Origin of the sequence: Candidatus Pelagibacter sp. (genome assembly GCF_052048095.1) — a bacterium.
In the GTDB taxonomy this organism is placed as follows: Bacteria; Pseudomonadota; Alphaproteobacteria; order Pelagibacterales; family Pelagibacteraceae; genus Pelagibacter.
Window position 1 is genome coordinate 1,034,066 of sequence record NZ_JBNAKG010000001.1, and the last position, 112,679, is coordinate 1,146,744.

The window sequence follows — 112,679 nt, forward strand, 5'->3', positions numbered from 1 at the left end:
TATGGTTTATGTGACTCATGATCAAACAGAAGCTATGACACTTGGAACAAAAATTGCATTAATGAACAATGGAAAAATAGAGCAATATGATACACCAGAAAATATCTATAATAATCCTAAAAGTATTTTTGTAGCTGATTTTGTTGGGTCACCGCCAATGAATTTTATTAGAGGAAAGATTGTTAATAATAACAAAAAATATTTTTTGGCTAAAAATGCTGACAATGAATTTCAAATTCAGTTATCTGATGACGTGATAACTTCAAAAAATAATGATTCTTTACTTTTGGGTATTAGGCCAGAACATATCTTTTTTAAAAAAGAACATGCTGTAAGAGTATCTAAAGATGATAATTTTGCTCAGATAAGTGTTGTGCCAATATTAAACGAATATGTAGGGCATGAACAAATTGTGACATTTAATTACTTAGGTCAAGAAATTCTTGGAAAATTTTCATCTTCAATTTTAATTGAAATGAATAAAGAAATAAATCTATATGTAGATTTAAATAAAATTTGTTTTTTTGAAAATTAAATTAAGTTATAATTTTTACTAATCTCTTATTAATATTGATAATATCTGTAACTTGACCCTTTAATTCATCTACTGCTTTTTTTACTCCATACCCATCTTGATCATAATCATCACATATAATCACCATATTTTTTTTGATATCTTTTAAAATTATTCTCAAATCTTCTTTAACTGTCTCGTAAGCATGCCCACCATCAAGAAATATAAATTCAATTTCTGATAAATTAACTTTTTTTAATGCATCGTGACTTAAACCCTTAATTAATTGAATATTATTCTTAAACTTACTTAATAGTTTATTTACACTTTCCATTGAATTTAAATTTTGTTTTAAAATTATATTGAATAGAAAATGTTTAAGTGGGTTAGAAATTTTATTATGTTTAACTGTACTTTCTTTTAAATCAATTTCTTCAGTAGAATCTTCAAAGATATCAACGCCATAATATCTAAAGTCATTTTTGTGAATTTCACATAATTTTTCACAAACATTCCTTGATGTTACGCCTTGAAAAACTCCAACCTCTAAAAAATATTTTGGTTTATGATAATCTATTTGATCTAAAAGCAAATGTGCAGAGCTTTTATCTTTTTTAAAACTTGATTTTCTGAGATAATATTTAAATTTCATTTTAGATATTAGAGGAAATATATTTTTTCCAATTTTCTTGATAATGTTTTGTATTTTCAAATACGGCCTTTTTTTCTTCGGCTGTTATTTCTCTTATAACTTTGCCAGGAGATCCAACAACTAAAGAATTATCTGGAATTTCTTTATTTTCTGTAATCAAAGCTTTTGCGCCAATGATACAATTTTTTCCAATTTTAGCTTTATTTAAAATAACAGCACCAATTCCAATTAAACTATTATCTCCGATCGTGCATCCGTGAAGCATAACCATATGTCCAATTGTTACATCTTTTCCAACTTTTAAAGGACAGCCTGGATCAGTATGAAGGACACTGCCGTCTTGTACATTTGAACCCTCACCAATAAAAATATTCTCAATATCTCCTCTTAAAACTGCATTAAACCAAATACTCGTATTTTTTTCTAAAGTGACATCACCAATAATAGTTGCATTTGGAGCAACCCAATTTTCACCTGAACTTTTAAGTTTTTTATCTTTTAAATCATAAAACATAATTTATATATTAGTACATCATGCCTATACAAACTCCAATATGTGATTTCGGTCAAAAGGCTCACCACTTTGAACTAATATCCACAGATAATAAAATTTTATCACTCAATGATATCAAAGGTGAGAATGGAACTTTGATAATGTTTATTTGTAACCATTGTCCATACGTTAAAGCTATTACAGAGGATATTGTTAAAGATTGTAATGAATTAAAAAGAATTGGAATAAACTCGGTTGCTATTTGTGCTAATGATCCTGTGAATTATCCTGAGGATTCATTTGAAAATATGATTAAATTTTCTGAACAAAATCAGTTTTCATTCCCATATTTGATTGATGAGACTCAAGAAATTGCAAAAACTTATGATGCAGTGTGTACTCCTGATTTTTTTGGCTATAACAAAAATTTGGAGCTTCAATATCGTGGTAGAATGAGAGAGTTGAAAAATTTAGTTCCAGTTAGAAATGGTGAAAGTGATCTTTTAAAAGCCATGAAACAAATCGCAGAAACAGGAAAAGGTCCAGAAAATCAAATCCCAAGCGCTGGTTGTAGTATTAAGTGGAAAAATAATTAATGTATTTAATTGTAACAAGATCTTTTCCACCTGAATTAGGCGGTATGCAAAGTTTAATGTGGGGTCTTGCACGTGAAATGTCTAAAAATTTCATGATTAAAGTTTTTGCAGATTATCACGATGGCCATAAGATCTTTGATGAACAAGCAAATTTCTCAATAGAAAGAGTTGGTGGAATAAAATTTCTAAGAAAAATTAGAAAATCTCAATTAATTGATGAGTTTACTAAAGAAAATAAAGTTAAAGGTATAATTGCTGATCACTGGAAAAGTTTAGAGCCTCTTAAATCTAAGAATAACAAATATTGTCTAATTCATGGAAAGGAAATCAATCATCCTAAAGATAGTGGTCTCAATAAAAGAGTTTTGAACGTATTAAATAATGTTGAAAAAGTTATTGCTAATTCTCAATATACAAAAAATCTTGCTATTGAGATTGGAGTAAATGAAGAAAAAATTATAGTGATCAATCCTGGAATTGATCCTGCCAAAGAATTAGATAAAAAATCATTAGCAAAAGTAGAAAGCTTATTAAAAATTAAAAAACCAAGATTAATTACAGTTTCAAGATTTGATAAAAGAAAAAATCATGAAAAAGTAATAATGTCATTAAGAAATTTAAAACAAATCTATCCTGACATTGTTTACATATGTATTGGATATGGAGACGAAGAAAAAAATATTAAAAATTTAGTTAAAGAGTTAGATTTGGTCTCTCAGGTAATGTTTTTTAAGGATATCAGCGATGAATTAAAAAATGCTTTAATTGCAAGCTCAAATGTTTTTGTAATGCCATCAGTTATTCATAAAAAATCTGTTGAAGGTTTTGGTATAGCTTATGTTGAGGCTGCACAATATGAAGTACCATCTCTAGGTGGAAAAGATGGAGGTGCGCCTGATGCAATTGAACATGAAAATACAGGAGTTATTTGTGATGGAAATAGTTTGGATGAAATTTATTCATCACTATCGTCTATGCTTAGCAGTAATAAATTTGTTGAGTATGGAAAAAATGCTAAATCAAATTCAGATAAGTTTCTCTGGTCAAATATAATTAAAGAATATAAAAAAATTCTTTAAGCTTTCTTTTTAAAAGAAAAATAAATTTGCCAACCGACAATTGCTACAGTTATCAGTAATATTATTAATGTTAAAGGTCTGTCCCACAAAAAACTAAAGGAACCATCACTTATTAACAAGGATCTTCTTAAGTTCTCTTCCATTAACTTTCCTAATACAAATGCAAGAATTAAAGGTGGCATTGGAAAATCATATAGCCGTAAAAAAGTTGCAAGTAACGCAATTCCAATCATTAAATATATATCGAAATTATTAAAAGAAATTAAATAAATTCCTGTGATTGAAAAAAATAAAATTAATGGAATTAAAAAATTTCTTGGAACTGCTAGAATTCTAGCGATGTAAGGAATTAAAGGTAAATTTAATATTAATAGAACTACCATCCCAATATACATTGACATTATTACTGACCAAAAAATTTCAGGATTTGTTTGATACAATCTAGGACCAGGTTGAATACCAAAACCCAATAGCGCTCCAAGCATAACAGCTGTTGTGCCGCTACCAGGTATTCCTAGAGTTAATAATGGAACAAAAGAACCAGAACATGCAGCATTATTTGCAGTTTCAGGTGCGGATAATCCATGAACACTACCCTTTCCAAATTTTTGTTTTTCTTCATCGTTAACGTAATTTCGCTCCATTCCATAAGCTAAAAAAGAAGCAATTGTTGCGCCTGCTCCTGGTAAAACACCTATCAAAAAACCTAATATTGATGATCTAGGAATAGTTTTTGCCATCTTTATAGTTTCTTCTTTATTAACCTTAATTGAACCGAGTTCTGTTAAAGAAATTTGTTTAGCAGCTCTATTAGGGTCTTTACCTCTAAATATAATCGTTAATGCTTCACTCATTGCAAATGTTGCCATTACAATCAAAACGAAACTTATCCCGTCAGATAAATTCATATTTCCAAACGTAAATCTAGAAATATCAGATAGTGAATCTTGACCAACTGATGCAAGCATCAATCCTAATACTACCATCATCATTGCTTTTAAAAATTGACCTTTAGATGAAAAGGCAGATACAGCGGTTAAACCTAAAATCATTAACGCAAAATAATCAGGTGATCTGAATGATAAACTTATTTTTGATAAACTTGGTGCTGCAATTAATAGAAAAATTGCAGAAATAGTTCCACCAGCAAATGAACTATAAGCTGCAATTGCTAAAGCTTTACCAGCTTTTCCTTGTTGAGCCATTGGATAACCATCAAAAGATGTTGCAACTGTACCTGGTACACCAGGTGCATTTAAAAGTATTGAAGATGTTGAGCCTCCAAATACCGCACCATAATAAACTCCTGCCATTAAAATTAATCCTGAAGCTGGATCAAAACCGTAAGTTATAGGTATCATCAAAGCTATAGCTGTCATTGGTCCTAAACCAGGTAACATTCCAATTATAGTCCCTGCAAAACAACCAATCATTACAATTAGGATATTTTGTAAAGATAAAGCTGTATTTAGACCAATTAATATTCCTTCAATCATCCTATTATTCCTAAGTATTTAAGTAACGGGTCTCGCAAATAAATATTTAAAACTCCATGTAATAAAAACATAAAAATAGCTACGAATGGAAACGAAAGTAAAAACATCCATAACCATCTTCTCTCACCCAATAAATAGTATGAAACAATTAAAAATAATGATGTAGATAAAAAATAACCTACTTTTAAAATCACAGCACCATAAATTATCGAAACCAAGATTAAATATATAATACTTTTGTAATCTAAATATTTATGATCAACCTCTGTTGGTACTTTTTCTGGTAAAACTATTTTTAAACCTGAAAAAAAAATTCCTGCCCAGCCAAGATAAATTGGAAAAGTTCTGGCATTGAATGGAGCATTTTCATCAAAAGTAAAAACTACAATTTGATGAGCTGTATATAGATAAAATACTGAAAAAATAAAAAAGAGCAGTGAGATAAATTTTGTTGGACTTATTCTCACTGCTCTTCTTTCAATTAATTAATCCGCAAGGATTAAATAACTCCTAGTTTTTTCATAAGAGCTGTCATTTCTTTTGTTTGTTTTTCTAAAAATTTAACAAACTTTTTGTCTGGGTTGTAAATATTAACCCATGCATTTCTTGCTCTAACAGTTTCCCATTCAGAAGTTTTTTGTACATCGCCTAGCATTTTTGCAATTTTTTTCTTATCTGCACTGCTCATACCTGGAGGTCCAAAAAATCCTCTCCAGTTTACGAATTGTACATCATATCCTTGTTCTTTTAGTGTAGGTGCATCTGGTGCATCTGAAACTCTGCTAGGTGCAGTGATACCAATAATTCTTACTTGGTCTCTTGCCCCCATAAGTTCACCTAAACCTGTAGAAATAATTTGTGTTTCTCCAGATAAAAGTCCAGCTAAAGCTTTACCACCTGCATCATAAGGAACATATATTACATCATTTGGATTTGCTCCTGCTTCCTGAAAAGCTAAAGCACCAATTAAATGGTCCATACTTCCTCTAACAGATCCTCCAGCCATTTTTACTGACTTAGGATTTTTTTTGTAAGCATCAACCACATCTTTAAAATTTTTGAATGGAGAATCTTTTGCAACAGCAATTGCACCATAATCACCAATTACTCCAGCAATTGGCACAACATCTTTGTAAGACAATACTCCACTTCCACCACCAGAAACATAACCTTCATGTCTAGTAATCGATCTCAAAACCAAAGGAGTTGATTGCACTAATACAGTGTCAGCAGGCTTATTGTTAATCATATAAGCTAATGCTTTTCCACCACCACCACCTGACATGTTTTCAAATGATGCGCTTTTTAAGAATCCAGCTTTTGTTAAAGCTTCTCCAGTACCTCTAGCAGTTCCATCCCAACCACCACCAGCACCACCACCAATTACAAAGTGTAACTTATCAATTGCAATTGAACTCGTAGTTGTTGCTGAAAATAGAAGGATTGCTGAAAATAATACTGAAAATATTTTTTTAATATTTTTCATTTTTCCTCTCTTAAGTTAATAAGATAAGATTAAACATAAAACATAATTTAATGTCAATCTCTCAATAAGTCTTTATGAGCTCGAATTTAAAAATTAATAAAGAAAATTTGTCTCAATTATTATCTAAAAAATTTTTTTTAGTTATTCTAATTGGAATACCTAGCGCAATAGTCACGGATTTTTTTAATATACCTCTTGCTTGGTTTTTAGGACCAAAGAAAACTAAACTAGCACCTCACCTCTCATCAAAGGTCTAAAGGTTCTAAAAAAAATTGCAGATTTTGCGTGAGGCTTTCCATCTTTGTTTTCTATAATTGCCCCAGAAGTAGTTAAGCCAGATGGATGTCCAACACGTAATTCTAATGGGTTTGAGTCTTTTCTTTTAATTTTGTTTGGGATAGTTCCCTCTATAGCAGCTGCTACGCCAATATTAACTCCAGCTGTTCCCATAATTGCTTTATGAGTTTTTCCCATTGAAAACATTCGGGTAGTAATATCTTGATCATTTGAATTAATTTTTTTGTTATCTAAGCTCGAATAATCTTTTGGTGAAGTTACAAATCCTATTCTTGGATTACCTAAAGGCGCGTCACCTATTGATTTTGATAAACCAATAATGTGAGCTGATTTTTGCCTAATTTTTTCAATTAAACTTAATTTGTCAGTTTGATTATCTAATTCCTCTGGTGTTTCGGTTCCTGTTAATCCTAAATCTTCAGCAAGAAGATAAATTAGAGGTGTAGCTGCATCTATGATACTTACATTAATTTTTCCAAAACCTTCAATATCTAATTCATCAATTACATTTCCAGTTGGTAATAGTTTACCGGTCCCTGACCCGCCTGGCTCAATATAATCTAATCTTACTTTAGCACCCGAGCCCTCTACACCAGCTATACTATAGTCTCCATTAATAACTGGTTTTCCATTCTTAACTTCAAATGTTGAATGTATGATTTTATCAGTATTCATTTGATATATTCTGATCATATTTTGACCCTCTGTAGGTTTAACAATCCCTTCTTGAATAGCATAGGGACCAACTGCACCTGATAAATTTCCACAATTATTATCCCATTCTGCAACAGGTTTATCTATTGCTAACTGTATAAAATTATAATCAACATCAGCATCTTTTCTTTCTGAAGGACTTATAATTACACATTTTGAAACTGAAGATAATCCTCCACCCATTCCGTTAAGCTGTCTTTTATTTAAATCTGGACTACCAATTACTTTTAGAAAAATTTCACTTAATTCTTTTTGGTCTTGAGTGGGGAGATCTTTTTTTTGAAAAAAAACTCCCTTACTTGTACCTCCACGATAATAAGTAGCTTTAATCCATTTTTGTTCCATTTTTACGCCTCTTTATAAGCGGTAGGTAAGATACCACCGTTTTTCCAAAAATTAACTTCTTCAGGAACATCTAGTCTTGCTTTGAGATATACTTCAATTACATCACCAGTTTCTTTATGTATTTGCATTAAAACTTTTTTATTATCATCACTAATTTTGTTTAAACCAGTTAAAGAAAATTGATCTGAACTATCAATCTTAAGTTCATCTATACCTTGTCCTTTTTCAAATTGTAAAGGAAGTAAACCCATTCCAACTAAATTTGACCTATGAATTCTCTCAAAACTTTTAGCAACAATAGCTTTTACACCAATTAATAATGGTCCTTTAGCAGCTACATCTCTTGAAGATCCGCAACCATAATTTTCACCTGCTAAAACTATTAAATCTTTATTTTCTTTTTTGTATTCAAGTGAAGCTTCATAAATTCTCATCATTTTTTTTTCAGGATACTTAATTGTAAAACTTCCTTCTTGATCAGGTGTCATTTTATTTCTTAGACGAAGACTTGCAAAAGTTGATCTCTCTACTATTTCGTGGTTTGCTCTTCTAGTTGTATAGGTATTATAATCTTTAGCATCAATTCCGAGTTGATTTAAATAATCTGATGCCGCGGTTCCTTTCGTGATAGAGCTTGATGGGGAAATATGATCCGTAGTAATAGAATCTCCCAAAAGAACAATTGGTCTTGCTAAGTTGATATCTTTTATTTCATAATTTTCTGTATTCTTAAAATATGGTGGTTTTTTTATGTAAGTACTTTCTGGCCAATTATAATTTTCGGTATCTGAAACGCTAAGTTTTTCCCAAAGATCACCACCATCAAAAACTTGATCATATTTTTCTCTAAAAGTTTCTGCTCTATAAAACTTTTGAATTATTTGTTCTACTTCATTATTTGCTGGCCAAACATCTTTCATGAATACTTCTTGACCATTTAAATTTTTACCTAAGCTATCTTTTAATATATTTTTTTTAACTGATCCTAAGATTGAAAATAATACAACTAATGAAGGTGAAGCTAAATATGAAGCTCTTATATTTGGATGAATTCTTCCAAGAAAGTTTCTATTTCCAGATAATACAGCAACTGAAAATACTTTTTCATTTTCAATTGTGTTTGCAAGATTGTCATCTAATGGTCCAGATCCACCATTACAAGTAGTACAACCAAAGCCTACTACATTAAAACCAAGCTGATCTAAGTATTTTTGTAATCCAGATTTATGTAAAATTTCAGCAGTAACTTTACTTCCTGGTGCAAAGGATGTTTTAACTTTGTCGTTTTTTTTAAATCCCTGCTCAACTAATTTTTTTGCAATTAACCCAGCTGCTATTACATTTTTTGGATTAGCAGTATTTGTGCAACTTGTTATTGCAGCTATCATAATATCGGCGTCTTTAATTTCATAATTTAGATTAGGCACACTAAATTTATCTTCTCTTAAATCTTTCTGATAAAGCATATTTGAATGGGCGTTTATATTTTTAGAAAAATCATTAAGGTTAATTTTGTCCTCTGGATTTTTTGGACCAGACACACAAGATTCTATAGATTTCAAATCTAGATTTAAAACTCGGTTGTACTCAGGCGTTAAGTCAGGATTTCTCCACAATTTTTGAAACTTAGAATATTCTTCAACAACTTTTATCTCTTCTTCCGTTCTTCCGGTCATTTTTAAATAATCTAAGGTTAAATTATCTACAGGAAATAAAACTGCAGTTGCACCATATTCAGGAGCCATATTTGCAATAGTTGCTCTATCACCGGCTGTCAAACTCTCAACTCCCTCACCTGAAAACTCAATAAAACTGCCAACAACTTTATTCTGTCTTAGTAATTGAGTAATAAATAAAACTAAATCAGTTGAAGTAACACCTTCTTTTAAAGAATTTTTAAGATTTACTCCTACCACTTCTGGGACAGTCATAGGTATTGTTTTTCCTAACATCGATATTTCGGCTTCAACACCTCCTACTCCCCATCCTAACACTCCAATTCCATTAACCATGGGTGTGTGGCTGTCTGTTCCAATACATGTGTCTGGATGGATTAAATTAAAATCATTTTTCTTTTCTCGCCAAACAACTTTTGATAAATATTCAATATTAACTTGGTGACAAATCCCAACACCAGGGGGAATTACGTTAACTTTGTCTAAAAATTTAGAACACCATCTTAAAAAAGAAAATCTTTCAGAATTTCTTTCATATTCTTTTTTAAGATTATCTTTTGATGCATTCTCATCACCAAAATAATCAACTTGCAATGAATGATCGATCACTAAATCAATTGGTACATCTGGTTGAATATCTTTTGTATCTATACCTTTTTTTTGTAAGGCTTCTCTATAAGCAATAAAATCAACAAGCATTACTTTACCAAGAATATCATGACTTAGAATTCTATTAGGTGCAAAATTAATAGGTTGACCAATCTTTTTATCTAGAATTGAATTAATTTGTTCCTTAGAGTTATTATTTCGGTGTAAAAGATTTTGCCTGATTATATTTTCTATTAAAATTCTATAAGTATAAGGAATTTTATCAATATTGTTTATATTGCTAATATCAGCAAAATCATATTCGACATTATTAATTTTTAGTTTTTTAAATGTCTTGGGTATCATTTCTTATTTGTTTTAGTTCGATATTCCTCTGTGTCTACAGAAAATTTATGATCATTTTCAACTCTATCAATAATTTTTCTGAAATTACCCAATAAATTCTCTCTTTGTTGTAATAACCAAGTGTACTGCGCATCGCAACCTGAGACTGGTTGAGGATATTCAGATAATTCTTTATTAATTTTTTCTAATTTTAACTTATTTTTTTTTAACTTAACGGCCATGGTAATTCAAAATAAGACTGTAAAATCCCAGGAGGGAAATCCATTATCATAAAATGAGAAATTGCTCCTAAAAAAAACCAAACAAACAAACCACTTATTATACTATATGTCATACCTTTTCTTGCTATTTTATTTAAAAATAAAATCACAAACAAACCAATAGAAAAAAAGAATCCTATAAATACTGATAAAAATAATGGTGAAATAAACCAAAAAATTGTCATCCAATAACTTCTTATCTCTTTATTATCCCTCAATAAGTTTTCACCATCATAAAAAACTTTAGCTCCTGTTTTTCCAAAAAACATTTGTAGACCAATTATAGAAGTGAAAATGATCATAAAGATTCCAACACTTATAGGAAAAATTTTTCCAAGATATTGTAAATGATCAGTTACAAATATTGTATATACTCCCACAAACATGAGTAAGAATAAGAATATCCATTGAGAATTCGTATTTGAGTTTAATAAATCCGATTTAGATTTAGCAATTTCATCTTTTTTATTTATGATTTTTATACCTGAATAAATAGAAAAAATTGAAATTAGAATTAATATTAAAAAAATAGGTCTAGTAAATAATTCAGAAAATTTATAGAACTGCATAGTTTGATAAAGATAAGTTTCAATACTATCGCTCAAAACAAAACCAATCATTAAAGCAACACGAGAATAATCAAACCTTTTCATAAAAACTGCTATCACACCAATGAATGTTGCAAATAATAAGTCTCCCCATGATCTTGTTGAGTTAAATATTGCAAACAAAATTAAAGATATAAGAAATGGTGCTAAGACTGTAAAATTTATAGTTGTTAATTGAGATATTGGTTTTGCCATAGCAACACAAATAATTGCACCAAAAATGTTCGCAACTGCTAGAGACCAAATAATTGTATAAATTAGATCTAGCTGTGTATCTATCATTTGAATACCTGGATCTACGCCCAACAAAATTAATCCACCCATTAATATTGCGGTTCCACCAGAACCTGGAATTCCAAACAACAAAGTAGGTATTAATGCTCCACCTTCTTTAGAATTTGAGCTGGACTCGGGACCAATAACACCTCTGATATCTCCATTTCCAAAATTTTTATTGTCTTTGACAGTTGTTTTGGCGTGACTATAACTTATCCAGTCAATACACGATCCACCTATACCAGGTATTAATCCAATAAAACTTCCAATAAAAGAACATCTTAAAACTAAAAATTTATTTCTTAAGAAATCTTTAAGACCTATAAGCCAACCTGATTTTTCTAATTCAGCTTTTTCAGAAACTGCTTTATTTGACCTTAATAACTCTACTATTTCAGGAAACGCAAATATTGAAATAGCAACAACCATTAGATGAATTCCACCACCAAGATACATTACAATAGGATTTTGAACTTCCAAAACTGTACTAAAGTCCAATCTATATTCTGAACTAGCTGGAGAAATTCCTATGCAACCAACTATCATTCCAAGACATGCAGCTACTAACCCTTTAAATATACTTGACCCTGTTAATGTTCCTACAACTGAAATTCCAAAAATTGCTAGCATCAACATTTCTCCTGTTCCAAAAGCTAGAATTATTGGTTTGGCAATCTGTATTACTGCTGTTAACAGCACAGCTCCAAATAATCCTCCAAACAGAGAAGAGAAAAAAGCTGCAGACAATGCTCTGGCTGCTTGTCCTTTTTTGGCCAAAGGAAAACCGTCCATGACAGTTGCTTGAGCTGAAACAGACCCTGGAACACCAATTAAAACAGCTGGAAAAGTATCAGCAGTAGCCACAACTGACATTAAACCCATCATCATTGCAATACCAGATATTGGTTCCATGCCAAAAACAAATGGAAGTAATAAAGATAAACCTACAGTGCCACCAAACCCTGGAATAACACCAACTACTAAACCTAACAACACACCTAAAATTAAAAAGAATAATGATTGTCCTGAAACTATTGTGATGAGTGCAGATAGTAAGGCTTCGATCATATGAAAATATTATATAAAAAAAAAGGGGGCAAAGCCCCCCCTTTTTTCTCAAATTAGAACTTATTACTTAGTGTTTTTCCACTCTTGTAAAAATTTTTCTGATTTTGAATCAACAGAAGTTGCTTTTTTTAATGAAGATTTTAAGTTTTTTGAACCAGTAACTTGATCGTATTTACCAAGTTTCTTATTTAAAACTTTCATTGCCTCTGGATCATTAACGATAGCAGCTGCAGCATTCTGCCAAGCTTTTACAACATCTCTTTTTGCTGATTTTGGAAGCATCACATATTTTTGTGTTGCAAATCCTGCATAAAATAGAGCTGTCCAAGATTTAGCCTCAGTTCCTTTAAATTTGTTCCCAGTTACAGCTTCATAAACTTCAGGAAAAGAAGGAAGATCTGGAAAGTTTGGGTCTCTTTCAACTTTTCCACCAACTGGAGCTCCCCAAGTCATTACCGCAACCATTTCTCCTTTTTCTACCAATGGCTTTACATGTTTTAGGTATGATGCTGTTGTTTGGTAATCAATTGTTGTTTCACCTCTAAGAATTGCGGCTCGTCCTGCTTTTCTTCCTTTCATGCCATAAACAACATTTACGTCTAATCCCAACATATCAAATGCTAAAATAGGAACAGCATCTAAAGATGTTTTTCCTTGAGAACCATAAACTAATTTTGATCCTTTTAATTTGTCAAAATCTTTAATAATGTCAGTTATTCCCATATCTTTTCTAACGTAAACAACACCGCCTGTTCCACTTGCAAATACTGGAACCATATTTTTATATTGGTATCTTACTCTTTCATCTTTAAAGATATATGGTAATTGCACCGAACCTGATGTTCCAAAAACAACTAGGCCATCTTTGTCTTTACCATGCTCTGCAAAATATTTATTTGAAGCGCCAATTGCCTTTCCATCTGTTACATTCTTTACCACAACTGTTGGATTGCCTGGTAAGTTTTTACTAAATGCAGGACCAATAGCTCTAGCCCAAGTATCTGAACCACCACCAGCTTTAAATGGTATCCACATTGTTACTGTTTTTCCAGAATAGTCCACTGCTAATGCTGAAGAAACTGAGATCACTGAAGCAACTATTGTCGCTAGTATTTTTTTTATCATTACGTCTCCCTATTTAATTTAATAATTTTTAAACTATAGGAAAAAATTTAATATAATTATAAAAGACAAAAGGTCTCTATTTTAAAATAATTATTTGCTTTATTGGTTTAATGCAGCAAATCTTCCAGAAATTCTACCAAATACAGATCCTGAGGTTAGTCCACTTCCGCCAGGATAATTATTATAGAAAATTCCACCAACCATTTCACCTGCAGCGTACAGGCCCTTGATTGGTTTATTTTTTTTATTCAGGACTTCACATTTTTTACTTACTTTGAGGCCGCCATAAGTAAATGTAATCCCACACGTAACTCCATAAGCGTAAAAAGGAGCTTTATCAATTCTATTTGCCCAATTAGTTTTATTTATTCTAAGACCATTAGTTCTTTTGCCATCTTTGATAGTTGGGTCAAATTTGATTTTATCATCAACTTTATTATTGTAATCTATAATAGTTTTTAACGCTTTTTTGCTATTTACACCTTTTAATTTTTTTACCAAAGTTTCTAAAGTATTGGCTTTAACCATGGTTACATTTTTTACATCATATTCTTTATACAACATCGGTCTTACTTTTTTATCAAATATCTGCCAAGCAAATTGATTAGGTTGTTTAATTACTTCTCTACCAAATTTAGCATATGTATAATTTCTAAGATCTTCACCTTCATCCACAAATCGATTACCTTTAGCATTTAAAACTATACCCCAAGGATAACTAATTTTTCTATACTTTGCTGCGATTTTTAAATCACTAAATTTTGGGCCATTCATATCATGAAAAACAGCATGACAACCCTTCCATTCACCATAAGCAGCGGCACCATGTTCAAAAGCCATATTAAGACCATCTCCAGTATTAAACTTTGTCCCTCTTACTTTAGCCTTATCCCAACCTTTACCAAGAAATTTTGACCTCATCTTCGCGTTTGCTTCAAAACCACCACAGGCTAGTATTACTGAGTTACAAAAAATATCTTGTTGTTTTTTTTTATTTAAAACTTTTAGTCCTATAATTTTATTATTTTTTTTTATTAGTTTTTTTGCAGCAATTTCATATTTAATTTCAATTTTATTTTTTTTCACAATATTAGAAAGAGATTTTATTAATCCTTCTCCTTGATCTTTCACTTCCAAAGTTAGTCCACCCCAATATTTTGTTACACCGTTTACAACAAAAGATTGTTTACCTTTAATGGGTACAAATTTTAGCCCTTTTTTACTAAGCCAATAAATCGCCTCATGACTATCATTAACTAATTTTTTACTTAAAAATTTATCAGTTTTATTTTTTGTAACTTTTATCATGTCGTCATAAAAATTTTTTTTCGAATATTTCCCATAATCTATTTTTTTTGTTTTTTTTAATGAAGGGATTATCTTTTTTAAATCTTTAAAATTTTCATAAGCAAAACGATAGGATCCATTAGTGTATCTGCTATTTCCACCCGATAGTTTTTTTTTAGCTTTTTCTATGACTAGAATTTTTTTTGCTCCGTTATCTTTTGCTGATAAAGCCGCACATAAAGCTGCATTACCACTTCCAACTACTATTACATCGTATATATTCATAATTTTAGACCTTATGCAAAATTTTAAAAATATAATCAAGCAAAGTTATGTCGCTTTGTTACTGGGAACTTTAGGTGGTGTAATTGCTTTATTTCTGAATTTGCCTCTACCATGGTTATTAGGTCCTTTGCTATTAAATTTATCTATTTCATTCACTTCATTTAAAGTTACTTTTTCTAAAAATCTTCTAAGTCCAATTTTTCTCATCATTGGAATAATTTTAGGTGGGACACTTAATGTTACTTTGCTTTATAAAATTCATCTTTGGATATTTTCTTCAATTTCAATGATATTTTATGTTTTGATAAGCACAGTAGTAGTGGCTTATTATTTTTTGAAAATTTGTAAATTTGAGAAACTAAATTCTATTTTGGCAGCCCTTCCAGGGGCTTTTGTGCCAATTTCTGCTGCTTTATTAAATTTAAAAAATAATAATAATCAAAGAGTTCTCATACCACAAGCAACAAGAGTTATTTTTTTAGTATGTATGTTGCCAGTAATATTCGTTTATCAAGTTGGCTATATTGAAATTGAAGGTTTTGGAAATGAAAATAATTATGATTTAAAATATTTTTTTGAGTTGTCACTAATTTTTTTTATTTGTTATTTTTTTTCATTATTTTTAAAGAGATTTAAAGTCCCATCATCGACTCTTTTAGCTGGCATGTTGATTTCTGGAATTTTGTACACATTTGATATTACCAATGCTAGATTTCCAGATGTATTTATAAATATTGCTTTTATTTTTTTAGGAACTGCACTTGGAAGTCGGTTAAATGGATTAAAAATAAAAGATTTATTATTCTATATTTTTCATGGAATAATTATTTCTTCAATTTTAATAATAATTGCTGCTTTGGCGGCTTTATTTTTAGAAAGCTATTTTGGTTTTGATTTCCTACCAACTTTTTTAAGTTTTGTACCAGGTGGAATTCATGAAATGGTTGTAATAAGTGTTGCGTATAATATTGATCCTATATTTGTAAGTTATCATCATTTTTTAAGAATAATTTTGATTGTACTTTTGATACCTTTTATAATAAATAAATTTTACCCTAAATGAATGATCAAATAAAAATACCATGTATGTTTATCAGAGGCGGAACGTCTAGAGGTCCCTACTTTTTGAAAGAAGATCTTCCTTCGGATGTTAATAAAAGAGATAAAACTTTATTGGCTGTAATGGGCTCTCCAGACATAAGGCAAATTGATGGACTTGGTGGTGCCGAACCAGTTAAAAGCAAAGTTGCTATAATAGATAAATCATCCGAAGATGGTATTGATGTTGATTATTACTTCGCCCAGGTGAAGATAGATCAACCAATTGTTGATACGAAACCATCATGTGGAAATATCTTGGTAGGTGTTGGGCCCTATGCAATTGAAAAAGGTTTGGTTAAACCTGATGATGGCGAAACATCAGTTGTAGTTCGAGATAAAAATACAGGTATGAAAATTGAGCAAATTGTAAAAACTCCTGGAAAGAAAGTTCAATATGATGGGGATTTCAAAATTGATGGGGTGCCCACGCCAGGATCTCCAATAAAATTAAAATTCTTAAATATAATTGGCTCACAAACAAATAAACTGTTCCCAACTGGAAATAAAATTGATTGTATTGATGGGGTTAATTTCACACTAATAGATTGTGCGGTTCCAATGGTTATTTTTAAGGCTAAAGACTTGGAGCTGAACGGTAGCGAAACTTTTAATGAATTAAATGAAAATAAAAATATAATAAATCGTATGAATGACATTCGTATAAAAATAGCAAAAGAAGTTGGTTTAGGAGATGTATCAAATTCTGTAATACCTAAAACTGCAATTATAATGAACTCTGATAAAGCAGATATTAAATCAAGATACTTTATGCCTTGGGATTGTCACCCAGCCTATGCTGTAACAGGCTCGATGGCACTTTTAGCTTCTTGTAAATCTAAAAACACAATTTGCTCGGAATTTTATAAAGATTACACTGACACAGGTAATTTTTCCCTAGAACATCCTTCAGGATTATTAAAAATTAAATTTGATATAAAATATGAGGAAGATGAAATTAAAGATATAAGTATTACAACAACTAGAAATGCAAGATTAATAATGTCTGGTAACGTTTATGTCAAAAAAAGTTTAATTGATTAATTAAGCTTTTTTAAGAGTCTTTCAAAAACTTTTTCGGCACTTAGATTATTTAAATCCTCAACTTGAATAGCTTTAAAATTTTCTCTTTCAATACTAACTTTGTAAGCTGTTGTGTGTTTTCCAAATAAAGCTAAACCTTTTGTATTTGTATGAGCAGCTATATGTGCGGGACCAGTATCATTAGCAATTACAAAACTGCTTTTTTGAATTAAAGTTGTTAATTGCGAAATACTTAATGCTTTGTCGTTATCAAGAACTGGTGTTGCTTTAAGATTTAATGAGTCTTTAATTTCATTTGGTCCTGGAGCTGTTATAACTTTATATTCATTGCCTAAGTTTTCAAATATTAAATCAGTAAGTTTTTCATAATAAGGCCATTTCTTTAATGTTAAATGAGGCGAACAAAACGGAAATAATAAAATATATTTTTTTAAATCATATTTCTTAATTACTTCTTCAATATTTTCTGAAGCCCAGTTAAAATCTGGTTTTAAAGTATTATTTGTTTTTAAATTAGAGGTTTTTAATTGATGGTTAAATCTTTCAAGCACTGATTTTTTATCAAATTCTTCTTTAGTTTTTCCCTCGGGAAGAGTTGTTAGTGAACTGGACCACTTTTCGCTATTAGCATTAGGAAATAAAATTTTTTTATAAAAAGTGCTCCTAGATGAATTTTGAAGGTCAAAAACTTTAAAAAAATTATGTTTTTTTAACTCTTTCATTAAAGAGAATAGATAAAATACATTAAATCTTGATAGTCTTTTATCTAGAATTACTTCATGAATGTTTGGATTTTTTTTAAATAATTCAAAATAAGGTTTTGTTGTTAATAAATAAATTTTGTCATTAGGATGATTTTCAAAAATATCTTGAATTGCACCACTTGCTTGCGCTATATCACCTAAAGAACCGTGTTTGATTATTAAGATATTAGACATTATAAGTATTTTAACACACAAATTATTTTTATGAATAAAATTATAGTTGAAGTTTCTGTTGGTGAGCTTTTAGATAAAATTTCAATTTTAGAAATTAAACAAGAAAAAATTAAAGATCAAGACAAGCTTAAATTTATCAATTTAGAACATAAAATTTTGAAAGAACAACTCAATCAAAACGTCAAGTCTGATGATAAACTTGAAGACTTATTTCAATCACTAAAAGAGATTAATGCTAAACTTTGGGTAATAGAAGACGATAAAAGACAATGTGAAAAAGATAAAGATTTTGGTGAAAAATTTATTAAACTTTCAAGAGACGTTCATTTTTTAAATGATGATCGTGCAAAAATTAAACTAGAAATTAATAACCATACTGGTTCAGTAATTAAAGAGATTAAGGAATATACTAGTTACTAAAAACTTTTGGAAACCAATCCTCTCTCATTTGATCTCCTGTACTTAAATTTATACCATCAAAAGGTGGGGAAGTTGGACCACTTCTTTTAAAAAAAGTTACATCATCACCAATAAATCTCATAGAAAATGCTCTACGTTTATGATTGCTATTGTTACCAGTTGAACCATGCACGGTTTTAAAATTAAATAATACTGCATCACCTAATTCTAAGTCTGGTATTAATATATTCTCTTTAAATTCATTTTCTGGAGGAAGGTTCATAAATGAATTATCATCTTGATACCAAGGTTGATTATTAGACCATTTAGTTGGTCTTAATAGTTTTTGCCATTTATGAGACCCAAGAATTAATTTCAAATTATTTTTTTTATCTACTTTATCTAGTGGAATCCAGAAACTTCCTGTTTTATTTCCATCAACACAATAATAAGGCATATCCTGGTGCCAAGGTGTTTCTTTGTTTGTTCCAGGTTCTTTTATAAATAGATGGTCATGAAATACTTGTATTGATTTAGAACTTGTTGCTTCAGCAACTATTTGTGCTGCTAAAGAATTAAACATACAGTCTTTAAATTCTTTTATTCTTTCCCAATTACAATAATCCTCAAAAAATCTTCCATCTTTTTCATTTACATTCTCTCTTCCATGTATACTTGGTTTATCCAATACTTTTTTAAAACCATTTCTCAATGGTTCGATCCACTCTTTGAATGCATCTTTGATAATTATAGCGCCATTATTTTTATACTCGTCTATAAGTTGTTGAGATAAGTGCATTTTATTGTTGGAAACTGTATTTCTTTTCTAAAAATTTTATAACATTGTGAATTATAAACGTCATAAAAAGATAAATACTTCCAGCTAAAATAAATACTTCTACAGGTTTAAAAGTTGTTGAAATAATGTGCTTTGCAACTCCTGTGAGATCCATGATTGTTACTGTACTTGCTAAAGAAGTTCCTTTGAGCATTAAAATTATTTCATTTCCATATGCTGGTAATGATTGCCTAATAGCTATTGGAATTTGAATTTTATAAAAAATTATTTTATTTGATATTCCTAAGCTTTTGCCAGCCTCAATTACCCCTGGTTTTATAGTTTGAAATGCTGATCTTAAAATCTCAGATGTATAGGCTCCCGTATTTAATGCAAACGCGATTATTGCACACCAAAAAGGTTCTTTTAAAAATACCCAAAGAAAAGTTGTTCTAATAAACTCTATATTACCTAATCCAAAATAAATTATATAAATTTGAACTAATAAAGGTGTGCCTCTAAATAAATATGAATATCCGTAGGCTAACTTATTAACAAAAATATTTTTATTTAGTCTTAAAATTGCAGCGAGCAAACCTATTAACAAACCTATTAATAATGATAATGACAACAGTTGAACAGTTATAAATGCTGCATTAATCATTTTAGGAAAACTAGAAATTATTAAATCAAAACTCATTTCAATATCCCTTGCTGTATTTGAGTTCTAATCTGTTAATTAACTTCATGCTTATAAAAGTTAAAAATAAATAAAGTAAAGCAGCAACAGAATAGAAGAATAATGGGTCTCTTGTTGAGCCTGCAGCAACATATGATTGCCTCATAATTTCCACTAGTCCAGTGACTGAAATTAGCGATGTATCTTTAAGAGTAATTTGCCAAACATTACTTAAATTTGGAATTGCAAGTCTCAACATTTGAGGCATAATGATTTTATAAAACTGACCAAACTTACTTATCCCTAAAACTTTTGCAGCTTCAAATTGACCTTTATCAATTGATTGAATAGCTCCTCTAAAAACTTCTGTAGAATATGCTCCTGAAATGATACCAATTGCTAGAGATCCTGTTGTAAAAGCATTTATCTCTATATATTCAAAATAACCAAATATGGATGCTACATACATTATTGCACTGCTTCCTCCAAAGAAGAATAAGTAAATCACTAATAGTTCTGGCACACCTCTGATTACAGTGGTGTAAAAATTTCCAATTAAATTTAAAGATTTATGTTTTGATAATTTTAGAGGAGTAAATACTGCTGCGAATAGAAAACCAATTAGCATTGCCGTAATTGATACGGCTACAGTCATTAGGGTTGCATAAAATAATTCATCACCCCACCCAGTTTTACCAAATGCTAGAAGATCCATAAAGAAAGGGCGGTTAATTAAATAACCGCCTTTTCAAAATATTAATTACATAGAAGCGTCAAAGCCAAAGTGTTTGATTGCAAGTCTACTAATTACTCCGTCTTTTCTTGCTTGATCTATAGCTTTATTAAATGCTCTTAAAAGCTCAGCATCTCTTTTACCAATAGCTGAACCTTCACCCATTTGAGAAGCTTGTCTTAAGCCAACTCCAACACCATTTCCAAATGCACCACCTGAAAAAGTTGGACCAACCAACACAACATCTTTACCTGATTTATCTGCATAGTCAGTAAATGCTACTGCTGCAGCTAAAGCAACATCACATCTTCCAGAAGTTAGGTCTAAGTTTACTTCATCTTGAGTTTTGTATGTTCTAACATTAACTTTACCAACATCACCAGACTCTAAAAAGTTTTGGTGAATTGTTCCAGTTTGTGTGCAAACTGTTTTTCCAGCTAAAGCGTTCGTAATAGTCTTTAAAGCTTTTTTTGCTGCAGCGTTTGGTTTAGTTAAATTGATACCTGCTGGAGTTTCCATTCCCTCTAAAGCAGATCCTTTCATTACAGCTAATGAAGCAACTTCATCAGCATACCCTTGTGAGAAAGTAATTACTTTTTTTCTCTCATCAGTGATAGACATACCTGCCATAATTGCATCATACTTTCTTAATTGAAGTGCTGGAATCATTCCATCCCAATCTTGCTCGACAATCTCACATTGTCTTCCAATATATCTGCACAATGCCCAAGCTAATTCAACTTCAAAACCGATTAATTTCCCTGCTTCATTCTTTGAATTCCACGGAGGGTAAGCGCCTTCAGTAGCAATTTTAATTTTGTCAGATGCATAAACATTTCCGATAAATAACAAAACTGCTAAAACTGAAAAAATAGATTTTTTGAATATATTCATTATTTTCTCCTTTAATATTAAAGAGAGAAGTATTTCACAAATTTCTTAATTTAAAAAGTAAAATTAATGATTTATTGAAGAAGAAAAATTCCAAGAACAATCAAAACTTGGAATATATACTCTTGATAATTTAGTATTTCCAAAGTTTTCATTAAAAACATTCATCCAATTCTGAACTTGTTTTGGTTTTTTATCTTGGCTTCCAACCTGTGCTGTAATTACCCCTTTTGGCTTTAGTATTCTGACCAAAGAGTCCATATTTTTAGCAGCAAGATCAATACAAAACTGATCATCATTCAGATCAACAAAAATATGATCATAAGTATCATCTTCAATAGATTTAATACTTTCAAAGGCATCACCCCAAACACATTTAACAGAATTTTTCTCAGTAGATTTTTTTCCTATATCACCAAGATGTTTATTGCAGACATCAACAACTTCAGGATCTAGTTCAAACCAATCAATAAAATTAAACTTTTTAGATATGCATTCTCTTGCAACACCACCATCACCACCACCAATAATTGCAGCTCTTTCATTTGCTTGATTTAATTCAAGTCCAGCACCAACAAATGTTGAGCTATATAAATGCTCATCACTTTCTGCTACTTGAATTTCATTATCTATAAATAATGCTTTACCAAACTGTTCTAGATCTAAAATTTCAATATGTTGACCAACTTTAGATTTAAAATCTTCTAAAACATCTTTGACTATATATGATTTTTGAAGTCCAGGAGAACTGTAGATGTCATGGTAGAAAGATTTAGTATCCCTATCAAATTCCTTTATTGACAATCTTTTGTATTGAAATTCTTTTTTTAATACATCGATAGCTATAGATGGTTTTACTTTTCCGCAAGTAAAGAAATCAAAACTTATAATTCCTTTTTCGGGAAAAGTGTGAAAACTAATATGGCTTTCGGCTAATAACGCTAAAATAGTAAAACCTTGAGGTTCAAATTTATATTTTGAAATATTTAAAATTGTTACTTTTGCTGCACTTGCAATATCTTTAATTACTTTTTCATATACTGAAGGGTCGTACTCTTTGGTTGTACCAATTATATCAACTGTAATATGTTCCCCAACTTTAGTCATATATTTTAACCACTTTTATAATTTTTGACTTTTTCCAAAATTTTATTCATTTCAGTTAATGAAAGGTTTTTTGGCTGGCCCATCTTTAAAGCAATAATATATTGATAGCAAATATTTTCTACTTCTTGAGCTAGTTCAAAAGCTTTTGATAAATTCTCACCAAATGCAACCTGTCCATGATTTGCCATTAAACAAGCTTTTCTATCTTTCAAAGCGTTAATAATATTAATTGATAGTTCTTGAGTTCCAAACGTTGCATAATCTGCGCATCTAATATCTTCGCCTCCAGCTAATGCAATCATGTAATGAAATGGTGGAATAGATTTTCTGTGTGTTGATACAGCTGTTGCGTGTGGAGAATGAGCATGCACAATTGCCTTAGCTTCCCATTTGTGCTTATAAATATCTTGATGAAATCTCCATTCAGAGGATGGGTTTTTCCCAGAATTGAACCACGCTAAGAAATCTTTATCTTCATCTAAAGATAAGAAAACAATATCTTCTGGTTTTAAAGTTTCATATTTCTTTCCAGAAGGGGTAATAAAAAAGCCCTCTTTATCATTTTCAAAACCTCTAACTGAAATATTTCCAGATCTCAAAGGAGATAAATTTGTTTCATTTAATTTAATAGAAAATTTTATTACTGCTTCTCGTTCTTTTAAATTATTCACTTAAATAAACCCCTTAGTCCATCTGAAGATGCATCACATATACCTTTTTCAGTTATTAGCTTTGTAACATATTTTGCAGGCGTGATATCAAAAGCCAAATTCATTGATTTACTTTTTTTTGGGTAAATTAAAACATTTTCTATTTCACCCTTGGAATTAACACCATCGATATTTGATAATTCTTTAGAGTTTCTTTCCTCAATTGGAATTTTTTTAGCATCTTTAATTTCCCAATCGATTGTTGAGCTTGGTAGTGCTACATAAAATGGAATATTGTTATCATGAGCGGCTAGTGCTTTAAGATAAGTTCCAATTTTATTGCAAACATCGCCATTAGATAAAGTTCTGTCTGTACCTACAATACACATGTCAACCTCACCCCTTTGCATTAAAATACCACCAGTATTATCTGCAATAATTGTATTAGGAATATCTTCTTCATTTAACTCATATGAAGTTAAATTTGCACCTTGATTTCTTGGCCTTGTTTCATCAACCCAAACATGAATTGGAATTCCCTTTTTTTTTGCGTGATATATAGGTGAAGTAGCGGTACCCCAATTAATAGTTGCTAACCAACCAGCATTGCAATGAGTTAAGATATTTACGGTATTTTTTTTTTTATTGTAAATGTCCTCAATTATTTTTAATCCAAAAATTCCTATATTTGCACAAAACTTTTCATCTTCATTGCATATTTCTTTAGCTTCATTTAAAGCTACTTCAAAAATTTCATTATCATCAACACCTGATAATTTTTTTATCATACGATCTACTGACCATTTCAAATTTATTGCTGTAGGTCTTGTTTGAATTAATGCTTCAGCACTTTTATATATAAATTCTTTATTTGAATTTTCTTGAATAGCTAATACTATCCCATATGCTGCTGTTCCTCCTATTAGAGGAGCTCCTCTAACCTCCATTATTTTAATTGCATTAATCGCATCTTTTACTGATTTAAGATCTTTAATAACTAATTGATGAGGGAGTTTTGTTTGATCAATTATTTTTACTTTTTTTTCTTCATACCATATTGTTCGATACTCTTTGCCTTGAATTCTCATTTATTTAAAACTCTTCCAGCAATAGTTTTTAATTTTTCTATAGTTTTTTTAGTTCTCTTTTCTGGAGATGTAATAATTGCAACATCAAGACATTTATTTACTGGATCATTTGGATCAATGTGATTTTCAAAATTATCAATTAAATTTTTGATCATATCTTTAGCTTTTTCAGCATTACTTAGTAATACTTTAATTACTTGTTGTACATCGACGTTTTCATGATCTGGATGCCAACAATCATAATCTGTTACCATAGAAACTGATGCATATCTTATCTCTGCCTCTCTTGCGAGTTTTGCTTCAGGCATATTGGTCATCCCGATGACATCTGCTTTCCAAGATCTATATAAGTTAGATTCTGCAAGAGTTGAAAATTGAGGACCTTCCATCACTACATATGTTCCGCCTCTTTGATAATCTATTTTAGACTTTTTAATAGCATCTTCACATGCATTCATTAATCCATTTGAAGTTGGGTGTGCCATTGAAACATGCGCAACAATTTCCTCATCAAAAAAACTTTTTTCTCTAGCAAAAGTTCTATCGATAAATTGATCAACAATTATAAATTTTCCTGGATATAGATCTTCTTTTAAAGATCCTACCGCTGATACAGAAACTATATCTGTTACACCAATTTGTTTTAAAGCATCAATATTAGCTCTAAAATTTATCTTTGTTGGTGAAATGAAATGACCCTTTCCATGTCTCGGCAAGAAATATATTTCTTTATTATTAAATTTAGTTTTTAAAATTTTATCTGATGGATTTCCCCATGGGGTATCCAAAGAAATAAGCTCTCTATCTTTAAACTCTTCTACATCGTATAATCCACTGCCCCCAATAATAGCTAATTTGTTCATTGTTTTATTTAAAAAGTTAGTTTTACGGTGTATTTATAAATAAGATTTATGAATTTAAAAGAATATATTAGATCAATACCCGATTATCCAAAAAAAGGTATTCTTTTTAGAGATATCACAACACTCATAAAAAATGAGAAAGCTTTTGCTGAGTCTATTAATCAATTAATAGATAGATCAAAAAAGTATGAATTTAATAAAATAGCAGCGATTGAGTCTAGAGGTTTTGTTTTTGCATCGGCTATGTCTTATATTTTAAAAAAACCTTTTATTATGTTGAGAAAAAAAAACAAATTGCCTGCAGAAGTTTATTCTGTTGATTTTGAACTTGAATATGGAACTGCAACAATCGAGGTTCACAAAGATTCATTTGATAAAAATGATAAAGTTTTAATTATTGATGATTTAATTGCAACGGGAGGAACTGCTGAAGCGGCCGCAAAACTTGTTGAAATTTCTAATTCTAAGGTAGCTGGGTTTATATTTGTAATAAATCTTTTTGATTTAGGTGGCTGTGATAATTTATTAAAAAAGGGTTACAAAGTTGAAAACTTGATTGAATTTCCAGGACATTAAGATGAAAAAAATAATTGTTACTGGTGGATTAGGCTTCATTGGAAGTAACTTGATTGATTTATTATTAAAGAAAAATTACTCTGTTTTAAATGTAGATAAAGTAACTTATTCGTCAAATTTCTATAATACAAAAATTCAAAATAAAAATAAGAAATATAAATTTATAAAATGTGATATTAGAGATAAAAAATTTAAAAAGATATTATTTAACTACAAACCTTCATGTATTTTCAATTTAGCCGCTGAAACACATGTAGATAGATCTATTGATAATCCAGATCAATTTATTCAAAGTAACATAGTTGGGGTTCATAATATTTTAGAATGCTTTAGAGAATTTTCAAAAAAATATAGATCTAAATTTATCCATATATCAACTGATGAAGTTTATGGTGATGTGCTAAAAGGAAGATCTTCAGAAAATTATCCATACAGACCAAGCTCTCCTTATGCTGCTAGCAAAGCTGCCTCTGATCACTTAGTGAGCTCTTATATAAGAACTTATGGTATAAACGCAGTTGTAACAAATTGTTCAAATAATTATGGACCAAAACAACATCCAGAAAAACTAATTCCAAAATTAATTTACAATATTCTGAATGATAAACCTTTACCAATTTATGGAAAAGGAACAAATTCAAGAGAATGGATTTATGTTGTTGACCATTGTGAAGCTCTTTTAAAAGTTTTTTTGAAAGGAAAAAAAGGAGAATTTTACAACATTGGATCTAATAAAAATTTAAATAATCTTCAAGTATGTAAAGAACTTTTAAATACCTCAAAAAATCAAATTAAAATTAAAAAAAATGTCAAAATAAAATTTGTAAAAGATCGTCCTGGTCATGATATTAGGTATGCATTGAATAGTAATAAAATAATTAAAAAACTTAATTGGAAACCTAAAGTTAATTTTAAAGAAGGTATAAAATTAACTTTTGATTGGTATAATAAGAATAGAGAATATTTTAAATCTTTTTTAAAAAAAGATATTACGAAAAGACTTGGTAATGCATGATTAAAAAAGGAATAATTTTAGCAGGCGGTAAAGGTACAAGAATGAGTCCTCTTACAAAGGCTGTTAATAAACAACTTTTGCCAATCTATGATAAACCATTAATATTTTATCCTCTCTCGATTTTAATGTTGGCAGGCATTAGAGATATTTTAATAATTGTAAATAAAGGTCAACTTAATCAGTATAAAAAACTTATTCCAAATGGAAATAATTTAGGAATTAAAATAACTTATTTGGAACAAGATAAACCAAGAGGATTGCCTGATGCATTTGTGATTGGAGAAAAATTTATCGGCAAAGATAATGTTGCAATGATATTAGGAGATAATTTTTTTTACGGACAATATTTAACAACTAAACTTAAGGAGAACATAAAGCTTAAAAAAGGTGCGAGAGTTGTACTGCATAAAGTTCAAAAACCAGAGTCTTTTGGTGTGGCAAAAATTGGTAAAAATAACAAAATAATTTCAATTAAAGAAAAGCCTAAAAAATATTTTTCTGATCTTGCTATAACTGGACTATATTTTTTTGACAACAATGTTGTTAAATTATCAAAGAAACTTAAACCTTCAGGAAGAGGTGAGGTGGAAATTGTTGATCTTTTAAACTTTTATAAATCAAAAAAACTTTTAACTGCAGATATAATTGGACGAGGTGGCGCTTGGTTGGATACTGGTTCAATAGAAGATTTTTACAAAACATCCGCATTTGTTTCTGCAATAGAGAATAGACAAGGGTTTAAAATAGCTTGCTTAGAGGAAATTGCTTTAAACAACAATTGGATTAAGAAAAAAGAGATAGTAAATGCAATCAAGTTTTATGGAAATTGCGACTATTCAAATTATCTTAAAAACCTTATCAAAAGATGATCAAAAAAACTATAATTAATGATTTAATCATCATTGATAACAAAAAATATCCTGATGAAAGAGGATATTTTTCTGAACTTTTAAGAGCAAAAGAAACAAAAAAAAACTTTCCTTTTATTGTAATGTCTAAATCTAAAAAGAATGTTTTACGTGGTTTGCATATTCAAACAAAAAATTCTCAAGGAAAATATGTTTCTGTCATTAAAGGGAAAATATTTGATGTTGTGGTTGATTTAAGAAAAAATTCAAAAACTTTTGGAAATTTTTACTCTTGTATTCTCAGTGAAAAAAACTCAAAATCAATTTTTATTCCTGAAGGTTTTGCTCATGGATTTTTAGCTTTAGACAATGAAAATTATATAGTCTATGCGTGTACAAAATATAGAAATGCTGATTCTGAAAAAACTATTAGATATGATGACAAGGATTTAAAAATTAATTGGCCAATCAGAAATAAGAAAATTATTATCTCAAAAAAAGATAAAATTGCTCCAAGTTTAAAAGAATTTTTAAATGTTAAAAAATAAAATTATAGTAACAGGTGGTGATGGAAGATTTGCAAAAATCTTAAAAAAAAACAATCAAAAACTAAATTTGTATTTTTTTTCAAAAAATGAGCTTGATATTCTTGACCTGAAATCTATTGAAAAAGGAGTTAAAAAAATTAAGCCTACTCACTTAATTCATTGTGCAGGTTTGTCTAGACCTATGCGTATTCATGATAAACATATTTCAAAGAGTATAGATTTAAATATTATAGGCACGGCGAATGTAGTCAAAGTTTGTGAAAAACATAAAGTTAAACTTGTATATTTTTCTACAGGTTATGTGTACGAGGGTACTAAAGGAAATTATAAAGAAACTGATGGTGTGAAACCATTCAATAACTATGCACTATCTAAACTTGGAGGTGAGTGCGCTGTTTCAATGTATAAAAACTCACTTATCTTAAGATTGACAATGACAGAAAAGCCCTTTGCATACAAATCTGCTTATACAAATTTAAAGACAAATTTTATGTTTCATGAAGATGTAGTTAAATTATTACCCAAACTAATTACCAAAAAAGGGATATTAAATGTGGGAGGAAAGTCTCAATCTGTCTATTCATTTACAAAAAAACACAATCCAACAATTAAAAAAAGTCGCGCTCCAAGAAAAATTAATTTGCCACTAAATCAAACAATGAATTTGAATAAGTTAAATAAAATAATTAAGAAAAAATAAAAATAATGGTAGCGGGAAGTGGGATCGAACCACTGACCTCGGGCTTATGAGTCTATCGCCATGAACCCTGCTCTACTCTTCTAGAACAATTACTCCTGTAAATGCTCTCTTTCCTTTCTCTGTATATTGAATCAAATTAAAGAATCTTAGTCAAGAACCAATGTCATTGACGCGTATATGGAGCAAAATGATTACGATCTATATTATTTATTTTGCTCAGTCTTAATATAATTCGCGAGTGCTTTATTGACACTTTCATAAATAGGTTGCATCACCTTCGCGTTCCAAAACCAAACATAAAGACCATGGTAGTCCTCTTCTTGAATTAAGAGTGTTGTTCCATCATTTTGTGGTTGGAGGTGAAAGCGATGGTCATAAGTTATAATACCTGGAAATCCGCCATGTTGATGAAGTAAAATGTTTTTCTCTATTTTTTTTACACGCACTTTCATCACCACAGGCTTGCTTGCACCAGGCATCAATCCATGAACAATCATTTCTGCATCTAGCCCATATTGACCTTCTACTTTCACAGCAAAAGGGTTCCATTCACCATAGGATGAATTATCCATCAAAGCTGACCAAATTATTTGGGGTGTGCTATTAATTTTTAATTCTGTGTAAACACGCTTGTGACCAGTTATTGCAAGTACCACTACCACTAACACAATCAGAACCAGTCCTATTACTATTCTTGTCATCATTTCTAGCGTTATTGAATCAAATTAAAGAATCTTAGTCAAGAACCAATGTCATTGGAGCACTATTGGAGCAATTAAAAAAAATTGTTATTATTCAAGTTTTTCTAGATTTGAATAAGCACATCCTAGATCCAGTCCATACCCTGAGCTCATTGCAGTGAATTTCCAACCATATGGCTCTAAATAATATTTTTTAACTTTTTGTGCTGTAGGATGATTTGGAAAACGGTTGTAATAAACATTTAAATATCCAAGTGTATAGTCTGTATCTTTTTGTTTTCTTAGATCCGATTTATCTAATTTTTCAGGGTTAACATATGACTTTTTTTTGGCACCAGACTCGGGATAAGCGTAGTATGTAATTAAGAAATCAATCATCTTATGAAGATCAACATCTTTTTTAGTTTTAAATGAATATAAATCATAGCCTTGATTAGCAAAGATTTCTGCCGTCATTACCATGCCACCTACAACTTGAGACATCTTTGTTAAAGCTCTAACTGATCTTTGACTTTTGCCTTTTTCTTTTCTAACTTCCCAAGATGAACTTCCATCTTTTCTAGTGATATTTAAAGCAACAACATATGCTTTTAAGGCTGCTTGGAAATAATCATTATCTCCGCTAATAATGCTCCATAATAAATAATTTCTAGATTTAGATGCTTCTGTATGATTCCCAGGTGGTACACCATTTTTTTCTTTCGATCCATCATTAGGTCCAATAGAAGTTTTTTTAATAACTTTATTAAACCATTCAAAAATAATTTTATCTTCTTCATCAGTTAAAAATTTATTTTGTCGCAAAAAATCAAATGCAATAAGCATAGGAGCTAAAGTTTGCCTAATATTTTCTAGGGTATCAATATATCCAAAATCTGACTTCCAATCCTTGTTATATCCATCGGAAATTAAAATTTTGAAAGAATTTCCTTTTGCCCACATTAATAATTGTTTTTTAAAATACTCTAAATACATTTGATCTCCACTTGCCATAAAAAATCTTATTCGTTTATTCATATTTTTTATTAATGGTTGAGCAAAATTTATAAAATTAATTGGATTGCCGTCCTGCTTCCATGAATGACCTCCAATTTCTTTCATGGGCTTTACATACGATGAGTCAAAATTTATTTTTGATCTTGAGATTTCTAACTGTGAGCTAGAAAATACACATTGTCTTAAAAGTTTTTTTTCGCTTAAATTTTTGAGTTTTTTGGTTCTTTCTTTAACATTAATATAAATATTTGAACCTGAATTTTTGATTGTATAATCTTTAATATCTAAATTTTCTGGGTATTTTAACTTTTTGATATTTCCTGCAATTGAAATTACAGGGCTTTTAAAATCAGGATAATTTTCAGCTAAAATATTATTACTAAATCCAAAGATTGTTAAAATTAATAAAATTAATCTGATACTCATCTAAATAAATTTGTATTATTTTAAATAAAGGTATCAAACAAGTATATTAAATGACTTCTTTTAATTGGAGCACTATTGGAGCAAAAAGATATCGATTGTCTAGAATGGTAGCGGGAAGTGGGATCGAACCACTGACCTCGGGCTTATGAGTCCCGCGCTCTAACCAACTGAGCTACCCCGCCATGACTTATTGGTGTGTAAATGGTGTGTAGCCATTTGTCAATCAACTAATAAATCTCATTTATTACGCGATAAAAAAGATAATATAATATTTTATAATAAAATAAATCTCATTTACACACCACTGTAAATTTAGTTCAAAATTAGAGCTTTAAACAGAGAGTCCCACGCTCTAAGCATTATTTAATCCAAGTAGAAAAAGAAATCTCAGGCTTGATATATTTTTTTTTCTTATGGTCCTAAGAGAAAAATTTTAGGTTACGAAATTATCGATCAAAATAATCAAGAGAATAATCAATTTGGTTTATTAGGTTGTAAATAGACTGGTATTAAGGCTTAAAACAATTAGAAATTTGACTATTAATATTATAAAAACAACTGATTAATTTTGGTTCAAACATCTTTTCCTCAGATCCGTTATTAAGTAAATTATATAATAATTTTTCTTCATCCATAATTTGGATTGATTGAATAAGATAACCATTATCAAGATAGTCATTAATTGTTTTATTTGTCCCTAAAGAATCTGAAAAGCTTTTTGTTGTTGATATAAAAAGTAAAGAAATAAATATGAAATATTTCATAAAGATAAATTATATTTTTAATTTTTATTAAACAAGTTTTTTAGTGAATATTAAAAAAAAATGAGTAAAAGAACTGTTTATGAAAAAAATTTTATTATTATTGTTTACTCATTCCTTTGTACTTGTGGTTGGTTTTGGATTGGGTGTATACTTTTTACCAATTCTTACAGCGCCAAAATCTGTTGAAATCAGTAAAATTAATGAATACGAAAATAAATCTTTATATCAAACAGAGTTTGTTAGAGATTTAAGAGGAAGTGATCCTTTGCATTGGGGTGAAGCAAAAGTTACAATTTCAAATAATAAGATTACAGTTAATGGCTCAATAGCACCAGGGCCAGATTACAAACTTTATTTAACAAGTGAATTCACACAACATGAAGATGAGTTTTTACCTATTAAGAAAACAGCTCAATATGTAGCAGAAGTAAAATCATTTGAAAATTTTGTTGTAAATGTTCCAAGTGATATTGATGTCAGCAAGTTTAACACTGTTGTGATATGGTGTGAAAGCTTTAATGAATTTATTACTGCAGCGAAATATCAATAATTTTAAAACCCACCACGCCAATTATTTTTTGATTTAAAATTTTTTTCCTCAATTTTTGAAGTAGGTCTAAATAAATAATACACAACAAAAAGACCAATTCCTAAAAATAACAATAATTCCATAAACAATTAAATTTCTAATACAATTTTACCAATAAATTTTTTAGATAAAAATTCTTTTTGAGCGTCAACAATTTGTTCTAATGGGAAAGTTTTAGCAACTAAAGGTTTGATCTCGTTACTTTCAATATATTTTATAAGATTTTTAAATACTTCCACGAGTTGATAAGTGCAGCCATAAAAAGTTAAATCTTTCAAATATAAAGTCCTAACATCTAAGTTAACAATTGGGCCGGCAATAGCTCCGGCTGTCACATAACGGCCACCAGGTTTTAATATATCAAGTAACTGCTGCCAATTATTACCTGCAACTAAATCAACAGTAACATCAAATTCATTTGACCCTAATTTTGTTACCAAATTTTCATCTCGATCAACAACTTCATCGGCACCGATTTTTTTAATTTCATCAAATTTTGATTTGGAACATTGTGCAACAACATAAGCACCTCTTCTTTTTGCTAATTGTACAGCAGCAGACCCTACTCCACCTGATGCCCCTGTTATTAAAACTTTTTCATCTTTGAGTTCTACTCTGTACAGCATACCCTCTGCCGTTGAATAAGCACAAGGAATTGAAGCAAGTTCAACATCAGACCAATTACTATTTACTTTAAATGTTTCTAATGATCTAGCTGCAACATATTCTGCAAAACCACCATCTATCTCTGAGCCTATGACATATGAAGATATTTTATCTAAATTATCTGGATCAGATTGCATTGATCGCACAATAACTCTCTCATCTATTCTAGATTGGTCAACATTTTTGCCAACAGAAACTATTTTTCCACATATATCAGCGCCTTGAATTCTAGGAAATTTTAAGGCATTGCCTGACCAAGTAGCGTCTTTATCATTGGTACTTTCAAAACCTTTTTCTCCACCATCATTAGTATTTGCAGTAACCGATTTTGAATACCAACCAATTCTAGTATTAATATCTGTATTATTAACTCCTGCTGCAGATACTTTAATTAACACTTCATCGTCTTTAGGAATAGGATTTGGGATGTTTTCTTTAAAAACTAATTTGTCAAAACCACCATGTCCAACAAGCTGAATGCCTTTCATTATTTCTTTTTCCTTTTATCTGCACACTTCATAGGACGCATATCATCCAAGTAAGACTCGTCTAAAACTTTTAATCGGTTAGGAATTCCTTCAGTAATTTTTTTATAATCTTCCTTTTTAATTCTTTCTGATTTGCATCTAACAGCAATCCAAGGAACAATAGTTTCAGCAATATCTTCTCTATTTGGATATTCTTTTGCATAATTTGAAATATAAAACTCGTCTGCCTTAGCTGCTTTTTGCCATTTTGATTTTCTTATTTGTCCAGTTGAACTCCAATAATCTAAAGTATTGTGAGCTGCTTCATGCATTAAAACTTCTTCACCACAACTACCTTGAAAATAATTAGTATGAAAAGTTATATTGTTGCCCCAAGCATACGCGGGTCCAGGAGCTTTTGGGTCTGGACCAAATACAGTAATTGTTCTCATATATCTTCTTAAAAAATTAGGAACTTGACCAGCCATCTTGGCGTATTTCATGGCATAGCCTCTTGCTTTAGTTTTAAAATTAACGTGAACTCTTATTTCTATATTATGGCTTCTGTCATAAGCAGCTCTAAAAACGAAAGCATCATATTTCCTGTTATCGTAAGTTTTTAATTTTTTTTTAATACCAAAGTTTCTTAATTTTCTAAAATTAGTGGGGTCTTTTTTATTAATAAGATTATTAAGACCAGCTCTGCATAAATGACTATATACAGCTTCTTTATCACTATCAGAAGCATTCGAATGATTAAGATTAAAGAAAATTAAACTTAATAATAAGAAAATAAACTTCATAAATTTTAATTTTTTAATGGATATAAAACTAATTATTATCTAAATAGTCAATAATTATGAATTTTTTATCGAAACTAGCTAAAGGTGAATACAGTTTACCGATGACCTTTTGGGTTTACGGTACCCTTTACCAAATGCTCATTGGTGTAATCATGATTGCAACAATCTATTTTGGAATCGCATCAATCGATACAACTGGAATTGACTATACTCAACCTGATAAAGCAAAAATTATTGATGAAGTAGTTGAAAGAATGCATTTTGGCTATCTGCTAGCAATACTTTTTGAAATTTTATTTTTATTAATTTATACAATAATTGTAACGATTGGTTTGTGGAAAAGCGCTAGTAATAGAGATGGTTGGTTTTGGTCAGCAATTGTTAAATTAATGATTGCTGGATCTTTACTTTATTATCTTTACGGACTTCTTGTTAGTTACAACATAATCTAAATCAAAAATTATGAAAATGAACAATGAATTATTGGGCATTTTTTACATGATAATTGCTCAGTTTTCTTTTGCAACGAACGACGCATTAGTAAAACATATTTACCAAAACTTTGATGAGTTAGCTGTATTAAATCAAATTATTTTTTTAAGAGGAATATGTTGTTTAATATTTATTGGAATATTTTTAAGTTTTAAAAACCAATTCAATGTAAAACTTATTTTTTCTTCATCAAAACTTACATTAAGGGGCTTTTTGGAAGCATTAGCTGCTGTTGGTTTTTTTATAGGGGTTGCAAAACTTCCTTTTGCAATGGTTTATATCTTATTAAGTTTAGCACCGATTATAATGACAACTTTTGGCGCTTTGTTTTTAAATGAAAAAGTAAGATGGAAAAGATGGACTGCTGTAATAATTGGTTTTGCAGGGGTTGTAGTGGTAATAAATCCTGCTGAATTAAAGTTTGGCTATTATTTTATTTTTCCTCTTCTGTCAGCATTATTTTTATCAATTAGAGATTTGGTTACAAAAAATATGAAAACAGAACATAATAGTTTGCAAATTGCATTTATCACTTGTTTGGTTGTAACAATATTTTTTGGAGTGCTTTCACTTTATAAATTTTACTCTTTTAATTTAGAACAAAGTATCATTTTAATTATTTCTGCATTCTTTTTATCATTTGGTTATATTTTTTCAGTTGCAACCATAAAAGCTGCTTTGGTATCAGTTACTTCTACTTTTAGATACACGGCTATCCTTTGGGGAATTTTGTATGGTTATTTCTTTTTCAATGAAATGCCTGAATATAATACTTATTTAGGTGCAATAATGATTGTAATCAGTGGCTTAATTATTATCTTAAGACAAAAACAATTAGGTAAAATTAAATAAGGTAAACACCACAGTATGATAACTGAAATTTATAAAAAATATGGTGGAGGACCAACTATTGAAAAAATTGTTAATTTATTTTACGAAAAAGTTTTATCAGATGATGATCTAAAAAATTATTTTAGTACAACTGATATTAAAAAATTAGTTTCCCATCAGGTTAATTTTATTTCTTCTGTTTTGGGTGGGCCCAAAGATGAAAACACTGATTTAGAAAAAGCTCATAAACATTTTAAAATTTCTAAAACAGATTTTTTAAAAGTCGTGACGCATCTTGAAAATACTTTAAATGAAATGTCAGTTGAAAAAGATGATATTAAGTTAATTAAAGATACCGTTTTAACTTTAGAGGATAAAATAGTTTCTGAATAACAGTTGTTATTTACCAAAACCAACAAAAGTCATATCATCATGAAGTTCACCTGCATTTAAACCTGACAGTGTAGATTTGATCATTAATGCTCTTGTGGTTGCTTCAATTTCTTTTTTTATAAATTCACTTTTGTTTTCTAATAAAACCTTTTTAACGCCCTCTTCACCAATTTCTTTACCATTGTTATCAATTACTTCTGACAAACCATCTGTGTAGATATAAAATCTTTTATCTTTTAAGTTGACTTTATTAATTGGGTAATTTTTAGGACTATCTACTTCAGTAATGCCTAATGGAAATAATTTTCCATCATCTAAATTTTCAAAACTATCATTTTTGCATTTGATAATGGGGGTTTGATGACCTGCATTTACAAACCTCATATCTTCTGTATCAATGTTATAAATTCCAATAATTGCAGTTGCAAACATCCCTCTTGTCTTTGTATTAAAAATGTCATTGTTTATTTTTTGAGCCACTTCATCGATGTCATGTTTACTACCTACTAATGTTTCAAATAAAGTAATTGATTTAGCCATTACCATTGCAGCATTAATTCCTTTACCTGCAACATCAGCAACAATAAAATAAACATCTTTATTGTGAGGATAAATATCAAAAAAATCCCCTGATAATTCTCTAGCTGAAATGTTTTGTCCAAAAACAGGATATTGGGTTAAATCTCTTTCTGGCTTAAAATTTTTTTGAACTTCTGCAGCCAAATTTATTTCTTTTAAAACTCTTGTTCGCCACATCTCAACTTCTTTTTCAGACTTTTCTAACTTAGTTAACATTTGGTTTACATAGTAACCAATGATACCGAAGTTAGTAAATGGATCTTGATTGGTTCTTAACTTTAAATCTTTAGTTTTTATTTGTGTTTTTAAAAATTTGATTAGATCTAATTCAGCAGTATTTTCATCGTGCTCAGCAATATTCAAACCTAATTCTTCATCACTAGCGCTTACTCTTAATTTATAAAACTTATTAACTATTTTTAGAATTGTAAATGTTGAGCCAAAAGCAAATAAACCAACTGTTACAATTCCAATAAATTGAGATTTTAATAACTCGAATCTATTAATGTTGTTGAAAAATTCGTAATCTAAATCTGCGAACAAACCAACAGCTATTGTTCCCCAAATCCCAGCAACAAGATGAACTGGAATAGCTCCAACTATGTCATCAATTTTTAAAGTTTCTAAAATTTCATCAAATTTTAAAGCAAACAAAGAACCAATAGCTGCAATTAATGATGCCTCTAATTGATTAACCACATTTGCTGATGCGGTAATTGAAACTAAGCCTGCCAATGGTCCAATTAAAATTGCTCTTGGAGAAATATTTTTTGCTTTCATGTATCCGTAGGTTACACCTAATAACAAACCACTAGCTCCACCTGCAAAAGTATTCATCATAATGTTGGGAACATTAAAATCTAATTTTCCATTACTACCACCATTAAAACCAAACCATCCAAACCAAAGTAAAAAAATTCCAAATACAGCTAAAGGATAACTGGTATACATTTTGATATTACCAGTATTATTAAATCTTCCAGTTCTAGGACCTATTACAATTAATGCAGCGAGTGCAATCCACCCTCCAACTGAATGAACAATAGTGCTTCCAGCAAAATCATAAAATCCCATTTCAACAAGCCAGCCAGCTGTTTCATTTACTGCGTATTCTTGAATAACTAATGATGCCCAACCCCAATGGCCAACAATTGGATAGACTAGCCCGGATGTGATTAACGCAATTAAAATATAAGCTTCAAATTTTGTTCTTTCTGCAATTGCACCTGAAATGATACTTGTTGCAGTAGCAACAAATACTGCCTGAAATAAAAAATAAACTTTGTAAGCGCCATAATCAGAAGTAAAGAAGAAATACTCAGTGCCAAAAAAACCATTATAACTCTCGCCAAACATTAAACCAAAACCAAACATCCAAAAAACTGTTACGGCTACTGATAAGTCTGTAATATTTTTTAAAGCGATATTAATACTATTTTTTGGACGAGTAATTCCTGCTTCCAAACACATGAAACCAGCCTGCATTAAAAAAACTAAGCAGGTACAAATTAACACCCATAAAGTATCAACCTGAGAAGTAAAAATTAATTGGATGGTTTCGAGCTTATCGTTTAGCTCTTCTGACATTTTGTTAATTTACAGATTTTAAAATTTCGGCACCATCTTTAGCTGAATTAATATATTCATTGATGGTAGTTACTTTCTTTAATTTAAATCCGTTAGCTTCAACAATCTTTGCAAATTCTTCTTCGGTAATATTTGCTTTATCGTTTGATGCGACCATTGCTACACCCTCTGGCCAAGCAACTTGTACATGTGTTTGAACTCCTGCTTTTTTAGTTAAAGCTTTAGTAAGTTTCATTTGGCATTTCATGCAAACTAAACCATTAACTTTTCCTAACACAGTCTCAGCGCTGTTAACTAAAGTTGTTGTAAACATTAAAGTTAAAGCTATTAGAATAAATTTTTTCATATTTTTATTATGACCTTTTTTTATAAAAGTTAAATTAAAAATTTCAACTTCTTATTCAAAACTTGCTCACTATACAACTGGTAAAATATTAAATAGTTTCTTCTTTAATTATTTTTTCAATCTCATCGACCAAAGTTTGTGCAGATCTGTTTGAAGGGTAAATTTCCAAAACTTTTTTATAACTTTTTAAGGCTTTCTCTAAATTATCTAGTTTTATTTGAACCATACCTTGACCTGACAAAGCTCCAAAATGTCTTTCTTCCAACTCTATCACTTTATCAATATCAGCTTGTGATAATTCATATTCTTTTTGATAATAATAAACTGTAGCTCTTTTATTCCAACCTTCTGCCCAACTAGGATCTTTTTTGATAATTTTTGTAAATATTTTTTTTGCACTATCATAATCTTGGTTGTTCATTAAAACTGTTCCATAACTCATTAATTCCGTTAAGCCATCATCGCTTTTATGAGTAGTCCATTGTTTCCAAATTTGATCTTCAATTCTATATGCAAGATTTTGATCACTTTCATTTTTAAGTTTTTGAAAAAGTTGATTGAGGCTACTTTGTTCAGCTTTAGCAAGTAACTGTAAACTAAAAAAAATTATTATTATCTTAAATACTTTCATTAGAATAATTAGCTTATAGTAATTCTGTGCATTATTCTATTTCCATTAAAAGGTGTTGCTTGATGTAACATCGATCTATTATCCCAAATGGCTATTTGATTTTTTTCCCATTCTAGTGAAAATTGAAATTTCTTTTTTATTTGATGTTTTTTTAAAAAATATTCTATCTCTTTTAATTTTTTATTTTTAGAGTTTGTGAATCCAATAAAATGGCCTGCACTGAAATAAATTGATTTTTTGTTTTCAATTTTTTTTACAATTCTGTGATTAGCTTTTAGTTCTTTTTTAAGTTTGCCTTTTTCTTTAACCCTCTCAATAGTTGTAACAGCTATTGGTCCTCTAGAAGAAAACGTTCCTCTTAATTTGCTTATTAACTTTTTGTATTTTAATGGTAAATTTTCGTAAGCTGAATATTGTGAAGAAAATTCTGTATTAGCCAAACCTTTTCTTGGAACAAGTCTAGAAAACAACATTGTAAATTTTGGAGGTTTCTTTGTGTAACTTGAGTCGGTGTGAAACTGTTCTCCGAAACTAGGACCTTTATCTTTTTTTTTCCTTTGAACAACGGTGATTTCAGGAAATTTTTTACTCAATCCTTTAAGTCTTGGATATAAGGAAGGTTTTCCCATTTTTTTTGCAAATGCTAAATATTGGCTTGATGTTAAGTTTTGGTTTCTAAAATAGACCATTCCAAATTGACTTAATGCTTTTTTTATATCTTTTAAATCTTTTCTATTAATTACTGATAAATCACAAACTATCTCAGCTGCAGTATTTTTTTTTTTGGAAAAAATTTTTAGAGACATCAAATAATTACAATTAAATTGTAATTAAAATCAAATATTAATTTTCTAAAATTATCTTATAAAATTGCAATTATGCTTGTAATAGCGAGTGCGCCTACAACACCAGATGTAATTATTAAGTTTTTTTTAATATCGTTATTTTTTTCAGCTCGAACTTTATTTAGCAAAATATTTACATCTACTTTCTTTGAAGAATTTAAATTCTTTTTGACTAGATTAGTCTGAGAGATTGTTTCTGTGTTGAGTTCAGTATTTTGCATAAACCAATTAAATCATGAACTTAGTACACTAACAACAATTTTATTTTAACTACAAAAACGACACATACAAACCACCTAAAACCAAGACCCCTAAACAGCTTAAAATTATCATGTAGTTTTTTTGAGTACGTTTGTTTTCTTCTTCTCTAATTCTAGATTTTAGTACGTTAATATCCACACGATCTGGTGTTTGAACTTCATTAATTAGATCTACTGTAGATACACTTTGGTCAATGTTTCTTTTCAAAAATCGTTTGGCCATAAATTATAAGAACATATTGAGAAAATAACTCTAGTTTTAAGGAGTTCATTATGGGTCTTATTTGTATTGACGGCTGTTCATTATGGGTCATACTTCTTAAAAATGAGCAAGAAAGACATAAACATATCAAAAAGAATTCAAAGCAAAGATGTATGTAAATGTTTATTAGACAATTATAGTTTTTTTTCATCAGATTGGATTTATCACCAGTGGAATTGGCTTCATCAAAATTACTCTGCATTTAATGATTTAATTAAATATTTGGTTGCAATCTCTCTAGTGAGAAACACTTTAAGATTTTATGATCAAAATGGTTTTAAGTATAATTATGAACAATATTACGCTCGTAATGAAATTCAAATAGGTGAATTTAATATTTCCAAATTGGCAAAAGAATTTGAGCTTCCAAAAGAAACAATGCGAAGAAAAATTTTAGAACTTGAAAAAGCAAAAGTAATTAGAAAAGAAGGAAAGAAAATTATTTTGAATAGATCTAATTACAATTTAATAAAACCAATTAATCAAATCCGAATTACCTCGAAATATATAGCAAAATTATCTGAATTATTATTTAAACAAAAATTAATTCACAAAGTTATCACTGAAGAAGAAGTCAAAACAAAAATACAAAATGAATTTTCAAAAACTTGGTTATGGTTTTATGAATTTCAATTACCATTAATGATAAGTTGGAAAAAATTTTTTGAGGATATACATATATTATATATTTGGGGCACATTAGGTTTAAATCAAATTTACAATCAAAAAAATAAATCTAATTTGGAAGAAATTGAATCTATTGTATTTGATGAGTATTTGACAACTTTATTGACCGACTCTGGTGCTGGATTAAACATTATGTCAATTTCTGAAATGACAAAAATACCAAGAGCAACTGTAATTAGAAAAATGAAATATCTTGAAAATGAAAAATTAGTAAAGGTGAATAAAAAAAAACAATATTACCTTTCAGACTTTACACCTTTTAAAGTAAGTCCATTAATTAAAAAGCATTTTAAATTAAAAAGTGATTTTATTGCAAAAATAATGAATTTAATTTTAGTTGAAGAAGTAAGTTAAACTAAAGTATAATTTAAAAATGGAAGTCGTTACAAAATTAGCACCAATCATCCTTGCGCTTATAATGCTTGGATTAGGTTTAGGGTTAAAGTTAGAAGATTTTACAAGAGTATTTAAAACTCCTAAGGATTTTTTTGTTGGTCTTATTTCGCAATTAATAATACTTCCAATAGTTGCATACATTTTAATTTTAGTTTTAAGAACTCCACCAGAAATTGCAATCGGGGTTATGATAATTGCTGCTGCTCCTGGAGGAGTTACATCAAATATTTTAACAAGATTTGCTAATGGTGATGTTGCTTTATCAATTTCATTAACAGCTATTATTAGTTTGATTAGTATAGTTACTGTTCCAATAATTGTTTTTACATCTGCAGATTTTTTTGGAATTACAAATATATCTCAAAATATTTCAATGACTGGAATTGCTATGAAAATGTTTTTAGTTGTAACGGTTCCTGTTTTTCTTGGAATGATTATAAGAAAATTTGCTGAAAACTTTGTGGCCTCAAAAGTTGAAATATTTAACAAATTGAACATGGTATTTTTTGCTATTTTCTTTGTGGCTGCATTTTATGAAGAAAGAGAAAACTTAATAAATTTCATAGTACAAGCAGGGTTAATTGCTTTAATTTTAAATTTAACAATGATGGCTATTGCATATTACCTTGCTAAAACTTTTGCATCTGGAGCAAAGCAACAAAAATGTATTGCTTTAGAGTGTGGTCTTCAAAATGGTACTTTAGCAATTTTTGTATCTACTCAAATATTTGGCACTGATATTTTGTATGCAATCCCGACAGGAGCATATGCATTTATAATGTATATTACTGGATTTATATTTGTTTATTTTCTAAAAAATAAATCTTAATTATTTTTAAAATCAGTTTGTTTTAAAGGCTTGGTAATTAAATCAATTGGATATTTTTTCTTTTCTACTTCTACAAATAAGTTTTTAGATTGAACCTCTTCATTAGTATAGTCATTCTTTATGTATCCAAAAGTTAAGTTCTTTTTAAAGTTAAATGAATAATTTCCTGAGGTTGTTCTACCAATGATTTTATCTTCTAGATATATTGGTTCATCATGTAGCAATAATGGTGCTCCTGGCTTATTATCTTTTAGAGTAAACATTGCAAATCTTCTATCTACCTTTTGATCTTTAATCTTTAAAAGCGCTTCTTTACCAATAAAGTTCACGTCTTTTTTGTAACTAATTGTGAAATTTAAACCTGCTTGATATTGATTTTCTTCGGGCGAAATATCATGCCCCCAGTGTAAAAACCCACTTTCCATTCGCATCGTATCCATTGCATGCATCCCACAATTTGAAAGATTAAATTCTTTTCCTTTTTCAACAATCAGTTCATATATTTTCTTAGCATCAGATGTGTTAACATATAATTCAAAACCTAATTCACCCACATAAGAAAGTCTTTGTGTCCAAATTTTAATTCCATCAATTTCAATATATTTTGCAGTTGCAAATTTAAAGTTCTCATGAGTTAAATCATCTTTGGTTAACTCTTGTAAAAGTGATCTACTTTTTGGTCCAAATACACCAAATACACAATAATCATCAGTGATATCTTTTAACTTTTGTCCTTCAGACAAATGTTTATTAATATGAAACTTATCTCGTTCTCTTGTTGCAGCAGAACTAATAATCCTAAAATGATTTTCTCCAACACAAACAACAGTTAAGTCGGTTTCAATTCCACCATCTGGATTTAACATATGAGTATAAGTACATTTGCCAACTTCATGCTTGATATTAGATGTGCAAATTTTTTGTAACTCTTGATGGGCTTGATCTGATTTTAATTCAAATTTTGAAAAAGGTGTAAGATCATAAAGACCAACATTTTTCATAGTATTATTTGTTTCATATTCAACAGATGGGTACCAGTTTTGATAATTGTAACTGTATTCGTATTCTGCTTTCTCTCCATCTAAGGAAAACCACATTGGTCTTTCATAACCAGCTGACACACCAAAACATGCTCCAAAGCTTTTTAAATTATCGTGATAAGGAAGTGTTTTTACGTTTCTTGAAGTTTTATGTTGTTTAAACGGCCAGTGCATTCCATATAAATCTCCTAAAGACTCAGTAATTCTATCTTTAATAAAGCCAAGATCTGAATGAAAGTTTTGAAATCTTTTAATATCATAATTAAAAATATCTTCATTGATGTGACCGGTCATTAACCATTCAGCGGTAACTTTACCAACCCCACCGCCACTACCAATTCCAATACTGTTCAATCCACAGCTGACAAATAAGTTTTTAACTTCAGGAACTTCACCAAGTAATGAATTTGTATCAGGGGTAAAAGATTCTGGACCAGCAAAAAATTTTCTTATTCCAGCTTGTTCTAGCACTGGAAATCTTTTCATTGATGCTTCTAGATAAGGTTCAAAATGATCAAAGTTTTCTGGAAACTCACCAAAAGAAAAATCTTCTGGAACTTTATTAGTTTTATCAAATGCAGGTATTGATTTACCTTCAAATATTCCAATCAATAATTTTCCAGCATCTTCTTTAACATAAACGCTACTATCAAAATCTCTAATAACAGGTAACGTAGGTGATAAATTCTCAATCGGCTCAGTAATTACATAAAAGTGTTCCGCTGGATATAATGGAATACTTACACCCATTTTTTCTCCAATTTGTCTAGACCACATTCCTGTTGCAAGTACCACATACTCACACTCTATATCTTTGCCGTTAACTCTAACTCCATGTACTCTGCCATTTTTAGTTAGAATTTTTTCAACAGGCGATTGTTCAAAAATTTTTGCACCTCCTTGTCTTGCGCCTTTTGCAAGCATATGTGTGACACCACTTGGATCAGCGGCACCATCACCTGGCATCAATACACCTCCTTTTAAATCTTCAGTGTGCATCATTGGATAATTTTTTTTCATTTGATCCTTATCCAATATTTGAATATCTACATCATATAACTGAGCTGTTGTTGCTTGTCTTTGTAGCTCCTGCCATCTGCTTTCAGTTTGTGCAATTGATAAAGCACCATTAATTCTTAACCCTGCAGAATGATCAACTTCTTTTTCTAATTTTTTATAAAGATCTAAAGTATATTTTCTAATTTTAGTTACTGCTGCAGTTGGACCTAACTGACTGACTAATCCAGCAGCATGCCAAGTAGTTCCTGAAGTTAGTTGATCTCTTTCTAAAAGAACAACATCTTTCCAGCCAAATTTAGTTAAGTGATAAGCAACAGAACAACCAATGACCCCTCCTCCTATTACTACTACTTTAGCACTCGAAGGGTAATTCTTTTCCATTATTAATTTTTGACAGCTTCTACTGGATCTACAAAGTTATGACCAAATACGTCCGCAACTGCTTTATATGTAACCATTCCTTTATGCACGTTCAATCCAGCTAAAAAGTTTTTATCTTCACTTAAGGCTTTTTGATATCCACTGTTAGCCAATTTAACTAGATAGGGTAATGTGGCATTATTTAGTGCTAATGTTGAGGTTCTTGGAACTCCACCCGGCATATTAGCCACACAATAATGAACTACGTCATCAACAATATAAGTAGGTTCTCCATGAGTTGTTGGTTTACTTGTCTCTACACAACCACCTTGATCAATTGCTACATCAACAATTACTGAACCTCTTTTCATACTTTTAATCATGTCTTTAGTTACTAATTTTGGAGCTTCTGCACCTGGAATTAAAACTCCACCAATTAATAAATCAGCTTCTGCTACTAATTTTGGAAAATCAATTTTATCACTTTGTTCTGGAATAATTTTATCGCCAAACATTCCAACTAATTGTTTTAATCTTGCTTCAGATTTATCAACTATATGAACTTTAGCTTGCATGCCAGTTGCGATAACAGCAGCATTTTCACCGACGACACCGCCACCTAAAATAACAACGGTTCCACCAGTAACACCAGGAGCGCCACCCAATAAAAGCCCTCTGCCTTTTTGATTTTTTTCCAAACAATGAGCACCAGCTTGAACTGACATTCTTCCTGCAACTGCACTCATGGGTGCAAGTAATGGCAATCTACCATTGTCATCCGTTACAGTCTCATAAGCAATGTTAACGCTTTTGGATTTAATCAATCCTTCAGTAAGTTCTTTTGCGGCTGCTAAGTGAAGATAAGTATAGACAATCTGATTTTCTCTAATCATGTCTACTTCAACTTTTTGTGGCTCTTTTACTTTAACAATGATTTCTGCATCGTTAAAAATATCTTCTGCTTTATCAACTATTTTTGCACCAGCACTTGTATACTGTTCGTTTTCAAAGCCAGCTTCAAAGCCACCATTGTTTTCAACTAAAACTTCATGCCCTTCCGACACTAATGTTTTAACACTGTCAGGTGTTAAACCAATTCGATTTTCTTGAGGCTTGATTTCCTTAGGAACTCCAATTTTCATATTTAGAAAAAATTAATTCTTTTTACTTTTAGAATAATTAGTAATTCCAGTTCTTAGTTTATCTATAATCTCATCAATATGTTTTTTCTCACAGATAAACATTGGAGCAATAATTAAACAGTCACCTGTTGCTTTAAAGTTAACTCCTGCTTCATAACAATGTTTGAAACAAGTATAACCAGCAGCACCTGGTTTTTTATCCATCTTAATATCTATTCCACCCATCATTCCATAACCTCTGATGTTATCAACTACATCGATGTCTTGTAATGACATTAAACCTTTTTGGAAATATGGCGCTAAATCTTTTGCTCTGTTAAAGATATCATCTTTTTCAAAAATATCTTGCACTGCTAAACCAGCTGCAACTGAAATTGGGATTCCAGAATAAGTATAGCCGTGGAATAACTCAACTGAACCTTTTGGAGCTTCATCTAAGATTGCATCATAAATTTCTTCTTTACATGCAACAACTCCTAATGGGCTAATTCCGTTAGTAGTTGCTTTTGCCATTGTTATTAAATCTGGAGTAACTCCATATTCATGCGAAGCGAATGGTGAACCCGTTCTTCCCCATCCAGTAATTACTTCATCAAAAATTAAAAGTATTCCATGTTGATCACAAATTTCTCTTAATCTTTGCAAGTATCCTTTTGGTGGAACAAGTGTTCCAGTTGAACCTGCAATTGGCTCAACGATACATGCAGCAATATTTTCTGCACCAAAGTTCATACAAATTCTCTCAAGATCATTTGCAAGTTCAGCTCCTGTTTCAGGTTGACCGCTTATAAATTTATGCTCAGGTAAATGTGTGTGTCTCATATGAACAACACCTGGCATTAAAACACTTGCAAATGTTTTAACGTTATTAACCATACCACCTACAGAAGTAGCACCAATGTTCATACCGTGGTAACCTCTTTCTCTTCCAACAAATCTAAATCTTTGGCTATCACCTTTTGCTCTGTGGTATGCGATACAAATTTTAATAGCTGTTTCAACTGCTGTAGATCCGCAAATTGTATAAAAAATTCTATTTAAGTTTCCTGGTGTATGTTTTGCAATTCTTGTTGCTAGTTCAAATGAACCTCCATAACCTTGTTGGAATGGTTGACAGTAATCTAAAGTTTTTAATTGATTAGTTATTGCTTCAATAATTTCAGGTCTTCCATGTCCCAAAGGATTACAAAATAATCCAGAACTTGCATCTATTTGCGTTTGACCTTGATGGTTCTTTAAATACACACCCTTTGCTTCAACAATTAATCTTGGGCTTTCTTTAAAATCCTTATTGGATGTAAATGGCATCCAGTGTTCATTTAATGAATTAGGTATCGCAGTTTTATTTTCTGAACTCATATTTTTTTTCTCTCTTTTTAGTTTTTTAAATTTGTTGAAACAATCAATCTGTAGACTAAAAACAACGCTAAAACCATAAATTTGTTATACAACCTTAAGTTGTCACATGTGCTACTTTGTGGTGCTACTTTTTTGTTTTACTTCTGGTTGAAATTAATTTTAAGTAGCGGAATTATAAAACAACAAAGAGGGATAAATGAAAAAAATAATTAGTTTTATTCTTGGATGTTTCGTAGCTCTTAACCTTTCAGTTTCAGTTGCTAATTCTGCAGCAAATGAAGTTAGAGTTGCTTACTTCTTAGAGTGGCCAACTCCAAACTTAGAAGACATGAATAAAAAAATGTTTGAAAAAGCGCTTGGTGTGCCAGTAAAATGGACTAACTTCTCAAACGGTGGTGCTATGACTGACGCAATGTTAGCAGGAGATATTGATATCTCTTACTCTCAAGGTTTAGTTCCATTTATTAACGCAGTAAAATCAAAAGCTCCACTTAAGCTTGTTGATATTGCAATGGAATACGGAATGGGTGGTACTACTTGTGTAACATCTAATGCTTCTGGTATTACAAAAGCAAATGGTTCAGAATTAGAAGGTAAAAAAGTTGCTGTTCCACTAGGTACAATGGCTGAGTACGTATTTGACGAAAGTATGAAAGTTGTTGGTGCTGACAGAAATAAAATGGACATCATTCAAATGGATCCTGAAGAGGGTGCTGCTGCATTAGTAAGTGGTGACGTTGTAATGGCGTGTTTATTTGGTGGTAACTCTATTAAAGCTGCAACAGCAGTTGGATCAAGATTATTAACAGTACAAGAAGCTAGAGATGCTGGAATTTTAGGTATCGACATTACTTCAGTGACTGACAAATTCATGAAAGAAAACCCAGGAATGGTAAGAACTTTCATCGAAGTTACTCACGAAGCAAATGCTAGATATGCTGCTGGTAAGAGTGATCTTAACGCAATGGCAAAAGAGTCTGAAATGAAAGTTGGAGACATGAAAGATACATTAAGTGGCTTCAAATTTTTAAATGCAGAAGAAACTGCTCAGTCTATGACTAAAGGTAATCTTCATAAATTCTTAGAAGGTATGGGGACACCTAGAGGTAACGTAGATACTAGTTTCTTACCTCTTTAATCTATAGATTAAATAAATTTAAAATAGGCGCCAATTTATAATTGGTGCCTATTTTTTTTATCAAAATTCGAATATAAAGTTGGCTTTATGAGTGATCTAGTTTCTGAAAATTTAAATATGATTTTCACAACGCCTCAAGGCGAAACGGTTCATGCATTAAAAGATGTTAACTTCACTTTAAAAAAAGGTGAATTGCTTTCAGTTCTTGGTCCTTCTGGATGTGGTAAGACAACTTTATTAAATATTACGGCAGGTTTTATTAGACCTACTTCAGGAAAAATTACTTTAAACAATAATGAAATTGATGGACCTGGTGTTGAAAGAGGAATGGTATTTCAACAAGGTGCGTTGTTTGAATGGCTGACAGTTTCTGAGAATGTAAACTTTGGTCTTAGAATGAAAAAAGAAGATCCAGCTCAAACAGCAAAAAAAGTTGATGAATGGTTAGAGATTGTTGGCTTAAAAGGATTTGGTAATACACCTACTTATCAATTGTCAGGTGGTATGCAACAACGAGTAGCTTTAGCAAGATGTCTAATTAATGATCCTGATTTAATTTTAATGGATGAACCATTAGGAGCATTAGATGCATTAACAAGAGAAAAGATGCAATCGCTTGTACTTAAAATTTGGAAAGAAACAGGTAAAACAATTATCTTAATTACGCACTCTGTTGAAGAAGCGTTATTATTAGGTGAAAGACTTTATGTAATGGCACCTAGACCTGGACGTATACATAAAGAGTATAACTTACCGTTTGCAGCAAGAGGCTTGAAAGAAGATTTAAGAGAAATAAAGAAAGATAAAGATTTTTCTAAAACAAGAGAAGAAATACTTACAATGATCTGGAATATGGAAGAAGAGATCATGGGGAGAGAGGAATAAGTGTTAACTCAAATAGTAACATTTCTAATCTTTGTTGCCATTATTGGATGTATTCTTTATGGAAGAAAATTAATTAGAACTGAAAAAGTTGATGCGGTATTTGGTAATCCAGAAAGAGCTAAAGGGGGTGTTCACTGGGTAATTGTTGGAAGTAGTGCAATACTTTTAACTTGGCTTTATTATTCATGGGATATTGCTAAAGGATTTTATCCTCAATCTGCAAATGAACTTTGTCAGGTTGCTAAAGTAAACGACTCTTTACTTGGTCTAAAATATCAATTTCCAATTACTGAAAGACAATTCAAAAGCACATATCAAATTAAAAATGAAAATGAAAATCTTGAGCTAGTTTCAATTGATATACAAAATTCAACTCTTTTAAATAACCAAGAAAAAAATCAATTAATTGGCTTTGCTAACAGTACAATCAATTTACTTCCATTATTAACTAATGACGACTTAATGGAGATAGATACTAAGAGACAAATAGACGAAATTACAGAAGAAATTAAGTTTCTAACTTCAAATTTTGTAAAACCAGATTACCCATTTGAAACAGACTCTGAGAGAGCAACTAGATTAAAAGCTGTGGAAGAACAAGGTGGCTGGAGTTTAGTTAAAGTAGATGCTGGTAGTGGCTCGATTGAAAATACTATTGAAGTTCCAACAGTTGCAGCAACTGATAGAGGATTAAAGTTTCATGCAGCAGCACAAGAATTAAAACTGATTAGTGATAAATTTTTCAAATTAAGAAATCACAATCCTCAATTTAAAAGCTCAATTAAACAAATTAAAGATGATGTAAAAGCTTACAGAAAAAGTTTAAGCGACAGTCAAGAACTGGCCTCAACTTATGCAAAAGATATAGTGAAAATTGCAAGAAGAATTGAATTTGCAAGTATCTATCCACCTAGCACATTAAATGAAATGCAAAGTGCAATTATAGAATTTAATGATGCCTTAAAAACTGAACAAGGTGGATTAAGATTTATTGATATCTTTTTATTCCCAACAGGTACAATTGTTGCAAGTGGAGATAATTGTTCTGAACAAGGTACTGGAAGATGGTTACCTAAACCATCTGATACATTCAATAAGTTTGTACTAATGTTAAAACCAAGTGTTGGTTACAAAGATGTACCATTACTTTGGATTGAATTGGTTGATGTGAGTAAAATGATTGGTTTCTTGCTTCCTGATTGGATTGCAGACATTTTACCAGGTGAATACCCTGTTCATACTAAAGATGGAAAAGTAGAACAAAACTTTAAAGGTGGAGTATTAAAAATAGTAACAGGTGACTTTGAATTATTTAAAGTTCCAGTTCCATATGGACATATATGGGATTCATTCATGAGAGTTTTCCTTGGATTAGTTTTTGGAATTATAATTGGTGTACCACTTGGATTGTTTATGGGACTAAATAGATTTGCCAAAGGTTTCTTTGATCCACTAATTGAACTTTACAGACCAGTTCCCCCACTTGCTTGGGCACCATTGATTATTTCAGTTCTTGGAATTGATAACTCTGGAAAAATATTTTTATTATTCATGGTATCACTATCTATTATGATCATTTCTGCAAGAGCTGGTGCTTCAGGAACACAATTATCAAAAATTCATGCAGCTCACTCTTTAGGTGCTTCTAAAAAACAAATTTTAAGATATGTAATTTTTCCAAACTCATTACCAGAAATATTAACAGGTATTAGAGTTGCGGTTGGAATGTGTTGGGGAACGTTAGTTGCAGCTGAGTTTTTAGCAGGAACAACTGGAATAGGTTTTGTTGAAAACGTTGCTAAGAAATATTTCCAATATGAAGTAATTTGGATAACAATATTTATAATGGGAATGCTTGGTCTTTTGTTTGATGTAACTTTAAGAAAACTTATCGATAAATACATTCCTTGGCGTGGTAAAGGTTGATGGTTAAAAACATCCTTATCTTTATATTTTTAGTCATTGCTGTTGTTGTGATCATGAATTTTAGTGATCATAACTTTAATAGAGCTGTTCAGGCTTGTATTGCTGGCAGTCAATTAGATGATAAAGTTAAATTTGAAAACGTTGAGGAAGCTACAAAATTTTGTGAAGATCAAATAAGCAACAAAGGCAAATGAAGCCAAACAAAATCAAATCAATAGTAAAAGATATCTTTATCAAACATAAATTAAGTGCAGAACACGCAAAGATTTGTGCTGATGCATTAATAAATGCTGAGCAAGTTGGAGCTTATGGACACGGTTTATCAAGACTTAAAATGTATTGTGATAGGATTAAAAAGAAAGTCATTAACCCAAAACCTAAAATAAAGATTAAAAATATTTCTCAATCAATCTCTAGAATTAATGCAGATGATAGCATTGGTTTTGTTGCAGCAGATATTGGAATAAAAACTGCAATCAAAAATGCAAAAAAAACTGGTATTGGATTAGTTGGAGTTAGAAATAGTGGTCACTATGGTTTATCAGGTTATTATGCTGAACAAGCAACAAAACAAAATTTAGTAACTATGATTTTTACAAATGCTCCTCCAGCTGTTGCGCCTCATGGAGCTTTAAAAAGTTTATTTGGCACAAATCCAATTTGTTTTGGAACTCCTACTGGATCAAAAGTTCCTTTTATTCTTGATACATCTATCTCTATGATCAATAGAGGAAAGATAAGAGTTGCTGCAAGAAACAATCAAAAAATTCCAGAAGGTGTAGCTTTAGATGGCTCAGGTAAACCCACCACAGATGCTAAAAAAGCATTAAAAGGAGTTCAATTACCAATTGCTGGTTTTAGAGGATCAGGATTAGCTTGGATGGTCGATATTTTAAGTGGAGTATTAACTGGTGGAAATCATGCTGGTAAAGTTAAAGATCCTTTTGATGATTTTTCAGGTCCACAAAATATTGGTCACTTATTTTTTGTGTTTAAACCAAATCTTTTTGTTGGTGATTATAATAAAAGAATTAAAGAAAATATTAGAACAATTAAAAGATTGCCTAAAATTAAAGGCGTTAAAGAAATTTTATATCCTGGTCAAAATAAATTTAAAAGATTTCAAATGAATTCAAAAAAAGAAATCAATATTCCAGCAAATATTGCTGAAGATATAAGACTTTTGCGGTCTTAAAAAAAACTATATATAAATAAAAAATAACTTATAAATAGCCCTCATGCTTTCGAATAAAGAAATTTTATGTCCACATAACTTGTTGGACCACTCTGCTAAGAAAAAAGGTGTTAGAGCTGCAATCGTTAACGCAGGTAAACCTCTTGCAATGTTATCAGTTCAAGATGCTGTAAATGAAAAATTAATTGAACCAGTTTTTATTGGTGACAAAAAAGAAATCATAAAATGTGCTGAAGATTTAACTTTTGATATTTCACAATACGAAATTATTGATGAGCCTGTAGAAAATAATACAGCTCCTATTGCAGCTAAGCTTGCTAGTGAAGATAAAGTAAGAATAATTGTCAAAGGTCATATCCATACTGATATCTTAATGAAAGAAGTTTTAAAAAGAGATTATGGTTTAATCGGAAAAACAAGATTAAGTCATATTTGGCACTTAACGATAAATAAAGATGACAAACCTTTGATAATCACTGATGGTGCTTTGAATGTTTTGCCTAATATGAAAACAAAATTACATATTTTAAGAAACGTTGTGGATTTTTCAAAAAGAATAGGAATTGAAAAACCAAAAGTAGCAGTTTTATCTGCAACAGAGGAAGTTATTGAAAGTGTACCAAGTTCAATGGAAGCAGCTGAACTTACAAAACTTGCAAAATTTGAAAATATTAAAGCTGATGTTTTTGGGCCACTTGCATTTGATAATTGTATTTCAAAAAAATCTGCTGCGATTAAAGGAATTAAAAATAATGTTGCTGGTGATGCTGATGTATTATTAGTTCCAAGTGTTGAAACAGGTAATTCATTAGTAAAAATGATGATTTATTTTTGTGGTGCATGTGCTGCAGGTGTAGTTGTTGGTGGTAAAGTTCCTATAGTAATTACTAGTCGGTCTGATGAAGCGCAAGCAAGATTAGCATCAATTGCAGCTGCAGTTGTAGCTTTAGACTAAAAGTTGCATTGCAATAATCTTTAAATTGTCTAAAACACTTACATTAAAAATTTAAAGGATCAATAATGGCAATAAATTATTTAAAAAAATCACCAAAAACATCTTCTACAGATGACACCAAAACAACAGGGATCGTACAAGATCTTTTAAAGGATTTAGAAAACACTAAAGAACAAGGTTGCATAGATCTTACTAAGAGATTTGATAAGTATGATGGTGATATTATTGTTTCAAAAGAAAGAATAGAAGAAATAAAAAAATCTTTAGATCAAAAAACTAAAGACGATATTCAATTTTCATATGACCGTGTGAGAAAATTTGCTGAAGCTCAATTAAAAAATTATGGTCAAGATTTTGAAGTAGAATTATCTGATGGATTATATGCTGGGCAAAAATTAGTTCCTGTAAATACTGCAGGTTGCTATATCCCTGGTGGAAGATACGCTCACATTGCATCGGCTGTGATGAGTGTAACAACTGCAAAAGTTGCTGGTGTAAAAAATATTATTGCATGTAGTCCTCCAAAAGAAGGTGTTGGCGCTCACCCAACTATTGTTTATACAGCTGACCTTTGTGGTGCAGATGTAATATTAAATTTAGGTGGCGTTCCAGCTATTGCTGCAATGACAAATGGATTATTTAATAATCCTCCTGCAGATATTATAGTTGGTCCTGGTAATCAGTTTGTTGCAGAAGCAAAAAGAATTTTATTTGGTAAAGTTGGTATAGATTTATTTGCAGGTCCAACTGAAATTGGAATAATTGCAGATGCAAAAGCAGATCCTGAGATTGTTGCAGTTGATTTAGTGGGTCAAGCCGAACATGGTTACAATTCTCCTTGCTGGTTGTACACAACAAGCAAAGAGCTTGCGGAAAAAGTTATGAAAAGAGTTCCAGAATTAATTGCTGAACTTCCAGAAGTGCCAAGACAAAATGCGGATGCTGCATGGAGAGATTATGGTGAAGTAATTCTTTGTGACACTGATGAAGAGATGGTTAAAGTTAGTGATGAATACGCTCCAGAACATTTAGAAGTTCAAACAGAAAACTTAAAATGGTTCCATGAGAGATTGACTAACTATGGATCTTTATTTGTTGGTGAAGAAACTACAGTTGCTTATGGTGATAAATGTTCAGGAACAAATCATATCTTACCAACTAAAGGTGCTGGAAGATACACGGGTGGATTATTTGTTGGAAAATTTATTAAAACTTTAAGTTTCCAAAGAATGACTAAAGAGTCTACAGAGCTAGTTGGTGCTGCTGCTGCAAGAATATCTAGATATGAAGGTATGGAAGCACATGCAAGAACTGGTGATGTTAGATTAAAGAAATACGGTTATTCTAACTAACCACACCAAGAAACACTTCCAACAGTTTGATCTATAGAATTATAAACTGGTTTAATTAAAAAACTTTCAAGTTCATCTTTATTAATAAGATTTAACTCAGATATCATTCCTGCTATTGCAGTTGATGAAGCTCTAGAATTTCCATCAGTTATTTTAACAACTGCTGCAATTTTTTGCTCTGGAATGATTGCAGCAAAAACTCCTTCTGCACCATTTTTAAAAAAAGCTTTTTTATTTAATATTTTAGTTAGAATTGAATTATCACTTTCTTTTCCGCCAGCATATTCTGGCTCACTAACACATGAATTATAAATTGTTTCAGCAATACCACTTAGCTCTCCTAATTTTTTAAAATCAGCAAAGTTTGCTAGTAACCGACCAAATTTTTTTAAAGGCATAAAAGGATTGGGAAGAGTACATCCATCCACTCCTACTTTATCAATTTTAAATTCTGCTAAATCCTCAATAATTGAAAAAAGTTCTTTTTGTATTGTGTGATCAGGAGAATTATAATTTTCAATTGGTAAACCTCTATCTAAAGAGACTGCTAAATGAGCACAATGTTTTCCTGAACAATTATGAAAAATTTTTCTTCTTTTTTTATATTTATCACGAGCTTTAAATTTTTCAGGTAATTGCCAAGGCCAATCCTCACCACATGCAAGTTTACTCTCATCAGTTTTAATTTCTTTTAACCATTTCAAAATTAATTCTTGATGAATTTCTTCAGCAAAATGAGAAGATGTAGAAAATGCGATTTGTTTAGCTGATAATTTAGCTTTATCTATATAGCCATCTTTATAGAGATTAAGAGATTGAATAGGTTTCAATGAAGATCTTGGGTATATTAGGTGAGAGCTATCACCCCACTCTTTTAAAATTTTACCTGATGAGTCTACAATTACGCCATGGCCGTAATGTTCACTCTCTATTGAATCATTACGAGTTACTTCTACTAGTTTTTTAATCATTTAAGTTTAAATTATTTTTGTTATAATTTTACAAAGGAGTTAATTTTATGGCAACTTATAACTGTCCAAAATGTGGAATGTCAGTAAATGCAAATTGTGGAAAATGCAATGAACCATTGGTAAATGACTCACTAAAACTTGAGGATGGAGCTGAAGTTCAGGTTTCTAAATGTCCTAATAATCACGGTAAAATAAAATCACCATTATGCTGTGGTCAGGACATGACTTGTGAACTCTAATTATTAATGGACAATCTTTTTGTAGATGATCAAGGTAATGGTCATCCATTTGTTTTTGTTCATGGTTTTCTTGGCTCATCAGAAATGTGGCAATATCAAAAAGGATATTTTAAAAAAAATTATAGAATAATTTCACCAGCTCTACCTGGATTTGGTGAGAGTTATAAAGCTCAATCATTAAGCTCAATCAATGACATGGCAAAATTTGTCATAAATATAATTGAACAAAAAAATATTAATAAATTTCATTTGATAGGCCATTCAATGGGAGGAATGATTGTTCAAGAAATAGCAAAAATTGCAGGTGAAAAAGTTGATAAACTAATTTGTTTTGCAACAAGTTCAATTGGGGAAATACCTGGTCGATTTGAAACAATGGACGAGTCTATTTTGAGATTAAAAAATGAAGGAATTAAAAAATTTATAGATAGAGTACCAGCTAAATGGTTTGTTAAAGGTCATGATGATAAAGAATATTATCTATGCGAAAAAGCAGCAAAAAATGTTTCTGAAGAAACTGCTAATAATGCTCTTAATGCAATGAAAAATTGGAATGGTTTTTCAAATTTACAAAATATCAAAAATAAAACTTTAATTATTTGGGGAGATAAAGATGTTTCATATAATTATGAACAAGTAGAAACTTTAAATGAAAATATTTCAAATAGTGAGCTTAAAGTTATTAATGGCTGTTGTCATAATGCTCATTTAGAAGAACCTGATAAAGTAAATAAAATTATCGAAGAATTTTTAAATAATTGAAATATATATTTCTCTTACAACATAGAGAGTTAATACACTCATAATTCCAATAATTATCCAATTAATCACTTTCCATATTTCTTTACTATTTAAGTGTTTTGAAAAATAATTTGATGCATACCCTAATAAAAAGAAAAACAAAAATGATGCCGATGAAGCACCCATCCCAAAAATTATTTTTTGAACTAAATCAAAATTTTTTGAAAAGTTTCCTAAAATAAAAACAGTATCTGAATAAACATGTGGATTTAAATAGGTAAAACCTAATGTTTTAAGAATAATATTTGCTACTGGAATAGTTTTTTTGTTCTGATTTAAATCTACATATTCATTACGCGTTTTAAATTTTGAATAAATAAAATGGCCTAAAAAAACTAATAGTACGATATTAAATAATAACTCAATTAGTGAATTAAAATATTGGCTGAAGTAATGAAATAAAAAAATACCAACAAAGATTAAAATACAATCTGATATCGAACAGATAAGACAAACTAAAAAAACATATTGTTTTTTTAAACCTTGTTCTATTACAAAAACATTTTGAGGTCCTAAGGCCAAGATTAAACTAAGGCTAGTAAAAAAACCCAATAATAAATATTCCATGAAATGTTATTATTATTTAATAACAAGGATGTAAAATTTAATTTTTTTACTTTTGAAGTATAAATTAATTAAACTGATTTTTTCATTTTAAAGACTTACAAGCCCTTAAAGAGGGGGTTTAAGGGCTTGATAGTTTTATTTAAATTATGCCACTTTTGTAACAAGTTTATTGTCAATATCTGTTACTATCGTCTGGGATAATTTAACTGGAACTTTATTTTGAAGGATATCCAGAACTGGACAATGTGCATTTACAACATCAATTAACTTATCTAATTGATCTTTTGGAGCATCAGAATCTATTTTAACTATTCCCTCTATATTTTGAAAACCAGGCCTAGTTTTATCATCTATTGCTAAAAAACCTTTTAGATCAAGTTTAGCTTCAAGTTTAACGCTTACACTTTTTAGTTTTATTCCAAGAGCTGTCGCAAAAGCTTTGTAAGTTATCTCTTGGCAAGATCCTAATGCAGCCAAAATAAGCTCGACTGGACTTGGTCCTTCATCTTTACCGCCAAACGAAGTAGGTTCATCTATTGTCAGCTTGTGATTTCTTAATGTTGCTTTTGATTGAAGACCTTCTTTAAGTTTTGATAAACTGCTATAAGAAAGTATTGCTCTATCGGGATTTTCGGCAAGTTCTTTTTGGAGACTACCGATGGTCTCTTTGAGATTGTCAGTATTTGACATTTTTTTCTCCTTTTTAGTGCTTCAGCTTTTGCTAGGCGCACAATATGGTTCAAATGCCTTACGATAATTAAATAAAAATATTTAGAGCAAAAAAAAACCACCTACTAAAGCGGTGGTTAACATATCGCTTTAGCAGTTATTTTTAAGCGCTCTGCAAGTTGATATTAAATCAGCGCTAGCAAACTTATATATTAATTATTATTTATATCAAGAAAAAAATTATACTCTTTTCTTACCTTGTACAATCCTATCTAATAATAAAGCAACAAATAATATTGCTATACCTGCAAGTATACCTTGGCCAACATTTGCATATTGAAGTGCTTCTAATACATCTTGTCCCAAACCTTTTGCTCCAATTAATGATGCAACTACAACCATCGCTAAACTTAACATTACAGTTTGGTTAACACCCGCAAGTATGGTTGGCATTGCAAGTGGGATATCAACTTTTGTAAGCAAATACCATTTAGATGCGCCATAAGCGATTGCAGCTTCTCTTATTGTTTGAGGCACTCCTCTTAAACCTAAAACAGTCAACCTTACAACAGGTGTTCCACCAAAGATCATTGTGATAATAACTGCAGCAACCTTTCCTGTGCCAAAGAATGCGATAACTGGAATCATAAATACAAAGGCTGGCATTGTTTGCATGAAATCCATTATAGGTCTAATGAATGAATAAAATCTTGGACGTGTTGAACAATAAATTCCAAGTGGAATTCCAATTATGATACTTAGTAATGCGGCAGTTCCAAGTAATGCTAAAGTTGTCATTGCCTTAATCCAAAAACCTAAAAAACCCATGTAGGCTAAAAATGCAGCTGAATAAATTGCAGCTTTAGCTCCAGCTGATAGACCAGTTAATAAAACAATTGCACTTATAATTACTATCCAAGGTGTTTTAACAAATAATAATTCTAACGAGTCTAATACTGATCTAATTCCAAAAGTAATTGCATCAAATACTCTTTCTCCTTTTAAAACCAAATAATCAAATGCTCCCTCCACTCCTGCTATTGAGTTTAATCTAATGTCTGGATGAGTAGGAAAATCTTTCATAACATCCATGTAATTTGGGAAACTATAATGAATTGTTGAAAATAAAATAATAACTAATGAAAATACTCCACTGATCAAAAAGTTTTTAATTTCCATTCCAGGACTTAAAGTTTTATTTGATAACCATTCAGAAAATCTTTTTTCTAGAATAGTATTTGCAAACATTCCTTGAACAATTCTAATTACAATAAATAATAAAATTCCTCCAATTGCTATCCAAACTCCTGAGGCCTCCACCCTTTGAGCTTCTGCTAAAAATTCACTTACAGATTTTTCTAAAGAAGCAATTGTTCTCTCAAACATTTCAACTTTATCTGGATTATTTTCTATAGCTACTTGAAGTTGTTTCTTTCTAAAAGCAATTGTTGCTTCAATTTTCTCAATTTTCTCATAAGCTTCAGCGCTAATATTTCCAAAAAACCCTCTAATTATTTGAACGATGGCAAATGTTTCTATTATTAAAAAAGCTAATGCATAGTTCCAAATATTTCTTATACCAAACCAAATTGAGCCTAATAAAGATGCAACGATATTAAATGAAAATACATACTTTGAGCTATTACCAATAGCTTCAAAATTATTGATGTAATAATCTTGGTTAGTTTTTACAAAATTTCTTATCTCATCTTTATTTTGTATTTCTAAATTACTCATCTTGACCCTCTACTGCTGATTTGAGTAATTCTTGCTGAGTAATAACTCCAATATCGTTATCGTTTTTATCTGAAATAATTAATGAAGCATTATTTGTTACTGATTGTTCAATTAATTTACTTAGAATATCGTTTTCTTTCATTTTAATTGTTTGATCTGGAAGTTTGCCATTCTCTTTTTTAAACTGATCAATAGGTGTCATAATTGATTTTGCTTCAACAACTTTTAATCTTGAAATTCCTTTCACAAAATCTTCAACATATTCATCAGCAGGTTTTGTTACAATTTGCTCGGGTGTTCCAACCTGAATTACCTTCCCATCTCTCATGATTGCAATTCTATGCCCAACTTTTACTGCCTCATCTAAATCATGAGTAATAAAAACGGTTGTTTTCTTCATTTGTTTTGAAAGTTTAATAAACTCTAATTGTAATTGTCTTCTAATTAGAGGGTCTAATGCACTAAAAGGTTCATCCATTAAAAGTACTTCCGGATCTGCCGCCAAAGCTCTAGCTAAACCTACTCTTTGTTGCATACCACCAGATAGCTCATGCGCATATTTATTTCCCCATCCATGGAGTTCTACAATATTTAATATTTTATTTGCTTGATCATATCTTCTATTTTTATTTACTCCTCTTATCTCTAATGGCATTGCTATATTATCAATTACTGATCGATGAGGCATAAGAGCAAAGTTTTGAAACACCATGCCAATTTTTTTATTTCTAAAATCTTGAAGTTTTTCTTTTTCAAGTTTCATAACATCCTGACCATCAATTAATATTTTTCCTGAGGTAGGTTCTAACAATCTATTGATATGTCTAACTAATGTTGATTTACCACTGCCTGATAAACCCATAACACAAAAAATTTCACCTGGATTTACATCAAATGAAACATTAGAGACACCAATAACAGAATTATATTTTTCTAAAGCTTCTTGCTTTGAAATATTTTTATTTTGAATAGCATCTAAAGCATCTTTGTTGGTGTTACCAAAAACCTTCCAAACGTTTTCGATTTTTATTTCACAACCGACTGTTTCTTTAGACATAAGAAAATTTTATATGAAAAACCCGGCAGTTTAGCTGCCGGGTCTAAGATTTGATTTAAAATTATAAACCTAACCAACCATCAACAGTAGATTTATTTGCATCCATCCAAGCTTTAGCAACTGCAGCTGGATCTTTTTTCTCGACTGATATTGCGTACGCCATAGATGAAACATCATCTGCTGTTAATTGAAAGTTGTTGAAAAATTCAACAATAGCTGGTGATTGTTTTTCTAAAGATGTAGCCCATCCAATTTGGATTTGCTTTAGAGCATCTTTTGAAGCAACGTAAGATTTTTTCTTCCAATCAGGATCTGCTTTTGGTTGTACCATTTTATATTTAGCAGGATCATGTTTTGGCTCTTCTAACATTACTACATCAGCCATTCCCCAGATTGCATGAGGCTTGTAACAATAGAACGCGTAACCTTCACCTTTTTTAATAGAGTCTAATACTCTTGCATTCTTAACTGCTTCTGCTGCTCTGATAGGCTCAATTCCAGCATCAAGTAATTTGTAATCTCTTACTTTGATTTCATTTACATTTGCTGAAGCCCAACCGTCTGCACCAATCCAAAACTCACCTTTACCATTGCCATCACTGTCCATAGCTTTAACAACTTCTGGTCTACCTAAATCGAAGATAGAAGTGATGTTCATTTTTTTAGCAAAGTCTTGTGTTACACAGTAACCTTGGTTTCCTTCATAAGGTTTACTACTTAACTTTAATGCTCCTTTTGGAACTAAGTCATTAGTATAAGCTTCTTGGTTTGGTAACCAGATATCAGGGTGAACATCGATTTCACCTTTTCCTCTTTCAATAGCTGCATAAATTGCAGTATTGTTACCTGGAACTAATTCAGCTTCACCACCCATTTTATCATTAACTACTGCTGCAAGTAAATTTGCTATAGCAGTTGCACCTGTCCAACCTGGATCTCCAATTTTAACTTTTTCAGCGTACGATGAAAATGCAGTTAATAAAGAAATTAATCCAGCTACAAGTGTAGACTTAATTATTTTCATTTTATCTCTCTCCTTAATTATAATTAAAAACCTATGTTAACTAAAATTGAAGATACTAGTCAAAGATTTAATTTGTCCCTCTGGACAAAATAATACCTTGTTTTTCCTTTAAAAATTATTCCGGATTTGCGGTTAGAGTTTTGATCTCTAAAATATTTTCATTAGGGTCTTTTACAAAGAAAGTTTCTTGTTCATACTTAGTACCTTTAAATCTCAAATAAGGCTCATCATAATATTTTACACCTCTTTCTTTTAATCTTGCTTTTAAAGCATCAAAATCTTTTCTTGATAAGTGGACACCAAAGTGTGGGACAGACACATTTCCCATATCCACGTCATGTCTTTCATTATCTAACTTATGCTCACTTGCATGAAGAGTTAATTCATTGCCCCAAAAATCAACATCTGCCCATTCTTGATCTGCATTATCAAGTCTACAACCTAACGACTCACTATAAAATTTCTTCGCTTTTTCTAAGTCACCACAAGGGATAGCTAGATGGAAACAGTTGGTATTTTTGTACATATTTTGTCTTTTAATTAATTATATAGTCACTATATATGCATCTTCCGATTGATATCAACCGGACAAAATTGTTATGAATGATTATTTACAATCAATAATTGATAGAGATCCTGCAGCAAAGTCAAAATTGAGTTTAATTTTAACTTACCCTGGAGTTAAAGCTGTTTTTTTTCACAAAATTTCAAATTTTTTTTATCAAGCCAAGTTTGATTTAGCTGCAAGAATTATATCTCAGTTTTCAAGATTTTTAACTGGAATAGAAATTCACCCAGGTGCAAAAATTGGAAAAAATTTATTTATTGATCATGGTATGGGTGTTGTAATTGGAGAAACATCTGAGATTGGTGATAATGTTACTATCTACCATATGGTAACTTTAGGTGGTATTGCTCCAAGTATAAATTCAAATGTTCAAAGAAATACTAAAAGACATCCAACTTTAAAAAATAATGTTGTTGTTGGATCAGGTGCACAAGTACTAGGACCAGTGGTTGTAGGTGAAAATGCAAAAATTGGAGCGAATGCAGTGATTACAAAAGATGTTCCTGAAAATGCTGTGATGGTAGGAATACCTGCAAAAAATGTTGGTACAGCCACAAATGAATTTAAACCTTATGGTATTGCACCAGGTGGTGATACAAGATTAGATTAATGTCTAATATTCAAAATGATTTTATTTCGGGGATAGGAAACACTCCTTTAATCAAATTAAAAGCTGCATCAGAAATAACAGGTTGTAATATTTATGGTAAAGCTGAGTTTTTAAATCCAGGTGGATCAGTTAAAGATAGAGCAGCGCTTGCTTTATTAAAAGATGCTGAAGAGAAAAAATTAATTTCTAAAGGTGGTATTGTTGTTGAAGGAACTGCAGGTAATACTGGAATTGGTTTAGGACTTTTAGGCAATTCATTAGGATATAAAACTATTATTGTAATGAATGACAATCAAACTCAAGAGAAAAAAGATCTATTAAGAAACTTAGGAGCAGAGTTAAGATTGGTGCCACCAAAACCATATAAAGATGATAATAATTTTGTAAAAGTTGCAGCAAGACTTGCAGATGAGCTTAGACCAACAAATAACAATGGTGTTGTTTGGGCTAATCAATTTGATAACACAGCTAATGCAAAAGGACACTATGAGGGTACAGGTCAGGAAATTTGGAAACAAACTGATGGAAAAATAGATGGTTTTGTCTGTTCATCTGGAACTGGAGGAACAATTTCTGGAATTAGCAATGCTTTAAAAGAAAAGAATAAAGATATTAAAATTTATTTATCAGATCCAAAGGGTTCTGCGCTTTTTAACTATATCAAAAATGGTGAATTAAAATCAGAAGGTGGATCAATTACTGAAGGTATTGGATCAAGTAGAGTTACTAAAAACTTTGAAAATGCAAAAATAGACGATGCTTATTCAATTGAAGATTCTGAGGCTTTGCCAATTTTATATGATCTAATTCAAAATGAAGGTTTAAGTTTAGGGACAAGCTGTGGAATTAATATAGCAGGGGCTATAAGATTAGGTAAAGAATTAGGCCCTGGAAAAACTATTGTGACAATCCTTTGTGATAAAAGCGAAAAATACTCAACAAAGATGTTTAATAAAGAGTTTTTAAAGTCAAAAAATTTACCATTTCCAAATTGGCTTTAATACACATTGAAATTCTACAATTAAAAAACTATCCTCGCAGTATGTGAAAAAAATTGCTGAGAAAATCAAACCAAGAATAAAAGCTAGAATTAGAAAAAATCGACAAATACTAAATCAAAAAGTCACAAATTTTTTTGATTGGGTTAAAGGAGCAAAATTAATCGAACTCAATGAATGTGATACATCTGAAGATCCTGTCAGACCAGAATTAGATAATGCATTTAGATCAAGCTATGGAAGAAAAATATTTGGCGTTGAATATGGGGGTGAAATACATGCGGTTATGTGTTTTGCATATACCAATGAAATACCAAAGACAGTGGAAGAACTTAACAAATTCAGTCACGACGCATTTTTACAAAGTGCTATGAGAGATCAAAATGTTGGGCAAATTGCAATCGCCTATACTGTTTGGTCTAAGAAAAAAGGTGGAGGTAAATTAATCGTTAAAGAAGTTTTTAAAAAAATAAAAGCTTCTAATCATTTAAATCGTCTAATAACCCTTTCGCCTCTTACAGAAATGGCAACGAAGTTTCATACTAAAAATGGTGCAAAACTTTTGCAAATAAATGAAGCAACTCAAAATTTTGAATACGAAATTGTCTAATAATTAAGATATTTGTTATTCAAAAGTATTCAAAAATTCATTATTATAAATCATGAAACCACTTCTAGGATATCTATTTTTAGCTAATGGTATTGTCTTTGGGATAGCTTCAAATAGTTTTGCAAAGATTTCAGAAGGCTTTACAAAACTTACTCCATCAATTTTATGCATATTATTTATGTGTATTACAATGTTTTCTATAGCCAAAGCAATGTCAGCTCTTCCAGTTGGATTTGCTTACTCTACATATAGTGGTTTAACTGTAACTGGAGTTGTTCTTTTTGCTGTACTTAAGTTCAATCAAGTGCCAAATATCTATGGAACTATTGGAATAGTATTAATTATTATTGGTGTTGTAATGGTAAACTATCTAGGAAAATTAAACTAATCCAAAGTAATTTGGGTTAATTTACCAGAACAAGAAATACTATTTAATTTATTTGGGTGAAGTATTTCAATTTCAATTTTAGTTTTTTCAATTAACTCATTTACTTCTTTATCTGTGAGATCATCTATATCGTATATTTCATCTTTTAGAACTTGTTCTAAATCATCTTCACTAACTTTATAATTTCTTTTATGAGTAAAAAAACTATAACCAGTTAAACCAGTAAGCCATTTATTACGTAAAGAATTACAATCGGAATTTTTTGGAAAATATTTTTTTTTCTTATATCTACTTTTATCCATTGTTGCTTTTACTTTTATAATTAGTTCTTCTTGGTCATTAAATTTAGATCTTGCATCAATATTTTGATACACAATCATTGCCGGCATTTGTTTGTAAGCAATTAACCTATTTTTATTTTTTGTAAAAAATAAATCAAATTTTATCTCTATGAAACTTTTGGCGCTAATTATTTTTTTCTCTAAAGGATTATCTGCAATTAGATTATTTGTTAATAAAAAAAAATTAAATAATATTAAAAAAAATATTTTCACTATTTAGAAACTGGTTTTAATAAATTCAAAAATTTTTTATGAATATTTAAATTTGTAGTTACAAGAATATGACCTGCTTTTGCAGCATCTTCATTTTTCCATGTAGTAACTACTCCACCTGCGGCTCTTATGATTGGAATTAAAGGATGAATATCCCAAATTTTATTTGAGCATTGAGCAACAACATCAAGTTTACCTTCAGCTAAATGAGAGTAACTTAAAGCATCTACACAGGGAAATTGCATCATTTTTATAATTTTTGGAATCTTTTTTAATTGATTAGGTGAAAGAACATTATGAAAAGCTATAGAAACTTTTGCGTTATTCATTGACGCAGTTTTGTTAACCTTAATTTTTTTTCTCTTACCATTTTCAACCACGTAAGAAACTTTATCTGATGCATTGTAATAATATTTTTTTAAAACAGGAAAATTAGCTAAACCTACAACAGGATTACCTTTGTAATTTAGTGAGATTAAATTACTCCATGTTGGATTGCCAATCACATAAGATCTGGTGCCATCAATTGGATCAATTACCCATGAAAAATCACTTTTTGTTTTTTTAAACCCAAATTCTTCACCAATTATTTGATGAGTTGGAAATTTTTTTTGAATTTTTGATCTTATGAATTTTTCAAAAGCTTTATCAGATGTAGTTACAGGATCGTATCCTTTACCTTTAAGCTTATTAGAAATCTTGAAAGTTTTATTAAGCTTTGCAAAATAAAACTTAGTTAAATCTTTTGCTAAAGAATTTAAAAAATTTGAATATAGTTTGTAGTTAATTTTATCTGAATTTGGCACAAAGAATTATTACTATCTTAATTGTAATGATTAAAGCTTTTATTTAGCCTTTAGGATATCTAGCGTATTTTGGTAATTTACTATTTATTTTGTAATAATCAGATTTTCCTTTAGTGAAAATTTCTATAGAAGTTTTTAATTTTGTTGGATTATTAAATATGCCTGCAGCAATACATACTGAATTTGTTCCTATCACTTTAAAAAAAATACTAGCCCCACAATTACTACAAAACCCTCTTTTGGCTCTTTTTGAAGATTTAAACCACTTTAATGATTTTTTAGATAAAAATTTTAAATCCTTTTCTTCAACTTTTGAATAAGCTGCATGATGTCCATGTGTTTTTAAACACTGTACACAATGACAATTTTGAACATCCCTATGATAGCCAGAGGTTTTAAAGCTAATGTTGCCGCATAAACACTTTGCTTTAAGTGACAGTTTTTTCATTTAAGAAAATTATTTTCTTAAACAATTATTTATTAATATAGCCATTAAGATCCAAACCATAAATGCTTCACCATGAGTGAAATTATAATCAGCTCCTGCAAAGCCAGCTATAATATTCAAAGCATAAATAATTATTGTCGAAATAACTAAACAAACAACTAAATTTATTAAACCGCTTATATATTTTTGCATAAAAATCATTTTGATTAATTATTTATAAATTTAAACAGAAAAATTTTAAATTGATACTTTAAAATTTTTTTGATTCACTTGTGAGGGGAGTTAAAATTGTTATCGGGATACTACTAAATCAATTGGTTGTATTCAATTAATATATTTGCCTCAAAATAAAATAAATAAATTGAAAACTTTTCTAAGTTTTATTAAGCTTATTTATAAGGAGGTAGAGAATGAAACAATTAACACCACCTGATACTTAGCTGAAGCCAAGCTTATTTAATCAAGTAAAAAAAACTAAAATCCAATCGGATTTAAAAGCCACAGAGGCAACATAGAGGAGCCCTTTGGTAGATAAGCTAAAGGGCGACCCTCTAAAATTAAATTAAATTTTTAGAGATTTCTAACGGTAAAGGCGCTTCTGGATATTTAACTTTACACAAGTCTTCATACTTTTTACAAAAACTAATTATTGTCTCATACACAGTATCAGATTTTTTTTGATCTTTTGACAAATCTAAATTTTTAATCATTTCGTCTCTTTGATTTTCAAGTTCTTTAACTTGCGCTCCAGATAAATATTCACCTGTTTCTATTTCCCAATAAGTATCATTCAGCTTAGCTTCATCTAGTGTATTGAGTTTATTTTGTAATTCTAAAATTACTTCATCTTCTGATTTTGTGTTTCTCATGGGTGAATTAATTAATTTTCCTAAACATTTATCTTTTAACCCATCGATAAAATGATCAAATGGTCTTCCTTCAGATAAATCTCTAAAATGATTTGAGCTAAAATATTTATTTATGGCAGCTTTTGTAGTTCCTTTATCTTTGCCTTTAATTACTGCTATTTGAACATAAACTTCTTGGCAAATATATTCCTCTAAATGTTCAGAAACTGATTTGGGTATCATTTATTATGATTTTAATCTGTCGTTATTCTTATCAAATGCAGGTTCATCAATAACAACTGCTTTTATTTTTTCTCCTTGAATATCAACTAAAAATTCTTGTCCAATTTTTGCATGTTCTGTATCCACGTAACCAAAGGCTAAACTTTTATTCACTCGATAACCAAATCCTCCAGATGTGGTTAATCCTATTAATTTATCATTTAAATAAATTGGTTCGTTACCATGAGCGTCAGCATCTTTTGCGAAAACTTCCATGTAAACTAATTTTATCTTTCCACCTTCAGATTTAAGTCTTTTAACAACCTCTGAACCAATAAAAGTATCTTTTTTGTCTAAATTAAAAAATCTATCAAGACCTGCTTCAACAACACTTATTTCTGGTGTGAGTTCAGTTCCCCAACCTCTGTAACCTTTCTCCATTCTTAATGAATTCATGGCATGAGCACCAAAATCAATTATGTTAAATTCTTCACCAGCTTCACATAAAAGATCATAGATTTTTGCCATATCATTCATTGAGTGATGAAGCTCCCAACCTAGCTCTCCCATATAGTTAACTCGAAGAGCAACCACATTCATATCCTTTATTTTTATCTCTTTAGATTTCAACCAAGGGAAATTCTCATTACTTAGGTCAGTATCAGTTATTTTTTGAAGTACTTTTCTTGAATTTGGTCCAATAATCCCAATCACACCTCTGTCTAGTGTAACATTCTTAATCTCAACTTTTTCATCTTTTAATTTGTTGTGATTTAACCAATCTAAATCTCTGATTTCTGAAACTGCTGCTGATAATGCATAATAATGATTATCTTTTAATTTAGTAATTGTTAACTCACTTTGAATTCTTCCAATATCATTAAGTATATGCGTTAAAACAATGCTGCCATCTTTTTTGGGAATTCTGTTAACACATAATCTATCTAAAAATTTATAACTATCTTCTCCTGTAATTTCATATTTAGAAAAAGTTGAAAGATCAATTAGTCCTACGTTGTTATGAACTTCTTCACATTCTTTTTTAATATAAGGCTCAATGTTATTTCTTTTATAACTAAGTTCTTCTTTAACTTTATCTTTGTTAAACCAAGCTGGTTTTTCCCATCCATATAGATCAAAGTATTCTGCGCCTTTATCTTTTAATTTTTCATAAATAGTAGTTGTTTTCATTGGTCTTCCAATTTCAACTACATCATGAGGTAATGGCGTTACATACATTCTTCTGTACTGTTCTTTCGATTTTTCTACTGAATATTCTTTATTTACCCAGCTCATATATCTACGTGGCTCAAATTCCATCATGTTAATTTCAGAATCTCCGTGAACAATCCATTGCGCCATATATTTACCTGCTCCACCACCGTGAGCTATTCCAATGCTTGCTGCACAAAACATCCAAAAGTTTTTAAGTCCTGGTGCTGGTCCTGCTAAAAAATTATCATCTGGAGTATGAGTTATTGGTCCACAAATTATTTTTTTAATCCCAACATCTTTAAATTGAGGAATTCGATCCATTCCTTTTTCTAAATGGTCAGCAATTCGATCTAGATCAGGTTCCAATAATTCCATATCAAACTTCCAATCCATTCCATCTAGAGCCCATGCTGCAACATCTTTTTCGTATGGACCAATTAATAACCCTTTTCCTTCTTGTCTTAAATACGAAGAAGATTCAGGATCTCTCACAACTGGTAATTCATAATCAAGTTTTTCTATTTCTGGATGAGAGTCTGTTACTAAATATTGATGAACCATGTTGATACTCGGTACATTTTTTAAACCAACCATTTGAGCAACCTCGGGACAAAAACTTCCTGCAGCATTAACAACATGCTCACAAACTATGTCTCCTTTTTCTGTAATTACTTTCCACTCTCCTGAGGGTAACTGTTGAATATCAGTTACTCTGTTCTTCCTATAAATTTTTGCTCCTCCATTTCTTGCGCCTTTTGCTAATGCATTAGTTGTACTTGTTGGATCTGTGTATCCATCTTCTGGTGTCAAGAAAGCTGCTTTAATTCCATCAAGTTTAATAAAGGGATGATATTTATGTATTTCTTCAGTAGAAATTATTGAACAAGGTGAGCCAACTACATCCAAAAGTCCTTTAGTGTAATCAAACCATTCAAGATCTTCTTTAGTATAAGCAAGTCTTAAACTTCCTGTTTCATGAAAACCTGTTGGTTGTTCAGTTTCTTTCTCAAGAGATTTGTAAAGATTAGTTGAGTGTAAGTGGATCTTAGCAAGATTTAAGCTTGTTAACATATGGGGGCATTGTCCTGCGGCATGCCAGGTCGAGCCAGAAGTAAGTTCACTTTTTTCAATAAGCACAACATCACTCCAACCTTCTTTTGTCAGATGATAAAGAAGGCTAACGCCCATAATACCACCACCAACGATTACTAATTTAGCGTGTGATTGAATTTTGTCCATTAAGAATTATTGGAACATATTATAAAGAGGGACAAAAATGAAAATAAATATCAATGCTATTACAATAGGTCGCAATTCGATAATCATTTTCTCTTTAAAAGACATTAGTGTTCTGCTCTAAATTTTGAATGACAAGCCTTGCAATTTGACCACATCAGTTTTCCAAGTGATCCTTTAACATTATCAGTTGCCTCTATAATAGAAGCAAGTTCAATCATGTCGTTTGCAGATTTATTCATTAAATCGTTAAATTCATCTTTATTTTCCCAAATTGCTGGGGATGCTTCTGTTTTAAAACCCTCTTTTGAATTTTCAGGAAAGTAACTTAATAAATCTTTATAATTCTCACTCATTTCTTTCATTAATTCTTTTGCTTCCTCAAAATCTCCACTTACAGAAAGCGACTGAACCCTTTTTGCAGTGTTATAATTTTTACTGAAAATTGCTTTTCTACCTTTGATTATTTCTTCTACTGATAATTCAGAATTAGCAGGTAACGCAAAAACTATAAAAAAACTTAAAAACAAAATATTTTTAAAAAATGATGTGATATGTTTTAATTTCATATGAAGATTTTAAATACTATATCTGAATACGGTATTATTTCAAAATTATTTCATTGGATAACAGCAACTTTATTATTATTGCAAATTCCTGCTGGATTTTACTTAGTTGCACTTGATTTTGGTGAAACAAGAATAACTGTAGAAAACTATCATGTTATAGGAGGACTTATTATATTTTATCTGACAGTTTTTAGATTAATTTATAAAATATTTAATCCTACTCCACTATTAAATCATAATCTTTTTCAAGGTCAGAAATTAATTGCCAAATTAAACCATATATTTTTATACTTGGTAATTTTTACCATTACTATTTCAGGAGCATTAAAGAAACTTTTAGGTGGTGAAACATTAAATGTTTTTATTAGTAAAATTAAGATAAAAAATAATTTTGAATTAGCAGAAATATTTTATGACATTCATATATATGCAAATTACTCATTAATTGTTTTAATTTCTTTACACATTTCAGCTGTAATCATTCATAAGGTTATTTTTAAGGAAAATATTTTAAAAAAAATTACTTAGTCTTGTTAATTATTAAACAATTAAGTGAGTCGATAAATTTCAATATTTTTGGATATTTCAAATAAATTTCATTCATTCCTTGGTCTAATTCTTCTTTATTAAAATCAAGAAGGACTGAGATATATTTTTGCTTAATCATATTTAGATATGAGCTTTTTTTAATTTTAACATTAAAATCAAAAATTTGATTTTTAATATATTTGTTATTTTTTAAAATTTTTCTTTTTATTAAAAAGTCCTTCTTCAAAGATTGATTAAATTTTTTTCCCATTTTTGAAAAAGTTGGGATTTGGGTTCGTTTTTCATTTATTGAAAAAATCATTAATTTTCCATCATTATTCAAAGCATTTTGGCAATATTTGATTAATCTTGGAATATCTTTTAATGGAAAAAAGTGAATTGTTTGTTTTATTATAATTAGATCAAATTTTATTTTATTAGTTTTGAAAAATTTAAAAGCATCAATTTCTTTAAATATAATGTTTCGATCTTTGTCTTTATGATTAACGGGATCAATTCCAATTGGTTTATTTCTTAATTTTGTTTTAGTTTTTAGTTTTCCTAAAATCTTACCTCTACCACAACCTATATCTAAAATATTTGAGTCTTTATTAAGTTTTTTATTTTTTATTAAAAATTTTACAAAATTATCAATATATTCTTTTGAAGAAAGCCAAGTTTTATTATCCCAATTTTTTAGTTGAGGCATAATTTAATTTAAATTAATTTTATTTTAATTTAAATAAAGTATTACTAACTAATGTTAAAAAAACTTCATATTTTTTTAGGAGCAACAGTTGCCGATGCAGCGGCTAGACCATTGCACTGGGTATATGATGAAAAGAAATTAAAATCTTATCTAAAAAATAGAAAAGAAATAGCATTCTTAAAAACCAACAAGTGTCCTTTTTATTCAATAAATACTGGGGAAGTCTCTGGATATAATGATGTAGGGCAAGTAATGTTTAAAACTCTTGTAGATACTAAAGATAAGAAAAAATTAATTGATAATTTTAAAACAAACATAATTAAGAATTTTGGTCCTGGTTCAAATTATTGGAAAAATTTAAAGTTCAGAAAAAAATATAAAAAAATTAAATGGACAAAACCTATTAGGGGCCCATGGATCCATCAAAATATAATGGAAACTATTAAAAATATAAAATCAAAAAAAAAAATTACAGGTGGTAAAAAAGTAAATGAATCTGATGGTTTTTGTGCAACTTTACCCTACTATTTACAAAGTCAATCACTAGGTAAAAGCAAATCAATTATTAAAACTGTTGCGAATAAGAGGTTAAGCGAACAATTCGCATTAGCAAAATTTGAAATCATTAATTTTGCTGATCAAAAACATAAAGATCCAGTCAATTCTTTTTTAAAAAAATACAAAAATGATCATTATTTTAAAGAAGTGATAGAAAATATTTTAAAAGTTAAGAAAAATAGAAATAAACCACATACATTTATTGTAAAAAAATTTGGTAAAGCATGTAGCTATCCTGGTACATTTAATGGATCAATTCATGCGATTATTACATCTAATAACTTCAAAAGTGCTATTAATAAAACTATAAAAGCTGGTGGATGTAATTGTTCGAGAGCAAATTTTGTTGGAGCTTATTTTGCAGCTTTGAAAGGAATTAAAGGTATTCCAAAAGAATGGATTTCAAAAACCAAACCTGCAAATAAAATTTTGAAACATATTTCTTAATGCAAGAACCATCAATTAGTTACATTTTAAAACTCTCTATACCAATTTTTTTTGCCAATCTTGCTATTCCAATGGTCGGTATTATCGATACCGCACTAATGGGAAATTTAGGAAATTTATCATATCTATCAGCTACATCTGTTGCTGCTAATTTATTTTCGATGATATTTTGGAGTTTTGGTTTTTTAAGAATGGGAACAGTGGGAATGGTTTCTCAAGCTAATGGCAAAGAAGATTTTAACGAGATAACCAACATTGTTACAAGAAATTTATTATTTGTTTTAATAATTTCTATTATTTTAATAATAATTCAAAATTATATTCTTTATTTAAGCTTAAGAGTTTTTGAATTATCTATTGCAACTCAAGAACTTTATAAGGAATATTTTAAAATAAGAATTTACTCAGCTCCTGGTGAGTTAACACTTTATATAATAACAGGCCTCTTTGTTGGCTTACAGAAAACTAAAATTTCAAGTATTGCTGTGGGTTTTTTTTCAATTCTGAATATCTTTTTAAGTATAATTTTAGTTACAAAATATGATTTGAATATTAAGGGTGTTGCTTATGGAACATTGTTTTCAGCTTTAATCACATCTGCAATTTTTTTAATTTACACCTTTATTTACCTTGGAAAAATTACAAAATTATCTCTAAATTTTGATGAAATATTTAATATTTCAAAATTAAAAAATATTTTTAATATCAATTTTAATATCTTCATAAGAACAATCCTTCTAACATTTTCTTTTTTATGGTTCACATTTTTAGGTACAAATATTGGAGAAGAATATGTTGCTGCTAATACAATTTTAATAAATCTAGTTTTTTTATCAGCATTTATTCTAGATGCTTACGCTTTTTCAACTGAAGGTATGGTTGGTTATTCTATAGGGAAAAATAATTTATCTTTATTTAAAAAAATTTTAAAAAACTCATTTATCTTAAGTTCGATAACTGGATTTATAATTTCAATTATCTATTTTCTATTTAATGATTTTGCAATTAACTTGATGTCAGACATTGATGAAGTGAAAAAATTAAGTTCATCATTTGTAATTTGGTTAATTATTTTACCGTTTATTGCATCCTTTTGTTATCAATTTGATGGTATCTTTATTGGAGCTTCTCAAACAAAAGAATTAAGAAATGCCATGATGTTTTCTGTATTTTGTTATTTAATTATTTCAATTGTATTAACAAAATATTATTCAAATACTGGAGTTTGGATTTCACTTTGTCTATTCATGATTTTTAGAGCTATGTCTTTATTTTATTATTTAAAAAATATAATTAGTAGATTTAATTAATGACAAGCTAATCCATACTTTTTTAATCTCCAATAATTATATGGCCAAGGAGTTAAAAATCCTAATGTTAACATTATAGGTACAACCCACCAAGTTAACGTGGCACCACCTGTTAAAATGTAATCAGTTAAATTCATTGCAACTTCCATACTAATCATTGAAATTAAACTCATACCTGCTGCTGTTTTAAGTGCATTAGATAAACTAAAGTTTTGCAACATTAAAATTATTGTTTCTAATATTATGCTTGTAATTAATCCATTTATTATTGCTAAGATCATTATCCCTAAGACTGGAAAAGGAATTTGTGAAAGTTGAAAAAATAATATTGTTCCAAAATCACCTATTGCACAACCAAGCACACACCATGCAGTATTCTTTGCACTTGATTTCCATGTATACTTACAATTCCAATCAATATTAGACGTGTTCATAACTTTTATATAATTGCTTTTAAGCAAATTCACATATGATAAATTAACATTATGATTTTTAGGCAGTTGTTTGATTTAAAATCAAGCACATATACTTATTTGATAGCATCAGGAAAAGGAAGAGAAGCAGTTATAATCGATCCTGTTTTGGAAAATGTTCAACAATATTTGAGTATTTTAACAAATCTTGATTTGAAGTTGGTAAAAGTAATCGATACCCATATTCATGCAGATCATATTTCTGGTATAGCTGAACTTCGAGATAAATCAAACTGTGTAACTATAATGGGAGATCAAACTCCAGCAGATGTAGTTGCAATGCGAGTGAGTGATGAAGATAAAATACCTTGTGACGGTTTTGATCTTCAAGCTATCTATACACCTGGTCATACCTTTGAAAGTTTTAGCTATCTTATGAAAGATAGAGTTTTTACCGGTGACACTTTATTGATTAAGGGCACAGGTAGAACTGATTTTCAAAATGGAAATCCAAAAGATTCTTATAATTCTATATTCAATAAATTGCTAAAGCTTCATGAAGATACATTGGTTTATCCTGCACATGATTATAAAGGAGAAACAGTTAGCACTATTGGAGAAGAGAAAAATTTTAATCCAAGATTACAGGTAAAATCAGTAGATGAGTATGTAGAAATAATGAATAATCTTAATCTTCCAGACCCACAAATGATGGATATAGCCGTTCCGAGTAATTTGAAATTAGGAATAGATTTTAATAAGCAAAAAGTAAACAATGGAATTGAGCCTGAGAAATTCAATCAAATAAAAGAAGATGAAAAATCTTTATTAATTGATTTAAGAGAAAAATGTGAAATTGATAAAGATGGAATAATTAAAGATAGTAAAATTATTCCAATGAATAAAATTAATGAATACTTAGAAGAAAATAAAAAAGATTTGATAAATAAAAAAATACTTTTTTATTGTGCTCATGGTCATAGATCAACTCTGGCAGTTCAGATTTCAAAATCTTATAATCTTTCTAATTGTTATCATTTAATTGGTGGATTAAAAAATTGGAAAGACAAAGGTTTGTGTCTTTAAAAGTAAATAACTAAAATGACTACATATATTTCATTCATATTTACAGTAATACTATTCATGATTGTTCCTGGTCCATCAGTATCTGTCATTGTTGCTAATACGTTGAGGTATAATTTAAGTGCTGGAGTTAAAACTGTTATTGGAACTGTAAGTGGTGCAGCATCAATGTTTGTCATTTATGCATTTGGATTTGATTTATTAAGTAAAAATTTTCAAACATTTCTAAATATTATTCAATGGATTGGGATACTCTTCCTATTTTATATGGGTTTTGTAATGATCAGAGACTCAAAAAACTTAAATATTAAATTAGAAATTAAAGATAATAAAAATTTTTATTTACATGGATATTTAGTACTTTGGTCAAATCCAAAAATGTTAGTAATGATGGCAAGTATCATTCCGGTCTTTTTAGACTTAAATCAAGATACTTTTAATCAAGTAATAATATTAGGAATAATTTTTTGTACTTTAGGTTTAATTTCTGACTTAATATATGCTTATTTAGTGAACTATATTAAAGAAAACTTTTTCAAAAAAGATTTGTCTTTGATTGGTAAGTTTTCAGGAACTTGTTTAATCTTGGGATCTTTTTGGCTTTTAAGTCTTAGATTATAAAGCAGATTGAATAATTGAATAGATCTTATCTTTCTCAGTTTGGCCGATAGATCTATGAATCTCTTCGTTATTTTTAAAAATCAAAAGTGTTGTTTGATATTGTACATCAAACATTTGAGCAATTTCTTTATTTGTTACTTCAAATTTAAAATATTCAATATTATCAAAATCATTTTTAGCTTTATCTAAAACCTTCATTTGACTTGCACAAGATGTACAATATTTAATCCAAGAACTAACAATTACAACCTTGCCATCAGCTTGAGCTTTATCAAATAATTCTTTTTTAAAAGTTGTTTCTTTTGATATTGAGCTGCTATTAAAAATAAAAAAACAAAAAGTTATTAGAAAAATTTTTTTCATGAACCTTTTATAAAGTTTAGTTTGTTTTTTTCAAGAATTTTATAAATAAGTCAGAAATTTTTTCTGGCTGAATTATATTCTCCTGCTTAAAAAAGTTAGTTATTAATTTTTATTGTTTGATTTTTAGGTATCTTTTTAATTTCAGTTCTATTTCCGTTAATAAGATCAATCACAATGTGTTCAATTTTTTCATTTTCATCCAAACCTATAATCCAAGAATTGGTTTGATCCGACATAAAACCTTGCCCATTTGTTATTTGGAAATAAAAATTTCTATCTTTATCTGATTTAGCGCTAACCTTTGCCCCTACAAATTTTGCGGTTTCAGGGAAAATTATTTTTACAAAATCTGGTTTTGTAACAGGACCTTTGTTAATGAAAGCTCTTGTTTCTGACAATACATTGACATAGACCATATCGTAATAACCATCATTATTAAAATCTGAAATTAGTGGGATTAAACCAAAATTGAAATTTTCAACATTGGCAATCGATGTGACTGAAGAAAACTTATTGTCATGGTTTAATAATAATCTTCCTGGAGCCTTGCTCCATTTATGCACAAACCAACCTCTATAGTTTTCCATGACTATCAAGTCATTTGTTGAATCTCTGTTTATGTCACCACAAGCTGCTCCCCAGGCAAATTCTAAAGAATTTAAACCTTTTTCCTTTGAAGTATTAATGAATTTTTTTGTTTTCTTGTTGTACTCAGACAGCAACCATTCAACATCAACTTTTTGGTTATTTAACAAATCTCCCCTAACAAATCTTTTTGGAATAGTGTTTCCTGCGTTAGACATGAAAATATCTTGAAAACCATCAGAATTAAAATCGCAAATAGCAAGGCCCATCCAGAAGCCGTAATCAGACAAATGAGGTAGTTCAGTAAATTTATTCTTATTATCATTTCTAAAAACAGTAGGACGTCCAGTATTCAAAGCTGCTACAATGTCTAAATCGCCATCATTATCATAATCAACAAATGATGACAAAAAAGTATTTTGATTTACCGCTGTTCCACTTTCATTGGTTATATCTATGAATGTAAGTTTATTTTCATCAAAGTTGGAAACAAAAAGTTTATTTGGTTTTCCATGAGCTACGTCGTTAAATGTTGCTTTTTTAAATTTTGATGAATTTATGAAAGTTGAAAAATAAAAATCATAGTGATTGTCATTATTCAAATCAGCAGCTGTAACTGCAATTGCTGTAACATCTTTTCCTAAATCAAAATTAAGTCTTTTTTCTTCAAATCTAAAGTTTCCTTTATTCAAATAAAGATAAACACCATCATTTCTACAAATTATAATATCTGATTTTCCATCATTATTATAATCAATACTCAAAACTCCATAACTTACTTCGGAACTCAAAAAATCTTGATTATTAACAACGATAAACTCATTATCTTTGAATTGAAAAAGAATATCTTGTCCTTGCCCACCAGCTATAAAAACTTCTTCTATACCATCATTGTTTGCATCAATTAATGCTGCACCTAAAAATTCGAAACCATTGCCCTCTTCAAATTCATGAACAAAAGGAAAGTCTATTTCTTTAAATTTGGGTATTGAAGTATTCAAATTTTTAGGATCAACATCTTTTACTTCATCTTGTTGATATATAAATGAGCAAGAAGATAACGATATGCTCAAAATTAATATAATTAAATATTTCATGTTAAACAAATATAATTATCCAGTAAGCAACTAAACCTGAAATTATTGTCGCAATAATATTTTTACTTAAAACTCCTATGATGACAGCGACTATTGATGCATATATTTTTGGGTTATTTTCTAAATCTAAATTTCCAGTTTCACTTAAAAATATTGCTGGAAAAATAATTGCAGGAAATATAGCTGAAGGTACATATGCTAAAATCTGTCTAACTATTGGATTCATTTTACTCGCATCAAAATAATTTAAAGATAAAAATTTTGACAAAAAATTTAGAATTCCTGCAGCAACCATTCCTGCCCAAATCATGAATTATTTCCTTTTTTAAATTTAATAATTAAGAAACCTACAAATAATGCAGTAAGACTAGATAAGATGATGTAAGATTTTAAAGGTGCATTAAATAATAATAGAGACAAAATTCCCGAGACTAAAATAACAATAAGATGATCAATTTTTCTGAAATAATTTACCAGTAACGCAATAAATGTAAGTGGGATTGTATAAGCTAAACCTAGCTCATCTGGAACTATATATCCTAAAAAAATTCCTAATAAAGTTGAAATCTGCCAGATAGTCCAAAGTGTAAAACCAGATCCTAAAAGATAATAATGTTTTAAACGATTATTTTCGTTTGCTCTAAAATAAGTATTTGATACAGCAAAAGCTTGGTCGGTTAATAAATATGATAAGATAATTTTCCAACCCATCGGAAGTTTGTTTAAATACTCACTAAAAGTTGCACCGTACAAAAAATGTCTAGAATTAACAACAAATGCAGATGAAACTGCAATAATTTGGGAAGCCCCACCAGATAATAATTGTAAAAAAACTATTTGAGATGCTCCTCCAAAAATAACAAATGAAGTTGCAAAAGTTTCTAGAACACTAAAACCTAATTCCATTCCAATTGCACCAAGTATTATTCCGAAGGGAACTACAGGAATTAGTAAAGGTAAAATATTAACAGATCCTTTTAACGTAATTTTTAATTTTTCATTCATTTTTGAGACGTTTACTAAAAGCAAACTATATGATCAATATGAATCGGTCTTTTAATACCAAATTTTTCATCTACTTCATGTTGGTGCATATGGTGAGAATGCACAAAAACAGGTATCAACATTTCACTAGGTGTTTTGAGAGTATAAATGAAATTAGTTCCTCTAAATTTTCTATCAACTACTTCAAGCTTAAGATTACTTTTATCATCATGTTCCAAATCTTCAGGTTGAAGTAGTAGCTTTACTTCTGAGCCTTTTGGATAATGTTTAATAAAATTTCCTTCTATTGTGCCTAAATCTTTATTTTCTAAAGAATTTTCACCTGTAACTTTAGCTGGAATTAATATTCCTCTATTAAGAAAATTAACTACCTCGACTGAATTTGGGAAATGATAGACATTATAAGGATCATCGTATTGTTTTAATTGTCCATTTAAAATAATTCCACATTTACTCCCTAAGTAAAATGCTTCATAAGAGTCATGAGTAACAATAATTGTTGTTATTTTATACTCATTTAAAATCTGTTTTAATTTAACTTGAATTTCTTCTTTAAAACTTTGATCAACATTCGAAAGAGGTTCATCTAATAATAATAGATCTGGCATTGACAATAATGATCTTGCTAATGATGCTCTTTGAGCTTCACCTGAGCTAATTTGATGAGGATATTTAGATACAATATGATCAAGATGTAAAAAATTTACTACATCATCAATCTTTAATTTTTTTTTTCTTTTATTTCTATCTGCGCCAAAAGAAATATTTTCTAAAACTGTATAGTGTGGAAATAATGAATTATCTTGAAAGGCTAATGAAACATTTCTTTTTTCAGGCTCAACATGTTTGTCTTTAGAAGAAAGTAATCTATCGTTAAGAACTATTTTACCTGAATTGATTCTTTCTAACCCTGCAATTGTTCTAAGAATAGTAGTTTTGCCAATACCAGATGGCCCAAGTAGACAAACAATATCTCCTTCATTTTCTATATTAAATGTAACATTGTTTACTTTATTCTTATTACTTGCTGCAAAAGTTACATTTTCAATTTCTAAAAAACTTTTTTTCATTAATCTCTCAGTATGTATTTAGATGTAGTTAAAATAAAAATACTTGCAATAATAATTAATATTAATGAAGGGGCCGCAGCAGCTTCTAATAAATCTTGAGACGCAAAAGTATAGGCTTTAGTTGCAAATGTTTCAAAATTAAACGGTCTCATTATCAATGTAATTGGGAGTTCTTTAATGATCTCGATTGATAACAAAATTCCAATTAATAAAATTGAATTCTTTAAATAAGGTAAATGAATATTGGTAAATGTTTTGAATTTTGAATAACCCAATAAATATGCACTTTCATCTATTGAATAATTTATTTTCAAGTATCCAGATTTAATTCCATTGTTTGCTAAAGAGTAAAATCTAATAAAATATACAATAACTAACCCAAAGATTGATCCGATAAAAACTGATTTCAAATTCAGAAAATTTGAAAATGTAAAATCAACAAAAGATACAAAACTAATAAATGCTACAGCTAAGATAATGCCTGGAATTGCATAACCAGAAATTGAAAAAGTAGTTAATATTTCAAGAAATTTGCTTCTTGAAATTCGATTTCCATAATTTGATAAAAAAGCAAATAGAATTAATATTAAACAAGATAAAATCACTAGAGTTACCGTATTCAAAACTAACTCTGAGATATTTAAATCATTTAAATGTTTTGGAAAAATTATAGTCCAATAAAGCATTTGTGAAACTGGAAACACAAAGCTCAAAAAAAATATTAATCCACAAGTAATGCAGGCTAATTTTGATTTATAACCTTGTAATTTAATCTTAGATTTTGTCTTAAAACCACCTTTAGCTGTCGAGTGATATTGGGCTTTTTTTCTTGAAAAATTTTCTAATAAAAAAAGAGCTAGAATAAAAATTAGTAAAAAAAATGATATTCTATTAGCTAACACTAAATCATCAAAGGCAATCCAAGCATTATAAATTCCTGTAGTTAAAGTAGATATTCCAAAGAATGAAACTGCTCCAAAGTCTGATAAAGTCTCCATGGCTACTAAGGAAAGACCAGCAATGATTGCAGGTCTTGCTGATGGTAAAATTATTTTAAAAAAAGACTTTGATTTTGAAAACCCTAAATTTTTTCCAAGGTCAATTAGATTTTGAGATTGATAATTAAATGAAGCCCTAGTTAAAACATAAACATATCCAAAAATTGAAAATGAAATTGCAATTATTGCACCAATCATTCCATCCATCTTTGGAATAAATTTATTGTAATCACCATCACCAAATAAACTTTTAAGAATTGTAAAAGCAGTTCCATAATTTTCAAAAAATGCAGTTAAAGAGTACGAGTAAATATAAGCAGGTACCGCAAAAGATAAGATTAAACTCCATTTAAAAAAATTAACTCCAGGAAAGTCATAAAATGAAACTAAATAAGCAGTGCCTACTCCAATAATTAATGTAAGAAATAACACTCCAATTAAAAGTAAAACTGAATTGAATATATAATCAAAGAGAAATGTATCTTTTAATATTGTTGTATAAGAACCTGTATTTTCAAAAAAACTTCCAAACACAGTTAATATTGGGATTGCTACAAACAAAGAAATTAAAAAAGAACTTAAATACCAAATATTAATTTTATTAGACATTTATTTCCATCCTGAAATTAACATAAGTTTAAATGCATCTGCTTGATGATTAATAAATTCTGCAACAGGTGTATCTAAATCTTGTTTAAAATCTCCCATAGATTCAATTAATTCATGAGATCTTACATTTTCAAGAATTGAATATTCAAATGTATTTTTTACAATATGCTCTTGAGCTTCTTTTGTAAGTAAAAATTCAATCAACTTTAAAGCATTATCTGAGTTTGGAGAATTTTTAAGTATCCCTACGCCGCTTATGTTTATATGTGTTCCTCTGTCGTTTTGATTTGGAAAAAAAGGACTTACTTTTTTTGCAGCTTCTCTTTGTTCTTCTCCTTTTTGACCAGATAACATCAGCGCATAATAATAAGTATTAGCTATAGCTATATCTGCTTCCCCTGCTGCTACAGCTAAAATCTGAGCTCGATCATTTCCTTTTGGTGATCTTGCAAAATTACTAATAAAACTATTTAACCATTTATTTACTTTATCTTTTCCATTGTTATGAATTAAGGAAGCAATTAGAGATTGATTATAAATATTATCAGATTTTCTAATAACAATTCTATTTTTCCATATTTTATTTCCTAAATCTTCATAACGTAAACCATTAATTTCTTGATCAGATACTCGTTCTTTTGAATAAAAAATAACTCTTGCCCTTTTTGCTATACCTGTCCAATTTTGAGATCTTAGAGTTTTTGGAACTTGTTTTTCAATAAAAGAAGATGTTGTTTTTTGAAACATTCCATCTCGATCAAAAGCACCTAATCTTCCTGCATCAGCAGTAATGTATAAATCTGCTTTTGAATTAGCTCCTTCTTCAATTATTCTTTTTTGAAGCGCTTTATCTTTTCCTGAAACAACATTAACTTTTATACCTGTCTTAGCTGTAAATTTTTCATACAACTGAATATCAGAATCGTAATGTCTTGAGCTAAATACATTAACTTCTTCAGCTAAAGATAACTGTTTTATTGAACAAATTATAAATACAACAACTGTTAATATTTTCATGTGATTTTGATTTAATTGTTAAGAAAAAATCTAGTTGCGAATGATTATCAATCGCAAATAAGCTTGTCAACCCTTATATTTAAGAGTTCCAATCACCTATTTTACTGAACAAGAAATTTCTAAATGCCTGAACTCTGGCAGTGTTTTTTAATGATTGTGGGTAAACAAAATGAGCTTCAGTAATTGGTCCCTCAGATTTAGGAAGTACTTTTATTACATTGGAGGAGTTTGTTACTAAATATTCTGGCAATGCCGCTAATCCAACACCAGCTTCAACTGCTAACAATAAACCCATAACACTATTTACTTTCATTACAGATTTTCTTTTTTTACCATCAGGCATACCTAATTTTAAAGCCCAGTCTGGATTATAAACTGGTGACGGCGCACCTTTTCCAAATGAAATAAATTTATGCTTATTTAAATCATTTATTGTTTTCGGCATTCCAAATTTTTCTAAATATTTATTAGAACCATAAATATAATATTTAAGATCTATAAGCTTTTTTTGAATATAATTTAGTTGTTTTGGTCTTCTCATGAAAATACCAATATCAGCCTGTCTGGTACTTAAGTCCAATTCTTTATCTTCAAATATCAATTCTATTTCTATTTCAGGGTTTAAAGTCATAAACTCCTGAATTCTTGGAGTTAACCAGTGAGTACCAAAGCTTCTAACTGTTGTAATTGTAAGTTTTCCTGTTGGTTTATTTTTTTGATCTCCTAATGAGGTTTCTACTTCTTTTAATTTACTTATAACTTCATGGGCTGTTTTAAATACGTACTCACCATTCTCAGTTAAAGTAAGTCCTCTTGCATGTCTTTCAAATAATTGAACTTTTAAATCTTGTTCTAAAGACTGGATTTGTCTGCTAATCGCTGATTGACTTAGATTTAGGTTTATTGTTGCGTTAGTAAAACTTCCAGCTTCTGCAACTGCATGAAAAATTTTTAGTTTATCCCAATCCATTACTTATTAAGATCAACTAAAACTCTTCCAGATATTTCTCCTTTTAAAATTTTAGGATAAGTTTCAATTAACTCCTCTAAGCTAACAGTTTGAACTGATGGTTCTATCAAACTAAAATCTATTAAATTTGCTGCTTCTCCCCAAATAAATTCTCTTCTTTTAATACTGCAATTTGCAGAGTCCATTCCCCAAAGCTTAATTCCTCTCAACATAAATGGAATAACATTTGTATTTAATTCATTAGTATTTGCATTTCCACAAACAGCAATAATTCCATTTGGTTTTGTTTGAACAATTGTATTTGCTAAAATTTTTCCACCAACTGTATCAACAACACCATCCCATAAACCTTTATCAATCAACTTTGGATCTTTATCAAACTCAGATCTATTAATTACATTTTTTGCGCCAAGTGATTTTAGATAATCCGCTTTTGATTCTTTACCTGTAACTGCAGTTACATTATATCCTAATTTGTTTAACGCAATGACAGCTACACTACCAACACCGCCTGTTGCACCAGTAACCAAAACATCATTTACTTTTTCACCTAATAAAATTTCCTCACGAGCTTGGATGGCAAATGCGCTCATTAAAGATGTAAAGCCTGCCGTTCCTAAAATCATTACTTGTTTTGATGTTAAGTTTGATGGTTTTTTTACTAAAAAATTTCCATCAACTTTTGCTATTTGTGAATAGCCACCGTAAAAAACTTCACCAACTCTAAATCCTGTAAGTATAACTTCATCACCTTCTTTAAATTTAGAATTTTCACTTTCAATTACTGTTCCTGAAAAATCTATACCTGGTATATGTGGAAATTCTTTAACTAACCTTCCACCATTTTTTAAAATCATTCCATCTTTAAAATTTAAATCTGAGTAATCAACTTTAACGGTTACATCGCCATACTTTAAAAAACTTTTATCTAAAGATTTTATTTCTCTAGTAAAGTTCTCACCTTCTTGATTGAGAACTATTGCTTTGAATTGGTTTGACACTTTATTTACTTATAAACCTTAAATATCTATTTTGGATCGATAGATCTTCTTTAAATTGACCTAAAAAATAATTAGTAACTGTAGTAGCATTTTCTTTTTTAATTCCTCTCATAGTCATACATTGGTGCGCAGCATCAATTGTTACAGCTACACCTTTTGCATCTAAAGCTGTCATTAAAGATTGTGCAATTTGCATTGTTAATCTTTCTTGAGTTTGCAATCTTTTTGAAAATACTTCTACTACTCTGGCTAGTTTGCTTAAACCTACTACTCTTTCTTTTGGAATATATGCTAAATGCGCTGTACCAACAATCGGAGCCATGTGGTGTTCACAATGACTAGTTACTGAAATATTCTTCTCAACAACCATATCGTCATAACCCTCTACATCGCCAAAAGTTTTCTCTAAAACTTTATTTGCATCTAAGCTATATCCACCAAAATACTCTTTATAAGCTTTTAAAACTCTTTTTGGTGTTTCAATTAAACCTTCTCTACTTGGATCTTCACCCATCCAGCTAAGTATCGTTCGAAAGGCTTCTAATGCTTCGTCATCTGAAACTTTTTTTGATTGTTCTTTTATATTGTCGTCTTTTACTAATTTCATTGTAGGGACTTATACATATAAATTAATATTTTTAAAATATTTAATATGAGTAAATTTGTGCTACAAAACCACTCCATATGTTCAAAAAAAGAGAAAACGTTGAAGAAATAGAAGAAGGGAATCTTCTTTCACCAAAATTTGATAATGATGGATTGATACCTGTCATTACTATGTGTGCCAAGACTAAAGATATTTTAATGCATGGCTACATGAATGTTGAAGCTTTTCAAAAAACTATAGAAACAAAAGAGGCTCATTATTTTAGCAGATCAAGAAAAGCAATTTGGCATAAAGGTAAAACAAGTGGTTTTGTACAAAAGGTGAAAGAAATTAGAATTGATGATGACCAAGACTCTGTTTGGTTAACAGTAGATATTGGTGAAGGTGCAAGTTGTCATGTTGGTTACAGATCATGTTTTTATAGATCTATACCATTGGGCCCAATTGATAATGCGAGAAAAATAGAAATGAAATTTCTAGAAGATGAGAAAAAATTTGATCCTGAAGAAGTTTATAAAGGTCAACCAAATCCAACAAAAATTTAATGGATAAAGAAAAAGATTTTGAAATAATTAAACAATTTGGTCCATCAATTCTTAAAGTCAAAATACCAAATGAAATATTAAATCAATTAAATGAATACATAGATAATATAGTTGAAGATAAAGAATTATCTAAAAAACTAAATTTTGGGGAACAACTGGTTGGTGATGTTTCGCAAGAAATAAAATTAGAAACTGAAATTATGCAAAAATCTGGATGGGGAAACTTTTTAGGACTTAGTGTTGGAAAATGGATAGGTTCTGAAATGGGTAAAAAAATTACAAAATTCAACATTATTGAAAGTTGGGCTGTTCGTCAGTTTAAGAATGAGTATAATCCTGTCCATTGGCATAATGGACATATTTCAGGGGCAGGTTTTTTAAAAGTCCCTAAAATTTTTGGTAAACATGTGCAGAATAAAGAAAATAAAAATTACAAAGGTGGTAACTTACAATTAATACATGGTTCAAGAATGTTTTTAAACGACTCTACTTATACAATAAAACCAAAAGTAGGAGATTTTTATTTTTTTCCTAATTACATGATGCATGTTGTTTATCCATTTAAAGAGTCTGATGAGGAACGAAGATCTATTTCATTTAATGCTAAAATAGATGATGAAATTTTTAATGTTTATGGATAAATTATATTTTTTTCAAAAAAATGGGAAATGATACAATAAATATTTTTAGACCATTTGGTCCTTCGATTGCTAAAATCGAACTTCCAACTAGCGTTGTAAATTCTTTAAATGAATATGTTGAAAGAATTATTGATGATGAAAGGAAATCACAAGAGCTTGACATCGGAATCACTTTAGCAGGTAATGTTAAACAAGAGTTCATCCTTGAAAAAGATATCTTAGAAAATTCAGGTTTTGCTAATTTTTTACAAAGAGGTGTAACTGCTTGGTTGAATGCGGCAATGAATAAAAAAATTTCAAAGTTTGAAATAAGAAATAGTTGGATAGTCAGACAATTTGAAAATGAGTATAATCCTATTCATTACCATAGTGGTCATATTTCAGGTGTGGGATACTTAAAGCTTCCAAATGATTTTGGTAAAACTTTTCAACAAAATAAAAAAAATAAAAATGGTCAAATAAGTTTTATTCATGGAAATAGAATGTTTAACTCAAGCTCGATTCATACAATTAAACCAAAAGTTGGAGAGTTTTGGTTATTTCCACATTACCTAATGCATACAGTTTATCCCTTTTATGGCAACGAGGAAAGGCGATCAGTTTCTTTTAACGCAGATATTGATCAGGATATTTACAATATTTATGAAGGGTAATTTTTTATGGAAGATAAAAATCAAAAAAATGTTTTAGGAGAGAAACTTGAAGAATGCTCAAATGATCCTTTAACGGGTTGGTATAGGGACGGCTGTTGCAATACAGATGAAAACGATCATGGTGTTCATACCGTTTGTGCGAAAGTAACTACTGAATTTCTTGAATGGTGCAAAAAAGCTGGTAATGATTTAATCACACCTCATCCAGAATTTGGATTTCCAGGTTTAAAAGATGGAGATGGTTGGTGTGTTTGTGCAACCTGGTATGCAAGAGCAGTAGAAGCGGGTAAAGGTTGTCCAATTAAATTAAAATGCACACACGAAAATACTCTAAAACTTATTCCAATTGAAACTTTAAAGAAATTTGCAATAGATCTGTCTTAAGATCTACATATTTCCATACTTAGGCCCACCACCACCCTCAGGAGTTACCCAAGTGATATTTTGTGAAGGTTCTTTGATATCACAAGTTTTGCAATGAATACAATTTTGAGAATTAATAACAAATTTATTAACATCACCTTCTTTTTGAACTTCATAAACTCCTGCGGGGCAATATCTTTGCGCAGGTTCATCAAATTGTTCTAATGTATATTTAATTGGTAATTCTGGGTCTTTAAGTTTTAAATGTACTGGCTGATTATCTTCATGATTTGTGCCAGTTAAATAAACAGAGCTTGTTTTATCAAATGTAATTATATTATCAGGTTTTGGATAATCTATTTTTGGCATTTCGTTTGCTGGCTTTAATGTTTCGTGATCAGCATGTTTATGTTTAAGAGTAAAAGGTAATTTACCTCTAAATATTATTTGATCTATACCAGTAAAAATAATACCTAAAATTAAACCCCGACTAAAACTTGGTTTAACATTTCTTGCTCTAAATAATTCTTCATATAACCAGCTTTTCTTAAATTTTTCCTCATAAGAAGATAAATCCTTATTATCTTTTATATGTTCAATTATTGTTTCTGCAGCAATCATTCCACTTTTCATTGCTGTATGAGAGCCTTTAATTTTCGGCATATTAAGAGTTCCGGCATCACAGCCTACTAGTAATGCACCTGGCATAAACATTTTAGGTAAACTTTGAAAGCCTCCTTCAATCAAAGCTCTTGCGCCATAAGATATTCTTTTACCACCTTCTAATATTTTTTTGATTGCTGGATGTGTTTTAAATCTTTGAAACTCATCAAAAGGAGAAAGATGAGGATTTTTGTAATCTAAACCAATTACATAGCCTAAAAAAACCTGTTTATTCTCTGCATGATACATAAAACTTCCACCATAAGTGCTATTATCTAGAGGCCAGCCAGCTGTATGCGTTACTAATCCTTCTTCATGAGTGTCTTCACTTACTTCCCAAATTTCTTTAAAACCAATTCCATATTGTTGAGGATCTTTTCCTTTATTTAGTTCAAATTTATTTATTAATTGTTTGCCTAAATGACCTCTGCAACCTTCTGCAAAGACTGTTACTTTGCCGTGCAATTCCATACCAGGTTCATAACTATCTTTTTTGTTTCCTTCTTTATCAATACCCATATCTTGAGTTGCCACACCTTTTACAGATCCATCTTCATTATAAAGAATTTCACTAGCAGGAAACCCTGGGAATATTTCAACTCCTAACCCTTCTGCTTGTTCGGCAAGCCATCTACATAGATTAGCTAAACTAATGATATAGTTTTTATGATTTTGTTGAACCGCTGGCAATAACCACGTAGGCCAGCTTAAAGATTTTTCTTTACCTAAAAATAAAAATTTCTCTTTTGATACTTTTGTTTTAATAGGTGAGTTTAATTCTTTCCAATTTGGTAATAATTCATCTAAAGCTCTAGTTTCAAAAACATTTCCACTTAAGATGTGTGCACCAATTTCTGAAGCTTTTTCTAAAAGACAAACATTTAGGTTTGAGTCTAACTGTTTAAGTTTTATTGCAGTTGCTAATCCTGATGGCCCACCACCAACAATAACAACATCATATTCCATCGACTCTCTTGTCATAGTATGATTTTTTACAGAATTTGTTATTTTTGTATAGTGTTTAATTTGTTCAATTCTTCTAGGAATTGAGGAAGAGCTTCAAATAAATCTGCTTCTAAACCATAATCTGCTACACTAAAAATTGGCGCTTCACCATCTTTATTGATAGCAACTATAATTTTACTTTCTTTCATTCCAGCTAAATGCTGAATAGCACCTGAAATACCCACTGCAATATAAAGATCTGGCACAACAACTTTTCCTGTTTGTCCAACTTGGTGATCATTACTAATATAACCAGCATCAACCGCAGCTCTTGAAGCGCCAATTGCAGCATTTAATTTGTCTGCAACTGCAGTAATCAATTTAAAATTATCTCCATTTTGCATTCCTCTTCCACCAGAGACTACAACTCTTGCGGTACCGAGTTCTGGTCTGTCAGATTTAATTTCTTCTCTTTTAACAAATTTTGTCGATGCAAACTCTTCGCTAGGATCAACTTTTTCTATTGGCGCAGATCCACCACTGCTTTCACAAGTATCAAAAGATGTAGGTCTGATTGTTACACATTTTTTTGGATCATTGCTTTTAACAGTTGCAAATGCATTTCCAGCATAAATTGGTCTTAAAAAAGTGTCTGCTGAAATTACTTTTGTAATATCACTAATTTGAGATGTATCTAAATTTGCTGCTATTCTAGGCATCAAATTTTTACCAAAAGTATTTGCTGAACAAACAACATGTGAATAGTTTTCTGCAATTTTTATAACTACAGGAGCAAAGTTTTCTGCAACAAAATTTTCATAATGTGGCGCTTCAACAGTTAGAACTTTTTTAACTAACGGTAATTCAGATAAAGCTTTTGCAGCTTCAGCTGAATTATTTCCAATTATTAAAGCGTGAACTTCTGCATCAATTTGTGATGCTGCTGTTAATGCGTTTAATGTGAATGGTTTTAATTCTTTATTGTTGTGCTCTGCTATTAATAAAACTGCCATTATATTACCTTTGCTTCATTTTTTAATTTTTGTACTAGTTCTGCAACATTTGCTACTTTAATACCTGCTTTTCTTTTTGGTGGTTCTTCAACTTTTAATACTTCCACTCTAGGTTTTGTATCCACACCAAGATCTGCTGCATTTAATTGATCAATTGGTTTTTTCTTAGCTTTCATTATGTTTGGTAATGAAGCGTATCTAGGCTCATTTAATCTTAAATCACAAGTAATAATTGCTGGAACATTAATTTCAATTGTTTCTAAGCCTTCATCAATTTCTCTAACAACTTCTAGTTTGCCATCTTTTACATCTATCTTTGAAGCAAAGGTTGCTTGTGGCCAATTTAAAAGCGCACTTAACATTTGACCAGTTTGATTACAATCATCATCAATTGCTTGTTTACCCATAAAAACTAGATCTGGTTTTTCTTTTTCAACAACTTTTTGTAATAACTTTGAAACGGCTAAGGGTTCAATTGTTCCATCAACTTTAACATGAATTCCTCTATCTGCTCCAACCGCTAAAGCTTTTCTAACTGTCTCTTGAGCTTTTTCTTCACCAATTGTAACTGCAACTACTTCTGTAGCTTTTCCCGCTTCTTTAATTTTTACTGCTTCTTCGACTGCGTTATCATCAGGTGGATTAGTTGACATTTTAACATTGTCAGTAACAACACCTGTACCATCTTCTTTAACTCTGATCTGTACGTTGTAATCAATTACTCTTTTTACTGCTACTAAAATTTTCATTAAGCTCTTAATAAATTATTTTCAGGGTCATATGGACTCTCATCTAAAACAGTAGCGTCGTACATTTTACCTAAAATATCAACTTTTAATTTTTCGCCAACTGTCGCAACGTCAGGTTTGACCATAGCTAAAGCAATAGATTTATCTAATCTAAATCCATACTCTCCACCAGTTGCTCTACCTACTACCTTGTCATTTTGATAGATAGGATTATTTCCTAATACATCAGCATCCTCAGTATTATGAACTTCTAATGTCACTAATTTATTATCAAAACCTTTTTCTCTCCATTTATTCAATGCTTCAAGTCCAATAAATTTTCCTTTATTTGGATGAATAAATCTATCTAACCCAGACTCGTATGGTGAATACTCAATTGAAAGTTCTGTACCTACTAATTTGTAAGACTTCTCAACTCTTAAGCTATTCATCGCTCTTATACCAAAAGGTTTAATTCCAAATTCTTTTCCAGCTTCCATTAATTTATCAAATATATGATTTTGATATTCAATAGGATGATGAAGTTCCCAACCTAACTCACCAACAAAGTTAACTCTCATTGCATTTACTGGTGCGTAACCAACATCTACTTTTTTAGCTGTTAACCATTTAAAGTTTTCATTTGAAAAATCATCTTTAGAAACTTTTTCCATTAATTTTCTTGCTTTTGGTCCAGCTACAACCAAGACACCATTGCTGTTTGTAAGATCTTCAAATATTACCGATCCATCTGTTGGCATCCACTTTTGTATCCAATCATGGTCTAATCTTAAGTTAGCTCCAGCTGAAACTAAATAATAGCTGTTCTCTGCTTCTTTCATGATTGTAAATTCTGAATGAACACCACCCTTTGTATTCAGGGCATGACATAAATTTATTCTTCCAACTTTTTTAGGAAGTTTGTTTGCAACTAAGAAATCTAAAAATTCTTCTGCTTTAGGTCCTTTAATTCTACATTTAGCAAATGCTGTCATATCAAGTAAGCCAACATTTTCTTTTACATTCTGACATTCCTTTTTGATTGCATCAAACCACTTTGATCTTCTAAATGACCAATCATCTTTTTGTTCCATTCCATCTGTTGCAAAAAAGTTTGGTCTTTCCCATCCAAATTTTTGACCAAATACTGCACCTAAGTTTTTCATTCTCTCATAGCAAGGAGAAGTTCTTAAAGGTCTTGCGGCAGGTCTTTCTTCATCTGGATAATGAACAATAAATACATGACTATAAGCTTCTTCATTTTTAGCTTTTAAATATGATTTAGAACAATAATTACCATATCTTCTTGGTTCTACACCAAGCATATCAATAGTTGGTTCACCGTCTACAATCCATTCTGCTAACTGCCAACCAGCTCCACCAGCTGCAGTAATACCAAAACTATGTCCTTCATTAATCCAGAAGTTTTTTAAACCCCATGCAGGACCAACAATTGGATTTCCATCTGGTGTATAACAAATTGCACCATTATAAACTTTTTTAACACCTACTTCTCCAAAAGCTGGAACTCTATGTATCGCGCCTTCAATGTGTGGTGCAAGTCTATCTAAATCTTCTTGAAATAATTCATACTCAGATTCTTTTGATGGACCTTCAACATAGCAAGCTGGTGCTCCATCTTCATATGGGCCTAAAATTAATCCACCCGCTTCTTCTCTCATATACCATCTGCTATCACTATCTCTTAAAACACCCATCTCAGGTAATCCTTCTTTTTTTCTTTTTTGAATTTCTGGATGAGGTTCTGTAACAATATATTGATGTTCAACAGGTATTACTGGAATTTCTAAACCAACCATCTCACCTGTTTGTCTAGCAAAGTTTCCTGAGCAAGAAATTATATGTTCACATTCAATAGAGCCTTTATCTGTTTCAACAATCCAACCATCTTTGGTTTGTCTCATTGCTAAAACCGTAGTGTTTCTATAAATCTCTGCCCCTCTATTTCTTGCTCCTGTTGCAAGAGCTTGGGTTAAATCTGCTGGTTGAATATATCCATCTTCAGGATGTTGAATTGCTCCGACTAAATCATCTGTATGACATAAAGGCCAAATTTCTTTTACTTGTTCTGGTTTTAAAAATTTTACATCTACACCAATTGTTTTCGCTACCCCTGCGTATTGATAATATTCATCCATTCTATCTTTAGTGCTTGCAAGTCTAATGTTTGATACAACACTAAAGCCAACATTTTTTCCTGTTTCTTCCTCGAGTGTTTTATATAAATTTACTGCGTACTTATGAAGTTGACCTACTGAGTAACTCATATTGAATAAAGGAAGCAAACCTGCTGCATGCCAAGTTGAACCTGAAGTTAATTCTTTTCTCTCAACTAAAACTACATCTGACCAACCTTTTTTTGCTAAATGATAAAGAGCACTAACGCCTACAACTCCACCACCTACAACAACAACTTTAGTTTTAGTTTTCATTTGCAGATTCCTACTAAATTTTTCAAAGTTTCGAAAGAAAAATGTATCTGTGGATAATTAAATTGAGTTGCCCAAAGATATAGGTTGGGAAACCATGGTCGTCAGCCAGCAATCCTTTAGAGGACCATCTGTGTTTAATTTTTCAACTTGCCAATTGAACTTATGATAGTTCTTATCTTTCCCTAAGATTATAACCTCAAACTGAGCCCAATTGTCGCCAAAAGCTAATTGAGTGACTGTATGTTCCAAATGATCAATCATCATTGAATAGGATTTTCCTTTAATCATAGTCTTAAATCTTGGTAGAGGACCTGTTACTTGTTTGTTTGATGGATGTGCAAAATTCCAAGTTTGTTCAATACCGCTGTCCGTAAAATCCTTATCATTCTTCATTAATCCTCTAAGTTGGATTTCTACAACCTGCTTCGGTGAAATATCTTTACTAGGTTTAATTAAATCTGCTTTTGATAAACATGTGAGTAATATCAATATAACAAATGATTTAAACGTTATTTGCAGTTTCTCTAACATCATTTAAAAACTCTTTTCTTTTTTCATCACCAACGAATGGCACAGCAAAGTATCTCCTATAAATTATATTATAAATTCCACACATGTGAAAAACACCTCTTTTTAATCTTCTAATTGGTAAATTTAAAAAGAAAGTAGTAATTGCTAGCCTTGGAGATCCATAAGTACAAAAAATTATAGCTCTTTTATCTTTTAGGTTTCCAATTGGATAACCATAGTTCCCAACTAATTGTTTAAATTTAAAGGCCCAAGGTGGAGCTAGCACTTTATCTATCCAGCCTTCAACAATTGCTGGCATTCTGAAATTCCAAATTGGAGCAATTAAAACAATTGTATCTGCTTCTTCTATTCTTTTTCTGTGATCTAAAACTTCTTTATCTGGATCTTCACCTGCAAAAACTGGGTTAAACTTCTCTTTATATAGATCAACAACATCAACTTGATTGCCCTTTTCTTTTGAGGTTTTTATAAACTCATCTCGAATAGCCGCATTAAATGATGCGTCATCGTAGTGACCGTATACTAAAAAAATTTTCTTCATAATTTTTATATTAATTATATAAGAATTTTATGGAAAATTACTATGTAATTGAAGGTGATCATGCTGATCCTAATGATATAAAATCTATCAAAGAAGAAACAAAAAACCAACATGGTCCTTTTTCTAAAAATAAAGCTGAAGATTTTGCAAAAAGTTTAATTCAAAAGAATATTGATAACTTTTATCATCGTGCTTGGGTCGTAGATTCAAACAACTTAGCTAAATAAAACCCTACAAACATCGCTATTACAAAAGAAATAGAATAATAGTTTATTAATGCGATTGATGAAATTGCTGGACCAGGGCATAGACCACCAAGTCCCCAACCTACACCAAACATTAATGAACCTAAAACTAATTTTTTGTTTATCTCTTTATTATTTGGAATATTAAATGAAACTTCGCATATAGGTTTTTCTTTTTTTTTGATCAAATGAAATAGAGGTGAAGATACTAATAACGCTCCAATCATTACAAATGCTAATGAAGGATCCCAATTACCAAATAAATCTAAAAAACCTAAAACTTTTTCAGGATTAATCATTTCACTAATAACCAAACCTATTCCAAAAATAATCCCTGAAACTAATGAGATAATTCTAGTCATACTAAATTTTTTATCAAAACTGTTAAAATTCCAACAACCATAAAAGTTATTGTTGCTATAATTGATCTTAAAGAAAATCTTCCAATTCCACTAATACCATGCCCGCTTGTGCAACCTCCGCTTATTTTGGTCCCGATGCCAACTAATAATCCCGCCACGATTAATAAAGGGAAAGAATTTGAAATTGAAATATTAATTTCTTTATTTGAAATTAAAGAATAGAGAATTGGACCAATAATTAAACCTGCTAAAAATAAAATATTATCAATTCTTCTCTCTTTTTGATTTAGTGTATTAGCTGCAATTCCACTTATTCCTACTAATCTTCCATTAAACAAGAAGAAAATTACTACAGCTAAACCTATAATTATTCCTCCAATCAACGCAGAATAAGGTGTGAAATTTACTATTGTCATTAATTACTTAGTACTGGAAACGCTTGTCTGATTTTTAGAAAGTGTTTTTGATATTCCATCTTTGTACATCGGTTTTCAATATACTCAATGTTATTTCTTGAAGTAATTCTTTTAGCTTTCTCACATTTAATTCCAAGTTGGAGCCATAAAGTTTTTGCTTTTATTTGTACAGTTTCATTAGCAAAACCTTCTGCTTCTTTAGAAGGTCTGAAAACATTAACTATATCAACTTTTTCTTTTATCTCATTTAAACTTCCAACAAACTCTTCACCTAATACTTTCTCACCTTTAGATCTTGGGTTTACAGGAATAACTTTAAATCCATATTCTTGCATATATTTCATAACTATAGTCGAAGTTTTACTTGTATCTTTGCTAACTCCAATCATTGCAATTGTTTTAGAATTTGACAAAATTTCTTTTATTTTTTCATCTATCATTATCTATTTTTCCAAACAGGTTTTCTTTTTTGAAGAAATGCAGAAATTCCTTCCTGTGCGTCCATTGCCATCATATTTAAAGTCATCATTTTACTCGTATAAGCATAAGCTTTACTTAATGGCATTTCTAACTGCTTGTAAAAAGCTTGCTTACCAATTTTAATTGTAAGATTAGATTTTGAGGCAATTTTTTTGGCAAGTTTTAAAACTTCATTGTTTAATTTTGATTTATGGAAGCAATCATTAATCAAACCTAATTCTTTTGCATAATTTGCTTTGATTGGTTCCCCAGTTAATAACATTTTCATCATAGGTTTTCTTTGGATTTTTCTACTAACAGCAACCATAGGAGTACTGCAAAACAATCCTATATTTACTCCTGGTGTTGCAAATAACGCGTCTTTAGTACTGTAAGCTAAGTCACAACTCGCAACCAATTGACATCCTGCAGCGAAAGCCGCTCCATGAACTTTTGCAATAACAGGTTTTTTTCCTTCAACAATTTGCATCATCAATTTTGAACAAAGATTAAATAGCTTTTGATACTTATTTTTAATTTTTAAACTTTTAACTTCTTTTAAGTTGTGTCCAGCACTAAAACCTTTTCCGGCTCCCTCTAAAATTATAACCTTAGTATTTTTATCTTTATCAAGCTTCTTAAATACTTTGATTAAATCACTTAAATTTTTAAACGATAAAGAGTTATAAGTTTTTGGTTCATTAATAGTAACTAAGGCAATACTGTTTTGAATAATCTTACATTTAATATTCATAATTAATTAGAACCTATATTAAAATAGATTTAATTTCTTTCTTTAAAATTAATCAAGAATAACAGCAGGTTTTCCCAATATATCTAAGTCTGGCTCAACTCCTAAACCTATACCATCTGGAGCTGAAATTTTTCCTTTTTTTCTAGTAGGTCCATTTTTATCCAATCTTGGAGAAACATAACCAGATAGATCACAAACATTAAGTAATCTTGAAGGTTCGCAACTAGTGCCTAGATGTAATAATGCTGAGGTTGTTATGTCACTTCCCCATGTATCTTCAATACACATCTTAGTTCCAAAATAATTACAAAGTTCTCTTGCATATCTTACTGCGCTCACTCCACCAAATTTAGAGAGTTTTAATGCAGCTACATCCATAATTCCTTTTTCATGTCCTTCTAAAAGAGTTTTTGTATCATAAACTCCTTCATCTAATTTCATCGGAAGACCTGTTGCTTGTTTTACTGAAGCACACTCAGATAAGGTAACACAAGGTTGCTCTAACATAATATCTAAATGAGCTACTGCTCGACTTGTTCTTATTGCATCAAGTGGTGTTGCTCCGCAATTCCAATCACCATAAACTAAATGCTGATCATCAATCACTTCTCTAACTTTAATTAATCTTTCAGTGTCAATTCTCCAATCATTATCAACACCAAGTTTAACTTGAAACTGAGTTATACCCTCCTTTTGTTTTTCCTTTGCAATTTTAACCATTTCATCTGGAGCAATACAAGTTATGGAATGGTATAAAGGCATGTCTTTTTGTTTTTGACCACCGAGTAATTTATATAAAGGTAAATTTGCAACTTTTGCTGTTATATCCCATAACGCAATATCCAAAGGTGATTTTGCATAAGGATGCCCTTGTAAATATTTATTTACCTTTGCCATCAACGCCTCTGGTCCAACTGGATCAGATCCTATAATTACTGGTGCTATCTCTGTTAATGCGGGTGTTATTCCTTTTGCATATGCTGGCAAATAATGGGGAATAGGACAGCATTCACCCCAGCCTTTAATACCACTATCAGTATCTATTGAGATAATTATACTCTCTACTTCATCACAAGTTTTATTACCAGCCATATAATATGTTTCGTGACTTTTAAGATTTATATTCCAAATTGATAATTTAGTTATTTTCATAATTTACCAACTCTCTTTGCAACACCTTCTTCTTGTTTTTTATTAAAATCATTATCATTTAATTTATACAATTCTTCAATTCTCAAATTTTTAGTGTTTATTGATGGTAAATTATTTTTTTTCATTCCTTGGTGTCTTGCGTATACTGCTTGTTTTTTTGTGGTTTGGTGAGGTTGAAAATCTTTTATATCATCAATAGTAATTTGATCACCTTTCACAAGATATCCATTTTCAACAGCTTCATTAAAAATTTTAATTCCTTTTTTTGTTCGCGTTACTGCAGCATTGAAACCTTCATCTTCTCCTTTTGGAGAACCACCCCTCCAAGTATCAAGTGCTGCTATATCTGCACTTTCACCAATTGCATCTGGACAAATTTTACATCTAAAAGGAACTTTCCAATTACTTTCATCTCCCCAGAATGAATTATAATCTTTATCAAACTCTTTTTGATCTTTAGTTTTTATATACATTCTACCTGGATTTCCAAAACCTCTATACCTAAACTCCTCAAGCTCTTGTTCTTTAACATTAAAACTATCAATAAATTCTTGTGACTTTGTTAATTCTTGAAAACCACCACAAACTAATGTGAAAATATATTTGCAATATTGATCAACTCGTCCATCAAATTTAGCAAGTAATCTTATCGCTCCTGCGTCACAAGGTTTTCCAACAAATGCGAAAGTTTGTTTTTTATCCAATGCTTTATGGAATTCGCTCAAAGGTGATGATGGGCCATATCTTGATCTACTTTCGCAATTTAATAAGTCATCTTTAGAGTAGCTATATTTAACAACATTACGCATTGGGTTTTCCTTATCACCAGCCGTATGCATAATAAAATCAACTTTATTTTTTTCCAGTAAATATAAAGATAATCCATTTAACAACCCTCCTGTAGAACTTTGAAATCTAATTTTTGGATCGGTAGACCATGAATAATATAAACCAAAATAATTTCCCCAAACAATATCTTTATTTGATCCCTTGTTTTCCTCTTGATCCTCTGGTCCTTCTGCAATTACCCCTGGGCAAACCTTTTTAATGTTTTCTAATATCTTATTGCTAATTGGTTTTAATTCTTTAGGTTCTAAATTGCCTTTGTCACTCATTTCCATCTTAAGTAAATTGTTGCCTGCAATACTTTTGCAAAGCCCACAGCCAATACAAAGGCCATTATCTACAATGTCAGCTAAAGAATTTATTTGTGTCATTACTCTTTGTAAGATGGATCTTTAGCATCACATCTTCTAAGTAATGCTGGCCATTCATTTAATCCAGGTGAAAATAAATCATACTGTTTCTGAGATAGCTTCCACATTTCTTCTGTAGCTCTTTCAAGAGGTAAACCTGAACTTGTTGCCTGAATAGCAACTTCACACATTCTAATTGCATAATACATATTCATAAAAGCTTCACCAGCTGTAGCACCAACAGTCAATAATCCATGGTTCTTCATGATTAAAACTTTGTTATCTCCCATGTTTTCTGCAATTCTAACTCTTTCATCTTTATTTATCGATAAGCCTTCCCATTCATGATAACCAACTTTTCCATAAAGCATTGAACTATCTTGAACTAAATGAGGAATACCATCTTTAAGAGCTGTAGCAGCTAATGCTGAAGGTGGATGTGCATGAAATACAAATTTTGCATTAGGATGATTTAGATGAATTGCACTATGAATAATAAATCCTGCAGTATTTGCTTTTTCTGGTCCTTCCAAAACTTTGCCATGTTCATCAACTTTAATTAAGTTTGACGCTTTAACTTCTTCATATAACAAGCCCATCTCATGCATAAAAAATGTATGATCTGTTCCAGGAGCTCTTGCTGTAATGTGGTTCCAAACAGTATCATCCCAACCCATCATATTGGTTAATCTAAACATAGCTGCAAGATCGACTCTTACTTTCCAATCTGCTTCACTAATATTATTTTTCATCTTCCCTCCTTTGAAAAAGTTAATTTGTTATTTTGTTCTAAAATTTTGATCACTTTTAAGTGATTAGAATTGGGACCAAATTTTTTAAGCGCGTTTTTATAAATTTTTGAAGTTAAATTCATTATTGGTAAATTTAATTTTTCTAATTTAATGATTTCATTAGCTAAATTTAAGTCCTTCATCGATAAACCTAAAAAGAATGAGGGGTCATAATCACCATTAATCATATTTGGACCATATCTTGTTGATGTATAGCCGCCACTCGCACTCTTATCTATAATCTCCAACATGGTTTTTGGTTTAATACCTGATTTTACTCCAAGCATTAAAGACTCCGATAGAGAAAGATAATTCAAATAGCAAAGGCTTACTTGAGCAATTTTAGCAGCATAACCTGCGCCAGCTGTATTTAGGTAATAAAGATTTTTGCCTAAAATATTGAAAATAAATTTAAGCTTATTTACTGTTTTTTTTTGGCCTCCCACAAATATGGATAGATCTCCTGATTGAGCTTTTAAATTTCCACCTGATATTGTGGCATCAACAAATTGATTGATTTTTCTCTTAAGTTTTTTCTTCAAAAAATTAAAACAACTAAGAGAATTAGTCGAACAATCTATCCAAACTTTATTTCTGTCTAATTGATCAATAATTTTATTTTTCCCAACAGACAATGATTTTATTTGTTTGGGTCCAGGCACACATGTTATTATGATGTCAGAAAAGTTAATTAACTCTGTTAAAGAGTTAGTTGCTTTTGCTTTTTTTGATTTAAATTTTTGAGTTGTTTTTTGGCTTACATCATAACCTAATAAATCAATTTTTTTTGATTTATGAAGATTTAAAGCCATCGGCATCCCCATATTGCCTAGACCTATGAAACCTATTTTCATTTAATCAATCAATCCGTCAACTTTAGTATTATTTCTTTCAAAATGAATAGGTAAAGCTTTTCCATAAACTTGTTTTGAGTGCTCAGGTTTATTTACTCTATAAGGATCTTTAACATAGGTTGGTAAAGCAATATATCTAGAAGTTTTACCCTCAATTTTAGTTACACGATGCATAGAAAATCTTCCTTTGAAAATTTGTAGATCACCTGGTTTTAAATCCAAAGATTTTACAGTTTTTCTATCTCCTCTTAAAACTTTAGTAACCTCATCAAAGTTTTCATTATTTTCATTTCTAAGATCTTGTGAATATTCAAATAGTCCACCTTTGTCTGCTTTTTGAATTAAAATACTTAAAGTAAATTCATTTCCATCAAAGTGCCATGGAAAATAATGATCCTCATGCATTACGCTATAAGGATTTTTGCCTAATGGATCTGCCCATTTATATAATGGATAAACACCTAAACTATCAGAGACAAATTTTAACATTTCATCAGACTCATATAATGTATCTAAGTCAGAGTCGGTTTCTAAGTCATCTGAATTTAAGTAGCCGCTTTCTCTAAAAGTAAATATTCTTTTTGGATGATCTTTAGACAATTCAGGATCATCTTTGGTAAAATAAGGATTATGACTATCTTTAGTCCAATATATTTTGTTTAAATTTCTCTCCACTTCTTCTTTCATTTTAAAGAGAGATTGTGTTTTAATAAAATTTGGTAAAACACAACAGCCATCTTGATCTAAAAGCTTTTTATTTTTATCAATTAACTTCTTGTACTCATCTGAATTAGTTTGGTTTATTGGATATTCGTTTAAGTTTATAATATTTTCTAATTTTTTCATAAATCTCCTTTGTTGATTAAAATACTTAGTATTAAAGAAAATTTATTTTTCTAAACTTGTGGGCTTACAAAAATTAATATGAGTGTTGCAATTTATTTTTTTTAACAACAAATTAAAAAGTCTTGAGGTTAATTTAGCACTAAGCCCTACTCTGGTTAGTCTAGTATGATGTGAGGCTAGCGTTAAATTCATTGTAAAATATTATTAAATTTTATTATAAAAAGCTACTCTAATTTCCCTTCTTCTCTCATTTTAGCTCTAATCTTGGTAGCTGAGATTTTTTGAATTTCTTCAGATAAGACTATCTCTTCAATTTTATAACCAACACCTCTTCCATAACAAATATTTGTAATATTTGGCACTAGCATAATCTTAAATCTACCTTCAAACTCTGGATTGAGTCTTTCCTCTATATTTTTTTTAACTGTTTCAAAATCAAAAGGATTATCATCAACCCCTTGAACATCTCTGATTTGAATACAAACTTGACCAGTTTTTTTTATAATTTCCTTAAATAGAGTGTAATGGCCATCGTGAAAAGGTTGCCATCTTCCTAACATTTGCGCAGTTGGTTTTTTATTATCCCATTCGTAAGCCATTATTTTATCTCCTTTAATATTTTTGGTGCCCAGTTTTTAGCATCTTGAGTTGTTACATGAAAGTTAAACTTCTCAGGTTTAATGAACATCTTATTTGTATCGTCAAATCTACCTTCTTTTATTGTGTCTACCCAAATAACAAAATCTGCAGGAAAAAGTTTTCTTGCTTCTGGTGTTGGGCAGATAAAATCTGCAACAACATTATTTCCATCTTCTTTCATTTTTAAAGCAAAGTCAGCCATTCTTTTTGATTGTCTTTTTCTTCCTTCCTCTGAAAAATCCCAATCATTAGCTTCTTTTCTAACTTCATCAGCATTAAGTCTCTTTGCATTAAGCAATGGTGCTAATTCATTTGCTAAAGTTGTTTTTCCTGATCCTGGAAGACCCATGATTAAAATTATTTTCATAGTAAATTAGTTGCAACCCACTTATGAAATTGATGTGTTGGTTGATCCATAACTGGAGAAAAATTTCCACCATTGTATACTGGTGAATTTCTACCCTCTTGCATTCCTTCTATAGCTTTTATGTCTTCTATCATCACATCTTTCCAAAATCTGGAATTTTCTTTTCTTAATTCTTTAAGTTCTTCACCGTTAGCACTTTCATTTCCAATATAATACATTTGCATATGTTCACGGGTTTTATCCATTGCTAAAGGCTCTAACCAATAAACGTAAAAATGATCAATATGTAAACCTATCATAACATTAGGGAATAACGCTATATATTCAGAATTCTTAAGTTTTGTTTTATCCCAATTAGGAAAAGTTTCAAATTTTTTATTTCCTTTTACAGGTTGTTCATATTTTTTACTTCCTTGACCTGCAAATCTATTTGGCAAACCTTGAATGTGATAATGATCATTAATATTTGAGACTTTATTTAATTCAGGATGAATTGTTGGTAAGTGATAACTTTCACAGTAATTTTCTATTGCAAACTTCCAATTACAATTTACGTCTAAATTAAAATAGCCATAATCATTAGAATGAACGATTAATTTTTGATCATCTTTATTGATAAAGCTAGACCATCTATCTTCGAGAGGTTTAATATAATCATCAAATTCTATTTCATTAGAATTGATATTTACAAAAATTATATCCATCCAAACTTTAGATTTTACCTCTTTTAAATTACTTTTATTTTTATCAAATTTTTCTGATTGGTGATTATTAAGACCACCAATATGCGGAGTTGCAATTAAGTTTCCTTTAAAATCATAAGACCAAGAATGATAAGGGCACCTGATCACATTTTTTAAAGTACATGGTTTATCAATAAGCTTAAATCCTCTATGGCTACATACATTATGAAATACTTTTATTCCCCTATCTTTGTCTCTTACCAAAATTAAAGGGATTCCAAGCAGATTATATGGTCTAGCATCTCCTGGGTTTGGAATTGAGCTTGCGACACCTATTACAATCCATTTATTACAAAAAATTTTTTCTCTTTCGTAATCCAAATAATCAGCATTTGTGTAACATTCATTAGGGAGGCCATTTGCATTTTCAATTGGCATATCTACATTTTTAAGCTTATCTATTTCCAAAATTCCTGAAAGGGTTGAATTTGTGAATTTCTGAGACATAGAAAAAATTACCATGGGTTAAATTTTTAGCAATAAATTTCCTAAGAGTAAGAAATGAATTTCTTTGACAGAGATTTTCAAAAAAGATACGAGTCAGGGAAGAATGAATTTTTCTTTAGAAATTGGTCCCCATACGGACCTTGGTACTCTTCCTGATGTAAAGGATGTTTACGTAACACTATTGCCTGGAGGAGACTATAAAGAGACAGCAAAAAAATCGGGAGATTTAGTTAAAAAAGGTTTTAACCCAGTTCCACATGTTCCAGCTCGTTCAATAAACAACGATGAAGAGCTAAAGGATTATATGAATATGTGTAAAGATTTAGGAGTAAAACAAGCTTTAGTGATTGGTGGAAGTAGAGAACCAATTGGAAAATTTGATAGTTCATTTCAAATTCTCGAAACAGGATATTTAGAAGGAATTAAAATTGGAATAGCAGGACACCCTGAAGGAAGCCCTGATATTTCGGATAAAGATTTAGAAAAAGCAATGATAGATAAGAAGCCTTATGCTGATTATATAGTTACTCAGTGGCTATTAGAAAGTCAGCCTATTATTGATTTCATTTCTAAACAAAGCGTACCAGTGCATGTTGGAATTACTGGGCCCATGAAAATTTCAAGCTTAATTAAGTTTGCAAATATCGTTGGTGCGAAAAATTCCATTAACTTTCTTAAATCTAATTTTAGTAAGGCGTTAGATTTATTAAAACCTAAAGACCCTAATGATTTAATTGGGAAGGTTAAATCGCATACTGATAACTTCCACATTTATACATTCGGCGGCTTGAAGGAAACAAACAAGTGGTTGAAGGAGAACAAATATGTCTAAAGAGTTCGATTACGACAAAGTAAGACATGTGATGTCAGTAGATCAGTCTGACAGAAAGGTGCCATATAACTTAAGACAAAGTGGTCCTACTAAAGTAGAAATGTTAATATCAACGAGAGTAAGAAAATCTCCATATTGGCATTTATCAATGAAAGCAGGTTGTTGGAGAGCAACTGTTTACAATCGTATCTATCACCCAAGAGGATATGTAAAACCAGAAGATGGTGGAGCAATGGTTGAGTATGATGCAATTGTTAACCATGTAACAATGTGGAACGTAGCTGTAGAAAGACAAATTCAAGTAAAGGGTCCAGATGCAGAAAAGTTTGTTGATTACGTAATCACTAGAGATGCAACAAAAATCTCACCTATGAGAGCAAGATATGTAATTTTATGTAATGCTTATGGTGGAGTTCTTAATGATCCAATTCTATTGAGAATTTCTGAAGATGAGTTTTGGTTTAGTTTGTCTGATAGTGATATTGGAATGTATCTTCAAGGTGTAAATGCAGATGGAAGGTTTGATGTCGATATAAATGAAATAGATGTTAGTCCAGTTCAAATTCAAGGTCCAAAATCAAAAGCACTTATGAAAGATCTTTGTGGAGATCAAGTTGATTTTGATGATATGCCTTTTTATGGTTTAGCTGCTGCTAAAGTTGGAGGAAGAGAAGTTGTTATTTCTCAATCAGGTTTCTCTGGAGAAGCTGGTTATGAAATATATTTAAGAGACTCTACATTGTATGCTGAAGATATGTGGAATGCTGTACTTGAAAAAGGTAAAGCACATAACTTAATGGTTATCGCTCCTGCTCATCATAGAAGAATCCAAGCTGGAATTCTTTCATGGGGTCAAGATTTAGATCAACAGCATAATCCATATCAATGTAACCTAGGCTATCAAGTTTCATTATCTGGAAAAGGAGAATGGAATAAAAAAGGAGACTATGTAGGTAAAGCTGCTTTAGAAAAAATGGGTAAAGAGCTTAAGGAAGGTAAAAAACCATACAAGCTTCAATTAGTTGGACTAGAATTAGGCGGTAAACCGATTGAAGAATACGCTCCTGATTTCTGGTTAATATCAAACGAAGATGGTGGAGAACCTGTTGGTTTTGTTACATCACCTTGGTATCACCCAGAGAAAAAACAAAACATTGCAATGGGATATGTGCCTTTTGATGGAACATTAAATGCTAATGGTTTTCCAAAAGGTAAATTGGGTACGAAATACAAAATACACTTACCTGATCAATATGCAGAAAAACCAGGGCAACCTGTTGATGCTGTCGTTGTTGATATTCCATTTAAAGAATCTTACAACGCTAACACTAGAGAAGTTGTAAAAGGTTAATAAATATTATTTTAGGGGGCAAGCATTTGCCCCCTAGTATCCATGACTAAAGGCTTTTTAATCGTTATTTGCATAATAATAGTGATTGGTTTAATTGTGTTCCCATTAATTGTCTCTTATAAAGAGCAAAAAAATAACAAAAAAAAGTAATGCTACAGGAAATTTATAAAATTATAATAAGTGTACTAACTTTAAATAAACCCTTTTTTAAAGATAAAAAAAATTTCGGACAAGCTTCAATTTATTTTGCAATTTTACTTATAATTATTGGTGCCATTATTAGCATAATTCCTAACAGCTCTTTTTTAGTTTACATGGGATCTCATTTTGATTTAGGTGTTGTTCAAGGTCCATCTCTAAGAGTAGTTTTAATTACTTCAGTTATAATGTGGATAATCAAAACTACTTATTTATTTTTTGTGGGTACAATTTTATTTCCAAGCAAAAAAACAAATTGTGATTATAGAAAAATTTTAATTCTTGTAGCTTATTGTCAAGCACCTCTATTCTTAAATGTCATTATTATTACTCCTGCTCTTCTATTTTTCGCTTTCATTACTTATATCTGGTATAATATTTCTTTAATTATTGGTCTTAAAATTTTCTTAAGTTATGAGGGTTATATTAAAGCTGTACTTGTTTCCTTAGCCCCTCAAATTATATTTTTTATCTATGTTTTATCATTGTTTCAAACCAACAATGTTACTTTCAGTTAAAGAGGAAATATAGTTTTAGAAACTCTGCAAGATTTGCAAATTTTATAGCTTGTTAAAATCAAATTTTGTGTAACGCTCTCATCTTCTTGTTTGCATTCATCGCATATATTGTTCAATTCTTCTTGATTTATGTTATCCGAATTATTTTTATCTGGTGAACTAGTCATTATCAGTCAATCCTGCTCCAGCACCACCTTGTTTCAAACTTTCAGACTCCTCAACAAAAGTATCTTCACTTAATTGATAAAGTTCTTTCCAATCAGTGTCGGTAAAATTAATAGTATTATCTAATAGATTAATTTGTACATCTTCAGTTTCTCTAAAAGTTTGTTCAAAATTATTATTTGAATACATATTTAGATTATAATTTAAGTTCACATTAACTTTATCAAATTTTATTTGAATTCTTTTACCAATTATTTCAGAACTCCTACTTAAAAAAGGTATTAGTAAAATTGGATAAGCTAACTTATTTAAAGTTAGTTTTTTTTCTTTAAAACTGTGTGACTGATCCAAAAAACTTGTACCAAAACTAATTGGACAAAAGCAATTTTTATCTGAAACATTGTTTTCTTTAAGTAATTTAAGTTTTTCAAACTTTTGTTTTTGTGTTTCTTTTAAAAAGGAATTTAGATTTTTTATACCTGGCAAACCATAAGACTCTAGCAATCTAATATTTTTTCCAACTTCTTCTGAAATACCCCAGCTAAACCCTGCAGCTCTACTCGCTCTTTTTGAAACTGTTTCAATTTCACTTAAAGATCTCATGTTAAATTTGGGTTTTGTAAACCCACTGTTCATCATAGTTACTCAATTCACTTGGTAAAGGTGCTCCCTGAAACATACATATTCTTAACCATTTGTCTGATCTAGGATCGAATTTTAGTGCACCAAAAAAAGACAACTTTAATCTTAACATATCTATTGGAACTATTGATTTGCCAATAGTGTTATCTTGTATTTCTGAGTAAGGGAATTCTTCGATGATAAATGCTCTTCTAACAACGTGTCTTAAATCTGGATTATCAGATAAAAAATTAGCAATTGAATTGTTCTTTTTTAACTCAATAATTTTGTCATAAAGTTTTTTTATATCTCTTGCTATTGCTAATGGTTGTTCTAAATCTGAACCATGTTCCTCAAATCTATCTGCTAATCTTGGTTCTTCTTTATTCTTAGAAATAAACCAAAAGTTTTGGTTGTTTTCTTGCTTTTTGAAGTCAATTTTTAATATTTCTGAATATCTTTTCTCTAAAATTAATTTTAAATCATTAGTAGTTCTGTTTGTTGGGATATTAAAATATTTTTCCTCTTCCGAACTCATTTTTTTAATTAGTGGTTCCACTATATCTTTATAGGGTTCTAGCATAAGAGAAACGATATATTCGATTGCCTCCTCACAAAGGTTATTTTCCGACCAAATGTAGATTTCATTAAAAAGAAATTCTTTTTTCAAATTAAAATCATTTTCAATAAATCTTATAAATTTTTTGATATCAGAAAGTAGGTTGTTGATTTTTTTAATTTGAAATTCACTTTCAGAGTTCCAACTAGTAATATTTGTTAGAGAACTTTTTAAACATTCTGAAAATAATAAAAAATCTTTTTCTTCAACATTTTTAATTTCTCTAATTTGTTTAAGTGCCTTTTCTCTCATTAAAATCCAATTATTTAATAAAGTTGGATGATTTACAATAAACGGTGCCATACCGAGACCAGTTGAATTACCAATTCCAAGATTTTTACAGATTGATTTATCTAAACTTACAGCTTTTTTAGAATTTCTACTTTTTGCTATATGATTTACTTGGTCAAAAGTAAATTGTCTTACTAAATAAACCAACATCATTTCTAATCTGAAAGGTCCATTAATTTCCTCTCTATTTTTTATTCGAAATCGATCAGCCAATCCAAATTTTCCTGATCCATAAACTGCTGTTGTTCTATAAAGGTACCCTACTTTGGATAATAAATCTAAATCAGGTTGCTTCCCCTCGCTTAGATTGTCTACAACATGATTAAAAATACGAACTGACTTATTTGCTCTTGATAAAGTAAGTTCTTTATAAGACATCCTGCCAACTTCTTGTTTCGGCACTTCATTTCTTAATCGATCAATATCTTGTTTGGATGGAACTCCGTCATGTAGAGTAAAAGCAGCATCCCATTTAGTGGCAATCACTCTATCTGATCTTTCTTCGTCATTAATTTCGTTTGCAAAACATACTAACGAATAAACTCTTTTATTTTTTCTAAATGAATATACTGCGGTACCAAAACCATTTTTGTCCAGGTTAAATAAATCTCTTTTATAATCCCAATCTTTGAATTCATTTAAAAAACTTCTTAAGAAAGAAAGTCTTGATTGATGAAAGGAACCAAGTCTTGATAGTTTCATTACTGTATTTGGGTTTCTAAGTTCGATTTTCATTTAAATATTTTTATAAAAATTATACCAATTATTTCCTAAAATACCGTTTACATCATCATTTGAAAATCCGACATTTCGGAGTCCTTTTTCGATGTTGTCAAAACCTCTTGCATCTTTAAACCAAGCGGGTTGTTCTGGAAATCCTGGTTTATTTTTTGATCCTTCTCCAAAATTTTTTGTTTTAGCCCATGTACCATTTCTCATCCACTCAACAACTTTATCAGGTTGATTTAGACAAAGATCCGAACCAATTCCTATATTTTTTACACCCATTATTTCAGCTGTTTTTGCAACCATTTCACAAAAGCTTTCTAAAGTACAATTGGTATTTTTATCTAAATGATGTGGATATAAAGAAAGTCCTAGCATTCCATTGCTATCTGCTAATGCTTTCAAAAGTTCATTAGATTTATTTCTTTTAGCAGCATGCCAAAAAGTAGGGTTAGCGTGTGTTATCGCAATTGGTTTTTCACTATATTCAATAGCTTCAAGACTACTTTTTTCTGCTGAATGAGACATGTCTATTACAATACCAACTCTATTCATCTCTCTTATTACTTCTCTACCAAAATTTGTAACACCACTATCATTTCTCTCATAACATCCTGTGGCTAATAAAGACTGATTATTATATGTAAGTTGCATAAATCTGCATCCTAACTGATGAACTTTTTCTACTAGAGAAATATCATCCTCTATTGGAGAACAGTTTTGGAATCCAAAAAAAATTGCTGTCTTGTTAGTTTGTTTTGCTTTTTTTATATCAGTTGCATCATTTGCTAAAAAAATTAAATCTGAATTATTTTCAGCTAATTTTTGCCATTTCTTAATTTCTAGTAGCAGTTCATCATAATTTTCGTGATAAACTATAGTTACATGTACTGCATCTAATTTTGCTTCTCTATTAATTTCAAATATTTCTCTAGACCAATTGCAATACTGAAGGTTATCTATTCTATAATTATTAGTCATAATTTTTGTAACAATTTATCAATCTACTAATCAAATTCTATAAATTTATTGAAATTTTACTGAGAGTTTGAAATAAAGTTTTTCAAAGATTTCAATGAATAAAATTAAAAAAGTTTCAATAGTAATGGGCAGTCAGTCTGATTACAAAACAATGAAACTGGCCGAAAATGTGCTAAAAAAATTAGGCGTCCCTTTCGAGACTCAAATTGTCTCGGCTCATCGCACACCAGATAGAATGTATAAATTTGCTAAAGATGCAGAAAAAAATAACATTGGTGTCATTATAGCTGGTGCAGGAGGATCGGCTCATTTACCAGGTATGATTGCTGCAATCACTCAAATACCAGTATTAGGTGTTCCTATAGAAAGTAAAAAATTAAAAGGTCTAGATAGTCTTTTATCAATTGCACAAATGCCAAAGGGAATACCAGTTGGAACCTTAGCTATTGGTGAAGATGGTGCAATTAATGCTGCTCTTTTATCAGCAGCAATTCTCTCAAATGGAAATACAAAAATAAAAAGTAAGTTAAAGTCTTGGAGAAACTCTCAAACAAATAAAGTTAAAAAAAAACCTAAGTAAAAATAAATGCCAAATATTTCTTTAGGTATTATTGGTGGTGGTCAACTTGGCAGTATGTTGACGGTAGCGGCAAAAAAATTAGGTATTAAAGTAATTATTTATTGTGATGATACGAATGGTCCAGCTCAAAATTTTTGTGATGAGTATATTTGCGGTTCTTATGATGATCATAATAAAATTAATGAATTTGTTGACAAGGTTGATGCTGTAACTTTTGAGTTTGAAAATATTCCTTTTAAAACTTTAGATGAGATCAATAAAACTAAACCAGTTTTGCCCAAACCTTCTGTGAATAGAATAATTCAACACAGATTAGCAGAAAAAGATTTTGTAAATAAATTAAATATAAGAACAACAAGATATGCAACCGTTGACAAAAAATCTGATTTAGAATCTTTAGGTGATTTATTGCCTGGTATACTTAAAACAACCACTTTAGGTTATGATGGAAAAGGACAATATCCAATTAATTCTCTTGAGGAAATAGATAGTCTAAATATTGATTTTACAAAAGACTACATTCTAGAAAAACTTGTAAAATTAAAGAAAGAGATTTCTGTAATTATTACAAGGTTTGGAATTTATAATTATGAAATCTATGAACCAATAGAAAACAAACATGAAGATCAAATTTTAAAGTATTCTGAAATACCTGCGGATATTAGCCAAAAAATTTTAGACCAATCAAAAGAATGGACAATTATGCTTGCAGAGGAGCTTAAATATATTGGAACAATGTGTGTAGAATTTTTTGTGGATAAAAATGACAATCTTTTTGTAAATGAAATTGCACCTAGGGTTCACAACTCAGGTCATTTAACAATTAATGCATTTAATATAAGTCAATTTGAAAATCATATCAGAGCAGTATGTAAACTTGAAAAAATACCTTTAAAAAAATTATCAAATGCTAAAATGGTTAATTTAATTGGTGAAGACATACTGCACTACAGACAAGATCCTTTCCTTGAAAAAAATCAATTCTTTTTTGACTACTTAAAAAAAGAAGTTAAAAAGAAAAGAAAAATGGGTCATTTAACGACTTTAAAATAATGCTGAAATCAATAGAGGGAAATTTTGAAAATCCTGAAGTGAATGAATTACTTGTTAAGCACTTCGTGGAACTCAGAGCAGCTTCTCCTGAAGGAAGTGCTCATGTTTTAGATATTCCAGGATTAAAAGATCCTACAATCAAATTTTGGAGTTTGTGGGAAGAAGATAAGCTTATGGGGTG

Annotated in this window: 128 protein-coding genes, 1 tRNA gene and 1 riboswitch (2 of these 130 running past the window's edge); of the genes, 46 read left to right on the plus strand and 83 right to left on the minus strand. The window is 30.2% G+C overall.

Going from position 1 to position 112,679, the window contains the following annotated elements; all coding sequences use genetic code 11:
* Positions 1–535, plus strand: the 3' end of a protein-coding gene (locus tag ACTT9P_RS05495; protein ID WP_440909684.1) for an ABC transporter ATP-binding protein. It extends 557 nt beyond the left edge of the window; the window shows 535 of its 1,092 coding nt (coding positions 558–1,092); the start codon falls outside the window, past its left edge; its stop codon occupies positions 533–535.
* 1 nt (position 536) lies between these two features.
* On the opposite strand, the gene ACTT9P_RS05500 is transcribed toward ACTT9P_RS05495, so the two are convergent.
* Together ACTT9P_RS05500 and ACTT9P_RS05505 are read right to left on the minus strand one after the other, a co-directional pair.
* The gene (locus ACTT9P_RS05500) at positions 537–1,166 is read right to left on the minus strand and encodes a class I SAM-dependent methyltransferase (protein WP_440909685.1); all 630 of its coding nucleotides are present in this window, start codon (positions 1,164–1,166) and stop codon (positions 537–539) included.
* A 1-nt stretch (position 1,167) separates the two neighbouring features.
* On the minus strand, positions 1,168–1,680 hold the full coding sequence (locus ACTT9P_RS05505) for a gamma carbonic anhydrase family protein (protein WP_440909686.1): 513 nt from the start codon (positions 1,678–1,680) through the stop codon (positions 1,168–1,170).
* A gap of 20 nt (positions 1,681–1,700) precedes the next feature.
* Here ACTT9P_RS05505 and ACTT9P_RS05510 point away from each other — a divergent pair, with 20 nt between their 5' ends.
* Positions 1,701–2,255 carry a thioredoxin family protein gene (locus ACTT9P_RS05510; protein WP_440909687.1) on the plus strand — a complete coding sequence of 185 codons (555 nt, stop codon included), beginning with the start codon at positions 1,701–1,703 and terminating at the stop codon, positions 2,253–2,255.
* On the plus strand, positions 2,255–3,334 hold the full coding sequence (locus ACTT9P_RS05515; protein WP_440909688.1) for a glycosyltransferase family 4 protein: 1,080 nt from the start codon (positions 2,255–2,257) through the stop codon (positions 3,332–3,334). Before ACTT9P_RS05510 ends, ACTT9P_RS05515 begins: the two co-directional genes overlap by 1 nt.
* Here the strand turns inward: ACTT9P_RS05515 and ACTT9P_RS05520 are convergent.
* The 9 genes from ACTT9P_RS05520 to tcuA form a co-directional block, all read right to left on the minus strand.
* Positions 3,331–4,830, minus strand: a complete 1,500-nt coding sequence (locus ACTT9P_RS05520; protein ID WP_440909689.1) for a tripartite tricarboxylate transporter permease — start codon at positions 4,828–4,830, stop codon at positions 3,331–3,333. The two genes, ACTT9P_RS05515 and ACTT9P_RS05520, sit on opposite strands and share 4 nt — an antisense overlap.
* A complete protein-coding gene (locus ACTT9P_RS05525; RefSeq protein ID WP_440909690.1) occupies positions 4,827–5,297 on the minus strand; it encodes a tripartite tricarboxylate transporter TctB family protein in 471 nt (156 codons plus the stop codon). The genes ACTT9P_RS05520 and ACTT9P_RS05525 overlap by 4 nt, the downstream gene beginning before the upstream one ends.
* 32 nt (positions 5,298–5,329) lie before the next feature.
* Positions 5,330–6,316, minus strand: a complete 987-nt coding sequence (locus ACTT9P_RS05530; protein WP_440909691.1) for a tripartite tricarboxylate transporter substrate binding protein — start codon at positions 6,314–6,316, stop codon at positions 5,330–5,332.
* 222 nt (positions 6,317–6,538) lie between these two features.
* Complete coding sequence (locus ACTT9P_RS05535) at positions 6,539–7,672, minus strand: 2-methylaconitate cis-trans isomerase PrpF family protein (protein WP_440909692.1); 1,134 nt, start codon at positions 7,670–7,672, stop codon at positions 6,539–6,541.
* A gap of 2 nt (positions 7,673–7,674) precedes the next feature.
* Positions 7,675–10,302, minus strand: a complete 2,628-nt coding sequence (gene acnA / locus ACTT9P_RS05540) for an aconitate hydratase AcnA (protein WP_440909693.1) — start codon at positions 10,300–10,302, stop codon at positions 7,675–7,677.
* The gene (locus tag ACTT9P_RS05545) at positions 10,299–10,523 is read right to left on the minus strand and encodes a hypothetical protein (RefSeq protein WP_440909694.1); all 225 of its coding nucleotides are present in this window, start codon (positions 10,521–10,523) and stop codon (positions 10,299–10,301) included. The genes acnA and ACTT9P_RS05545 overlap by 4 nt, the downstream gene beginning before the upstream one ends.
* Entirely contained in the window at positions 10,508–12,514 is a 2,007-nt protein-coding gene (locus ACTT9P_RS05550) for a tripartite tricarboxylate transporter permease (RefSeq protein WP_440909695.1), read from the minus strand. Before ACTT9P_RS05550 ends, ACTT9P_RS05545 begins: the two co-directional genes overlap by 16 nt.
* A gap of 63 nt (positions 12,515–12,577) precedes the next feature.
* Positions 12,578–13,639 (minus strand): Bug family tripartite tricarboxylate transporter substrate binding protein, encoded by a 1,062-nt coding sequence (locus ACTT9P_RS05555; RefSeq protein WP_440909696.1) that lies wholly within the window; start codon positions 13,637–13,639, stop codon positions 12,578–12,580.
* Between the two features lie 99 nt (positions 13,640–13,738).
* On the minus strand, positions 13,739–15,211 hold the full coding sequence (tcuA, locus tag ACTT9P_RS05560; protein ID WP_440909697.1) for an FAD-dependent tricarballylate dehydrogenase TcuA: 1,473 nt from the start codon (positions 15,209–15,211) through the stop codon (positions 13,739–13,741).
* Positions 15,212–15,224: 13 nt separating this feature from the next.
* Here tcuA and ACTT9P_RS05565 point away from each other — a divergent pair, with 13 nt between their 5' ends.
* Together ACTT9P_RS05565 and ACTT9P_RS05570 are read left to right on the plus strand one after the other, a co-directional pair.
* A complete protein-coding gene (locus ACTT9P_RS05565) occupies positions 15,225–16,274 on the plus strand; it encodes an AbrB family transcriptional regulator (protein WP_440909698.1) in 1,050 nt (349 codons plus the stop codon).
* On the plus strand, positions 16,271–17,353 hold the full coding sequence (locus tag ACTT9P_RS05570; RefSeq protein ID WP_440909699.1) for a 2-methylaconitate cis-trans isomerase PrpF family protein: 1,083 nt from the start codon (positions 16,271–16,273) through the stop codon (positions 17,351–17,353). The genes ACTT9P_RS05565 and ACTT9P_RS05570 overlap by 4 nt, the downstream gene beginning before the upstream one ends.
* Here the strand turns inward: ACTT9P_RS05570 and ACTT9P_RS05575 are convergent.
* A complete protein-coding gene (locus ACTT9P_RS05575; protein WP_440909700.1) occupies positions 17,350–18,291 on the minus strand; it encodes a glycosyltransferase family 9 protein in 942 nt (313 codons plus the stop codon). The genes ACTT9P_RS05570 and ACTT9P_RS05575 overlap by 4 nt on opposite strands.
* 30 nt (positions 18,292–18,321) lie before the next feature.
* Here ACTT9P_RS05575 and ACTT9P_RS05580 point away from each other — a divergent pair, with 30 nt between their 5' ends.
* Complete coding sequence (locus ACTT9P_RS05580; protein WP_440909701.1) at positions 18,322–18,711, plus strand: DUF6165 family protein; 390 nt, start codon at positions 18,322–18,324, stop codon at positions 18,709–18,711.
* Here the strand turns inward: ACTT9P_RS05580 and ACTT9P_RS05585 are convergent.
* The 8 genes from ACTT9P_RS05585 to ACTT9P_RS05620 form a co-directional block, all read right to left on the minus strand.
* The gene (locus ACTT9P_RS05585) at positions 18,701–19,489 is read right to left on the minus strand and encodes a phytanoyl-CoA dioxygenase family protein (protein ID WP_440909702.1); all 789 of its coding nucleotides are present in this window, start codon (positions 19,487–19,489) and stop codon (positions 18,701–18,703) included. The genes ACTT9P_RS05580 and ACTT9P_RS05585 overlap by 11 nt on opposite strands.
* Position 19,490: 1 nt before the next feature.
* Positions 19,491–20,168: an ABC transporter permease gene (locus tag ACTT9P_RS05590; RefSeq protein ID WP_440909703.1), complete on the minus strand. Its 678-nt coding sequence runs from the start codon at positions 20,166–20,168 to the stop codon at positions 19,491–19,493.
* Position 20,169: 1 nt separating this feature from the next.
* Entirely contained in the window at positions 20,170–20,862 is a 693-nt protein-coding gene (locus tag ACTT9P_RS05595; RefSeq protein WP_440909704.1) for an ABC transporter permease, read from the minus strand.
* A 45-nt stretch (positions 20,863–20,907) separates the two neighbouring features.
* Complete coding sequence (locus ACTT9P_RS05600; protein WP_440909705.1) at positions 20,908–21,774, minus strand: transporter substrate-binding domain-containing protein; 867 nt, start codon at positions 21,772–21,774, stop codon at positions 20,908–20,910.
* Positions 21,775–21,837: 63 nt separating this feature from the next.
* Positions 21,838–22,878, minus strand: a complete 1,041-nt coding sequence (gene speD / locus ACTT9P_RS05605) for an adenosylmethionine decarboxylase (protein ID WP_440909706.1) — start codon at positions 22,876–22,878, stop codon at positions 21,838–21,840.
* A gap of 5 nt (positions 22,879–22,883) precedes the next feature.
* Positions 22,884–23,549 carry a class II aldolase/adducin family protein gene (locus tag ACTT9P_RS05610; RefSeq protein WP_440909707.1) on the minus strand — a complete coding sequence of 222 codons (666 nt, stop codon included), beginning with the start codon at positions 23,547–23,549 and terminating at the stop codon, positions 22,884–22,886.
* Positions 23,546–24,616, minus strand: a complete 1,071-nt coding sequence (gene mtnA, locus ACTT9P_RS05615; protein WP_440909708.1) for an S-methyl-5-thioribose-1-phosphate isomerase — start codon at positions 24,614–24,616, stop codon at positions 23,546–23,548. The genes ACTT9P_RS05610 and mtnA overlap by 4 nt, the downstream gene beginning before the upstream one ends.
* On the minus strand, positions 24,613–25,479 hold the full coding sequence (locus tag ACTT9P_RS05620; protein WP_440909709.1) for an S-methyl-5'-thioadenosine phosphorylase: 867 nt from the start codon (positions 25,477–25,479) through the stop codon (positions 24,613–24,615). The genes mtnA and ACTT9P_RS05620 overlap by 4 nt, the downstream gene beginning before the upstream one ends.
* A gap of 48 nt (positions 25,480–25,527) precedes the next feature.
* On the opposite strand from ACTT9P_RS05620, the gene ACTT9P_RS05625 reads away from it, so the two are divergent.
* Genes ACTT9P_RS05625 through ACTT9P_RS05645 form a run of 5 tightly spaced genes read left to right on the plus strand, consistent with a single transcriptional unit; the run spans position 25,528 to position 29,166 of the window.
* Positions 25,528–26,055, plus strand: coding sequence for an adenine phosphoribosyltransferase (locus ACTT9P_RS05625; RefSeq protein WP_440909710.1), 528 nt, complete (start codon positions 25,528–25,530; stop codon positions 26,053–26,055).
* 1 nt (position 26,056) lies between these two features.
* Entirely contained in the window at positions 26,057–27,070 is a 1,014-nt protein-coding gene (gene rfbB / locus ACTT9P_RS05630) for a dTDP-glucose 4,6-dehydratase (protein WP_440909711.1), read from the plus strand.
* Entirely contained in the window at positions 27,067–27,939 is an 873-nt protein-coding gene (locus ACTT9P_RS05635) for a sugar nucleotidyltransferase (RefSeq protein WP_440909712.1), read from the plus strand. Before rfbB ends, ACTT9P_RS05635 begins: the two co-directional genes overlap by 4 nt.
* Positions 27,936–28,466 (plus strand): dTDP-4-dehydrorhamnose 3,5-epimerase, encoded by a 531-nt coding sequence (gene rfbC / locus ACTT9P_RS05640; protein ID WP_440909713.1) that lies wholly within the window; start codon positions 27,936–27,938, stop codon positions 28,464–28,466. The genes ACTT9P_RS05635 and rfbC overlap by 4 nt, the downstream gene beginning before the upstream one ends.
* Entirely contained in the window at positions 28,453–29,166 is a 714-nt protein-coding gene (locus tag ACTT9P_RS05645; RefSeq protein ID WP_440909714.1) for a sugar nucleotide-binding protein, read from the plus strand. Before rfbC ends, ACTT9P_RS05645 begins: the two co-directional genes overlap by 14 nt.
* A 203-nt stretch (positions 29,167–29,369) precedes the next feature.
* Here ACTT9P_RS05645 and ACTT9P_RS05650 read toward each other — a convergent pair whose 3' ends face one another.
* From ACTT9P_RS05650 to ACTT9P_RS05665, 4 genes are all read right to left on the minus strand, one after another.
* Positions 29,370–29,867 carry a hypothetical protein gene (locus tag ACTT9P_RS05650; protein WP_440909715.1) on the minus strand — a complete coding sequence of 166 codons (498 nt, stop codon included), beginning with the start codon at positions 29,865–29,867 and terminating at the stop codon, positions 29,370–29,372.
* A 90-nt stretch (positions 29,868–29,957) separates the two neighbouring features.
* Complete coding sequence (locus tag ACTT9P_RS05655) at positions 29,958–31,289, minus strand: alginate lyase family protein (protein WP_440909716.1); 1,332 nt, start codon at positions 31,287–31,289, stop codon at positions 29,958–29,960.
* Positions 31,290–31,394: 105 nt separating this feature from the next.
* Positions 31,395–31,471: transfer RNA gene (locus tag ACTT9P_RS05660), tRNA-Met, on the minus strand.
* Positions 31,472–31,798: 327 nt separating this feature from the next.
* Entirely contained in the window at positions 31,799–32,053 is a 255-nt protein-coding gene (locus ACTT9P_RS05665) for a hypothetical protein (protein WP_440909717.1), read from the minus strand.
* Positions 32,054–32,132: 79 nt separating this feature from the next.
* On the opposite strand from ACTT9P_RS05665, the gene ACTT9P_RS05670 reads away from it, so the two are divergent.
* A complete protein-coding gene (locus ACTT9P_RS05670; RefSeq protein WP_440909718.1) occupies positions 32,133–32,603 on the plus strand; it encodes a DM13 domain-containing protein in 471 nt (156 codons plus the stop codon).
* 128 nt (positions 32,604–32,731) lie between these two features.
* Here the strand turns inward: ACTT9P_RS05670 and ACTT9P_RS05675 are convergent, their stop codons facing one another.
* Positions 32,732–33,796 carry an alcohol dehydrogenase family protein gene (locus tag ACTT9P_RS05675; protein ID WP_440909719.1) on the minus strand — a complete coding sequence of 355 codons (1,065 nt, stop codon included), beginning with the start codon at positions 33,794–33,796 and terminating at the stop codon, positions 32,732–32,734.
* Positions 33,796–34,578: a hypothetical protein gene (locus ACTT9P_RS05680; RefSeq protein ID WP_440909720.1), complete on the minus strand. Its 783-nt coding sequence runs from the start codon at positions 34,576–34,578 to the stop codon at positions 33,796–33,798. The genes ACTT9P_RS05675 and ACTT9P_RS05680 overlap by 1 nt, the downstream gene beginning before the upstream one ends.
* 56 nt (positions 34,579–34,634) lie before the next feature.
* Here ACTT9P_RS05680 and ACTT9P_RS05685 point away from each other — a divergent pair, with 56 nt between their 5' ends.
* Genes ACTT9P_RS05685 through ACTT9P_RS05695 form a run of 3 tightly spaced genes read left to right on the plus strand, consistent with a single transcriptional unit; the run spans position 34,635 to position 36,294 of the window.
* Positions 34,635–35,030 carry a hypothetical protein gene (locus ACTT9P_RS05685; protein ID WP_440909721.1) on the plus strand — a complete coding sequence of 132 codons (396 nt, stop codon included), beginning with the start codon at positions 34,635–34,637 and terminating at the stop codon, positions 35,028–35,030.
* 16 nt (positions 35,031–35,046) lie between these two features.
* A complete protein-coding gene (locus ACTT9P_RS05690; protein ID WP_440909722.1) occupies positions 35,047–35,922 on the plus strand; it encodes a DMT family transporter in 876 nt (291 codons plus the stop codon).
* Positions 35,923–35,937: 15 nt separating this feature from the next.
* Positions 35,938–36,294, plus strand: a complete 357-nt coding sequence (locus ACTT9P_RS05695) for a group I truncated hemoglobin (RefSeq protein ID WP_440909723.1) — start codon at positions 35,938–35,940, stop codon at positions 36,292–36,294.
* Positions 36,295–36,300: 6 nt separating this feature from the next.
* On the opposite strand, the gene amt is transcribed toward ACTT9P_RS05695, so the two are convergent.
* The 6 genes from amt to ACTT9P_RS05725 all read right to left on the minus strand — a co-directional run bounded on the left by amt (position 36,301) and on the right by ACTT9P_RS05725 (position 40,765).
* A complete protein-coding gene (gene amt, locus ACTT9P_RS05700) occupies positions 36,301–38,460 on the minus strand; it encodes an ammonium transporter (protein ID WP_440909724.1) in 2,160 nt (719 codons plus the stop codon).
* A 4-nt stretch (positions 38,461–38,464) separates the two neighbouring features.
* Entirely contained in the window at positions 38,465–38,806 is a 342-nt protein-coding gene (locus ACTT9P_RS05705) for a heavy-metal-associated domain-containing protein (RefSeq protein ID WP_440909725.1), read from the minus strand.
* 88 nt (positions 38,807–38,894) lie between these two features.
* The gene (locus ACTT9P_RS05710; protein WP_440909726.1) at positions 38,895–39,437 is read right to left on the minus strand and encodes a tetratricopeptide repeat protein; all 543 of its coding nucleotides are present in this window, start codon (positions 39,435–39,437) and stop codon (positions 38,895–38,897) included.
* An 8-nt stretch (positions 39,438–39,445) separates the two neighbouring features.
* Positions 39,446–40,243 carry a TauD/TfdA dioxygenase family protein gene (locus ACTT9P_RS05715; RefSeq protein ID WP_440909727.1) on the minus strand — a complete coding sequence of 266 codons (798 nt, stop codon included), beginning with the start codon at positions 40,241–40,243 and terminating at the stop codon, positions 39,446–39,448.
* A gap of 56 nt (positions 40,244–40,299) precedes the next feature.
* Positions 40,300–40,503, minus strand: a complete 204-nt coding sequence (locus ACTT9P_RS05720; protein ID WP_440909728.1) for a hypothetical protein — start codon at positions 40,501–40,503, stop codon at positions 40,300–40,302.
* Positions 40,504–40,552: 49 nt separating this feature from the next.
* Positions 40,553–40,765, minus strand: coding sequence for a hypothetical protein (locus tag ACTT9P_RS05725; RefSeq protein WP_440909729.1), 213 nt, complete (start codon positions 40,763–40,765; stop codon positions 40,553–40,555).
* A gap of 102 nt (positions 40,766–40,867) precedes the next feature.
* On the opposite strand from ACTT9P_RS05725, the gene ACTT9P_RS05730 reads away from it, so the two are divergent.
* Together ACTT9P_RS05730 and ACTT9P_RS05735 are read left to right on the plus strand one after the other, a co-directional pair.
* On the plus strand, positions 40,868–41,845 hold the full coding sequence (locus ACTT9P_RS05730; RefSeq protein ID WP_440909730.1) for a hypothetical protein: 978 nt from the start codon (positions 40,868–40,870) through the stop codon (positions 41,843–41,845).
* A gap of 19 nt (positions 41,846–41,864) precedes the next feature.
* Positions 41,865–42,716: a bile acid:sodium symporter family protein gene (locus ACTT9P_RS05735; protein ID WP_440909731.1), complete on the plus strand. Its 852-nt coding sequence runs from the start codon at positions 41,865–41,867 to the stop codon at positions 42,714–42,716.
* Here the strand turns inward: ACTT9P_RS05735 and ACTT9P_RS05740 are convergent.
* Genes ACTT9P_RS05740 through ACTT9P_RS05750 form a run of 3 tightly spaced genes read right to left on the minus strand, consistent with a single transcriptional unit; the run spans position 42,713 to position 47,637 of the window.
* Positions 42,713–45,157: a GcvT family protein gene (locus ACTT9P_RS05740; protein WP_440909732.1), complete on the minus strand. Its 2,445-nt coding sequence runs from the start codon at positions 45,155–45,157 to the stop codon at positions 42,713–42,715. The two genes, ACTT9P_RS05735 and ACTT9P_RS05740, sit on opposite strands and share 4 nt — an antisense overlap.
* A 2-nt stretch (positions 45,158–45,159) precedes the next feature.
* The gene (gene ald / locus ACTT9P_RS05745) at positions 45,160–46,278 is read right to left on the minus strand and encodes an alanine dehydrogenase (RefSeq protein ID WP_440909733.1); all 1,119 of its coding nucleotides are present in this window, start codon (positions 46,276–46,278) and stop codon (positions 45,160–45,162) included.
* Positions 46,279–46,290: 12 nt separating this feature from the next.
* Positions 46,291–47,637, minus strand: a complete 1,347-nt coding sequence (locus ACTT9P_RS05750; protein WP_440909734.1) for an aminotransferase class III-fold pyridoxal phosphate-dependent enzyme — start codon at positions 47,635–47,637, stop codon at positions 46,291–46,293.
* A 196-nt stretch (positions 47,638–47,833) separates the two neighbouring features.
* On the opposite strand from ACTT9P_RS05750, the gene ACTT9P_RS05755 reads away from it, so the two are divergent.
* The 7 genes from ACTT9P_RS05755 (at position 47,834) to hisD (ending at position 55,088) form a co-directional block, all read left to right on the plus strand.
* Positions 47,834–48,775 carry an ABC transporter substrate-binding protein gene (locus tag ACTT9P_RS05755; protein ID WP_440909735.1) on the plus strand — a complete coding sequence of 314 codons (942 nt, stop codon included), beginning with the start codon at positions 47,834–47,836 and terminating at the stop codon, positions 48,773–48,775.
* Positions 48,776–48,862: 87 nt separating this feature from the next.
* Positions 48,863–49,660 carry a taurine ABC transporter ATP-binding protein gene (locus tag ACTT9P_RS05760; RefSeq protein ID WP_440909736.1) on the plus strand — a complete coding sequence of 266 codons (798 nt, stop codon included), beginning with the start codon at positions 48,863–48,865 and terminating at the stop codon, positions 49,658–49,660.
* Positions 49,661–51,586: an ABC transporter permease gene (locus ACTT9P_RS05765; protein ID WP_440909737.1), complete on the plus strand. Its 1,926-nt coding sequence runs from the start codon at positions 49,661–49,663 to the stop codon at positions 51,584–51,586.
* Positions 51,586–51,780 (plus strand): hypothetical protein, encoded by a 195-nt coding sequence (locus tag ACTT9P_RS05770; RefSeq protein WP_440909738.1) that lies wholly within the window; start codon positions 51,586–51,588, stop codon positions 51,778–51,780. The genes ACTT9P_RS05765 and ACTT9P_RS05770 overlap by 1 nt, the downstream gene beginning before the upstream one ends.
* Positions 51,777–52,781, plus strand: coding sequence for an Ldh family oxidoreductase (locus ACTT9P_RS05775; protein ID WP_440909739.1), 1,005 nt, complete (start codon positions 51,777–51,779; stop codon positions 52,779–52,781). Before ACTT9P_RS05770 ends, ACTT9P_RS05775 begins: the two co-directional genes overlap by 4 nt.
* Positions 52,782–52,824: 43 nt before the next feature.
* Positions 52,825–53,736: a bifunctional enoyl-CoA hydratase/phosphate acetyltransferase gene (locus ACTT9P_RS05780; protein ID WP_440909740.1), complete on the plus strand. Its 912-nt coding sequence runs from the start codon at positions 52,825–52,827 to the stop codon at positions 53,734–53,736.
* A 65-nt stretch (positions 53,737–53,801) separates the two neighbouring features.
* Positions 53,802–55,088: a histidinol dehydrogenase gene (gene hisD / locus ACTT9P_RS05785; RefSeq protein ID WP_440909741.1), complete on the plus strand. Its 1,287-nt coding sequence runs from the start codon at positions 53,802–53,804 to the stop codon at positions 55,086–55,088.
* Here the strand turns inward: hisD and ACTT9P_RS05790 are convergent.
* Complete coding sequence (locus tag ACTT9P_RS05790; protein WP_440909742.1) at positions 55,085–56,059, minus strand: asparaginase; 975 nt, start codon at positions 56,057–56,059, stop codon at positions 55,085–55,087. The genes hisD and ACTT9P_RS05790 overlap by 4 nt on opposite strands.
* Positions 56,060–56,106: 47 nt before the next feature.
* Between ACTT9P_RS05790 and ACTT9P_RS05795 the strand changes: the two genes are divergently transcribed.
* Both ACTT9P_RS05795 and ACTT9P_RS05800 read left to right on the plus strand, forming a co-directional pair.
* The gene (locus tag ACTT9P_RS05795; protein ID WP_440909743.1) at positions 56,107–56,298 is read left to right on the plus strand and encodes a hypothetical protein; all 192 of its coding nucleotides are present in this window, start codon (positions 56,107–56,109) and stop codon (positions 56,296–56,298) included.
* Between the two features lie 6 nt (positions 56,299–56,304).
* The gene (locus ACTT9P_RS05800) at positions 56,305–57,060 is read left to right on the plus strand and encodes an alpha/beta fold hydrolase (protein WP_440909744.1); all 756 of its coding nucleotides are present in this window, start codon (positions 56,305–56,307) and stop codon (positions 57,058–57,060) included.
* Here ACTT9P_RS05800 and ACTT9P_RS05805 read toward each other — a convergent pair.
* The 6 genes from ACTT9P_RS05805 to ACTT9P_RS05830 form a co-directional block, all read right to left on the minus strand.
* Positions 57,049–57,666: a LysE/ArgO family amino acid transporter gene (locus tag ACTT9P_RS05805; RefSeq protein WP_440909745.1), complete on the minus strand. Its 618-nt coding sequence runs from the start codon at positions 57,664–57,666 to the stop codon at positions 57,049–57,051. The genes ACTT9P_RS05800 and ACTT9P_RS05805 overlap by 12 nt on opposite strands.
* A gap of 144 nt (positions 57,667–57,810) precedes the next feature.
* Positions 57,811–58,356: an OsmC family protein gene (locus ACTT9P_RS05810; protein ID WP_440909746.1), complete on the minus strand. Its 546-nt coding sequence runs from the start codon at positions 58,354–58,356 to the stop codon at positions 57,811–57,813.
* 3 nt (positions 58,357–58,359) lie between these two features.
* Positions 58,360–58,424, minus strand: a riboswitch (SAM riboswitch).
* A 151-nt stretch (positions 58,425–58,575) separates the two neighbouring features.
* Positions 58,576–60,072: an ABC transporter permease gene (locus ACTT9P_RS05815; protein ID WP_440909747.1), complete on the minus strand. Its 1,497-nt coding sequence runs from the start codon at positions 60,070–60,072 to the stop codon at positions 58,576–58,578.
* Positions 60,065–61,129, minus strand: a complete 1,065-nt coding sequence (locus ACTT9P_RS05820) for a quaternary amine ABC transporter ATP-binding protein (RefSeq protein ID WP_440909748.1) — start codon at positions 61,127–61,129, stop codon at positions 60,065–60,067. Before ACTT9P_RS05820 ends, ACTT9P_RS05815 begins: the two co-directional genes overlap by 8 nt.
* Positions 61,130–61,190: 61 nt before the next feature.
* Entirely contained in the window at positions 61,191–62,153 is a 963-nt protein-coding gene (locus tag ACTT9P_RS05825) for an ABC transporter substrate-binding protein (protein ID WP_440909749.1), read from the minus strand.
* Between the two features lie 115 nt (positions 62,154–62,268).
* Positions 62,269–62,679, minus strand: a complete 411-nt coding sequence (locus ACTT9P_RS05830; protein ID WP_014952984.1) for a VOC family protein — start codon at positions 62,677–62,679, stop codon at positions 62,269–62,271.
* A 73-nt stretch (positions 62,680–62,752) separates the two neighbouring features.
* Here ACTT9P_RS05830 and epsC point away from each other — a divergent pair, with 73 nt between their 5' ends.
* Genes epsC through ACTT9P_RS05850 form a run of 4 tightly spaced genes read left to right on the plus strand, consistent with a single transcriptional unit; the run spans position 62,753 to position 65,327 of the window.
* A complete protein-coding gene (epsC, locus tag ACTT9P_RS05835; protein ID WP_440909750.1) occupies positions 62,753–63,331 on the plus strand; it encodes a serine O-acetyltransferase EpsC in 579 nt (192 codons plus the stop codon).
* Positions 63,331–64,332 carry a cysteine synthase A gene (locus ACTT9P_RS05840; protein ID WP_440909751.1) on the plus strand — a complete coding sequence of 334 codons (1,002 nt, stop codon included), beginning with the start codon at positions 63,331–63,333 and terminating at the stop codon, positions 64,330–64,332. Before epsC ends, ACTT9P_RS05840 begins: the two co-directional genes overlap by 1 nt.
* Before the next feature lie 43 nt (positions 64,333–64,375).
* Complete coding sequence (locus ACTT9P_RS05845; RefSeq protein ID WP_440909752.1) at positions 64,376–64,939, plus strand: hypothetical protein; 564 nt, start codon at positions 64,376–64,378, stop codon at positions 64,937–64,939.
* Between the two features lie 52 nt (positions 64,940–64,991).
* Complete coding sequence (locus ACTT9P_RS05850) at positions 64,992–65,327, plus strand: SMR family transporter (protein ID WP_440909753.1); 336 nt, start codon at positions 64,992–64,994, stop codon at positions 65,325–65,327.
* Here ACTT9P_RS05850 and ACTT9P_RS05855 read toward each other — a convergent pair.
* The 7 genes from ACTT9P_RS05855 to ACTT9P_RS05885 all read right to left on the minus strand — a co-directional run bounded on the left by ACTT9P_RS05855 (position 65,324) and on the right by ACTT9P_RS05885 (position 71,225).
* Entirely contained in the window at positions 65,324–65,881 is a 558-nt protein-coding gene (locus tag ACTT9P_RS05855; protein WP_440909754.1) for a hypothetical protein, read from the minus strand. The two genes, ACTT9P_RS05850 and ACTT9P_RS05855, sit on opposite strands and share 4 nt — an antisense overlap.
* Positions 65,881–66,687 carry an inositol monophosphatase family protein gene (locus ACTT9P_RS05860; protein ID WP_440909755.1) on the minus strand — a complete coding sequence of 269 codons (807 nt, stop codon included), beginning with the start codon at positions 66,685–66,687 and terminating at the stop codon, positions 65,881–65,883. The genes ACTT9P_RS05855 and ACTT9P_RS05860 overlap by 1 nt, the downstream gene beginning before the upstream one ends.
* A 43-nt stretch (positions 66,688–66,730) precedes the next feature.
* The gene (locus ACTT9P_RS05865) at positions 66,731–67,135 is read right to left on the minus strand and encodes a GFA family protein (RefSeq protein ID WP_440909756.1); all 405 of its coding nucleotides are present in this window, start codon (positions 67,133–67,135) and stop codon (positions 66,731–66,733) included.
* A 9-nt stretch (positions 67,136–67,144) separates the two neighbouring features.
* The gene (locus tag ACTT9P_RS05870; RefSeq protein ID WP_440909757.1) at positions 67,145–67,327 is read right to left on the minus strand and encodes a hypothetical protein; all 183 of its coding nucleotides are present in this window, start codon (positions 67,325–67,327) and stop codon (positions 67,145–67,147) included.
* Positions 67,328–67,692: 365 nt separating this feature from the next.
* Positions 67,693–68,226, minus strand: coding sequence for a hypothetical protein (locus ACTT9P_RS05875; RefSeq protein WP_440909758.1), 534 nt, complete (start codon positions 68,224–68,226; stop codon positions 67,693–67,695).
* Between the two features lie 3 nt (positions 68,227–68,229).
* Positions 68,230–70,659 carry an FAD-dependent oxidoreductase gene (locus tag ACTT9P_RS05880; RefSeq protein ID WP_440909759.1) on the minus strand — a complete coding sequence of 810 codons (2,430 nt, stop codon included), beginning with the start codon at positions 70,657–70,659 and terminating at the stop codon, positions 68,230–68,232.
* A gap of 104 nt (positions 70,660–70,763) precedes the next feature.
* Positions 70,764–71,225, minus strand: coding sequence for a cytochrome c (locus ACTT9P_RS05885; RefSeq protein ID WP_440909760.1), 462 nt, complete (start codon positions 71,223–71,225; stop codon positions 70,764–70,766).
* Here ACTT9P_RS05885 and ACTT9P_RS05890 point away from each other — a divergent pair, their 5' ends adjacent.
* Positions 71,226–71,753, plus strand: a complete 528-nt coding sequence (locus ACTT9P_RS05890; RefSeq protein ID WP_440909761.1) for a cytochrome b — start codon at positions 71,226–71,228, stop codon at positions 71,751–71,753.
* On the opposite strand, the gene ACTT9P_RS05895 is transcribed toward ACTT9P_RS05890, so the two are convergent.
* The gene (locus tag ACTT9P_RS05895) at positions 71,746–72,462 is read right to left on the minus strand and encodes a class I SAM-dependent methyltransferase (protein ID WP_440909762.1); all 717 of its coding nucleotides are present in this window, start codon (positions 72,460–72,462) and stop codon (positions 71,746–71,748) included. The genes ACTT9P_RS05890 and ACTT9P_RS05895 overlap by 8 nt on opposite strands.
* A gap of 51 nt (positions 72,463–72,513) precedes the next feature.
* On the opposite strand from ACTT9P_RS05895, the gene ACTT9P_RS05900 reads away from it, so the two are divergent.
* Entirely contained in the window at positions 72,514–73,467 is a 954-nt protein-coding gene (locus ACTT9P_RS05900; protein ID WP_440909763.1) for an ADP-ribosylglycohydrolase family protein, read from the plus strand.
* On the plus strand, positions 73,467–74,777 hold the full coding sequence (locus ACTT9P_RS05905) for an MATE family efflux transporter (protein ID WP_440909764.1): 1,311 nt from the start codon (positions 73,467–73,469) through the stop codon (positions 74,775–74,777). Before ACTT9P_RS05900 ends, ACTT9P_RS05905 begins: the two co-directional genes overlap by 1 nt.
* Here the strand turns inward: ACTT9P_RS05905 and ACTT9P_RS05910 are convergent.
* The gene (locus ACTT9P_RS05910; RefSeq protein WP_440909765.1) at positions 74,774–75,211 is read right to left on the minus strand and encodes a DUF4396 domain-containing protein; all 438 of its coding nucleotides are present in this window, start codon (positions 75,209–75,211) and stop codon (positions 74,774–74,776) included. The two genes, ACTT9P_RS05905 and ACTT9P_RS05910, sit on opposite strands and share 4 nt — an antisense overlap.
* 51 nt (positions 75,212–75,262) lie before the next feature.
* On the opposite strand from ACTT9P_RS05910, the gene ACTT9P_RS05915 reads away from it, so the two are divergent.
* Positions 75,263–76,276 (plus strand): MBL fold metallo-hydrolase, encoded by a 1,014-nt coding sequence (locus ACTT9P_RS05915; RefSeq protein WP_440909766.1) that lies wholly within the window; start codon positions 75,263–75,265, stop codon positions 76,274–76,276.
* Between the two features lie 15 nt (positions 76,277–76,291).
* The gene (locus ACTT9P_RS05920) at positions 76,292–76,894 is read left to right on the plus strand and encodes a LysE family translocator (protein WP_440909767.1); all 603 of its coding nucleotides are present in this window, start codon (positions 76,292–76,294) and stop codon (positions 76,892–76,894) included.
* On the opposite strand, the gene ACTT9P_RS05925 is transcribed toward ACTT9P_RS05920, so the two are convergent.
* The 10 genes from ACTT9P_RS05925 to folE form a co-directional block, all read right to left on the minus strand.
* Positions 76,889–77,257, minus strand: a complete 369-nt coding sequence (locus ACTT9P_RS05925; RefSeq protein WP_440909768.1) for a thioredoxin family protein — start codon at positions 77,255–77,257, stop codon at positions 76,889–76,891. The genes ACTT9P_RS05920 and ACTT9P_RS05925 overlap by 6 nt on opposite strands.
* Positions 77,258–77,352: 95 nt before the next feature.
* Entirely contained in the window at positions 77,353–78,939 is a 1,587-nt protein-coding gene (locus ACTT9P_RS05930) for a CRTAC1 family protein (protein ID WP_440909769.1), read from the minus strand.
* Between the two features lies 1 nt (position 78,940).
* A complete protein-coding gene (locus ACTT9P_RS05935; RefSeq protein WP_440909770.1) occupies positions 78,941–79,249 on the minus strand; it encodes an AzlD domain-containing protein in 309 nt (102 codons plus the stop codon).
* Complete coding sequence (locus ACTT9P_RS05940; RefSeq protein WP_440909771.1) at positions 79,246–79,944, minus strand: AzlC family ABC transporter permease; 699 nt, start codon at positions 79,942–79,944, stop codon at positions 79,246–79,248. Before ACTT9P_RS05940 ends, ACTT9P_RS05935 begins: the two co-directional genes overlap by 4 nt.
* Positions 79,945–79,958: 14 nt before the next feature.
* Positions 79,959–81,014: an ABC transporter ATP-binding protein gene (locus tag ACTT9P_RS05945; RefSeq protein ID WP_440909772.1), complete on the minus strand. Its 1,056-nt coding sequence runs from the start codon at positions 81,012–81,014 to the stop codon at positions 79,959–79,961.
* Positions 81,014–82,621, minus strand: a complete 1,608-nt coding sequence (locus ACTT9P_RS05950) for an ABC transporter permease (protein WP_440909773.1) — start codon at positions 82,619–82,621, stop codon at positions 81,014–81,016. Before ACTT9P_RS05950 ends, ACTT9P_RS05945 begins: the two co-directional genes overlap by 1 nt.
* Complete coding sequence (locus tag ACTT9P_RS05955) at positions 82,622–83,638, minus strand: extracellular solute-binding protein (protein WP_440909774.1); 1,017 nt, start codon at positions 83,636–83,638, stop codon at positions 82,622–82,624.
* 79 nt (positions 83,639–83,717) lie between these two features.
* Positions 83,718–84,608 carry a LysR family transcriptional regulator gene (locus tag ACTT9P_RS05960; protein WP_440909775.1) on the minus strand — a complete coding sequence of 297 codons (891 nt, stop codon included), beginning with the start codon at positions 84,606–84,608 and terminating at the stop codon, positions 83,718–83,720.
* Entirely contained in the window at positions 84,608–85,609 is a 1,002-nt protein-coding gene (locus ACTT9P_RS05965; RefSeq protein ID WP_440909776.1) for an MDR family oxidoreductase, read from the minus strand. Before ACTT9P_RS05965 ends, ACTT9P_RS05960 begins: the two co-directional genes overlap by 1 nt.
* Position 85,610: 1 nt before the next feature.
* A complete protein-coding gene (folE, locus tag ACTT9P_RS05970) occupies positions 85,611–86,216 on the minus strand; it encodes a GTP cyclohydrolase I FolE (RefSeq protein WP_440909777.1) in 606 nt (201 codons plus the stop codon).
* Between the two features lie 77 nt (positions 86,217–86,293).
* Between folE and hisI the strand changes: the two genes are divergently transcribed.
* From hisI to ACTT9P_RS05990, 4 genes are read left to right on the plus strand one after another with little or no spacing between them, the layout of a single operon-like run.
* Entirely contained in the window at positions 86,294–86,761 is a 468-nt protein-coding gene (gene hisI / locus ACTT9P_RS05975) for a phosphoribosyl-AMP cyclohydrolase (RefSeq protein ID WP_440909778.1), read from the plus strand.
* The gene (locus tag ACTT9P_RS05980; protein ID WP_440909779.1) at positions 86,761–87,402 is read left to right on the plus strand and encodes a putative 2OG-Fe(II) oxygenase; all 642 of its coding nucleotides are present in this window, start codon (positions 86,761–86,763) and stop codon (positions 87,400–87,402) included. The genes hisI and ACTT9P_RS05980 overlap by 1 nt, the downstream gene beginning before the upstream one ends.
* A gap of 20 nt (positions 87,403–87,422) precedes the next feature.
* Positions 87,423–88,055 carry a putative 2OG-Fe(II) oxygenase gene (locus ACTT9P_RS05985; RefSeq protein ID WP_440909780.1) on the plus strand — a complete coding sequence of 211 codons (633 nt, stop codon included), beginning with the start codon at positions 87,423–87,425 and terminating at the stop codon, positions 88,053–88,055.
* 6 nt (positions 88,056–88,061) lie between these two features.
* Complete coding sequence (locus ACTT9P_RS05990; protein WP_440909781.1) at positions 88,062–88,439, plus strand: DUF2237 family protein; 378 nt, start codon at positions 88,062–88,064, stop codon at positions 88,437–88,439.
* Positions 88,440–88,442: 3 nt separating this feature from the next.
* On the opposite strand, the gene ACTT9P_RS05995 is transcribed toward ACTT9P_RS05990, so the two are convergent.
* Genes ACTT9P_RS05995 through ACTT9P_RS06020 form a run of 6 tightly spaced genes read right to left on the minus strand, consistent with a single transcriptional unit; the run spans position 88,443 to position 95,292 of the window.
* A complete protein-coding gene (locus tag ACTT9P_RS05995; RefSeq protein ID WP_440909782.1) occupies positions 88,443–90,062 on the minus strand; it encodes an electron transfer flavoprotein-ubiquinone oxidoreductase in 1,620 nt (539 codons plus the stop codon).
* Positions 90,063–90,085: 23 nt separating this feature from the next.
* Positions 90,086–91,039 (minus strand): electron transfer flavoprotein subunit alpha/FixB family protein, encoded by a 954-nt coding sequence (locus ACTT9P_RS06000; protein WP_440909783.1) that lies wholly within the window; start codon positions 91,037–91,039, stop codon positions 90,086–90,088.
* Positions 91,039–91,788, minus strand: coding sequence for an electron transfer flavoprotein subunit beta/FixA family protein (locus ACTT9P_RS06005; protein WP_440909784.1), 750 nt, complete (start codon positions 91,786–91,788; stop codon positions 91,039–91,041). The genes ACTT9P_RS06000 and ACTT9P_RS06005 overlap by 1 nt, the downstream gene beginning before the upstream one ends.
* Positions 91,788–94,220, minus strand: coding sequence for a GcvT family protein (locus ACTT9P_RS06010; protein WP_014953475.1), 2,433 nt, complete (start codon positions 94,218–94,220; stop codon positions 91,788–91,790). The genes ACTT9P_RS06005 and ACTT9P_RS06010 overlap by 1 nt, the downstream gene beginning before the upstream one ends.
* Before the next feature lie 57 nt (positions 94,221–94,277).
* Positions 94,278–94,754 (minus strand): hypothetical protein, encoded by a 477-nt coding sequence (locus ACTT9P_RS06015; RefSeq protein WP_440909785.1) that lies wholly within the window; start codon positions 94,752–94,754, stop codon positions 94,278–94,280.
* Positions 94,723–95,292 (minus strand): NAD(P)H-dependent oxidoreductase, encoded by a 570-nt coding sequence (locus ACTT9P_RS06020; RefSeq protein ID WP_440909786.1) that lies wholly within the window; start codon positions 95,290–95,292, stop codon positions 94,723–94,725. Before ACTT9P_RS06020 ends, ACTT9P_RS06015 begins: the two co-directional genes overlap by 32 nt.
* Before the next feature lie 29 nt (positions 95,293–95,321).
* On the opposite strand from ACTT9P_RS06020, the gene ACTT9P_RS06025 reads away from it, so the two are divergent.
* On the plus strand, positions 95,322–95,519 hold the full coding sequence (locus ACTT9P_RS06025) for a hypothetical protein (protein ID WP_440909787.1): 198 nt from the start codon (positions 95,322–95,324) through the stop codon (positions 95,517–95,519).
* On the opposite strand, the gene ACTT9P_RS06030 is transcribed toward ACTT9P_RS06025, so the two are convergent.
* The 12 genes from ACTT9P_RS06030 to ACTT9P_RS06085 all read right to left on the minus strand — a co-directional run bounded on the left by ACTT9P_RS06030 (position 95,477) and on the right by ACTT9P_RS06085 (position 104,578).
* Positions 95,477–95,899 carry a DUF6691 family protein gene (locus ACTT9P_RS06030; protein ID WP_440909788.1) on the minus strand — a complete coding sequence of 141 codons (423 nt, stop codon included), beginning with the start codon at positions 95,897–95,899 and terminating at the stop codon, positions 95,477–95,479. The genes ACTT9P_RS06025 and ACTT9P_RS06030 overlap by 43 nt on opposite strands.
* The gene (locus ACTT9P_RS06035) at positions 95,896–96,315 is read right to left on the minus strand and encodes a YeeE/YedE family protein (protein WP_440909789.1); all 420 of its coding nucleotides are present in this window, start codon (positions 96,313–96,315) and stop codon (positions 95,896–95,898) included. The genes ACTT9P_RS06030 and ACTT9P_RS06035 overlap by 4 nt, the downstream gene beginning before the upstream one ends.
* Positions 96,315–96,755: a CoA-binding protein gene (locus ACTT9P_RS06040; protein ID WP_440909790.1), complete on the minus strand. Its 441-nt coding sequence runs from the start codon at positions 96,753–96,755 to the stop codon at positions 96,315–96,317. The genes ACTT9P_RS06035 and ACTT9P_RS06040 overlap by 1 nt, the downstream gene beginning before the upstream one ends.
* A complete protein-coding gene (locus ACTT9P_RS06045) occupies positions 96,755–97,528 on the minus strand; it encodes an enoyl-CoA hydratase (RefSeq protein WP_440909791.1) in 774 nt (257 codons plus the stop codon). The genes ACTT9P_RS06040 and ACTT9P_RS06045 overlap by 1 nt, the downstream gene beginning before the upstream one ends.
* A gap of 48 nt (positions 97,529–97,576) precedes the next feature.
* On the minus strand, positions 97,577–98,680 hold the full coding sequence (locus ACTT9P_RS06050; protein WP_440909792.1) for a mandelate racemase/muconate lactonizing enzyme family protein: 1,104 nt from the start codon (positions 98,678–98,680) through the stop codon (positions 97,577–97,579).
* Positions 98,677–99,897 (minus strand): Coenzyme F420 hydrogenase/dehydrogenase, beta subunit C-terminal domain, encoded by a 1,221-nt coding sequence (locus ACTT9P_RS06055; protein WP_440909793.1) that lies wholly within the window; start codon positions 99,895–99,897, stop codon positions 98,677–98,679. Before ACTT9P_RS06055 ends, ACTT9P_RS06050 begins: the two co-directional genes overlap by 4 nt.
* On the minus strand, positions 99,897–100,628 hold the full coding sequence (locus ACTT9P_RS06060; protein WP_014953485.1) for a class II aldolase/adducin family protein: 732 nt from the start codon (positions 100,626–100,628) through the stop codon (positions 99,897–99,899). The genes ACTT9P_RS06055 and ACTT9P_RS06060 overlap by 1 nt, the downstream gene beginning before the upstream one ends.
* A complete protein-coding gene (locus ACTT9P_RS06065) occupies positions 100,625–101,521 on the minus strand; it encodes an NAD(P)-dependent oxidoreductase (RefSeq protein WP_440909794.1) in 897 nt (298 codons plus the stop codon). The genes ACTT9P_RS06060 and ACTT9P_RS06065 overlap by 4 nt, the downstream gene beginning before the upstream one ends.
* The gene (locus ACTT9P_RS06070; protein WP_440909795.1) at positions 101,522–102,367 is read right to left on the minus strand and encodes a HalD/BesD family halogenase; all 846 of its coding nucleotides are present in this window, start codon (positions 102,365–102,367) and stop codon (positions 101,522–101,524) included.
* A 224-nt stretch (positions 102,368–102,591) separates the two neighbouring features.
* Positions 102,592–102,966, minus strand: coding sequence for a cytidyltransferase (locus ACTT9P_RS06075; protein ID WP_440909796.1), 375 nt, complete (start codon positions 102,964–102,966; stop codon positions 102,592–102,594).
* Positions 102,966–103,373 carry an AAA family ATPase gene (locus ACTT9P_RS06080; RefSeq protein ID WP_440909797.1) on the minus strand — a complete coding sequence of 136 codons (408 nt, stop codon included), beginning with the start codon at positions 103,371–103,373 and terminating at the stop codon, positions 102,966–102,968. Before ACTT9P_RS06080 ends, ACTT9P_RS06075 begins: the two co-directional genes overlap by 1 nt.
* On the minus strand, positions 103,370–104,578 hold the full coding sequence (locus ACTT9P_RS06085; RefSeq protein WP_440909798.1) for an aromatic ring-hydroxylating oxygenase subunit alpha: 1,209 nt from the start codon (positions 104,576–104,578) through the stop codon (positions 103,370–103,372). The genes ACTT9P_RS06080 and ACTT9P_RS06085 overlap by 4 nt, the downstream gene beginning before the upstream one ends.
* 49 nt (positions 104,579–104,627) lie before the next feature.
* On the opposite strand from ACTT9P_RS06085, the gene ACTT9P_RS06090 reads away from it, so the two are divergent.
* The 3 genes from ACTT9P_RS06090 (at position 104,628) to ACTT9P_RS06100 (ending at position 107,462) form a co-directional block, all read left to right on the plus strand.
* Positions 104,628–105,395: a methylenetetrahydrofolate reductase gene (locus ACTT9P_RS06090; protein WP_440909799.1), complete on the plus strand. Its 768-nt coding sequence runs from the start codon at positions 104,628–104,630 to the stop codon at positions 105,393–105,395.
* The gene (locus ACTT9P_RS06095) at positions 105,388–106,746 is read left to right on the plus strand and encodes a glycine cleavage T C-terminal barrel domain-containing protein (protein WP_440909800.1); all 1,359 of its coding nucleotides are present in this window, start codon (positions 105,388–105,390) and stop codon (positions 106,744–106,746) included. The genes ACTT9P_RS06090 and ACTT9P_RS06095 overlap by 8 nt, the downstream gene beginning before the upstream one ends.
* A gap of 149 nt (positions 106,747–106,895) precedes the next feature.
* Positions 106,896–107,462 (plus strand): YIP1 family protein, encoded by a 567-nt coding sequence (locus tag ACTT9P_RS06100; protein ID WP_440909801.1) that lies wholly within the window; start codon positions 106,896–106,898, stop codon positions 107,460–107,462.
* On the opposite strand, the gene ACTT9P_RS06105 is transcribed toward ACTT9P_RS06100, so the two are convergent.
* The 4 genes from ACTT9P_RS06105 to ACTT9P_RS06120 are packed head-to-tail and all read right to left on the minus strand — an operon-like array spanning position 107,459 to position 110,865.
* Positions 107,459–107,629 (minus strand): hypothetical protein, encoded by a 171-nt coding sequence (locus tag ACTT9P_RS06105; protein WP_440909802.1) that lies wholly within the window; start codon positions 107,627–107,629, stop codon positions 107,459–107,461. The genes ACTT9P_RS06100 and ACTT9P_RS06105 overlap by 4 nt on opposite strands.
* The gene (locus ACTT9P_RS06110; protein ID WP_440909803.1) at positions 107,622–108,263 is read right to left on the minus strand and encodes a DUF3726 domain-containing protein; all 642 of its coding nucleotides are present in this window, start codon (positions 108,261–108,263) and stop codon (positions 107,622–107,624) included. Before ACTT9P_RS06110 ends, ACTT9P_RS06105 begins: the two co-directional genes overlap by 8 nt.
* On the minus strand, positions 108,232–109,893 hold the full coding sequence (locus ACTT9P_RS06115; protein WP_440909804.1) for a hypothetical protein: 1,662 nt from the start codon (positions 109,891–109,893) through the stop codon (positions 108,232–108,234). Before ACTT9P_RS06115 ends, ACTT9P_RS06110 begins: the two co-directional genes overlap by 32 nt.
* Positions 109,894–110,865, minus strand: coding sequence for a membrane dipeptidase (locus ACTT9P_RS06120; RefSeq protein ID WP_440909805.1), 972 nt, complete (start codon positions 110,863–110,865; stop codon positions 109,894–109,896).
* Between the two features lie 94 nt (positions 110,866–110,959).
* Here ACTT9P_RS06120 and purE point away from each other — a divergent pair, with 94 nt between their 5' ends.
* The 3 genes in view from purE to ACTT9P_RS06135 are tightly spaced (at most 6 nt apart) and all read left to right on the plus strand, a layout consistent with a single transcriptional unit that may run on beyond the window.
* Positions 110,960–111,445: a 5-(carboxyamino)imidazole ribonucleotide mutase gene (gene purE, locus ACTT9P_RS06125; RefSeq protein WP_440909806.1), complete on the plus strand. Its 486-nt coding sequence runs from the start codon at positions 110,960–110,962 to the stop codon at positions 111,443–111,445.
* A gap of 6 nt (positions 111,446–111,451) precedes the next feature.
* Positions 111,452–112,498 (plus strand): 5-(carboxyamino)imidazole ribonucleotide synthase, encoded by a 1,047-nt coding sequence (locus ACTT9P_RS06130; RefSeq protein WP_440909807.1) that lies wholly within the window; start codon positions 111,452–111,454, stop codon positions 112,496–112,498.
* A protein-coding gene (locus ACTT9P_RS06135; protein WP_440909808.1) for a GNAT family N-acetyltransferase crosses the window boundary here: on the plus strand, positions 112,498–112,679 show its 5' end (the start). Its footprint extends 283 nt past the window's final position; only the first 182 of its 465 coding nucleotides appear in the window; the start codon lies at positions 112,498–112,500; the stop codon falls past the right edge of the window. The genes ACTT9P_RS06130 and ACTT9P_RS06135 overlap by 1 nt, the downstream gene beginning before the upstream one ends.

Bases quoted from the DNA above. Each gene is read 5' to 3' on its own strand.
- ACTT9P_RS05940 (WP_440909771.1), bottom strand. From the start codon at position 79,944: ATGAATGAAAAATTAAAAATTACGTTAAAAGGATCTGTTAATATTTTA.
- mtnA (WP_440909708.1), bottom strand. From the start codon at position 24,616: ATGAGAATTCAAGGCAAAGAGTATCGAACAATATGGTATGAAGAAAAA.
- amt (WP_440909724.1), bottom strand. From the start codon at position 38,460: ATGTCAGAAGAGCTAAACGATAAGCTCGAAACCATCCAATTAATTTTT.
- ACTT9P_RS05680 (WP_440909720.1), bottom strand. From the start codon at position 34,578: ATGAAGTTTATTTTCTTATTATTAAGTTTAATTTTCTTTAATCTTAAT.
- acnA (WP_440909693.1), bottom strand. From the start codon at position 10,302: ATGATACCCAAGACATTTAAAAAACTAAAAATTAATAATGTCGAATAT.
- purE (WP_440909806.1), top strand. From the start codon at position 110,960: ATGAATAAAATTAAAAAAGTTTCAATAGTAATGGGCAGTCAGTCTGAT.
- speD (WP_440909706.1), bottom strand. From the start codon at position 22,878: ATGACTAAAGTTGGGGAACATATTACAGTTGATATAATTGGTACAACC.
- ACTT9P_RS05685 (WP_440909721.1), top strand. From the start codon at position 34,635: ATGAATTTTTTATCGAAACTAGCTAAAGGTGAATACAGTTTACCGATG.
- ACTT9P_RS05755 (WP_440909735.1), top strand. From the start codon at position 47,834: ATGAAAAAAATAATTAGTTTTATTCTTGGATGTTTCGTAGCTCTTAAC.
- ACTT9P_RS05830 (WP_014952984.1), bottom strand. From the start codon at position 62,679: ATGTACAAAAATACCAACTGTTTCCATCTAGCTATCCCTTGTGGTGAC.
- ACTT9P_RS05595 (WP_440909704.1), bottom strand. From the start codon at position 20,862: ATGGATCTTCTAGCATTTGGTAAAACTGGGTGGGGTGATGAATTATTT.
- ACTT9P_RS05520 (WP_440909689.1), bottom strand. From the start codon at position 4,830: ATGATTGAAGGAATATTAATTGGTCTAAATACAGCTTTATCTTTACAA.
- ACTT9P_RS05850 (WP_440909753.1), top strand. From the start codon at position 64,992: ATGAAACCACTTCTAGGATATCTATTTTTAGCTAATGGTATTGTCTTT.
- ACTT9P_RS05625 (WP_440909710.1), top strand. From the start codon at position 25,528: ATGAATTTAAAAGAATATATTAGATCAATACCCGATTATCCAAAAAAA.
- ACTT9P_RS06080 (WP_440909797.1), bottom strand. From the start codon at position 103,373: ATGAAAATAATTTTAATCATGGGTCTTCCAGGATCAGGAAAAACAACT.
- ACTT9P_RS05690 (WP_440909722.1), top strand. From the start codon at position 35,047: ATGAACAATGAATTATTGGGCATTTTTTACATGATAATTGCTCAGTTT.
- ACTT9P_RS06060 (WP_014953485.1), bottom strand. From the start codon at position 100,628: ATGAAAAATAATATTAGTGAAGCAGATTGGAAAGTAAGAGTCGATCTT.
- ACTT9P_RS05750 (WP_440909734.1), bottom strand. From the start codon at position 47,637: ATGAGTTCAGAAAATAAAACTGCGATACCTAATTCATTAAATGAACAC.
- ACTT9P_RS05500 (WP_440909685.1), bottom strand. From the start codon at position 1,166: ATGAAATTTAAATATTATCTCAGAAAATCAAGTTTTAAAAAAGATAAA.
- ACTT9P_RS05960 (WP_440909775.1), bottom strand. From the start codon at position 84,608: ATGGATTGGGATAAACTAAAAATTTTTCATGCAGTTGCAGAAGCTGGA.
- hisI (WP_440909778.1), top strand. From the start codon at position 86,294: ATGTTCAAAAAAAGAGAAAACGTTGAAGAAATAGAAGAAGGGAATCTT.
- ACTT9P_RS05580 (WP_440909701.1), top strand. From the start codon at position 18,322: ATGAATAAAATTATAGTTGAAGTTTCTGTTGGTGAGCTTTTAGATAAA.
- ACTT9P_RS05720 (WP_440909728.1), bottom strand. From the start codon at position 40,503: ATGCAAAATACTGAACTCAACACAGAAACAATCTCTCAGACTAATCTA.
- ACTT9P_RS06105 (WP_440909802.1), bottom strand. From the start codon at position 107,629: ATGACTAGTTCACCAGATAAAAATAATTCGGATAACATAAATCAAGAA.
- ACTT9P_RS05545 (WP_440909694.1), bottom strand. From the start codon at position 10,523: ATGGCCGTTAAGTTAAAAAAAAATAAGTTAAAATTAGAAAAAATTAAT.
- ACTT9P_RS05980 (WP_440909779.1), top strand. From the start codon at position 86,761: ATGGATAAAGAAAAAGATTTTGAAATAATTAAACAATTTGGTCCATCA.
- ACTT9P_RS05735 (WP_440909731.1), top strand. From the start codon at position 41,865: ATGGAAGTCGTTACAAAATTAGCACCAATCATCCTTGCGCTTATAATG.
- ACTT9P_RS06025 (WP_440909787.1), top strand. From the start codon at position 95,322: ATGGAAAATTACTATGTAATTGAAGGTGATCATGCTGATCCTAATGAT.
- ACTT9P_RS06040 (WP_440909790.1), bottom strand. From the start codon at position 96,755: ATGATAGATGAAAAAATAAAAGAAATTTTGTCAAATTCTAAAACAATT.
- ACTT9P_RS06110 (WP_440909803.1), bottom strand. From the start codon at position 108,263: ATGAACAGTGGGTTTACAAAACCCAAATTTAACATGAGATCTTTAAGT.
- ACTT9P_RS05795 (WP_440909743.1), top strand. From the start codon at position 56,107: ATGGCAACTTATAACTGTCCAAAATGTGGAATGTCAGTAAATGCAAAT.
- ACTT9P_RS06035 (WP_440909789.1), bottom strand. From the start codon at position 96,315: ATGACAATAGTAAATTTCACACCTTATTCTGCGTTGATTGGAGGAATA.
- ACTT9P_RS05780 (WP_440909740.1), top strand. From the start codon at position 52,825: ATGCTTTCGAATAAAGAAATTTTATGTCCACATAACTTGTTGGACCAC.
- ACTT9P_RS06120 (WP_440909805.1), bottom strand. From the start codon at position 110,865: ATGACTAATAATTATAGAATAGATAACCTTCAGTATTGCAATTGGTCT.
- ACTT9P_RS05775 (WP_440909739.1), top strand. From the start codon at position 51,777: ATGAAGCCAAACAAAATCAAATCAATAGTAAAAGATATCTTTATCAAA.
- ACTT9P_RS06000 (WP_440909783.1), bottom strand. From the start codon at position 91,039: ATGGCAGTTTTATTAATAGCAGAGCACAACAATAAAGAATTAAAACCA.
- ACTT9P_RS05915 (WP_440909766.1), top strand. From the start codon at position 75,263: ATGATTTTTAGGCAGTTGTTTGATTTAAAATCAAGCACATATACTTAT.
- rfbB (WP_440909711.1), top strand. From the start codon at position 26,057: ATGAAAAAAATAATTGTTACTGGTGGATTAGGCTTCATTGGAAGTAAC.
- ACTT9P_RS05760 (WP_440909736.1), top strand. From the start codon at position 48,863: ATGAGTGATCTAGTTTCTGAAAATTTAAATATGATTTTCACAACGCCT.
- ACTT9P_RS05655 (WP_440909716.1), bottom strand. From the start codon at position 31,289: ATGAGTATCAGATTAATTTTATTAATTTTAACAATCTTTGGATTTAGT.
- ACTT9P_RS05740 (WP_440909732.1), bottom strand. From the start codon at position 45,157: ATGGAAAAGAATTACCCTTCGAGTGCTAAAGTAGTAGTAATAGGAGGA.
- ACTT9P_RS05805 (WP_440909745.1), bottom strand. From the start codon at position 57,666: ATGGAATATTTATTATTGGGTTTTTTTACTAGCCTTAGTTTAATCTTG.
- ACTT9P_RS05945 (WP_440909772.1), bottom strand. From the start codon at position 81,014: ATGAAAAAAAGTTTTTTAGAAATTGAAAATGTAACTTTTGCAGCAAGT.
- ACTT9P_RS05790 (WP_440909742.1), bottom strand. From the start codon at position 56,059: ATGATTAAAAAACTAGTAGAAGTAACTCGTAATGATTCAATAGAGAGT.
- ACTT9P_RS06055 (WP_440909793.1), bottom strand. From the start codon at position 99,897: ATGACACAAATAAATTCTTTAGCTGACATTGTAGATAATGGCCTTTGT.
- ACTT9P_RS05645 (WP_440909714.1), top strand. From the start codon at position 28,453: ATGTTAAAAAATAAAATTATAGTAACAGGTGGTGATGGAAGATTTGCA.
- ACTT9P_RS05620 (WP_440909709.1), bottom strand. From the start codon at position 25,479: ATGAACAAATTAGCTATTATTGGGGGCAGTGGATTATACGATGTAGAA.
- ACTT9P_RS05600 (WP_440909705.1), bottom strand. From the start codon at position 21,774: ATGAATATATTCAAAAAATCTATTTTTTCAGTTTTAGCAGTTTTGTTA.
- ACTT9P_RS05870 (WP_440909757.1), bottom strand. From the start codon at position 67,327: ATGCAAAAATATATAAGCGGTTTAATAAATTTAGTTGTTTGTTTAGTT.
- ACTT9P_RS05650 (WP_440909715.1), bottom strand. From the start codon at position 29,867: ATGACAAGAATAGTAATAGGACTGGTTCTGATTGTGTTAGTGGTAGTG.
- ACTT9P_RS05930 (WP_440909769.1), bottom strand. From the start codon at position 78,939: ATGAAATATTTAATTATATTAATTTTGAGCATATCGTTATCTTCTTGC.
- ACTT9P_RS05505 (WP_440909686.1), bottom strand. From the start codon at position 1,680: ATGTTTTATGATTTAAAAGATAAAAAACTTAAAAGTTCAGGTGAAAAT.
- ACTT9P_RS05840 (WP_440909751.1), top strand. From the start codon at position 63,331: ATGTCTAATATTCAAAATGATTTTATTTCGGGGATAGGAAACACTCCT.
- ACTT9P_RS05955 (WP_440909774.1), bottom strand. From the start codon at position 83,638: ATGAAAATATTAACAGTTGTTGTATTTATAATTTGTTCAATAAAACAG.
- ACTT9P_RS05565 (WP_440909698.1), top strand. From the start codon at position 15,225: ATGCAAAATTTTAAAAATATAATCAAGCAAAGTTATGTCGCTTTGTTA.
- ACTT9P_RS06015 (WP_440909785.1), bottom strand. From the start codon at position 94,754: ATGATGTTAGAGAAACTGCAAATAACGTTTAAATCATTTGTTATATTG.
- ACTT9P_RS06045 (WP_440909791.1), bottom strand. From the start codon at position 97,528: ATGAATATTAAATGTAAGATTATTCAAAACAGTATTGCCTTAGTTACT.
- ACTT9P_RS05530 (WP_440909691.1), bottom strand. From the start codon at position 6,316: ATGAAAAATATTAAAAAAATATTTTCAGTATTATTTTCAGCAATCCTT.
- ACTT9P_RS05770 (WP_440909738.1), top strand. From the start codon at position 51,586: ATGGTTAAAAACATCCTTATCTTTATATTTTTAGTCATTGCTGTTGTT.
- ACTT9P_RS05895 (WP_440909762.1), bottom strand. From the start codon at position 72,462: ATGCCTCAACTAAAAAATTGGGATAATAAAACTTGGCTTTCTTCAAAA.
- ACTT9P_RS05590 (WP_440909703.1), bottom strand. From the start codon at position 20,168: ATGAGTTTTGATTTAATAATTTCTAGTTTTCCTAAAATGATTAATGCA.
- ACTT9P_RS06030 (WP_440909788.1), bottom strand. From the start codon at position 95,899: ATGACTAGAATTATCTCATTAGTTTCAGGGATTATTTTTGGAATAGGT.
- ACTT9P_RS05550 (WP_440909695.1), bottom strand. From the start codon at position 12,514: ATGATCGAAGCCTTACTATCTGCACTCATCACAATAGTTTCAGGACAA.
- ACTT9P_RS05710 (WP_440909726.1), bottom strand. From the start codon at position 39,437: ATGAAAGTATTTAAGATAATAATAATTTTTTTTAGTTTACAGTTACTT.
- hisD (WP_440909741.1), top strand. From the start codon at position 53,802: ATGGCAATAAATTATTTAAAAAAATCACCAAAAACATCTTCTACAGAT.
- ACTT9P_RS06010 (WP_014953475.1), bottom strand. From the start codon at position 94,220: ATGAAAACTAAAACTAAAGTTGTTGTTGTAGGTGGTGGAGTTGTAGGC.
- ACTT9P_RS05675 (WP_440909719.1), bottom strand. From the start codon at position 33,796: ATGAAAGGCATTCAGCTTGTTGGACATGGTGGTTTTGACAAATTAGTT.
- ACTT9P_RS05635 (WP_440909712.1), top strand. From the start codon at position 27,067: ATGATTAAAAAAGGAATAATTTTAGCAGGCGGTAAAGGTACAAGAATG.
- ACTT9P_RS05905 (WP_440909764.1), top strand. From the start codon at position 73,467: ATGCAAGAACCATCAATTAGTTACATTTTAAAACTCTCTATACCAATT.
- ACTT9P_RS06050 (WP_440909792.1), bottom strand. From the start codon at position 98,680: ATGAAAATAACTAAATTATCAATTTGGAATATAAATCTTAAAAGTCAC.
- ACTT9P_RS06065 (WP_440909794.1), bottom strand. From the start codon at position 101,521: ATGAAAATAGGTTTCATAGGTCTAGGCAATATGGGGATGCCGATGGCT.
- ACTT9P_RS06100 (WP_440909801.1), top strand. From the start codon at position 106,896: ATGCTACAGGAAATTTATAAAATTATAATAAGTGTACTAACTTTAAAT.
- ACTT9P_RS06070 (WP_440909795.1), bottom strand. From the start codon at position 102,367: ATGAAAAAATTAGAAAATATTATAAACTTAAACGAATATCCAATAAAC.
- ACTT9P_RS05730 (WP_440909730.1), top strand. From the start codon at position 40,868: ATGAGCAAGAAAGACATAAACATATCAAAAAGAATTCAAAGCAAAGAT.
- ACTT9P_RS05995 (WP_440909782.1), bottom strand. From the start codon at position 90,062: ATGACAAGAGAGTCGATGGAATATGATGTTGTTATTGTTGGTGGTGGG.
- ACTT9P_RS05935 (WP_440909770.1), bottom strand. From the start codon at position 79,249: ATGATTTGGGCAGGAATGGTTGCTGCAGGAATTCTAAATTTTTTGTCA.
- rfbC (WP_440909713.1), top strand. From the start codon at position 27,936: ATGATCAAAAAAACTATAATTAATGATTTAATCATCATTGATAACAAA.
- ACTT9P_RS05800 (WP_440909744.1), top strand. From the start codon at position 56,305: ATGGACAATCTTTTTGTAGATGATCAAGGTAATGGTCATCCATTTGTT.
- ACTT9P_RS05705 (WP_440909725.1), bottom strand. From the start codon at position 38,806: ATGAAAAAATTTATTCTAATAGCTTTAACTTTAATGTTTACAACAACT.
- ACTT9P_RS05820 (WP_440909748.1), bottom strand. From the start codon at position 61,129: ATGTCTAAAGAAACAGTCGGTTGTGAAATAAAAATCGAAAACGTTTGG.
- ald (WP_440909733.1), bottom strand. From the start codon at position 46,278: ATGAAAATTGGAGTTCCTAAGGAAATCAAGCCTCAAGAAAATCGAATT.
- ACTT9P_RS06130 (WP_440909807.1), top strand. From the start codon at position 111,452: ATGCCAAATATTTCTTTAGGTATTATTGGTGGTGGTCAACTTGGCAGT.
- ACTT9P_RS06115 (WP_440909804.1), bottom strand. From the start codon at position 109,893: ATGAAAATCGAACTTAGAAACCCAAATACAGTAATGAAACTATCAAGA.
- ACTT9P_RS05585 (WP_440909702.1), bottom strand. From the start codon at position 19,489: ATGCACTTATCTCAACAACTTATAGACGAGTATAAAAATAATGGCGCT.
- ACTT9P_RS05510 (WP_440909687.1), top strand. From the start codon at position 1,701: ATGCCTATACAAACTCCAATATGTGATTTCGGTCAAAAGGCTCACCAC.
- ACTT9P_RS06095 (WP_440909800.1), top strand. From the start codon at position 105,388: ATGTCTAAAGAGTTCGATTACGACAAAGTAAGACATGTGATGTCAGTA.
- ACTT9P_RS05695 (WP_440909723.1), top strand. From the start codon at position 35,938: ATGATAACTGAAATTTATAAAAAATATGGTGGAGGACCAACTATTGAA.
- ACTT9P_RS05825 (WP_440909749.1), bottom strand. From the start codon at position 62,153: ATGAAAATAATTAAGTCTACACTTGTAGCTGGATTAATTTCTTTATTA.
- ACTT9P_RS05575 (WP_440909700.1), bottom strand. From the start codon at position 18,291: ATGTCTAATATCTTAATAATCAAACACGGTTCTTTAGGTGATATAGCG.
- ACTT9P_RS05815 (WP_440909747.1), bottom strand. From the start codon at position 60,072: ATGAGTAATTTAGAAATACAAAATAAAGATGAGATAAGAAATTTTGTA.
- ACTT9P_RS05670 (WP_440909718.1), top strand. From the start codon at position 32,133: ATGAAAAAAATTTTATTATTATTGTTTACTCATTCCTTTGTACTTGTG.
- ACTT9P_RS05880 (WP_440909759.1), bottom strand. From the start codon at position 70,659: ATGGACAAAATTCAATCACACGCTAAATTAGTAATCGTTGGTGGTGGT.
- ACTT9P_RS05535 (WP_440909692.1), bottom strand. From the start codon at position 7,672: ATGGAACAAAAATGGATTAAAGCTACTTATTATCGTGGAGGTACAAGT.
- ACTT9P_RS06005 (WP_440909784.1), bottom strand. From the start codon at position 91,788: ATGAAAATTTTAGTAGCAGTAAAAAGAGTAATTGATTACAACGTACAG.
- ACTT9P_RS05515 (WP_440909688.1), top strand. From the start codon at position 2,255: ATGTATTTAATTGTAACAAGATCTTTTCCACCTGAATTAGGCGGTATG.
- ACTT9P_RS05715 (WP_440909727.1), bottom strand. From the start codon at position 40,243: ATGTCTCTAAAAATTTTTTCCAAAAAAAAAAATACTGCAGCTGAGATA.
- ACTT9P_RS06020 (WP_440909786.1), bottom strand. From the start codon at position 95,292: ATGAAGAAAATTTTTTTAGTATACGGTCACTACGATGACGCATCATTT.
- ACTT9P_RS06085 (WP_440909798.1), bottom strand. From the start codon at position 104,578: ATGGTAATTTTTTCTATGTCTCAGAAATTCACAAATTCAACCCTTTCA.
- ACTT9P_RS05725 (WP_440909729.1), bottom strand. From the start codon at position 40,765: ATGGCCAAACGATTTTTGAAAAGAAACATTGACCAAAGTGTATCTACA.
- ACTT9P_RS05875 (WP_440909758.1), bottom strand. From the start codon at position 68,226: ATGATACCCAAATCAGTTTCTGAACATTTAGAGGAATATATTTGCCAA.
- ACTT9P_RS05920 (WP_440909767.1), top strand. From the start codon at position 76,292: ATGACTACATATATTTCATTCATATTTACAGTAATACTATTCATGATT.
- epsC (WP_440909750.1), top strand. From the start codon at position 62,753: ATGAATGATTATTTACAATCAATAATTGATAGAGATCCTGCAGCAAAG.
- ACTT9P_RS05885 (WP_440909760.1), bottom strand. From the start codon at position 71,225: ATGAAATTAAAACATATCACATCATTTTTTAAAAATATTTTGTTTTTA.
- ACTT9P_RS05555 (WP_440909696.1), bottom strand. From the start codon at position 13,639: ATGATAAAAAAAATACTAGCGACAATAGTTGCTTCAGTGATCTCAGTT.
- ACTT9P_RS05990 (WP_440909781.1), top strand. From the start codon at position 88,062: ATGGAAGATAAAAATCAAAAAAATGTTTTAGGAGAGAAACTTGAAGAA.
- ACTT9P_RS05950 (WP_440909773.1), bottom strand. From the start codon at position 82,621: ATGTCTAATAAAATTAATATTTGGTATTTAAGTTCTTTTTTAATTTCT.
- ACTT9P_RS05890 (WP_440909761.1), top strand. From the start codon at position 71,226: ATGAAGATTTTAAATACTATATCTGAATACGGTATTATTTCAAAATTA.
- folE (WP_440909777.1), bottom strand. From the start codon at position 86,216: ATGAAATTAGTAAAAGACGACAATATAAAAGAACAATCAAAAAAAGTT.
- ACTT9P_RS05810 (WP_440909746.1), bottom strand. From the start codon at position 58,356: ATGTCAAATACTGACAATCTCAAAGAGACCATCGGTAGTCTCCAAAAA.
- ACTT9P_RS05925 (WP_440909768.1), bottom strand. From the start codon at position 77,257: ATGAAAAAAATTTTTCTAATAACTTTTTGTTTTTTTATTTTTAATAGC.
- ACTT9P_RS05900 (WP_440909763.1), top strand. From the start codon at position 72,514: ATGTTAAAAAAACTTCATATTTTTTTAGGAGCAACAGTTGCCGATGCA.
- ACTT9P_RS06075 (WP_440909796.1), bottom strand. From the start codon at position 102,966: ATGGCTTACGAATGGGATAATAAAAAACCAACTGCGCAAATGTTAGGA.
- tcuA (WP_440909697.1), bottom strand. From the start codon at position 15,211: ATGAATATATACGATGTAATAGTAGTTGGAAGTGGTAATGCAGCTTTA.
- ACTT9P_RS05910 (WP_440909765.1), bottom strand. From the start codon at position 75,211: ATGAACACGTCTAATATTGATTGGAATTGTAAGTATACATGGAAATCA.
- ACTT9P_RS05865 (WP_440909756.1), bottom strand. From the start codon at position 67,135: ATGAAAAAACTGTCACTTAAAGCAAAGTGTTTATGCGGCAACATTAGC.
- ACTT9P_RS05665 (WP_440909717.1), bottom strand. From the start codon at position 32,053: ATGAAATATTTCATATTTATTTCTTTACTTTTTATATCAACAACAAAA.
- ACTT9P_RS05985 (WP_440909780.1), top strand. From the start codon at position 87,423: ATGGGAAATGATACAATAAATATTTTTAGACCATTTGGTCCTTCGATT.
- ACTT9P_RS05570 (WP_440909699.1), top strand. From the start codon at position 16,271: ATGAATGATCAAATAAAAATACCATGTATGTTTATCAGAGGCGGAACG.